The organism is Enterobacter sp. PP-008-ECC_S150 (assembly GCF_045257065.1).
GTDB lineage: Bacteria > Pseudomonadota > Gammaproteobacteria > Enterobacterales > Enterobacteriaceae > Enterobacter > Enterobacter chengduensis.
Genome location: NZ_JBJHHG010000005.1, coordinates 1 through 114,009 on the forward strand (window position 1 = coordinate 1; position 114,009 = coordinate 114,009).

Genomic DNA, 114,009 nt, shown 5'->3' on the forward strand with positions numbered 1-114,009 from the left:
CACGAGTATTGAGCATAGTCGAGATTGGTGCAGATCACTTCTGATATTGAACTGTCAGGAGCTGGCTGCACAACAGCCATTACGCCCAATCAACTGGTGCAGTCGTCTTCTGAAAATGACAGTGTCGGTGTAGTCTTATAAGGAGATTGTTTTGAGACTGGATAATAGAGGTTTAGGACTCGGGACTGAGAGCAAATGTAAGTGGAAATGATAATCGCGAAGCTGGTGATAGGCTCAAATGCTCGTTGCGGTTTGATTGTTGGGGTCGAGCAAATATATAGGGCGTGATTACTCACGCCTTTGTTTACATCTCAGAGCACAGGCTGAGCGTGTAGACAGCAGTCTGTCCATCATTGTTTGTGGGGCGCATAACGAAAATAGGCTCACTCCCATTGTCGATGTATGTGACGGCAATCCCTCCGTCTGGCGTGGCGTACATCTTCGCAATACTTTTCTCACCCAAGAAACCGAGTCGCCAGGTTTTACCACCCATGTTCACCTTCATACTTTTGTCCTGCACATCAAGGCGAGTTTCGACTGAAGATTTTTGGCTACCAGAATCGATCTGCCCTTCCTGGATCGCCTTACAGGTGAATGTGGTTGCACTTGAGGCGAAGGGGAGAACGATCAGTGACGTGAGAATCAATCTTTTCATGGTCTTCCTTTTCTTGTTTGATTTGGTGACAAGGCGCTGTTAGCGCATTACCTTATCTTACCACTTTAATTAATTAAATCGATCTTATAGATCAGTAAAATCGATCGATGTGGGTGATACAATGCTATTGTACAAATACTGAGCACTGTGACATTCGGCGATAACAGTCAACTGGAGTGAGGCTTATGAAGAAATCAATATTGGTGATATCGGGACTACTGATTTCACAGTTGGTGATGGCAGGACAAATCACAATGACAGATCCGCAGCAGGAAAAAACGGAGAATGGTAAGACGCTTTGCACCTATGAGAACAGCCAGTATGTTTTCACCTACGTCACTAAAGGGCAGTGCCCGTATGCAAAGACTTTCAATACCAGTAGTTCAGAGTAAAAGTGGGTATAAAAATCGCTGGTTATTTTAACATCGCAAGAAAGAACGGTTGCTTAGTATTAGCACTTAATGATTCGTCATTGATTTAGCTGTAAGCCGCATAGAATAAGGCTTTGTTGAAAGTTGATGGAAGGATAAAAGTTTCGTAAAGGCGTTAGAAAATGAATAATAAGGGAGGAATTATGATAGGTTACATCTATCAAATGTGGTTGTTTATCGGTTATTTACATCCTGTTAGTCATGAGGAGTTTTCCGGCTTTCTGGAGTGTTGTTTCATGCGGAGCACTGCGACCATGAAAGGTATGCTGCATGAGTAGCATGTAATGCGGAGCATGGAAGATATCGATTACAGGAAAGTAACCTTTGTACCTGATGTTATTACTCAGAAGCTATTTTCCTGTAAAGAAAATCTGCTATGCTCGCAGTACTCACATAACGAACATTAATACCTAAAAAACCATTAACTACTATTTAAATAGTAAATATTGATTATTTCCTGTGTTATGTACTCGTACACCTCGTCCATGAATCCATTGTGCAAGTTACTCTTGTGAAAATGAGTTTATGCACCATTACACACTTTCAGTGTTTCATTGTAAGCCTCCATTTTTACCGAAGATGCAAATAACTCTAAAGTACCTTTAGACTTTTCTGCATCCTCTGTATCAGGTTACTTGTGCAAATGGCGTAGCCATAAGAGCGGCTTACTTGCATATTAAGCCGGAAATTTCATTGTTAATAATATAGATAAGATGGTATCCGAGTCAGTGAAGCTACCGGACATCCATGATGTATGTGGGAGAGCAACGTGACCATACGATCCTTGATAGTATCTTGTTGAAAGTTAATAAATAACTTGACAAAACGTTCGTTTCATGGTAAGGTGGTATTAAGTGAGGGATATCTTCACTTCTCTAACAAATGCCCACTCTAATGACTTTATCTTCATGCCTCCTCCGGGTAAACGGTGTGGGGGTTTTGTCATGTCTGGAATATACACAATACTCATTCCCGATGAGTTGCTAAGCAGGAGGAACATTGCTTTGAAATATTTTAGTAGTGACCAGGTTTTTAATGAACTGGTCAATGGCGAAGTCACTCGTGAAGTGATATATGCATCTATGAACGTAGCCAGAAAACGCAAATACGCGGAACGTGAAAAACTGTTTGCTGATGCACTCGCTCGATTTGATGAATACCGAAAGGAAAAAACAAAATGAATATCCGATTCACTGATGACATCCACAAGGCGCTGATTGAACGTGCCAACCGTGAAGACAAATCAGCCGCCGCGCTGGTGAGTGAGTTAATAACAGCAGTCCTAAACCGAGAGGAACCGAATGACCGAAAAGAAACCAGTAGTAAACTTCGTTAATGCGATTTGCGGCTCAGGAAAGAGCCACCGTTTGAAAGAACACATTTACGACTTCAATCGAGAAGCTGTCCCAGAAAAGTTCTTAATCGTAGTACCAACCCACGCTTTAGCCGAGCAGTTCAAGCAAGAACTAAATCGTTTGAGAATCCCAAATCATCACATTTGCGTTGAAGGTGCGACTCTCAACCTGAAAAGTACTCTGGCGAACAGCTTCCAAACGAATGTGGTGATAACCACCCACGAATGTTTCACCAACTACTGCCACCTCGCTACGTTCAATCCTGAGATGCGCTCTCTACTGGCAGAACACAACGTGATGATTGACGAGATCCCTGATGGTTGGTTTGGGGCTGAAGCGAAGATCCGACATGCGGACAGAACGGCAGAAAACTTCCCATTCCTGGCATGGCTGGAAGAGCGAAACGGGTTGCTCTATTTGCGTGATGAGCACTACGACAAGCTGTACCAGTATTACCATGAGAAGCACGCTAACAGCGACAGCCTGAAGAAAGTGCTTTACGTGGCGCTCGACGGTGGTGGTGTGATGCATACCGAGTGTGATTCTTCATACAGCTTCTTTGCATACACTTATAACCCGATACTGAAGGCCGCAACGTGGGCGAAGAGCTTCACTGTGCTTGGCGCTGGTGTAGATCGCAGTGGGTTTGTATGGATGGCTGAGAACGTTGCTCAAATCGCAGTACAGGAAGCCGGGGAACACCTTCAGCCAGAACCCGAGAGACGCAAGCATAAGAACGTGCCTATCAAGATTGTGGTTGTCCTCTCAGAAGATGTCAAAAGAGCGGGGCAGTCAGAGCTGGCTAATGTTTTTAACAGTCATCTGAAAGAGATAAATCAGATTGTTGGGAAGGATTTTATCTTCGCAACTAACAACGATAAACCCATCTGTGACTTCCAAACTATTGGACTCGCTGAGCTCGGTGATCGCATGGGAGGTGAAGCTGTTTCGATGTCCAGCTACGGAATGAACAGCTACCAGGATGTTCACAGTGCTGTGTTCCTCGGATGTGCAAATCTGGGCGATAAAGATCGTAAGAGATGGGCTGACTATTGCAAACGTATCGGTTGGGATTTTGAAACGGTGATGAAGAAGAAGCGCCAGGCAATGTATCTTGAACGGTGCTACCAGTTTCTTAGCCGAACATCCATTCGCAACACTGATACCGATCACCCTCTCGTCTTTGTCGTTCCCGACATGGCGGCAGCGGAATACCTCAAAACCCATTACTTCCCTGGCTCAACCATCGAATGCCTTGGGATCAAGAAAGCTGGCAAGCAGGAAGAAACACGCTTGAAGGTGCTGGAATACAAGGCGCAAGGGCTAACTCAGAAAAAGGCTGCTGAAGTGATGGCGGTGTCTGTGAGGACAGTCGCAACCTACTGGAACCAGGGCGCTTACGTATGATTATCGCGCTTTACTGGTATCTGCTGTTCCTGTTTATCTGGGATGCAATCCGCACCTTTGAAAAACGTAGAAAAACAGAACGCAAAACTGAATCTCGGGATGTTTGATGTGGTGATTGATACAGCAAAGGGGCTAATGCCCCTTTTCTCGTTTTTTTAGTTTGTAGATTGAGCTAACACCGTTGCTGCACGCTGTTTAGTTTTTTCGCTTGAGCGCGGATTATCGCGTGCCTTAGCTGCAACTGTCTCCATTCTTTTTCGCTGGTATGGCGGAAAGTATCATGTTGTGTAAGCGGTGAAGGTGTAGTTTTGATGAGTTTTAAAGTTTGTCCGGCAGCAGAAGCGAATTTACTGGGCATTTACCATCGCCACATACCTATCTAACTCTTCCATACTTCCAGACGGCATGCTTACCACTGTTTTTTGGCTGCTTTCTATACAGCTGATGATGTCTTCGCGTGGGCCGCTGCGCCAGTCAGTGCTTGCATAAAAAGCATCAAGGACAACAACCATGTTCTCATGGCTATCAAAAGCGCGTATCAAATAGTAGCAATCCGGGTTATGCATGGAGTGTCCGAACGAAATAACCTCGATCCCGTGGCGCTGGTGTAGGGGAATGCTGATTTCCCGCATGATATTGTGAAAAGTGACTCCGGTGCCTTTGCGTAATGTGTATTGCAATATTTCGATGATTCGTTCCATTAATGCGATCCCCAAATGAGCGCCATCCCTTCGCTTTCAGGACGGACGGTTTTAAAACCGAATTTTTCATATAGCTCTGGAACATCTGCGATCAAGGTAATGTATGCTCCAACTGGTGCTTGTTGCCCGAGCCAGGACATTAATGCCTCCATGACTTTCCGGCCCAGCCCTTTACCTTGATGTTCTGGATCGACTGCAACATCTACGATTTCGAAGTTGAGCGCTCCATCTCCGACAATCCGCCCCATGTCGACAATAAGATCAGAATATTCAATATATACGCCATGACAGCTTCTTGGGAGGGCTTGTTTTGCGGCCTCAAGAGGGCGGGGGGTTAAACCGGATATGATGCGCAAGCGGCAAAAGTCCTCTGCGGGTGGCACTGCATCAACCAGAGTGTATCGTGATTCCATATTCAGCCTCAGTGCCATGAATGATCTTTTGTTTAGCATTAACAATCGCATCTATGCAATCTTCACGGTCTATTATAAAGACCGCCTCGTCACTGCCGAAAATATTTGAGGGCTGTGACTGAGTGGGGGGACGGTCATCAACTGGGGGATGACGGTAGATATTACTTTTTTTGCTATATGTTGTATGATGTTTTTTAATGTTGTGTAGATGTTTTGTTTTTTCTTTGACGCCGCTTCGCTTATTACCTACTATTAAAAAGGTTAAGTAGTTCTATCCTTCATTTAAGATGAGGTGTTTTCATGCCTAAACAAAAGGTAGTTCGTGATGCGGGTACTGGTCAGTTTGTAAAGCCGGAAGAGGCTAAGAAACGTCCAGGGACAACTGTTACGGAAACTGTAAAAATCCCCCCTAAAAAAGGGAAAAAGTAAAAACATCTCAAAGCGCTCATTAGTAGCGCTTTTTCTATTTCTGGAGATCTTTTGATGGAAAACCATAACTTTGAAAGGCTAAAAGAACATATTTTGTCGTTATCTGTTTCAAAAAACTTCGAAGTTGCCAAAACAGAGTGGAGTCTACATTCGATAGAAGTTTCTGAAGAAATGGATTTCTGTCCCTGTGGTCAAGATATCAAAGAGCATTGCTATATTGAAAATAAAAAAAATGGCAATACCACGTATGTCGGTAACGTTTGTATAAATAGGTTTTTGAATATTTCAACTGGAACTTTGTTTGAAGGGTTGAAAAGGATTAAGAAAAATATTCATGCCAATCCAAACTTGGCATTGATTGAGTATGCAAATGATAAAGGGTATTTATACGATAAAGAGTATGATTTCCTTGTTGATACGATGAAGAAAAGAAATCTTAGTGAAAAACAAAGGTTGTGGAAAGAGAAAATAAATAATCGTATCCTTAAAGAAGTCGTTGTTAAGAATCGTACAGCAAGATGAGTATTATTTTTTAGTAACTCCGATTTGATAACGCTGAAAACCAACACATTATATACAGAGTTTAAGAAATAAGGGGCTTGCGCCCCCTTTTCTTAGATTAATGTTTTCACATCAAAATCTATGTTTGTATCGGTATCGGCTTCGTAGTTAACCTCTTCAAATCCGAAACCAAACAACTTCAGGAACTCTTCTTTATAAGCAATGTAGTCTGTTAGCTGCTCCAGATTTTCATTGGTGATCGTCGGCCACAGATCTCGACATGCTTGCTGAACGTCTTCCCGAAGTTCCAGATCGTCCATGCGGATTCGCTGCTCGTCATCAAGTTTGGCACTACCCCCATATAGGCTGGTAGTCATCAGACGATTAATTTGCTCGATGCAGCCTTCGTGGATCCCACGATCTTTCATGAGCTTGAACACGATAGAAATATAAAGCGGCATGACTGGAATAGCTGAAGACGCTTGGGTGACAACAGACTTTAACACCGCGACGTTTGCAGCACCGTTGAGAGGAGCCAGCTTGTTGCGTAACGCGTTTGCCGCCCGATCCAGGTCTTCCTTCGCCTTACCGAGCGCACCGTGCCAGTAAATAGGCCAGGTCAAATCCGTGCCGATGTAGGAGTAAGCAACGGTCTTCACACCATCAGCCAGAACGCCAGCGTTATTAAGCGCATCAATCCACAGTTCCCAGTCCTCGCCACCCATCACGGTAACAGTGTTACGCACTTCTTCTTCGGTTGCCGGTTCGATACTGGCAGTAATGATCTGATCTTTGTTGGTATCAATGGCTTTAGAGGTATAAACCTCACCGATTGGCTTCAGCGCAGAGCGAACAATTTCGCCTGTTTTTGGCATCTTTCTTACCGGAGATGCAAGCGAATAAACCACTAAATCAATCTGACCCAGATCTTCTTTGATGAGGCTGATAACTTCGTCGCGGCACTCATCGGAGAACGCGTCGCCGTTGATGCTTTTCGAGTAAAGACCTTCACGTTTCGCTGCTTCATCAAAAGCCGCAGAATTATACCAGCCCGCAGAGCCAGGCTTGGTATCCGTACCCGGTTTTTCAAAGAAGATACCGATAGTGGAAGCACCACCGCCAAATGCTGCAGAAATTCTGGATGCAAGCCCATAACCAGTTGAGGCACCGATCACCAGCACACGTGCAGGACCATCAGTGAGTTTTCCGTTTTTGCGGACGTACTCGATTTGTTTGTTTACGTTGACCTGGCAACCAACCGGATGTGTAGTTGTGCAGATGAAACCACGAATCTTGGGTTTAATTATCATGTTGATTTTAATCCATTTTGCAAAACTTCTTTAACATACAATAATGATAACTTTTTTATGAAAAGTTGTAATGAATAATACACATTCATTAACTAACTCTGGGAAGGATAATGGTCTTGTTGAAACGTTACTATAATTAGATTTCAGGGTAGTCCACCAATTCGACATACCCTGCTAACTCTTCCATGCTCGCCCCCTGTGAATAGGTACGGAATGCTTCGGTTTTCGCTTTCTGTTCAGTGTGTCCGGTGATACTGCCTATTCTTGTTTCCTGCACCCCGGCACGGTCTAAGCATGTGATGAACATCCCGCGCAAGCTGTGGAAGCATTGACGATCTGTAGCGGTAGGCAAAACCTTGTCACGCAACCTGGTGAAGTTTTGAGAGTAGTACGGCCCTTTCTTACCATCCTTCCTGTTAATCTTGTTAGCTTGTGGGAACAGGTATTCGCCGTAACTGTGGTTCAGGTATTCATCGACAATCGCAGATAGCCGGGAATGAATAGGGACGTACCGTACCCCCGCCTTAGTCTTTGATTTCGAAATGTAGAAACAGCGTACACATTCCACCGTTTTGATCTCTGACTTCTTTAGGCTTGCCAGTTCATCAAGGCGGCATCCTGAAAACAGCCCCATGATTATGATGTTCCTGATCTCCGGCTCTGCTGCATCAAGTAACTTTTGCATCTGGTCAGGTTCAAACGGCTGATAACTCTCTATCGTGCGGCGTGCTTCGAGGTTATGACCGTGAAAAGGGTTGCGGTCTGGTATGCCATCGTAGCGGCGCTTTGCAAACTCGTAGAGGCTCCCTAAACACGTTAGCCAGTTTTGACGAGATTGATCGGCGGCTCCTTTCTCCTTTTGTGTATCGAGGAACTCAGTCACCAGGCGGCGGCCTATCCTTTCTAAGGCAATGTCCGGTTGTTTGGCACTTTCAAGGAATAGTTCAACGGCTCGCGCTGATTTGCTTAACGTTGAATAAGAGCGGCGGTTTTTATAGCTTTCGGCGTATTCGTCCCGTAATAGGCACAGAGTGGGAATCGAACAGGATCGCGTTACAGGTTGAGGGCGGCTCTTGTTCTTCTTCTCTTCGGTATGCAAGGCGGCTATTGACTGCTGCAACCACTGATCGGGGTTGCTCGGATTGTACTTCCGCTTAAGCTCTTCCCATTCTAATAAGAGGTAGTTTCTGAACCGTCGAGCCTCATTGAGATCGCGGGTTGAGGTGGTTTTGCGCCACATCCGGCACGGATATAAAAATCTGAGGTACTTCGGGACGAAGATCTGAAACATCCAGATTCCGTCTTTTCGTTTGTATAGGTAAGCCTGGCCCTTGATTGACACGATAATGATCCTCTATTATCACGTAATCAGTTACCTATGCTGATCGCAATATCGTTATCTGTTAGTAGGTTACAGAAGTGGAATGGATTTTTGTTCGATTCCCTTCGCCCGCTCCAGAATTTTCCCTTGTGAAAAAAAGCCGTTAAATCCCTCTCTATCAAAAACTTAAATAGGTGTCTAATTTTGTCGCCTATGGGTTTTCTACCATTCTGATGATCAAACGTATCTAAGTCCGATGTGTGGCTTTGTGGCTTCTTTTGTGAGCCAGCGTGAAAGCTGGCTATATTCTTAGAAAGGTATGGCGGTGAGGTAGACAGGCACTGAGTAGATCGAATCACGCGCTTTGTAGGCCGCCTGGTTGTGAAAGGTGTAGATGGTTCCCTTCACTGACAGATAGATCGCGTCATTCTCGACCTTCATCAATGCGTCCTTGTCCGTAGTGATCATGAAAGGCTCGTCATCGTCCTTCAGACTCTCCATAAATGCTCTATCGTCTTTGTTAGCATCATACATATAGAAACGGTAGGAAAAGCCTGTGGTAGCGCCTGCACTCGCTTCCGTGATGTAAAGATTAGCCAGGTTGTTTACTTTCACCTTCTTGATAATCTGTTGCTCAAGCGGTGAGAAGTGCAGCACCTTGTAGATCCCAAAGGCGATAACAGTCAACAGGATCAGAAGGAGATACTGTTTCTTAAAAACCTGTACGTTTTGCATAGTCGATACCCGCTCTTATCCAATACTGGTCATTAGGATCATCACCGTAAGGCGTTGAGCCATACCAATTACCAAAAGCTGCATCAGTTGTACCTGCACGACTCTGCGCCCATCCTGCGCCCCTAAGTAATACTTCGTCGGGAATCCCCGCAGCGTGACCAACAGCCCCGTAGTGGAAGTTTCCAAAATTCTCGAATTGTCTATCACGCTGTTTGTAATCCCACGGGCCATGCCCTCTAACCTGCTGATAAAACCATGCATAGGTGAGGGCTGACGGGCCACGGTGAAAGCGAGCCATCATCATATTACTGACGATATTCACACCTGGCGGGGCGAAAGAGGACACATCAAACGGCGGGTGAGGTGTTGCCGCTAATGTGGGGTATCTCACGCTTGCGCTCTCTCATTCCATGCATCGGCAAACTGCACGTTGCCATCGCAATATTTCCAGGTGATTTTTTCATAACGAAGTTCTACGCACTCAAGGTGATTATGCTTCTCTTTGGTCGGATCTTTGGTGTCGTGCATCACTGGCGAAACGCTGACAACTTTTACGCCTTCAAGCAGGAAGTTGAAGTATTCCGCTTCCTGTCCAGCGTCGTTGATCTTATACCATTTGAACTCAGCAGATTTTAGCGGCTGACCAGTGGCTACGGCTTTATAGAGGTAGGGGGACGAACTATCAAACTCTTTTTGAATTAGCACAGCTGAATGCTTGCGGGTTCCTGTGATCTTTCCCGTCATTACGTCCGTTGGAATGCTGAGATTATGGGAAAATCCGGTGATCTCAATGCTGCCGTCACGGTCTTGAACGTCTACAGATCCCTTAATATCTGCGCCGCCGTCATAGATAAGCTGGAATAGCCATTTTTCTTTTTCCTCATGCCGTTATAAAAAACCATAAGGAAATTGTACCTATAGGGAAGGTAGTGGTAAATGAATAAGATTATAACAATCAATAAGTTAGATTTTATTGAATTTGAGTTAAGTTAAGCTAAATACATTTCTATTGTAAAAAAGGCCGCATCCCGCAGCCTTTTCCTCTCACATTCACCCTTTCGGGAACACCCAAACATGCTTCTCCGGCAGCGAAAGATGGCAGTGCTGCGGATCCCGAACCTCATGCCCATATGCGCGGATGACAAAATCATCTCCCACCGTGCGGAACAGGTACTCCCAGCGGTCGCCGAGATACATGCTGGTGAGCAGCGGCAGCTCAAGCTGATTTTCACCCGGCCCCTCGACCACCGCCACGCGCTCGACGCGGATCACCGCCGTGGCTTCTTCACCGCTCTTCACCCCTTCACCGGCCTGGCCCCACAGCACCCAGCCTTTGCCCTCGATGCGCGCTTTGCCGTCGCGCACTTCGGTGACCTTGCCGTGCAGGCGGTTGTTGCTGCCCATAAACTCGGCGGTAAAGAGCGTTTTAGGCGAGCCGTACATCTCCTGCGGCGTGCCCTGCTGCTCGATCTTGCCGTTGTTCAGCAGCAGGATGCGGTCGGAAATGGACATCGCTTCGTTCTGGTCGTGCGTCACCATCAGCGCGGATAGCCCAAGCTTGATAATCAGCTCGCGCAGGAACACGCGCGCCTCTTCGCGCAGCTTGGCGTCGAGGTTGGAGAGCGGCTCGTCCAGCAAAATCACCGGCGGGTTGTAAACCAGCGCCCGGCCAATCGCCACGCGCTGCTGCTGCCCACCGGAGAGCTGGTGCGGGTGACGTTTGCCAAGATGGCCCAGGCCAAGCTGGTCCAGCACGTCCTGCACGCGCTGCTGGATCTCTTTCGCCGGCACTTTGCGCAGCTTGAGCGGATAGGCCACGTTCTCAAACACGGTTTTGTGCGGCCACAGGGCATAGGACTGGAACACCAGCCCCAGGTTACGCTCTTCCGCCGGGACCTCGCTGCGCGGCGTGCCGTCGTAAACTTTATTGTTGCCAATGACAATCGACCCCTGCGTCGGTTTTTCCAGACCCGCGACGGCGCGGAGCAGGGTAGTTTTGCCGCTGCCGGAAGGGCCCAGCAGAGAGACCACTTCGCCGCGCTTCAGGTTCATAGAGACACCTTTTAAAACAGGATTGTCGCCGTAGGTTAAGTGCAGATCGTCAACCGCTAATTCAATCATGTATTTTCACTCCGAAACGAAGGGCAATGCCCAGACCTACCACGACCAGCAGGATATTAATGAAAGAGAGCGCCGCCACGATGTCGATGGCACCCGCGGCCCAGAGGGAAACCAGCATCGAGCCGATGGTCTCCGTACCGGGTGAAAGCAGGTACACACCCGTTGAGTATTCGCGTTCAAAGATCAGGAACATCAGCAGCCACGAGCCGATCAGACCGTAGCGGGAGAGCGGTATGGTGACGTGGCGGGTGATCTGCCCGCGCGTCGCCCCGGTGCTGCGCGCCGCCTCTTCAAGCTCCGGCCCCACCTGCAGCAGCGTGGAAGAGATAAGCCGCAGCCCGTAGGCCATCCACACCACGGTATAGGCCAGCCAGACGCTGAAAATGGTGCTGCGCAGCGAGCGTAGCCAGACGATGACGTTTTCGCGCATCCAGTCGGTCCAGGCGAACCCGGAAAGCCAGCCGGATTTCAGCGAGTTATCCAGCCACATCGGCAGGAACAGGAACACCCACAGGAACGCCAGACCCGCCAGCAGGCCCGGCACGGCGCGCGGTACCAGCACGCTGTAGTCGAGGAAACGCGTGGTGTTATCCGGCTTACGGTGCATGGCAATCCCGACAAACAGGTAGCACACCACGGCCAGCGCGCCGCCAATCACGCCAATCGCCATGGAGTTGACGATGGCGCGCAGCAGGTTGGGCTGTGCCCAGATGGTGCGGAAGGTGTTCAGAGAAAGCTCGTCCCACAGCGAAACGCCCACGCCCCAGTTGGAGATAAACGCGCGCAATACCACGCCAAGCAGCGGAACGCCGATGGTGACGGTGAGCCAGAAGGCAATCACCGCGCCAGCCACCCAGCGCCATTTACCCAGCGGTAAGGCGCGGGCCTGTGAGGCCTTGCCCTTCATGGTGACGAAGCGGTTGGCGGTGCGCATCAGGCGACGCTGGAGCATCACCAGCGGGATGGTGATGCAGATCAGCACCACGGCAACCGCCGCCATCAGGTTATAGGATGGGGTACCCATTTTGTTCGTCAGCTTATAAAGATAGGTCGCCAGCACCATGTTGCCTTCCGGGTCGCCGAGGACCAGCATCAGGCCGAACACCTCCAGCCCGAGGAAGAACAGCAGCACGGTCGCGTACAGAATAGAAGGACGCACCATCGGCAGGCTGACGGAGGTCATCACCTGCCAGGGCGACGCGCCCGCGGTGCGCGCGGCTTCCTCCACGTCGGAGCCCACGCTGCGCAGCGCGGAGGAGATATACAGATAGGCGTGCGGGACGTGCGTCAGGCCGGCAATGACCACAATGCTCGACATGTCGTAGATATTCCACGGCACAAAGCCAATCAGCGCCTCCGCCCACTGGGAGAGAAAGCCCACCGGACCGGCGGCCACCACGTAGCCGAAGCCCAGCACCATTGGCGAAACGAAAATCGGGACCAGGATCAGCGGCTCAATCAGCCGACGGCCGGGCAGGTCGGTACGCACCATCAGAAACGCCAGCACGCCGCCCAGCGGGATAGAGATAAAAACCAGCCCAAATGCCAGAATAAAGCCGCTTTTCAGGGCCTTATAAAAATCAGGGTCGGTGAAAATAAAATCAAATGATTCAAAGCTCCACTCTTTTGACGGCGAAAAGAACGGCGCGGACAGGAAGCTCTGTATCACGATAAACGACAGCGGCGTGTAGATAACCAGGGCGGTTATCAGCACGACGATACCTCGCGGCAGGCTTTGCCACTTTCTGCGTAATGTATTCATGGGGTATCCCTGGTATTGCAGCCCAGAAAAACGAACTCAGTCGATAAGGGAGCGCGGCGGCCAGCGCCGCGCTCAGATGCTTATTTACCGGCGGCGGTACGCCACTCTTTGATGTACTCCAGACGTTTTTTCGGCTGCAGGTATTCCAGCAGCGTTTCATCGACCGGGATCGGCTTCAGCGCGTTGCCGAGGATTTTGGTCAGGCCGTCGATATCATTCTTGCCTTCGATATCGTTACGAATGGAGGGGATATCCGCCTGGTTGGCCAGAATGTTTTGCCCTTTTTCCGACAGCACGTAGTCCAGCCACAGCTTCGCGGCGTTGCCGTTTTGCGCCTGCTGGCTGATGAACGACACGCGCGACAGCACCAGGGTGTAATCTTTTGGATAGGAGATGCCGAGCGACGGATCGTTTTTCGCACGCGCTTCCGCATAGGAACCGAGGATATTAAAACCGATCAGGTTTTCACCGGAGGAGACGCGCTCCATCATGGTGCCGGTCGACGACTGCACCGACAGGCCACCTTTGGCGACGTCCGCCAGGGTTTTAAAGTAGTTTGGATCGGCGTTGTGATCCTGCACCGAGAGCATAAAGCCCAGACCCGATTTTTCGATGTCGTAGGTAGTGACTTTGTTTTTGAATTTGTCCGTCTGGCTGGCAATCAGCTTCGCCAGCGCGGCGTGAGAATCCGGCACGTCGCCGGCCGGGATCAGGCGCTTGTTGTAGATGAAGACCACCGGTTCATAGGTGGTGCCGTAGGCCTTATCTTTCCAGACTGCCCATTTCGGCAGCTGGCTTTGCTCCGGAGACTTGTACTCCATCGCGTAGTCGGTGGCGAGCTTCAGCCCGGTGTCCATCGAGGAGCTCCAGACCACGTCGCCGCTCACGCCGCCGGAGGCCTGTTCGCTGATGAAACGGTTGTACAGCTCGGTGCTGTTCATATCGTTGTATTCAACTTTGATGCCCGGGTAGGTTTTTTCGAAGCCCTGAATCAGCGGCCCGGCGGCTTTGATGTCGGTGGTGGAGTAAATAACAACCTTGCCCTCTTTGGTGGCGGCATCAACCACTTTTTGATACTCAGCAGGATAGCCCTGCGGCAGGGCAGACAGTGCAGAAGCAGAGAACAGTACGGTAGCGGTAAGCAGAGAAATTCGGAACGTGTTCGACATTATAGTTAACCTTTTAGTTACATTTGAGGAACTAATTGTCAACATAGCCTATCGGGCTCCTCCCACAATAGGATGAAGCGGGCGATGATTCCGAAGTGTGATTGTCGCCGTCGTTTCAGCAATTAACACCATAAAATCCGCGAACGTTAGCCTGTGAACGGTTTCGGATTACGGTTTATCGGCGGCTTTGCGGTAAAGCCTGCGCGGATGACCAATATTGCCATACAGCATCTCGACGCTGACTAACCCGCTCTCCACGCAGTATTCAAGGTAGCGGCGCCCCGTGGTTTTGCTGATCCCCACGTTTTCCACCACCTCTTCAACCGACATCGCGCTGTCGGGTCGATCGGCGAACAGCCGCTTAATCCGTTCCAGCGTCTGGGGCTCAATGCCCTTCGTGGAGGGCGTAACGGAGGCTTCCGCGGCAGGCAGATTAAACAGGCGATCCAGCGCATGCTGGTCGACCACCTTCACCTGCTGCACGGTGTGGATGAAGCGCATAAACCGCTCCAGCGAGGCGTGCAGGCGCTGGAAAAAGACGGGCTTGATGAGGTAGTCAAACGCCCCGCTGCGCATGGCGTGGCTGCAGGTCTGCATATCGCTGGCGGCGGTGATGAAGATCACCGAGCACTCATAGCTTTTCAGCAGCGGGTTATCGATGAGCTCCACGCCTTTACCGTCCGGGAGATAGTTGTCCAGCAGGATAAGCCGCGGCTGATGCTGACGAATCAGGCTGCATGCCTGCTCAATCGACGCGGCGATGCCCACCACGCGCAAATGAAAATTCTGCTCGATATACTCGCGATGCAGCTCCGCCAGGTGCGGCTCATCCTCAACGATCACAACATCAAGTGCTCGGGTCATGCTTTAGCCCATTCGGAATAAACACAGAAAAAATAGTCCCCTGCGGCGTGTTGTCGGCAATCTCAATGCTGCCGCCAGCCTTGTCGATATATCCTGCCACCAGAAACAGGCCAATACCGTGCTCGGTGCCCACAATGTCATTTTCGCTTTCCGGCTTGCTGCTGAACCCCTGGCGGAAAATGTGCGGCTTCATCGCGTCCTCCACCCCGCAGCCCCGGTCGGCCACCTCGATCAGCAGCTCCTGGTTACGGTCAGAAATGTAGAGCTCTACCGGCGCGTGGACCGCGGCGTTGAGGGTCGCCTCCACGGCGTTATCCAGCAGATTACCGATAATGGACATCAGCTCCGTTTCGCCGAGCGCGGCAGGCATGCGGGTGAGCTGGCAGGCGGGGTCAAACAGCAGCTCAATGCCTTTTTCGCGCGCGCTGACGTATTTTCCTAACAGCAGCCCGCACAGGGCGGGAGATGAAAAACGCGCGGAGACAAAGTCCAGCACCCGCTGCGCGCCTTCGGACTGCACCTGGATGTAACGGATCGCCTCGTCATAGTGTTTCATCTGCAGTAACCCGACCAGCGTGGCGGTCCAGTTCAGCTGCTCGTGGCGCATAATGCGCAGGTTATCCGCATAGCGTTTGATCTGGCTGAGCTGGCTGCTGAGGGTGTTAATGTCATTTTTGTCGCGAAAGCTGTAGACCCATCCGCTTTCAACGCCGGGTTCAACCTCAATCGCCACGCGGTTGACGATCACCTCGCGCTGGTTGAGCACCGCAATCTGGTCGTGGCGGCCCGCGCTCACCGAGGCGGTGCGCTGGGATAAAAAGTCCGGCGACGTCTGAAGGATCTCTTCCAGCGGTTTACCGATAAGGTCTTTCTCACTTTGCCGAATATCCAGCATCTCACGTGCGGCGCGGTTTATTAAAATCAGCTGCTTCTCCTGATTGACGGCAAATACCCCTTCGTACATGGCTTCCAGTAGCGCGCGCTGCTGCAACACCAGCTGAGCGATATCTTTCGGCTCTAGCCGGAACATCTGTTTTTTAAGATTGCGGGTAAACAGCCAGGAGAACATAAACAGCAGCAGCAGAAGGCCCGCGCCGTAAAGCCCGGACTGCCAGAGAATGCGGGCGTTAATGTTGGCAATATACGAGGTCAGATAGCCGACCGACACAATACCAATCACCTGATGCCGGGCGTTGAAGATGGGCGCTTTGCTGCGCAGTGAAACGCCAATGCCGCCCTGGCGTACGGAAATAATGGTTTTGCCCTTTAAGACTTCAGCGTTATCCCCGCCGATCATCGGTAAATTAATGCGCTCCGGGGATTCCGAATGATAAAGGTGCTGCTCCTCGGTATCGCCAATCACAATGTAGCTGGCATCGCTTTCAGCCCGCAGGGGCTGAATTAACCGGGCGATGCCGGGGATATCCCTGGCCGCCACCTTTTCCGCCAGGCCCGGCATCAGCGCGATCTGGCTGGCCTGCACCCGGGCGCGCTGGCCGAGATCGTGATGGAGCTGTCGGTCAATAAAATGAAACAGGATGGTTCCCAGCAGAACTAACAGCAGGCAGGAGAAGCACACCAGCGCTAAAAATAGCTTTACCTGAAAAGAGAGCCTGCGTTTCATTCAACCTGCTGATGTTATGTAAAAGTGACATTCGCCGAGCCTGACATGGGCCAATAGCGGACGCAATCTGGCAAGAAAAGAGTTGTGACCTGGCTTTTCGTTTTCGGCGTTATAGCCTTCATGATCCCGTCAGGCTATGCTTCATTCAGCACGATAATAATTACAGAGGCAATGTCATGGATAAAGAGCTACTGGATGCGGGTTACCGGGCCTATACCGGCGAGAAAATTGACGTTTACTTCAATACCGGGATTTGCAAACACTCAGGTAACTGCGTGCGTGGCAGCGCAAAGCTGTTTAATCTGAAACGTAAACCGTGGATTATTCCTGATGAAGTGGACGTAGAAACGGTTGTACGCGTGATTGATACCTGCCCGAGCGGTGCGCTGAAGTATCGCCAAAAATAAGCGAGGAACCATGGATATTCTGGAAGGCCATAACAAGTTTTACGTGAATGATGCGAACGGCAACCAGGTCGCGGAGATTGTCTTCGTGCCCACCGGCGAGCACCTGAGCATTATCGAGCACACCGATGTGGATGAGAGCCTGAAAGGGCAGGGCGTTGGCAAACAGCTGGTGGCGAAAGTGGTGGAGAAGATGCGTGCTGAGAACCGCAAAATTATCCCGCTGTGCCCGTTCGCGAAGCATGAGTTTGATAAAACGCGGGAGTATGACGATATTCGGGCGTGATTCACTGGAGCAATGTAGGCCGGGTAAGCGCAGCGCCACCCGGCACAATGCCTGGCAGGAACGTTAGCCAACAAACATTACCGACACGCACAGCACGCCGACGATCAGCGTCAGCAGATTGCCAATGGAGCGGTACTGTTTCAGCGAGGGGATCAGGTACGTTGACAGCGTCGGCATGATAAACAGGATCATGGCGATAAGCGGGCCGCTGATGGCGTAAATCATCGAAATGGCGTTCGGATTAATGCAGCAGACCGCAAAGGTGATGAACGACACCCCCATAATGGAAATCGCGCGGTTAAAGGCGCGGCTCTTTTTCACCCCCACCTGATTCAGCGACGACTTCACGATCTCCGTTGCCCCTTCAATCACCCCAAAATAGGTGCCGAGGAACGACTTCGACATCGCAACAATCGCCACGATAATCCCGGAAATGCCCAGCCACGCCGGTGAAGAGGGCATCATCGACAGCGCGGACAGAATCGTCACCCCTTCCTCTTTAGCGGCCACGATATATGACGGCGGAATCGAGAGCAGGCAGCTGAAGACGAAGAACAGCACGCTCAGGCAGATGATCAGGTACGCCACCTTCATGATTTTCTTGCATTTATCCATGGCGCCGTCGGCAAACTTCTCGCGACGGTCAACGGCAAACGTTGAGATAATTGGGGTATGGCTGAAGGCAAAGACCATCACCGGAATCGAAATCCATACCTGATGGAGGGTATGCCGATCGGCGGTCATCTGGCTGGTCAACAGCGCGGGTTGCCAGCTGCCGATCAGATAGAGTGAGACAAACAGAAAATAGGCAATCAGCGGAAACACCAGGAAGCCCATCACTTTTATCGTGATATGGCGTCCCATCAGGAAGATCAGGTTCAGGACCAGCACCACCCCGAGGCTAACCAGCACGCGAACGCCGGTATCCACCGTCAGGTGTTTCGCCAGCTGTTCGGTTAACGAGTTGGTGATCGCCACCGCATAAATCTGCACCACCACGAAGAAGGCGACGAAATAGAGGGTAGTGATCAGATTGCCGATCTTCTTGCCGTAATAGTGCGAGACGGCGCCGGTGATCCCTTCATTGCCTTTTGTTTTTGACGACAGGATAAATTGCGCCAGCGCTCTGTGCGGCCAGTAGGTTAAGGGGTAGGCCACGAGGGCGGTAATAAACAGGACAATCGCGCCTGCGGAGCCCAGCTGAATGGGTAGGAACAGCGTTCCTGCGCCCACGGCTGTGCCATAGAGAGCGAAACTCCAGAGAGTCTCATCTTTTGACCAAATTTTCGACATTAGAGCAACGTATCAACTATCAAACCAACGGAATGGCGTGCAATTTACCATAGATAAGCATGGAGAGCGCAGTTGCTTCGACGGAGTTTGGCCGGAACGGGCGTCCGGCCAGAGGGGTATTAGCCTGCCAGGGCGCGCCGTTGCTGGCGACGCTTAAGAAATTTTTCGCGAAGGCAATCGTACGCCCAGTTATAGAACATGGTGTACGGCAGGAAGAACAGGAAGAAGCCAATTTCCAGCGTGAATGCCTGCAGCAGGGTGACGCCCAGCACGGCGGCGACAATCGACACGCCAATCACAATAAACCCGCATTCGAACCCCAGCGCATGCAGCGCGCGCACTTTTGCCGTACGTTTGACGCGCTGAACGGGCCAGAAACGGTCGAAGCCGAAGTTATAGATAATATTCCACAGCATGGCGGTGGTCGCCAGAATAATGGTTAACCCGCCCATCTCCATCACGGAACGCTGCATAAGCCACGCTGCCGTGGGGGCGAGAATAGCGGTGGCAATACCTTCGAAACAGACGGCGTGAAAGATCCGCTCCGGCAGTTTACGTTGGAGTGCATCCTGGTGTTGCATAGTCATAGACCTCATTAATTCGCCGGTATGGGCGCTGATGCAGCCTATTTTTATCGCTAAAGCTGATATATTAAAGATAGTATCCATCGTAAAAGTAGATAGGTCATGCGCTATTCACCCGAAGCCCTTAACGCGTTTGTCGAGACCGTGGCGGCAGGCTCTTTTTCTGCCGCCGCACGCCGGCTGCGTAAAAGCCAGTCGACGATCAGCACGTCGATTGCCCATCTTGAGGCCGATCTCGGTTTCGAACTGTTTGACCGCTCGGCGCGCCAGCCGGTGTTAACGGCCCAGGGGGAGCAGGTGCTGGGCTACGTGCAGGCCATCCTGGCCGCCAGCACGCGGCTGGATGAACTGGCGGTGTCGCTAACGGCGAAAACGGAGGCGCGTCTGACGTTTGTCCTTTCCGATACCCTCAACCCGGACGTGCTGGAAGAGATGATGAAACAGTTTGACGCCCGTTTTCCCCATACGGAATTCGAATGTCTGATTGGCGAGGAAGAGGACGTGATCGATCTGCTGCAAAAGGAGCGCGCGCAGATTGGACTCACCGAAGCGCGGGACGGGTATCCGACGGATATCGGCGCCACCCGGCTGCCGATGCAGACGCGTATGGCGATCTACGTCGCGACCACCCATCCGCTGGCCGGGCAGCATGACGTCCAGCGTGACGAGCTGCACGGCTGGCGGGAGCTGCGGCTGAGCACCTATCTGGAGCGCGAGGCGGAGATCGCGCGCGGGCCCGTCTAGTCAGCGCCGAATTACCTGTTACTCTTGAGTATGGCGGTGCAGGGATTCGGCTGGTGCGCGTTGCCCTGTGCGCTGGTGGATGAATTTGCCGCCGCGAAATCGCTGGTGCAGCTCAATGTGCCCGGCTGGCCGCGGGCGATCGGCATCGATCTGCTTTGGAATAAACGCACCCCTCCCGGCGTGGCCGGAAGCTGGCTGCGGCAGTATCTGCAGGATGCGCGCTGATCCTTGTGATTAAACTCACTAATTTTAAACAATTAAGATAATTGCCAGTAACAATCCTCTACTATCGTCATGTCATTTAACACAGAGGTCGTGATGAAAGATGTCGTAATAGTGGGTGCGTTGCGTACAGCTATCGGCTGTTTTCAGGGATCGCTTGCGCGTCACTCGGCGGTTGATCTGGGCAGCGTGGTGGTGAAAGCGCTGGTGGAGCGTAGCGGGATCGCACCCCATGAAGTTGATGAGGTGATCCTGGGACAGGTCCTTACGGCCGGTGCCGGGCAAAACCCTGCGCGTCAGGCGGCGCTCAAAGGCGGGCTGCCTAATACCGTCTCCGCCATCACCATTAACGACGTCTGTGGTTCAGGATTAAAAGCGCTGCATCTCGCGACGCAGGCCATTCAGTGTGGTGAAGCGGACGTGATCATTGCGGGCGGGCAGGAGAATATGAGCCGCGCGCCGCACGTGTTGACCGACAGCCGCACCGGCGCGCAGCTGGGCAACAGCCAGCTGCTCGACAGCCTGGTGCATGACGGGCTGTGGGATGCGTTCAATGACTATCATATGGGCGTGACGGCGGAAAACCTGGCGCGCGAGTACGGCATCAGCCGTGAGGTGCAGGATGCCTATGCGCTAAGCTCGCAGCAAAAAGCGCGGGCGGCGATTGATTCCGGCCGTTTTCGTGACGAAATTGTCCCGGTCAGCACGCAGCGTCAGAGCGGCGAGCCTGTCGTTGTGGATACCGATGAACAGCCGCGCACCGACGCCAGTGCTGAAGGCCTGGCGAGGCTTAATCCTGCTTTTGAAATGCAGGGGTCGGTAACGGCGGGAAATGCCTCTTCCATTAACGACGGCGCTGCCGCCGTGATGATGATGAGTGAAAGCAAAGCCCTTGAACTCGATCTCCCCGTGCTGGCCCGCATCAAGGCGTTCGCGAGCGTAGGGGTTGATCCGGCGTTAATGGGGATCGCGCCGGTCTATGCGACTCGCCGCTGTCTGGAACGCGCGGGGTGGCAGCTTTCGGATGTGGATCTGATCGAAGTGAACGAAGCCTATGCCGCGCAGGCGATCTCCGTCGGAAAAATGCTGGAGTGGGATCCGCTGCGGGTCAACGTCAACGGTGGGGCGATCGCGCTGGGGCACCCGATCGGGGCGTCCGGCTGCCGGATCCTGGTTTCGCTGGTCCATGAAATGAAAAAGCGCAATGCCCGCAAAGGGATTGCCACACTCTGTATAGGCGGCGGGCAAGGGGTCGCGCTGGCCATCGAACGGTAATCTCTCCTCTTTGAAAACACCTCCTGCGGGAGGTTTTTTTTATCCTACCTTCATTCCCATGCCTTTTAACCGTGATCCGGGTGTCATTTTCGTTATTAACAAAATAAAAAATGAAACGTTGTTTTGAATTTAATTGAAAAGCCTATTTTATGCCGATAGTATGTGTTCATCATGAAAACGGAACGCTGTTTCGTTAATTTTCTTTTTCGGGCATAACCACATCTGGAGGTTACCGTGGACGTCAGACAAAGCATTCACAGTGCACACGCCAAAACGCTGGATACTCAGGGGCTGCGCAGCGAGTTTTTAGTTGAGCAGGTGTTCGAGGCCGACAAATACACTATGGTCTACAGCCATATCGACCGCATCATTGTGGGCGGGATTATGCCGGTGGCAAAAACCGTCTCCGTGGGCGGAGAAGTGGGTAAACAGCTGGGCGTGAGCTATTTCCTTGAGCGTCGCGAGCTGGGGGTGATTAACATCGGCGGGCCAGGCACCATCACCGTAGACGGACAGTGCTATGAGATTGGCCATCGCGAGGCGCTGTACGTGGGGAAAGGGGCGAAAGACGTAGTCTTTGCCAGCATCGACGCCAGCAAACCCGCGAAGTTTTACTACAACTGCGCGCCGGCTCACGTCACCTATCCAAATAAAAAGGTCACCACGGCAGACGTCGCCCCCGTAACGCTGGGCGATAACCTCACCAGCAACCGCCGCACCATCAATAAATACTTCGTGCCGGACGTGCTGGAAACCTGCCAGCTGAGCATGGGCCTGACCGAGCTGGCGCCGGGCAACCTGTGGAACACCATGCCGTGCCATACCCACGAGCGCCGCATGGAAGTCTACTTCTACTTCAACATGGATGAGGATGCCTGCGTGTTTCACATGATGGGGCAGCCGCAGGAGACGCGCCATATCGTGATGCACAACGAGCAGGCGGTGATTTCGCCGAGCTGGTCTATTCACTCCGGCGTCGGGACAAAAGCCTACACCTTTATCTGGGGTATGGTGGGTGAAAACCAGGTCTTTGATGACATGGACCATGTTGCGGTCAGCGATCTGCGCTAGTCGCGGGCAGTGAAGCATAAACCTGCCTGTGAGTGACAGGCGCTGAAAGAGTAAGGAATAAAAATGATTCTGGATGCATTCTCTCTGCAGGGGAAAGTGGCGGTGGTTTCCGGGTGTGACACCGGGCTGGGTCAGGGGATGGCGCTAGGCCTGGCGGAAGCGGGCTGTGACATCGTCGGGATTAACCTTGTTGAACCCACGGAAACTATTGAGCGCGTGACCGCGCTGGGCCGTCGCTTTCTCAGCCTGAACGCCGATCTGCGTAAAATCGACGCCATTCCGGAACTGCTGGATCGCGCGGTGGCTGAATTTGGTCATATCGATATTCTGGTCAACAACGCCGGGCTGATTCGCCGTGAAGATGCGATCAGCTTCAGCGAGCGCGACTGGGACGACGTGATGGATTTGAACATCAAGAGCGTATTTTTTATGTCCCAGGCGGCGGCGAAGCATTTTATTGCCCAAGGGAAAGGCGGCAAGATCGTGAATATTGCCTCTATGCTCTCGTTCCAGGGCGGCATCCGCGTACCGTCCTACACCGCGTCCAAAAGCGCGGTGATGGGCGTGACCCGCCTGCTGGCAAACGAATGGGCAAAGCATAATATCAATGTGAATGCGATCGCGCCGGGTTACATGGCGACCAACAACACGCAGCAGCTGCGTGCAGACGAGCAGCGTAGCGCGGAAATCCTCGACCGCATTCCGGCGGGGCGCTGGGGCCTGCCGGGCGATCTGATGGGACCGGTGGTCTTTCTGGCCTCGTCGGCATCGGACTATATCAACGGCTATACGATTGCGGTTGATGGCGGCTGGCTGGCGCGATAATTCCTGCTGGTATAAGAACCTCTGCCCACGGGCGGAGGTTTTTTTTTACATAAAAATTGGCTACGTCCATATCGATAAAGATGAAAAATCCATACTGAAAAATCATAAATGACGGCAATCACACTTTAATTGCTTAAATATTAACTGATTAGTAAAAATACGTGATTATTCGCCACGCGTTGAAATTGTAATGTCCATCACAGATCGCCATGCCGCAGCGAAATAATCCATATCTTCACCTTTTCCCGCCTGACACTTTTCCGCGCTTTCTCGTAATTTCAGTTAACGAATTTTGCTGTTGAGGCAGGAAAAATATGACATCTATCAATGACTCTACCCTGATGCCCGCTGCGCTGCGCGATACTCGCCGCATGAACCAGTTTGTCTCTATTGCCGCTGCCGTAGCGGGCCTGTTGTTTGGACTGGATATCGGCGTCATTGCCGGTGCATTACCGTTTATTACCGACCACTTTACCCTCAGCAGCCGCCTGCAGGAGTGGGTGGTGAGCAGCATGATGCTTGGCGCGGCCATCGGCGCGCTGTTCAACGGCTGGCTTTCGTTTCGTCTGGGGCGCAAATACAGCCTGATGGTCGGGGCGATTCTGTTTGTCGCGGGCTCCATTGGCTCGGCGTTTGCCGCTAACGTTGAAGTGCTGCTGCTCTCCCGCGTGCTGCTGGGCGTGGCGGTGGGGATTGCCTCCTACACGGCGCCGCTTTATCTCTCCGAAATGGCAAGCGAGAACGTGCGCGGCAGGATGATCAGCATGTATCAGCTGATGGTCACGCTGGGCATCGTGCTGGCGTTCCTGTCCGACACCTATTTCAGCTACAGCGGCAACTGGCGCGCGATGCTGGGCGTGCTGGCCTTACCGGCGCTGGTGCTGATCGTGCTGGTGATTTTCCTGCCAAACAGCCCGCGCTGGCTGGCGCAAAAAGGGCGCCACGTGGAGGCGGAAGAGGTCCTGCGCATGCTGCGCGATACCTCTGAAAAAGCGCGCGAAGAGCTGAACGAGATCCGCGAAAGCCTGAAGCTGAAGCAGGGCGGCTGGGCGCTGTTTAAGATCAACCGCAACGTGCGTCGCGCGGTCTTCCTCGGCATGCTGCTGCAGGCGATGCAGCAGTTCACCGGCATGAACATCATCATGTATTACGCGCCGCGCATCTTCAAAATGGCCGGGTTCACCACCACCGAACAGCAGATGATCGCCACGCTGCTGGTGGGCCTCACCTTCATGTTTGCCACCTTTATTGCGGTATTCACCGTGGACAAAGCCGGCCGTAAACCGGCGCTGAAAATTGGCTTCAGCGTGATGGCGCTCGGCACGCTGATCCTCGGCTACTGCCTGATGCAGTTTGATAACGGCACGGCCTCCAGCGGCCTTTCCTGGCTTTCCGTCGGGATGACCATGATGTGTATTGCAGGCTATGCGATGAGCGCCGCGCCCGTGGTGTGGATCCTGTGCTCCGAAATCCAGCCGCTCAAATGCCGAGATTTTGGCATCACCTGTTCCACGACCACTAACTGGGTGTCGAACATGATTATCGGCGCGACCTTCCTGACGCTGCTGGACGCGATTGGCGCGGCGGGCACCTTCTGGCTCTACACGGTGCTGAACGTGGCGTTTATTGGCGTAACCTTCTGGCTGATCCCGGAAACCAAGGGCGTGACGCTGGAACACATCGAGCGCAAGCTGATGGCCGGTGAGAAACTGCGGAACATCGGCGAGTAATCTTATTGCCCGTTTAAGCGCTTACAACGTATGCCGAAAGGGCAAAGGTAGCGCTTAGTAGCAATAATCACCCAGTGAAATCGTCTACTAATTTTGGCAGGGGAGGGGGAAATCATGAGATTTGAACTTAGGATAATTCTTAAGGTGCTGTATCATCGGACCACCGCTAACGTTTGAGCAAAGATGCACGGCATCCTAAAAATAATTCCTATGTCTGAGATGGATATCAAAAAAAATACCGATCTTGATTTCCCCCATTACGCCCCTCCGGCTGTACACGCTAAAGAGATAGATCTTTTAGGCCTGGTTGGCGTTCTTTTAGCGGCGAAAAAACGCATCGTCGCCGTTACCCTCGCGTTTGCGCTGGTTGGGCTCGCCATTTCATTTTTACTGCCGCAGAAGTGGACCAGTAAAGCGGTGATCACCACGGCAGAATCGTCCCAGTGGAACCCGCTGCGCCAGATGCTGGTGGCGCTTCAGGTGCTTGACGTAGACGCGCAGATTACCCGCCCGGAAGTCTTTGACCTGTTTATTAAAAAGTTTCAGTCTCAGTCGTTGCTCGAAGAGTACCTGAAATCCTCCCCTTACGTGATGGCGCAACTTAAAGATGCCGAGGTGGATCCGCTTGATCTTCATCGGGCGATAGTCAACATCTCGGACCGAATGAAAGCGGCAAATGACGCTCAGGGAAAAGACGCGGATAAAGCGCCTTACGTTTCCTGGACGTTAAGCTTTACCGCGCCGACGGCAGCCGATGCGCAAGCCGTTCTGGCGGGATACATCGATTTTATCGCGGATATTGTTGAAAAAGAGACGGTGCAGAATATTCGCAACCAGATCGCGCTGAAAACCAACGTCGTTTCCCAGCAGCTGGAGCTGGATCGCGTCCGTCTGACCAATATTCACAACACCAACCTGCAGCGGCTGAATTATTCCCTGGAAGTGGCCAATGCCGCCGGCATCAAGAAGCCGGTCTACAGCAACGGACAGGCGGTAAAAGACGATCCGGACTATTCCGTTTCGCTCGGCGCTGACGGCATCGCGCAAAAGCTGCAGATTGAAAAAAACCTCAAGGACGTGACCGAGCTGAATGCGGATTTCCAGAACCGGGAATACCACCTCGCGCAGCTGAAAAAGCTCTCCTTTGCCGACGTGAAGCTTGAGCCATTCAGGTACCAGCTCTCTCCTTCCATGCCGGTGAAAAAGGATGGCCCGGGCAAGGCTCTGATTGTCGTCCTGGCGGCGCTGCTGGGGGGACTGTTTGCCTGCGCCAGCGTTTTGCTGCGCGAGGCGATGCTCAGCCGTAACCCGCTCCCCGAACCGGTGACGGAATAAACCCCGCAGTTTAAAAAGGCGCTGATTAAAGCGCCTTTTTTTATGTGCATCGATTGTGTTACAAAAAGAGATCGAAGATAAGGAGGGGTGATGAAAACGATCGGCCTGTTAGGGGGAATGAGCTGGGAATCGACAATCCCTTATTACCGCCTGATTAACGAAGGGGTAAAGCACCGTCTGGGCGGTCTGCACTCCGCAAGCCTGCTGCTGCACAGCGTTGATTTCCATGAAATCGAAGCCTGCCAGTCGAGCGGCGAGTGGGATAAAGCCGGGGAGATCCTGGCCCAGGCGGCGCTGGGACTGGAGCGTGCCGGTGCCGAGGGTATCGTGCTTTGTACCAATACCATGCACAAAGTGGCGTTGCATATCGAGGACCGCTGCTCGCTGCCGTTCCTGCATATTGCGGACGCGACCGGGCGTGCAATTGCCGCATCCGGGATGCGCCGCGTAGCGCTGCTGGGCACGCGCTACACCATGGAACAGGATTTTTATCGCGGGCGCCTGCACGGTGAATTTGGGATCGAAAGCCTGATCCCTGATGAAGACGACAGGGCACGCATCAATCAGATTATCTTTGACGAGCTCTGCCTCGGTACCTGCAGCGAATCTTCCCGCGCCTTCTACGTCAGCGTCATCGAGAAACTCGCTCAGCAGGGGGCCGAGGGGGTTATCTTCGGCTGCACCGAGATTGGCCTGCTGGTGCCGGCTGAGCGAAGCCCCATCCCGGTATTTGATACCACCGCCATCCATGCAGAGGATGCCGTGGCGTTCATGTTGTCATAGTGGGTTTTGAAGGTCCGGTAAGCGAAGCGCCACCTGACGTGCGTGCTCAATCATGTGTTCTGTAAAAGCCTCCACCAGCGCGGAAGCCGGACGGTGCAGGGGGCGGATCAGGCTCACGGTAAACGGGACGGACACGCTAAAGCGGCGGATGACGATCCCGCTTCCGGCATAGTCCAGCGCCGTAAGCGGGTTAACCACCGCGACGCCGACGCCCGCCCGCACCATTGCGCAAATCGACGCCGCGCTGTGGGTTTCCACCACCATTCGCCGTTTGACCTGATGCTCGGCAAACAGCGTATCCAGCAGCTGTCGGTAACTGTCGGTCTGCGACAGGCTGATGTAGTTTTCCCCGTGAAAATCCTCCGGCGTGAGCACCGCCTTATCGGCAAGCCGATGCCCGGCGGGCATAACGCACACTTCATCTAATGAGATCAGCTCCGTGCGCGCCGTTCCCGCCGGCGTGGAGAGGGTTTCAGTCAGGCCTAAATCATGGCGCTGGGCCGAAAGCCACTCTTCAAGCAGGGGAGACTCCTGCGGCACGATGGTGAGACTGACCTCCGGGTAGCGGGCCAGAAAAGGTTGCAGCAGCATCGGCAAAAAGGATTGCGAAAAGACGGGCAGGCAGACTATCGACAGCTCGCCCTGGCGAAACTCGCGCAGGCTCTCCGCGGCACTCACGATTCTGTCCAGCCCGTACCAGGAGCGCTGGACCTCCTCGAACAGGCGTAACCCCTGCACCGTCGGGTGAAGCCTGCCCCGGGTGCGTTCGAACAGCTTCAGCCCCAGCACTTTCTCGAAGCGCGCCAGCTCGCGGCTCACCGTCGGCTGCGAGGTATGCAGCATCTGTGCGGCTTCGGTGAGATTGCCGGTGGTCATCACGGCGTGAAAAATCTCGATGTGGCGTAAATTGACGGCGGGCATAGGGCACCTGAAAGCAGATAACTTACCATATCATTTTTGCATAGACTCGCGATAAAACGATATTTTTTATTCTCTTTGCGCTGTGGCGTAATGATAAAAAATGACTTTATCCGGAGAAGACCATGCCACGCCCGCTTAACCAGACTGATACCGATTTGAACGCCGACAACCTGCTGCGCCTGCCCGCCGAGTTCGGCTGTCCGGTATGGGTCTACGACGCGCAGATCGTCCGCGAGAAGATCGCCGCCCTTCATCAGTTTGACGTGGTGCGTTTTGCCCAGAAGGCCTGCTCCAATATCCATATTCTGCGCCTGATGCGTGAGCAGGGCGTGAAGGTCGACTCCGTCTCACTTGGCGAAATCGAGCGTGCGCTGGCGGCAGGATTCGATCCGAAAGCCGACAGCGATGCGATCGTCTTTACCGCCGATGTGATCGACGATGCTACGCTGGCGCGCGTCCACGAACTGCAGATCCCGGTGAATGCCGGTTCTGTGGATATGCTGGAGCAGCTGGGGCAGGTTTCCCCCGGCCACCGCGTCTGGCTGCGCGTAAACCCGGGCTTTGGTCATGGTCACAGCCAAAAAACCAATACCGGCGGCGAAAACAGCAAGCACGGGATCTGGTATGCCGATATGCCTGCCGCGCTGGCGGTACTGCAGCGCTACGGCCTGAAGCTGGTGGGGATCCATATGCACATTGGCTCTGGCGTGGATTACGGCCACCTGGAGCAGGTGTGCGGCGCGATGGTGCGCCAGGTTGTCGACTTCGGACAGGATCTGGAGGCGATCTCTGCCGGCGGCGGCCTCTCCATTCCCTATCGCGAAGGGGAAGAGGCGATCGATACCGATCACTACTACGGTCTGTGGAGCGCCGCGCGCGATCGAATCGCCGCGCATCTGGGCCATGCGGTGAAGCTGGAAATTGAGCCGGGTCGTTTCCTGGTGGCGGAAGCGGGCGTGCTGGTTTCGCAGGTGCGCAGCGTGAAGGAGATGGGCTCTCGCCACTTCGTCCTGATTGACGCAGGCTTTAACGATCTGATGCGTCCGTCCATGTACGGCAGCTATCACCACATTACCGCTCTGGCTGCCGACGGCCGCGACTTAACGCAGGCGCCGCGCCTTGATACGGTAGTTGCCGGGCCGCTGTGCGAATCGGGGGACGTATTCACCCAGCTGGAGGGCGGCAAAGTGGAGACCCGCGCGCTGCCGGCGGTCAAACCGGGTGATTATCTTGTGCTGCATGATACCGGTGCCTACGGGGCGTCGATGTCCTCTAACTACAACAGCCGCCCGCTGCTGCCGGAAGTGCTGTTTGATAACGGTAAGGCACGGCTTATTCGTCGTCGCCAGACCATTCAGGAGCTGCTGGCTTTAGAGCTCATCTGATGAAAGTAAGGCCCCGCTGTGACCGAATCGCGTAAGACCAGCGTGCCGGTAAACGGCGGGATCGCATCGACCGGCTGGTTTTTTGCCAGCCGAATTGCCTGATCGATGGCGGTGACAATCATGCTGTCGATGGGCAGATAAACCGATGAGAGCGCAGGCTCCAGCCATTTCGCGCTTGGGGCATCGTCAAAGCCGAACAGAGAGATATCCTGCGGGATTTTAAGCCCCGCCTGGTGCAGCGCTTTAGACGCACCCAGCGCCATATCGTCGTTACAGGCAAACAGGGCGCTAAACGATACGCCATCGGCAATCAGCTCCTTGCACAGCTCGTATCCCCGCGTCATTCCCGCATCGCCGTACTTTATCCGACGTTCGTCCAGGCGGATGCCGTGCTTTTCCAGCGCCTTGCGATAGCCCATCAGCCTCGCTTTTCCGGTTGGGGTGTGGATCGGAACGGTGATACAGGCGATCTCCCGATGGCCCTGGCCGATCAGGTAATCAACGGCCTTAAACGCGGCATCCTGCTGTTCGAAGAATACGCAGCGATCCGGCGCCTGACTCACTTCACGGTTAATGACCACCAGCGGCGTTTTCACGGTGTTCATCAGTTTGACGATCGTTTTTTCGCTCATGTAGCGGGTATAGAGCACGATGGCATCGCACTGGCGATCGGCCAGCATCTGCACCGCCTGTTCTTCCTGCTCCGGCGCGTCGTGACCGTCGGTGACGATCAGCTGTTTCCCGTGGGTTTCGGTCTGCCGCGACGCCTGCTGGAGAAGGCGGCCAAAATAGAAGCCGTCGAAGGTCGAAACCACCAGACCAATGCTGTTGCTGGTCTGGTTAGCCAGCGAGCGCGCGAGAAAGTTCGGGCGATAGCCCAGCTCTTCCATCGCCGCAAACACCTGCTGGCGCGTACTCTCTTTGACCTGACCCGTGCCGTTCAGCACGCGCGATACCGTGGCCTTCGACACGCCCGCGCGCAGTGAGACATCCAGCATTGTTGCCATTCTACATTCCTGCTTCCACGTAATGGCCTGCAGTTTAACACAGACCTCACGGCGTATAAGCGATGCGGGAAGCGCAAAACTTCTGCCGCGATCACGCTTTTTGGTAACGCTTCGCCTGGCCCGCCTGAAGTAAAACGAAATCGTCTGACTCTGGTAAAATCATCGCCGAATCAGGCTGGAGCGTCAGGCCAGCAAATCCATGAGAAAACGCAGGTGAAACGTGAATAAGACAGTCATCCTCCCGCTATATGAGGCGCCGCACTATGCGGAGCAGGTCACCGACTGGCTCTGCCAGGCTTTTGGCGAAGGGCTGCCCCGGGAATTTTTCCACAGCATTATTGAGCACAGCCAGACGCCGGGAGCATTACCGCTAACCTTTATCGCCGTTGAAAACGAACGGCTTCTTGGTACGGTAGGGCTCTGGCGCTGCGATTTGATCACCCGTCAGGATCTCTTTCCTTGGCTGGCGGCGCTTTACGTTGACGACGCGGCGCGAGGCAAGGGGCTGGCAGGAAAGCTACAGCGCCATGTTATCAGCCAGGCCGCGCGGGCGGGATATGAAGAGCTGCACCTCTGGTCCGCCTGCCGCGACTTTTACGAACGTTACGGCTGGCAGTACGTTGGCGATGCGCTCGAATACCCGAACAAGACGGTACACCTTTACCGCTATTCGCTCTGCGCTTCTGCCGGGGACGCAACGGAGTGACGGCGCACCAGGGTTGGGCTGAAGAGGTGGGTAATATCCGGCGGCTGGCGCTGCTCCGCCAGAGCCAGCGCCAGCTCGGCGGCCTGCGTTGCCATGGTGATGATAGGGTAGCGCACGGTGGTCAGGCGCGGGCGCACGTAGCGGGAGACCAGCACGTCATCAAAGCCAATCAGTGAGATCTCTGCCGGCACCTCGATCCCGTTGTCGTTCAGGACCCCCATCGCGCCTGCGGCCATCGAGTCGTTATAGCTGGCCACCGCCGTGAAGTTTCGTCCGCGGCCCAGCAGCTCGGTCATCGCCTGTTCACCGCCGCTCTCATCCGGTTCGCCGTAGGCCACCAGGCGGTCATTGCACGGCAGCCCGTTTTCGCGCAGGGCATCGTAGTAGCCCTGCAGGCGGTCTTCCGCATCAGAAATCGGATGATTGGAGCAGAGGTAGCCAATTCGGGTGTGGCCCTGTTGAATCAGATGGCGGGTCGCAAGCCAGGCGCCGTAGCGGTCGTCGAGCGCCACGCAGCGTTTTTCAAACCCGGGAATAATGCGGTTGATGATGACCATTCCGGGGATCTGCTTCATCAGATGAATCAGTTCGGCGTCCGGGATCATTTTGGCGTGAACCACCAGCGCCGCGCAGCGGTGGCGGATCAGCTGCTCGATGGCCTGGCGTTCTTTTTGTTCATTATGATAGCCATTGCCGATCAGCAGAAAATTGCCAGTCTGATAAGAAACCTGCTCAACGGCCTTCACCATGGCGCCGAAAAAGGGATCGGAGACATCGCCCACCACCAGACCCACGGTTTCTGTGGACTGCTGGGCAAGCGCGCGGGCGTTGGCATTGGGATGATAATTCAGGGATTCCATGGCGCTCTGTACCGCCTGACGTGATGCGTCACTGGCTTTGGGGGAAGCATTGATCACGCGCGAGACGGTTGCCACCGACACGCCTGCCAGACGGGCCACATCCTTTATTGTCGCCATTCATTACCTTCTTATTGGGGGTAAGCGTTTACACACCGAATAGTGTTGCGGAAAAGCGGCGTGCATTCAAGGGGAGCGGGTTTTCGCTCTCCACAAACGTGACGCAGCCCACCCCTGATGATGTAATCGTTACACGCGCAGTCATGTCTGAATAATGTCAATCTGAACCTTTAGTTACACTTTGCCTCAGGCTGTTGCGATTGTCCGATGGCGAGGATGTTAAAGAGATTGATACAGTCGAGATCCCAGAGGTATTGATTGGTGAGAATTCTTAGTACGGTTTCGTACTCATCTCTTGCACCAACCTGCGCGGATGCGCAGGTTTTTTTTCGCCTCCACTTTTGCTGTCGCTCCTCTATTACTTCTCGTGTAATCTGCCACCATTTACTATCACCCCTCCACGCTGGCTGGCAAAAGGAGTTGAGATGCTATTTGGGTTCTTCCGTACTCTGTTCCGTATTCTTTTTCGCATTCGCATCACTGGCGATGCGCAGGCGCTTCGCGGCGAACGCGTTCTCATCACACCAAACCATGTTTCCTTCATAGACGGCATCCTGCTGGCGCTGTTTTTACCCGTGCGTCCGGTGTTTGCGGTCTATACCTCCATCAGCCAGCAGTGGTACATGCGCTGGCTCACGCCGCTGATTGACTTCGTGCCGCTCGACCCGACGAAGCCGATGATGATTAAGCATCTGGTGCGTCTGGTTGAGCAGGGGCGTCCGGTGGTCATATTCCCGGAAGGGCGTATTTCGGTGACCGGTTCGCTGATGAAAATCTACGACGGCGCAGGATTTGTCGCGGCGAAGTCAAAAGCGACCGTGGTGCCGCTGCGCATTGAAGGCGCAGAGCTAACCCATTTCAGCCGCCTGAAAGGGCTGGTGAAGCAGCGTCTGTTTCCTAAGATAACCCTGCACATCCTGCCGCCAACGTCACTGCCCATGCCGGAAGCCCCGCGCGCCCGAGATCGCCGTAAAATCGCCGGGGAAATGCTGCATCAGATTATGATGGAAGCGCGCATGGCCGTGCGCCCGCGCGAAACGCTGTACGAATCTCTGCTTTCCGCGCAGTACCGCTATGGCGCGAAGAAAAACTGCATCGAAGACATCAACTTTACCCCGGATACCTACCGCAAGCTGCTGACCAAGACCCTGTTTGTGGGCCGTATTCTGGAGAAGTACAGCAAAAAGGGCGAGAAGATTGGCCTGATGCTGCCTAACGCAGGCATCAGCGCGGCGGTGATTTTTGGTGCGGTCTCCCGGGGGCGCATCCCGGCAATGATGAACTATACGGCGGGCGTGAAGGGGCTGACCAGCGCCATCACCGCCGCCCAGATTAATACCGTCTTTACGTCCCGCCAGTTCCTGGACAAGGGCAAGCTCTGGCATCTTCCCGAGCAGCTGACCCAGGTGCGCTGGGTCTTCCTGGAAGATCTGAAAGCGGACGTCACCACGGGCGACAAGCTGTGGATTTTTGCTCACCTGCTGATGCCGCGCCTGGCGCAGGTCAAGCAGCAGCCGGAAGATGACGCGATCGTCCTCTTTACCTCGGGATCGGAGGGCAACCCGAAAGGCGTCGTCCACAGCCACAAGAGCATTCTGGCGAACGTTGAGCAGATCAAGAGCATTGCCGACTTTACCGCAAACGATCGTTTTATGTCGGCGCTGCCGCTGTTCCACTCCTTTGGCCTGACGGTGGGGCTGTTTACGCCGCTGCTGACCGGTGCAGAAGTGTTCCTCTACCCGAGCCCGCTGCATTACCGCATTGTGCCGGAGCTGGTGTATGACCGTAACTGTACCGTTCTGTTCGGGACCTCAACCTTCCTGGGAAACTATGCGCGTTTCGCCAATCCGTATGATTTTTATCGCGTGCGGTATGTGGTGGCCGGTGCGGAAAAACTGCAGGAGAGCACGCGCCAGATCTGGCAGGACAAGTTTGGCCTGCGCATTCTCGAAGGCTATGGCGTTACCGAGTGTGCGCCCGTGGTCTCGATTAACGTGCCGATGGCGGCGAAGCCGGGCACGGTAGGCCGCATTCTGCCGGGAATGGACGCGCGCCTGCTGGCCGTACCGGGCATTGAGGACGGAGGCCGCCTGCAGCTCAAGGGGCCAAACGTGATGAACGGTTACCTGCGCGTGGAAAACCCGGGCGTGCTGGAGGTGCCGACGGCGGAAAACGTCAGCGGCGAGGTGGAAACCGGCTGGTACGACACCGGTGATATTGTCCGTTTTGATGAGCAAGGCTTTGTCCAGATTCAGGGGCGCGCGAAACGCTTCGCTAAAATCGCCGGTGAAATGGTCTCTCTGGAAATGGTTGAACAGCTGGCGACCGCCGTCTCTGCGGATAAGATGCATGCGACGGTAGTGAAGAGCGATGCCAGCAAAGGCGAGGCGCTGGTGCTGTTTACCACCGACGCTGAGCTGAAGCGCGACCGGTTACTGAGCTACGCGCGTGAACACGGTATCCCTGAACTGGCCGTGCCGCGCGATATCCGCTTCCTGAAGCAGCTCCCGGTGCTGGGTAGCGGGAAGCCCGATTTCGTGACCCTGAAAGGCATGGTTGAAGAGGCGGAACAGCAAAATGCGTGAGTCAGTACACACTAACACATCGCTCCGATCGAAAGGCATGATGGCCGTTATCGCCGCGCAGTTTCTCTCTGCGTTCGGCGATAACGCGCTGCTATTTGCCACCCTGGCGCTGCTAAAAGCCGAGTTTTACCCCGACTGGAGCCAGCCGATCCTGCAAATGGTGTTTGTGGGCGCTTACATTATCTTTGCGCCATTCGTCGGTCAGGTGGCGGACAGTTTCCCCAAAGGCCGGGTGATGATGTTTGCCAACGGTCTCAAGCTGCTGGGGGCCGCCAGCATTTGCTTTGGCTTCAACCCGTTTATTGGCTACACGCTGGTGGGCATTGGCGCTGCCGCCTACTCCCCTGCGAAGTATGGCATTCTCGGCGAGCTGACCACGGGCGATAAGCTGGTGAAAGCCAACGGCCTGATGGAGTCGTCCACCATTGCCGCTATCCTGATCGGATCCGTCGCGGGCGGCGTGCTGGCCGACTGGCATGTCCTGGCGGCGCTGGGCGTCTGCGCGGTGGTGTACGGCGGCGCGGTCGTGGCGAACCTGTTTATTCCCAGGCTGCCGGTGGCTCGTCCGGGGCAATCCTGGCGCTTTAAGCCGATGACCGGCAGTTTCTTTACCGCCTGTCGCGTGCTGTGGCGTAACGGGGAAACGCGTTTCTCCCTGATGGGGACCAGCATGTTCTGGGGCGCTGGCGTTACGCTGCGCTTCCTGCTGGTGCTGTGGGTGCCGGTGGCGCTGGGCATTACCGACAATGCGACGCCAACCTATCTTAATGCGATGGTTGCCATCGGCATTGTGGTGGGGGCAGGTGCGGCGGCGAAGCTGGTGACGCTTGAGACGGTGGCGCGCTGCATGCCTGCGGGGATCCTGATTGGCGTCGTGGTGCTTCTTTTCTCGCTGCAGCATGGGTTATTGCCCGCTTACGGTCTGCTGATCCTGATTGGTATTCTGGGCGGGTTCTTCGTGGTACCGCTCAACGCGTTGCTTCAGGAGCGGGGCAAGCAGACGGTTGGCGCGGGGAACGCTATTGCGGTACAAAACCTCGGTGAAAACCTGGCGATGTTGTTAATGCTCGGACTCTACTCGCTGGCGGTGAAAGTGGGCGTGCCGGTGGTGGGGATTGGCGTCGGGTTTGGCGGGCTGTTTGCGATTGCGATTGCGGGCTTGTGGATGTGGCAGCGTCGCCGTTGAGCACTTTGCCCGGTGGCGGCTTCGCCTTACCGGGCCTACAAAATCAGCAAACATCACCCAAACGTAGGCCGGGTCAGGCGAAGCCGCCACCCGGCAAAAACGTCCAGCCTGTAGGCCCGGTAAGCGAAGCGCCACCGGGCAAAAGCATCAGGCTACGGTGCTGGATAAGTGTATACCTGATGCACCGCTTCAATCTCCGCTAACACCTCTTCACTCAGGTTCAGGTGGAAACTCTCAATATTGGTTTTCAACTGGTCCATCGTGGTTGCGCCCAGCAGGGTGCTGGCGACAAACGGCTGACGGCGCACGAAGGCCAGCGCCATCTGCGCGGGGTCAAGGCCATGGCGCTTTGCGATATCCACATAGGCTGCAACGGCTTTCTGCGTCTGCTCGCCGCTGTAGCGGGTAAAGCGGCTAAAGAGGGTGTTACGCGCCCCGGCCGGTTTTGCGCCGTTCAGGTATTTCCCCGTTAGCGTGCCAAAGCCGAGACAGGAGTAGGCGAGCAGTTCCACCTCTTCATACTGGGTGACTTCGGCCAGACCCACCTCATAGCTGCGGTTAAGCAGGCTGTACGGGTTCTGAATAGTCACGATACGCGGCAGATCGTGTTTATCTGCCAGGTGCAGATAGCGCATGACCCCAAACGCCGTTTCGTTAGAGACGCCAATGTAGCGGATTTTTCCCGCACGCTGGCATTCGGTCAGCGCTTCCAGGGTTTCCAGCAGCGTGACGGCGGGGGCGCTCTCATTCCAGCTGTAGCCGAGCTTACCAAAGCAGTTGGTTGGCCGCTGCGGCCAGTGCACCTGATACAGGTCGAGATAGTCGGTTTGCAGGCGCTTCAGGCTGGCGTCCAGCGCGGCGCGGATATTCTTGCGATCGAGGATCTGATTCGGGCGGATCCCGGCATCGCTGTTGCGCGCGGGGCCGCTGACCTTCGAGGCAACAACCAGCTTTTCACGGTTGCCGCGTTTCGCCAGCCAGTTACCGACGTAGGTTTCGGTCAGCCCCTGCGTTTCAGGGCGCGGCGGCACGGGGTACATCTCCGCGACATCAATCAGGTTAATGCCCTGGCTGACGGCGTAATCGAGTTGTGCATGGGCATCGGCTTCGCTGTTTTGTTCACCAAATGTCATCGTGCCCAACCCCAGTTGGCTAACTTCCAGAGCGCTGTGGGGGATACGGTGATAATGCATAGCCGGCTTCCTCAGTAGACTTATAGACCGCGTCAGGGCGTACCCGACAAAGGAATATAAACATGGCAGAGGGGAAGCAAAAGGGGAAGAAAAAAATCAAAAAGGCCAGCAAGCTACTGACCTCTCTCTGTTTATCGCTCGATAATTTGCGACACTTCGTCGCGATTGATCTGCATTTTATTGCCTTGCTGATCGCGGTAGCTGACCAGACCGGTATCATCGTCGACTTCGGGTTTACCGTCGGTCAGGATCATTCGCCCATCTTTTGTCGCCATAACGTAATCGCTGCTACATCCGGATACGGCAAACGCTAAACCGACTGCTGACACTAACACTGCCCATTTTTTCATCGTTATCGTCCTCATCTGGCGCGTATCAAATCATCACCTAGTATTAACCCGATATGGCGACTTGAGGAAGCGGTAAAATCTTAAAAAGCAGTCGATTATGTTTGAGAGCTCGCAAAATAAGTAAAAAACTATGTTTTTAACAGGAAATGACGGGCCAGAAGTGCGCCGGTGAAATTCTTTTTGAGATAAAAACCGCGCGGCAACGTCAGTATGGGCTCACCCCGCGCGCCGATTGCCTCGGTTAGCGCTTTACTGTTGGCCGCTTTTGGTCGCAGCTGTAACACTTCCCCGTGACGGGCGGTGATGCGCTCTACCTGCCCAAGCACAATCATGTCCATCAGCTCCTCCCAGTCCAGGCGCAGCTGATGCTCCTCATCCTCGTTTGGGCTCCAGAGCAGCGGCGCGCCAACGCGACGGTCTGCCAGGGGGATCTGTCGCTCGCCTTCAACCGGCACCCACAGTACGCGCTTGAGCTTATGGCGAACGTGGCTGGTTTCCCACGTCACGCCGGTATTGCCGGTCAATGGCGCGACGCAGACGAAGGTGGTCTCCAGGGGCTTGCCAAGGCTGTCTATGGGAATGGTTTTTAACTCTACGCCCAGTGCGGCAAAATCCTGCTCTGGTTTGCTCCCTGCGCTGGCACCCAGCCACAGCTCCAGCAGCATGCCGATCCAGCCTTTATCCCGTTTCAGATCCTTCGGGATCTGAAGCCCGGCCATTGCCGCCAGCTCGCCAAGCGAAAAGCCTGCCAGACGCTGTGCCTGCTGTAGCAGCTGGCCCTCGCTGGACGGCGGTGAGAGCAAGGGTGTAAGCGGATGCATGAAGGTAACCTTTTGATTAAAAAATAAACGAAGAAATTGTCCCCTGTGGATAGAGTTTAACTATTTCTGTACCAATATTCCATGTCTATGATTTATAGGTTTTTTTATTGGTTTGAAATCGTTTCGCCAGCGTCATAAAACCGGTTGTTCAAATCTGGTCACTGACAATGAACAGGATCTTACACCATGTTATCCACAGAAAAATGGGATAACTGGGCATAACCCTGACTACTGTTTCAATTTACAGCCTTGACGTGCGATGAAAATCGAATTTTCAGACAATTTGTGACTAACTTATTGGCACAATCTGTGGATAAAACCGACGCTGTTCGATCTTTCATCAGTACGACGATCCCTGGCGTGACGATCGTCACGCTATTCTGTTTTATGTTCATTGAAATGCATTTAACTCTATGAAAATAATATAATTATAGAATTAAGGCAGAAGAGGGGCCACGACAGTGTTTGAGGTTGTTCATCGGTAATCAGACACTTCTTCACAACTATATCCACAGAAAAGGTGAATAAAATTCTCCTCAGTGGCGCTCATCTGTTTATAACTCAGCCCATATTTGTGAGTTATTCAAATGTTATTAGGTTGCAGCCCTGTAAGAGAGTGGTTTACCGCCTCCCTGTAGTGTGAAACAATCATTCATATATAAGGTTTAGTTTGGGGTAGTCCGGTGATTGATGACGATGGCTACCGCCCGAACGTAGGAATAGTAATTTGTAATCGTCAGGGCCAGGTAATGTGGGCCCGGCGATATGGTCAGCACTCCTGGCAGTTCCCGCAAGGCGGGATCAATCCGGGAGAGTCCCCAGAACAAGCGATGTACCGGGAGCTTTTTGAAGAGGTCGGTTTAAGCCGAAAAGATGTTCGCATCCTGGCTTCGACCCGCAACTGGTTGCGTTACAAGTTACCGAAACGTTTGGTGCGTTGGGACACAAAGCCGGTTTGTATCGGCCAGAAACAGAAGTGGTTTCTGTTGCAGTTGGTGGGCAACGATTCAGACATCAATATGCAAACCAGCAGTACGCCGGAGTTCGATGGCTGGCGTTGGGTGAGCTATTGGTATCCTGTTCGTCAGGTCGTGTCATTTAAGCGCGATGTTTACCGTAGGGTGATGAAAGAGTTTGCAAGTGTGGTCATGCAGCTTCAGGAGATCCCGCCTAAGCCGCAGAGCGCACCTGCCTGGCGACGTAAAAGAGGTTAAGCTACGCAAATCATGCTCACCCGCTTGCGAGAAATAGTCGAGAAGGTGGCCAGCGCGCCGCGTCTGAACGAGGCGCTGAATATTCTGGTCACTGACATCTGTCTTGCGATGGAGACCGAGGTCTGTTCGGTGTATCTGGCCGACCACGATCGGCGCTGCTATTACCTGATGGCAACCCGTGGTTTGAAAAAACCGCGTGGACGCACCGTAACGCTCGCATTTGATGAAGGTATCGTGGGTCTGGTCGGGCGGCTGGCTGAGCCCATCAACCTGGCAGACGCGCAAAAACACCCCAGCTTCAAATACATCCCTTCCGTAAAAGAAGAGCGCTTCCGCGCATTCCTTGGCGTACCGATTATCCAGCGTCGCCAGCTGCTCGGCGTGCTGGTCGTCCAGCAGCGTGAGCTGCGCCAGTACGATGAAAGCGAAGAGTCATTCCTCGTTACGCTGGCCACGCAGATGGCGGCTATCCTCTCCCAGTCTCAGCTTGCCGCGCTCTTTGGTCAGTATCGCCATACGCGCATCCGTGCCCTTCCGGCCTCGCCAGGCGTGGCGATAGCGGAAGGCTGGATGGACGCCACCCTGCCGTTAATGGAGCAGGTTTACGAAGCCTCTACGCTTGATGAAGCGCTTGAGCGCGAGCGTCTCACCGCCGCGCTGGAAGAGGCGGCAAATGAGTTTCGCCGCTACAGCAAGCGCTTTGCCGCAGGGGCGCAAAAAGAGACGGCGGCCATCTTCGACCTCTATTCGCACCTGCTCTCCGATGCGCGCCTGCGCCGCGAGCTTTTTGCGGAAGTGGATAAAGGCTCGGTCGCGGAGTGGGCGGTTAAGAAGGTTATCGAAAAATTTGCCGATCAATTTGCGGCATTGACCGACGGTTACCTGAAAGAGCGGGCAGGCGATCTCCGCGCCCTGGGACAGCGCCTGCTGTTCCATCTTGATGACACCATCCAGGGGCCGAATGCCTGGCCAAAACGATTTGTTCTGGTCGCGGATGAGCTCTCGGCAACGACGCTGGCTGAACTGCCTCAGGACAGGCTGGCCGGTGTGGTGGTGCGCGATGGTGCCGCCAACTCACACGCGGCCATCATGGTGCGCGCGCTGGGTATTCCAACCGTTATGGGCGCGGACATCCAGCCGTCGGTGCTGCACCGACGCACGCTGGTGGTCGACGGCTATCGCGGTGAGCTGCTGGTCGATCCTGAGCCGGTTCTGCTCCAGGAATACCAGCGCCTCATCAGCGAAGAGAATGAATTAAGCAAGCTGGCGGAAGATGACGTTAACCTGCCCGCACAGCTCAAGAGCGGCGAGCGGATCAAAGTCATGCTCAACGCCGGCTTAAGCCCCGAGCACGAAGAAAAGCTCGGCAGCCGAATCGACGGTATTGGCTTATACCGCACTGAAATCCCGTTCATGCTGCAGAGCGGTTTCCCCTCCGAAGAGGAGCAGGTGGCGCAGTATCAGGGCATGCTGCAGATGTTCAACGACAAGCCTGTGACTCTGCGAACCCTGGACGTCGGGGCGGATAAACAGCTGCCGTATATGCCGATCAGCGAAGAAAACCCGTGCCTGGGCTGGCGCGGGATCCGCATTACGCTCGATCAGCCTGAGATCTTCCTGATCCAGGTGCGCGCCATGCTGCGCGCCAACGCGGCGACGGGCAATCTCAGCATCCTGCTGCCGATGGTCACCAGCATCGATGAGATCGACGAGTCGCGGCGGCTGATCGAACGAGCTGGTCGTGAAGTGGAAGAGATGATCGGCTATGCGATCCCGAAGCCGCGTATCGGGGTGATGCTTGAAGTGCCGTCGATGGTCTTCATGCTGCCGCAGCTGGCGAACCGCGTTGATTTTATTTCTGTCGGCACGAACGACCTGACGCAATATATTCTGGCCGTCGATCGTAACAACACCCGCGTCGCCAGTATCTACGACAGCCTGCATCCGGCGATCATTCGCGCGTTGGCGATGATTGCTCGTGAGGCGGAGCAGTACGGGATTGATTTACGCCTGTGCGGTGAAATGGCCGGGGATTCCATGTGCGTTGCGATCCTGATTGGACTGGGATACCGCCATCTGTCGATGAACGGTCGCGCCGTTGCCCGCGTGAAATACCTGTTGCGGCATATCGACATTGAGGATGCTCGCGAGCTGGCTGAACGCAGCCTTGAGGCGCAGCTGGCCACTGAGGTTCGTCATCAGGTTGCGGCGTTTATGGAACGACGCGGTATGGGCGGTTTGATCCGCGGCGGCCGCTAAAACCTTTCTCCCCTCTCCCTTTGGGGTGAGGAATCCCCACAAATTAATGCGAGCACTGAACAATCCCCTCGCCCATTGGGGAGAGGGTTAGGGTGAGGGGAACATACGGCAGCGGTGGTCATTCCGTTCACTTTATGTTCCTTGCTACTCTGTGATTCCTGTACCGGTGAACGTGCCAGGGTGGCTCAATCGCCACCACCCTGGCGACCCGGGCTCCCGGCGGTAAATCGCCGCTTTGCGGATTGTTCGCCCCATCCCTGTGGCTCACCCCTTTGGGGCCAGCGCAAGCGCTGTCCAAAATTGCTCCCGGCAATTTTGTCCTCAGCTTATTCCTTCAGGCTATCGGGTCGGGCATGAGCCTGCATCCCTGCAGGCCACGCCCTCTCGGCGCATCCCTGCGCCTCGCCCCGGCCTTCCGGAAACGCTTCGGCGATTTACAGCCGGACCAGGGCGTCGCTGTAAGCCATTAATTTTGCATAATAAACGTTCATCGCTTCAGGTAAAAAAATTACTGGGGATTCCTCAGCGCCGAAGGTGTGCAAATACGAGGCGCTATCGTTGGTAATGGCCGTGGAATAGACAAACATCCAAATCACCAGCATTACAAAATAGAGCGCGCCTAATAAAATCCCCCAGTGTTTGCCCAAATAGCCGCTGATTAGGCTCGGGTAGTCTTTGCACTCCGGCGATTCCGCCAGCGTATTAATAAACAGACGCTGGAATAAATACATGGCCGGATAGCCGATTATTGATGAGAGCAAAAATACCCATAGCCCCATTAATCCTACCTGCACGGGGAGAAAAACTATCCCCGCGCCGATAGCCATCCCAATACTCATGATGACCCAGCCCGTGTCGGTGCTGTCGAATTTAATGGCCTCTTGCCACTCGCTTTCACTCATTCCCGCCCGTCCTGCCGCGGGGGAATCATTCACCATCACGCTGCTATTTGTTGCCGTATCCATTGGGCACTCGCTTATTTTGTAGGGTAAACAGTTGTTTTTATAGGGTTCCGATCGCCAGCGATTGCGAATCAGAGAGCAGCAGGTGCTTATTGTTGATGTGTGAAAATCATATCCGGAGCGAGGGAGAAAAAAGTCACAACTTTTATGTGTATTTACTGCGTTGCGAGTAAAATTTTCTATGAAATCCTAAAATGCAGATAAAGATCTCTAAGTGTGATGCAGATTAAAATATCCTATCATCCTTGAAACGAGAATATTTCGGAATTTATAAAAATGAATGTTCTACTCTCAGCCCTTTCTTTTTTATAGGATGACATCTCAACAAACCATCTGATGATTACGGTTATACTATGGACACCGTTGAAGAACTCAGTGGAACATACTTTTATAAGGGAGTGTGTAATATCTCGGCATCTGAGCTATTTTTTTGATATACAGCTACCACACCGACTCCCTACCATTACACTCGCAAGTTTCAAATACAGAAAACCGATGTATACCAAAAATTTAGGTGCGTTCATTGGCCGATGGATACCTGCCCTCGGGATAACCATACTTGCAGCAGATGTTGCAATGATAAGTTACAAAACGCCTTCGAGATATAATACGATTGCTCACCCAAAAGACCGGATTTGGTGAAGATGAACAGTGAAGCTGATGTTTTAAAATTCTTCAGGGACAACTTACCGGAACAAGGAACATTTACAGGCAAGAGAATTCCGCTCGAGATAGATGATGTTTTACAGGATTACACCGATCTGGATGATATCGTATATGCCATTGAGAAATTTGAAAAAGAGTATCTTATCGAAGTTAACACTGAAAATTATTTCCCATGGGCTCAAACCTGGTTTTTCAGGAAATGGTTTACTAAAGAGCCGGTTAAACAAATATCAAAACCATTGACGGTAAGAATGTTTGCCGAAGCGGTCAAAGCAGGTAAATGGATACACGATTAATTTTCAGAAGGAGTTTGTATAATGGCCGTACCTGTTCACATTTGGTTCTATGACGACGGTGGCTCACTCATTAAAGGTTCATGTGATGTTCAGGATCGTGAAGGGAGTGTTGAAATTAGAGGTTTAACCCATAATTTGACTATTCCAACCGATCCACTCTCCGGAAGATTAACCGCAACGAGGAAACATGCCCCTTTCCTGTTCGAGAAGGAAATTGATAGCTCATCTCCCTATCTTTATAAGGCAGTAGCGACAGGACAAAACCTTAAGAAGATTGAGATTAAATATTACCGAATTAATGATGCAGGTTGGGAGGTTGAATATTTTAGAACTGAACTGGAAGGTGTGAAAGTAGTCTCTATTTCCCCTCTTGTTAACGATACTCGTAACTGTCCAGGAACTGGCCACCTTGAGTCTATTCAATTGCGCTATGAAAAAGCGACCTGGACCTATTGCGACGGGAATATTCAATTCTCTGATGCATGGAACGAACGGGCATCGGCATGATGATCAGGCTCATGCCTCACAGAATCTACTTAAAGCGATTCTGTGAGGTCTCATTTCTAATGAATGATTTCAGGATTACTCAGCCAGCGCGTTAGCCATATCCGTTCTAATCTGTTTGCGCTGTTCCGGTGTTAACACCTGGCTGACGTCGAAGTAATATTTCACGCGGTAATAACGGGCCTGCTCCTCAATTTTGCTAAACGCGCTAAGCTGTTTTTTCACCGTACTTTCGTCCCATTTTCCCGCCTGGAACATGTCGATCAGTGCGCCGTCCTTCACGCCCGTCATCGGGATCTTGCTGACATTTTGTTCCAGCTGCTTATGCAGATCGTCAATCTTCTTTACCTGCTCATTGCTGAGCTTCAGGTGCTGAACCAGCGGGTCTTGCGATGGAGACGGAGCAGCCTCAACGTTCGCGGCCTGCGCCGTAAAACTGCACATGGCCAGCGCTGCGGCGGCCAACGCAATACGGGTCATTTTCATCATCTTACTGTCCTTACATGCTGTTATAGGGAAAAGCAGGCGTATTGTTTTTCAAGAGCGGATGAATATGTGTGAGTAATTATATAAACACTTTTGTCTGTTCAGCGGACCAAAAAAAATGCCCCCTGCGCTGAGGGGGCATGAGAACTCACATTTAGATAGATTGGGTAAACGTCCTCGATATCACATCCTGCTGCTGCTCGCGCGTCAGGGCATTAAACCGCACCGCATAGCCCGAAACGCGAATCGTCAGGTTCGGGTAGTTCTCAGGGTGCTCAATGGCATCCAGCAGCATCTCCCGGTTCATGACGTTAACGTTCAGGTGCTGCCCACCCTCAATGGACGCTTCGTGATGGAAGTACCCGTCCAGCAGCCCCACCAGGTTGGTTTTGCGCACCTGCTCGTCCTTGCCCAACGCCTGCGGCACGATAGAGAAGGTGTAGGAGATCCCGTCTTTGGCATAGGTAAACGGCAGCTTGGCAACCGAGGTGAGCGAGGCCACCGCCCCTTTTCTGTCGCGCCCGTGCATCGGGTTCGCGCCCGGGGCAAACGGCGTGCCGCCGCGGCGTCCGTCCGGCGTGTTCCCGGTCTTCTGGCCGTACACCACGTTCGAGGTGATCGTCAGTATCGACTGGGTCGGTACCGCGTTGCGGTAGGTTGGCAGCGCCTGAATTTTCTTCATAAAGCGCTCCACCAGGTCACAGGCGATGCTGTCCACGCGATCGTCGTTGTTGCCGTACTGCGGATAGTCGCCTTCTATCACGAAATCGACCGCCAGACCGGTATGGTCGCGCACCGGCTTCACCGTGGCGTATTTAATGGCCGACAGAGAATCCGCCGCCACCGACAGCCCCGCGATGCCGCAGGCCATGGTGCGATAGACGTCGCGGTCGTGCAGCGCCATCAGCGAGGCCTCGTAGCTGTACTTATCGTGCATGTAGTGAATGAGATTCAGGGCGCTGATGTACTGCACCGCCAGCCAGTCCATAAAGTGATCGAGGCTCGCCATCACGGTGTCGTAATCCAGCACGTCGTCCAGCAGCGGCGCGGTTTTCGGGCCGACCTGAATCTTCAGCTTCTCGTCTACCCCGCCGTTGATCGCGTACAGCAGCGTTTTGGCGAGGTTGGCGCGCGCGCCAAAGAACTGCATCTGCTTGCCGATCACCATCGGGCTGACGCAGCAGGCAATGGCGTAGTCGTCGCTGTTGAAGTCCGCCCGCATCAGGTCGTCGTTCTCATACTGCAGCGAAGAGGTGACGATCGATACCTGCGCGGCGTATTTCTTGAACGCGATCGGCAGCTGTTCAGACCAGAGGATCGTCAGGTTCGGCTCCGGAGCGGGCCCCATGGTGTGCAGGGTGTGCAGATAGCGGAAGCTGTTTTTGGTCACCAGCGTGCGCCCGTCCAGCCCCATGCCGCCGATCACTTCCGTCGCCCAGATCGGATCGCCGGAGAAGAGGGTGTCGAACTCCGGCGTGCGCAGGAAGCGCACCATGCGGATCTTCATGATGAAGTGGTCGATCAGCTCCTGCGCCTGGAGTTCATTCAGGCGTCCAGCCTGCATGTCGCGTTCAATGTAGATATCAAGGAACGAGGCCGTGCGCCCCAGCGACATCGCCCCGCCGTTCTGGGATTTTACCGCCGCCAGGTAGGCAAAGTAGACCCACTGCACCGCTTCCTGCGCGTTCATCGCCGGACGCGAGATATCAAAGCCGTAGCTCGCCGCCATCTGCTGGATCTGCAGCAGCGCGCGCTTGTGCTCCGCCAGCTCTTCACGCAGGCGGATCGTCGCCTCCAGATCTTCACCGCGCTCCAGCCTGCCCTGCAGATCCGCAAACTGCAGCTCACGCTCGCGCACCAGATAGGCGATGCCGTACAGCGCCACGCGGCGATAGTCGCCGATGATGCGCCCGCGTCCGTAGCCGTCCGGCAGACCGGTCAACACGCCGGATTTACGGCAGCGCATCATCTCCGGCGAATAGACGTCAAACACGCCCTGGTTGTGGGTTTTACGCAGGTCGGTAAACAGGTATTCGAACTGAGGATCCATCTCGCGACCGTAGGCTTCGAACGAGCTGCGGATCATGTTGATCCCGCCGTACGGATGGAGCGCGCGCTTGAGCGGCTTATCGGTTTGCAGGCCGACGATCGTCTCCAGATCCTGGTCGATATAGCCCGGCCCGTGAGCCGTGATCGTGGTGGCAATGTTGGTGTCAAAATCCACCGGCGCGTGGGTGGCATTCTCCTGACGAATGCCGACCATTACCTTCTGCCACAGCGCCGTCGTTGCTGGCGTCGCCTGCGCGAGGAAAGCTTCGTCGCCGTCATAAGGGGTGTAGTTATGCTGAATAAAATCGCGCACGTTGACGGCGCTTTTCCATTCTTCACCGCGAAACCCGGCCCATGCGTCGCTGTAGGGCGCGACGCCCGTATCGATTGTTACTTTCATGTGGATTCTCGCTTTATCAGGCGTAAGCCGCAGCCGGTGTCACCTTCCCAAGACGGAGGGCGTCCAGCGCGATCATTTTTTCTTCGTTGGTAGGGACAACCGCGCAGACCACGCGGGACGACTCGGTCGAGATGACGCGCTCGCCCGCGCTGCCCGGGAGGGCATTTTTGGCGTCGTCGAGGCGGATGCCGAACACGTTCAGATGCTCAGCCACCAGCGCGCGGATCAGTTTCGAGTTTTCGCCAATGCCGCCGGTAAAGATCACGCCATCCAGACGGTGCAGCGACGCCGCGTGCCCCGCAATATGCCGCGCAATGCGGTGAACGAAGGTGCGGATCGCAAGCACTGCCCGCTCGTTGCCTTCGTGCCACGCTTTCTCCAGCGCGCGTAAATCGGAGGAGATGCCGGAGATCCCCAACAGCCCGGACTCTTTGTTGACCACGCGCTCCAGATCCTCGAACGACTGGCCGGTCTGCTGCGCAATCCACGCCATCGCGCCAAAATCCACGTCGCCGCAGCGCGTGCCCATCATCAGCCCTTCCAGCGGCGTCATGCCCATGGAGGTATCGACGCTTTCGCCGTTGCGCACCGCACAGATGGACGCCCCGTTGCCGAGATGGGCAATAACCAGCCCGCTGTCGTCGGGGGACAGCCCGAGAAGCGTATGCGCCTGCGCGGCCACGTAGCGGTGAGAGGTGCCGTGGAAGCCGTAGCGACGCACGCCCAGCGCTTCAAAATAGCGGTACGGCAAGCCGTACAGGTAGGCCTGCGGCGGCAGCGTCTGGTGGAAGCTGGTATCAAAGACCGCAACCTGCTGCACGCCCGGGAACAGGCGCTCGGCGGCTTCCACACCGCTTAAGTTGGCGTAGTTATGCAGCGGCGCCAGCGGGGAGACCTGACGGATCTGCGCGATCACCGCTTCCGTAATAAGGGTCGACTCGCTGAAGAGATCGCCGCCGTGCGCAATGCGGTGGCCAATTAAGGCCACGCTGCTCATCAGGTTACGCTTCTCCAGCTCCAGGGCGATGGCAGCCAGCGCCCCTTCGTAGTCGCGGTGAGCCAGTTTGACCGGCTCACCCCCGTTCACGGAGATAAAGGCCTTTTCAGTGTTGATACCGTCCGCAATGCCCGTCATCAGGGCCTCGCAGCTGCTGGCGTCGAGCACCGAAAACTTAACAGAGGACGAACCGCAGTTAATAACCAGTACTACCGGAAACTCAATCATCATGTGACTCCGCTCTTCCTGAGCAATGGGTTAGAACAGTTTGTAAACGATATTCAGAATGGTCAGCAGGCCCACAACCGTGACGAAAATGTTCTCGGGTTTGCCCTTATATTTCGCCATGGCTGGCGCTTTGCGGATGGCGTACATCGGCAGCAGGCACAGCAGAGAGGCGATGATTGGCGCACCCATGGCCTCAATAAGGTCGAGAATGTTCGGGTTGGCGTAGGCCACAATCCAGGTGGAGCCCATGATGAACACCATGCTGATGGTGTTCAGCTTGCCGACAGAGACTTTCTTCTTGTCGCCCTTATAGCCGAACTTGAGGATCAGGCCGTTCAGCCCTTCCAGCGTGCCCAGATAGTGGCCGAAGAAGGATTTGAAGATAGCGACCAGCGCGATGATGGAGGCACCGTATTCGAGCACCGTCGCAAACGTCGATTTGGAGCCGGACATGGAGGCAAAGTGGTTTGCCAGGTAAGAGAGCACCGGAATGTTCTGCGCTTTGGCCTCCGCCATGTTCTGCGGGGAGAGCGTGAACAGGCAGCTAAAGGCGAAGAACATCACCACGGCGACCATCAGCAGGCTGGCGCGGCTGATAATTTTGGAACATTTTTGCTCGGTGAACGCTTTACCGAACTCTGGCTCATACTCTTCGCGCTTCGAGACCACAAACGAGGAGACGATAGGCGAGAAGTTGAAGGAGAAGACCATGATGGAGATCCCCAACCACACCGTGACCAGAATGCCGTCATGGCCGGTGAAGGCGATATCGCTCAGGTTGACCTGGTCAATCACCGCCGAGTTCCAGTAAGGGATCAGCGACAGGGAAATCAGCACCAGGCTGGCGATGAACGGGAACACCAGGAAGCTCATCACCTTCACCATCAGGTCTTTACCGAACCAGATAACAAAGGCCATCAGCAGCAGCAGGAACAGTGCCACCACGCCGCGGTTCAGCGCGGGCAGCTGGAGCTGGTTTTCCCAGAAGGTCATAAAGGTGTTGGTAATGGTAACGCCGTAAATCCACAGCAGCGGACAAATGGCGAAGAAGTAGAGGAACGTGATCACCACCCCGCCGGTTTTACCAAAGTGCTCTTCCACCGTTTCGGTGATGTTGCCGGAGACGTTGCTGCCGGAGAGGCACAGACGCGCCAGCGCGCGGTGGCAGTAAAAGGCGATCGGAAACGCAAGAACCAGCATCAGCAGGATAGGAATCAGCCCGCCAAAGCCTGCGCGAATGGGGAAGAACAGCACGCCTGCGCCAATGGCGGTACCAAACAGGCCAAGCGTCCAGGTGGTATCAGACTTGCGCCAGGAGGACGTTTTTGTCTGGCCAACGATAATGCTTTCTGTGTTGCTCATAGGTCACCTTTATGCGTCAACGAAGCCGGTAATTTGGGAAACACGGGAGAGATCGATATTGCCGCCGGAAATAATGCAGACGGTTTTGCGGCCCTGAATATAGTGATCGAGCTTGCCGCTTAATAACGCGGCACAGGCCAGCGCGCCTGCGCCTTCCGTCACCACTTTATTGCGCTGAATAAGCGCGATCATGCTGTTGCGAATATCGTCTTCGCTGACCAGCACAATGTCATCGACCAGTTCGCGAACGATTTCGAAGGTTAATTTCCCCGGGCGGGAAACATCGCAGCCGTCGGCTAACGTGCCGGTAACGCGATGGTTGGTTATTTCTCCTGCCTGCCAGGAGGCAGCCATTCCGTGCACGTTTTCAGACTGTACGCCGATAATATTGATGGTCGGGTTGATGGATTTAATCGCCGTGGCAATGCCGGCAATTAATCCGCCGCCGCCGATAGGCACAATCACGTTATCCACGTCATACAAATCTTCGAGAATTTCCAGACCGATGGTGCCCTGCCCGGCGATCACTTTGGCGTCGTCGTAAGGCGGAATAAAAATACGCCCTTCCATCTCGACGATTTCGCTGACTTTGGCGATGGTGTCGTTGAAGTTCTCGCCGTGCAGCACCACTTCAGCCGAGTAGTCGCGGGTCGCGGCCACCTTGGATTTTGGCGCGCCCATTGGCATCACCACCTTACCGTCGATGCCGAGCATGGCGCAGGAGAGCGAGACCCCCTGCGCGTGGTTTCCCGCGGAGCAGGCGACCACGCCCTTGCGTTTTTCAGCGTCGGTCAGCGAGCTTAATTTATTAAACGCGCCGCGAATTTTGAACGAACCGGTACGCTGCATGTTCTCAAACTTCAGGAATATTTCGCCCTTACAGCGCTCGCTGAGATAATTCGAACGCGGCATGCCGGTTTTATATATCTTGCCTGCCAGTCGTTTTCTGGCGTCCTGAATATCTTCAATGGTTACCGGGAGATCGTAAGTAATGTGCATAATATCCTCGTTATAATAATTCATTCTTTTCAGGCAAAGTCAGGGTATCAGAGCGTTAGAAAACTAAGCTCCGGGTATTTTTAAAATGCGTTCTATCAATTCATCGTCGTCTTTCGATATTCATCGACGAATATTGTTTTGCCAGCTCAACTAATACTGACGCCGATTTTTTAATTCTGTAATTTTTAGACCACACGGCGGCATAGCGCGCCACGGGTAATTCATCTTCTACGGGTAGCACGATAAACTGGTCAGAACCGAACGGGGCAATCATGTCGCGGGGAATGACCGTAAGATAATCGGCATTCAGCACAAGGTTATAAATGGTGACGACGGAATCGGTCTGGACGATGTTTTCGATGCTGATGTGGTTGTCTTGCAGAGTGGTCAGAAGTTCTTTGTAGTAGCCCATATCGGTTTGCGGCATCACCCACTGCTCGTGCGTGAGCGATGCCAGTGTCGTCGGGCCGGTGCACGTTCGCGTTTTGCTGGCGACCAGCACAAACTCGGACTCAAACAGCGGCTCGACGTGCAGATCCTGCAGCAGCATTTCATCGCTCAGCGTGCCGATGGAGAAATCCAGACGACCGTCACGAATGGCTGGCAGGAAAGAGGAGAGCTGGGCTTCATACATGGATACGCGCGCTTTCGGGAACACTTCCTTGAATTTTTTGATCATTTCGGACAGGAAGGTAAAGCCGATCAGCGACGGGTAGCCAAAGGAGACGTCCATCACGGTGCTGAAACTCAGGCTGTTGATTTCGCTCACCATGTTTTTCATTTCGCGGGTGATTGACTCTGAGTAGGAGAGCAGCACCTGGCCTGCGGCAGTGAGTTTTACGCCGGTGTTTTTCCGCACCATCACTTCCACGCCGAAGTAGGATTCAATATCGCTGATGATTTTGCTCACGGCGGGCTGCGTCAGGCCCAGTTGTCTTGCAGCAGAACCTATGGAGCCACTTTTAATGACTTCCTGAAATACCACGAGGTGCTGTGTTTTCGGTAGAATAATAGTGTTCATAATATTCTGCGCTTATTTCCCTATGACGGAGTGGATTCTACTCAATAATGTTAAGAGGGGTATGTGCTGTTACTCACAATTTGCCTTTCAGCCCTTTTAACCTACACCATCAAAAGCAATAAAAAACACTATAAATCAGGTATATAGGTGCATTCAAATACGCTATAATGCTGATATTGATCAACAAAATCAGCGGTAATAAATTTATTTTATGGCGATAACCCGGATAAATTAAACTGCGCTTTTAAAAATCAATAGAGACGATATTTCAGACAATTAAAGGACAATAAATAACCGTTATTTGGGTGAAACAATCTTTCAATTTATCAATTTTTTACGAGGTGAATTTTCAAACACGCGTAAAAGAGTGGAATATGTCACATATTCACCGGGGGAATGTATTTGATTTCAATATATGCATATCAGACGGGAAAAGTTTTGCGATCATTAGGATAACAACATTAACAAATTATCAATACTAAAAATCATCCGTTTTTTAGCGTGAAATTTTGTGATGGCGATCGTCTACAGATTCAGTAGCGAGGATGAAAGGATAAAAGCAGTGGAATGTGCTTAATGTCGCAAATATGAGAATTGATGTCGCTTGTGTGGTTGCCGGGTGGCGCTGCGCTTACCCGGCCTACAACCACCAGGAAAGCAAAAACCCCGCCAAAGCGGGGTTTTCTAAGAAGTTGAAGCTGACCGATAAGGCGGCTTCGTTCAACCATACGTCAGGCATCTGCGGCGCTGAAGTTGTCTTGTGTCGCAGACTGTATCTCAGTTTGTGTGGCAGATAAAGCAGGTTAAAAACCTCTGATGAGTAAGGAACGAACATTTTCCCATCCATTCAGGTAACCAATTTAGTGTGTCAGAACAGGAAGGGGAAGGACACGATGTTCATGATATAAACAGAATAATCAATTAATATCATCACTATTGTGACAACTTAAATGCTGAGGCAACTTATTCTCATATAACTATATGTAATACATAAAGTTTTCGCATTGCTTTGTTTGCATCAAAGAAGAGTGTATTGTTATTATTATATACGCAGTGTGACGGAATACTAATGACACAGTTAATCTCTACCCTCCTTGAGAAAACGGGCCCCTGTTTGAGCTCGGTCCTCGTAGAAGAGATGGTAAAAAAATCGACGATAAACAGCGTGACTGCACGAAAGCAGGTTTCACGTGCGGTAGCTACTGGTCAGCTACACTGCGTTGACCGCCTCTTTCCAAAGCGCGAACGTTTCATCTATCTTGCTAAACAGTATAGTTCGGGGCGTTACTGGCGAAACCTGACTACTGCACTGCTTGAATCCGGTTCAGCATATGGGCTGGCATTGAGCTGCCTAAGGGCACGTGGGGGGATTCTCAAACTCGAGCATTTTGCAGCAGCTTGTGGCTCGCCGATAGCCATGAAAAAGAGACTTTCGTGGACCACCGTCCTGGAAGGATTAGTCCAGCATAAGATGGTAAGGATAGTGAATCTGGTTTCAGTTGGCGATTGTGTCGCACTGACAGAAAAGAATGACGAAGCATATCATCGTGCTATCCCTTACTTAAAAGCACGTCTGACGACTGAATCTGTTCTGATGAAAGCTGTCGGACAGTGGGTGAAAAACACCGGTATCATCAGCTACGATACTTTGCGGACCCGCGAGACAGATACGTCAGATCAGATGCCATGTGTCTCGAGTTTCTGTTTCGATATCTCAGCCGCCTCGTACCTAAACCCACTCCTCCAGTTTACGAAGACAGGGGAAACCCGCCCGGGATTCTTTGTGTGTGATCTGTTGTTGGGTTTCACTCTGAGTTTGCAGCACGTGCAGCCCTTCCTTACGAAATGCCGTTCAATCAGCAGCCTTAAAAACAGTCCCCGATGTCTTTTTATGTTCATTGCGAATGAATACTCTGCGGAAGCATTCCAGGCACTAAAGCAGGCAGGAATCATCCCGGCCACACCTGAATCACTATTTGGCCAGGATCTTGCTGAGGCGCTTATCCAGCTACAAGCACTGATTAGCCACATGTCACTGAACTTGGGAGAGAATATAACTGCTATCGACGAAATTATGTCTAAGCTCTCGCGAATAGAAGGTGCAACTACACAGTTGCAGGGGGATTTGTTCGAGTACATCGTGGCCGAAGCTGTTCGTATGGACCACCCTATTGTTGATGTTGGGAGATTATGCATATCAGGCGACGGAAAACAGGCTGACTGTGATGTTTTTGCACGGCAAGGAAATGCCCGAGTTACCTTCATCGAATGCAAGGGCTACAAGCCATATTCAACGGTCAGAGATGAGGATGTTAAACACTGGATAGGGCATCAGATTAAGGTATTCAGAATGCATGCACTCCGTGAATATTCAGGGGCTGATATTGCCGTAGAACTATGGACCACCGGAAAGTTCAGTGATGATACCCGCGCAAGGCTGAGCAAGTTTAAGGAACAAAATGCCATTAATCAGCGGTACAGCGTAAATATCCTTGAGCCTCATGATGTACGCAACAGAATCAATGCCACACGCAACGCTTCGCTCATCCGGGTGTTCGAAAAGCATTTCATCGACAATGTATTCAAAGTGAACAGCAGAAATACACGCGAACCGTTCAGGTTTGCGGGGCATGATGTAGCCGATGAATACGACTTTTAATCTGGTATCGGGCTTTGCCATTTATGATTCTTATGACGGAGCTTGGTCCTGCCAATTTCATTGTAAAGGTTACGTGAGTAAACAGCATCTCGCCGTCACGTTCGTTTTTAGGCCTGAATAGGTTCAGGTCATATTTGAACCCATTTTGTATCTGTCGCTCCTTTGTTGTCAGGCGAAGGCTGCCCCCCAGATTTACTCACTATCAGCCGTATCGAAACTTTTGCTGTATGGGCAATGCTTCGACTTGGTGACGTAGGTAAAGGTGTAAATACTGTTGGAATAGACACACAAGGTTTGCCCGTTCGCCATGGTTGACTGCTCCGGGTTGCTCATAGTTATGCGCCCGGCATTGGCACTGAACGCAGTGAAGATAAGCCCCATCAACAACACTTTTCTTACCATCTTAAATCCTCAATTGAAGTTGATTTCTGCCGCCTTCCTGCAAGCGGGGTATGTAAGATGCATCTCAATTATTGATCTATAAAAACGATCGATAATATAATTTCGATCGATAAAATCTATTATTAATTTTAACGGTCAAGTCTGCATACAGGAAGAAGCATGAAAAAAATTACTGCGCTGCCTCTGTTGCTCTGCGCTTTCTCATTCGTAGCTAGTGGAGCGGTCTCGGGCGAAATCCAGCCATATCCTGATTACCTGTCTGCTTATGTCAAAACGCTTGTTTCAGCCAGTTGCGACCAGGTACTTTCAGACGATGGAACGAACTCCATTGATAGAGCCATCAAGTCCATCAGCGCTAGCGCCACCAAAGGAATGACCACCGACACGGAAAGTTACTACGCTGTTTACAATTCAATCGTCTTTGGCGCTGAGATGGGAGATAAGCTGAAAAATGCTAAGAAGAAGAAAATGATTCTGGCAACGAAAGATAAAATTGGAATAGATAGTTGCGGTGCTGTTGGTGCTTATGCATTGATGCAGAAGGATTTTAGAAAGATGGCCCTTACGGGACTAATGCCTTTAGCTCCGCAAGCAAATGTCGCAAAATCAAAGGCGACAACTTCAGACGAAAGCGTGTATCGAACTACGGCGAAAGGTCTGGCTGAACTTTATAAAGCTAACGAGGTTGCCGCTGATGACAAAATTGGTGGTCGTAAGGTGGAAGTAACCGGAAATGTTCAGGACATAACAAAAAATTTCGCGAATGATGTAGTTCTTAAACTTGAAAGCGGTAATCGCTTCATGCCTGTCAGACTGAGTATGTCGGACTCAGAGAAAGCGCAGGCGTCGAAATTGAAAAAGGGCCAAAAGATCACCGTAACTTGCGAAAAGATGCAGTTTTTCATCGGTGCACCGTCTGGCAGTGACTGCACCTTTAACTAATCTGTGATACGGTCTGCCGGGTAAAATTCCCGGCGACTTACCCTCCCCCCCCGCGCGAAGATTTCAGAAGCATCCCCTCCCGAAATGTCACACAGGCGAAAAATATCGGCGGTACGTGGGCCGCACGGCTTAACGGATTTCCTTAACATGCATGATGAATGCTGAATCTTTGCAAAATATCCCATAGATTAGCGAGTGCTCATTTCGGATAAAAATACAATAAAATCAATTCATTATGTTTTTAATGACTTCCAGCATTTATTATCATATTGTGCTGAAATGTGAGCCTTCTCCAATGGAGTTGTAAAAAGTCATGCTATACCATTACCAGAATGAACCCAGCAGCGTTACTACACGGGCCCCTTTAGTATTGTTACATGGTTAAGAAATGAGAGACATTGATGTAAGAAGAGCCGTACACAGCAAGATCCTCAAAGAGCATCATAAGGATCCCAGCACCCTCATTATTGATGAATTTACAATGAACTTGGGGGCAAGTCGTGCCGATATTGCTGTGATCAATGGATTGATGCACGGCTATGAGTTAAAAAGTAAAAGTGACAATTTACTTAGACTCCCTAAGCAAATAGAACATTATTCCTCCATTATGGATAAAGTAACGTTAGTTGTCTCAGAATGTCATGCTGAGTCTGCGCTTGAAATGATACCCAGTTGGTGGGGTGTAAAAGTCGTCACTCAAGGGTTGCGAAACGGCATACATCTGCAAACAGTGCGTTCTGACAAGCGCAATCCCAGCATAGACAAGTTATCTTTATCCATGCTTCTGTGGAAAGATGAGCTTTTGTCCATCCTAAAATCGGTGGGGCAAGAGCGCGGTTTAAAAAGTAAACCGCGTAAATTTTTATGGATGCTTCTAGCGGATACGCTTCAAGCAGATGAGCTAAGATCTATAGTCCGCGAAACCCTCAAAGCCCGTAAAGATTGGCGAGTTGATGTACGACCTTAGTTATATGGTGGTTTTGTCCAATCCTTCGCCATACCTCTGGACTACCAAATTTATGTGAAGGTAACGGATTTAGCCGATATGCAGCATACACCTGAGCATAGTTTTCTATGTCTTGGTCTCCAGCACAGAAGCTAGCCCCTGGGTATTCTGGATGCGCAATAATCGCTTGGCTATGTGCTCCATACTGTTCATAGCCATAGCGGGTTGCAACTCTTCCCCTAAACACCCAAAAATCATTGTCACCAGTGTAGCGAACGCTTGCTGTAGCACTTGGAAAACGAGTAGCTAAGCGGGTGTATTCAGGATGCTGAACGCCATAATCGCTATAAATCATCTGTCTAACTAACTGACCATTTGTATGCAAATCTTGCCAAAGGGTCCATTCCAACCTTTGCTGGGAGTAAATACCAACCGCGATACTACTTAAATCGATCGGGAAAGAACCGGATGCGAGAGCTACTGTTCGGAAAGTAGAAACATGTTGAAGATTGTTTATAAGCCCTAATGCCATGATTCTGATTGTCCCAGCATTAACACTCTCTTCAGTTAACATATCCCTTAAATCTATTACGACATCGATTTGTTCAGGGGGCAAACCAAGATGTTGAATGTATGTAGAAATCATCTGTGGATTCACAAGGTCAACCGTTGTGAGTCTTAAACAAACCTCACCTTGGAGAAGCGTGTCGATAGCGTTGCGATAATTCTGGGTTCTTGTTGGTGATGTAACCGGTATAACGCGTATTCCCGCTGCACGTACCTGATTCACCGCATTAACCATCGGGTATGTGTCATGAGCTGATATAAATTGCTCCTCAATCAGGATCCCATCCAGAAAAACTGATGACATAGCAGAACAGGCTCCAGCAACTTTCTGACCAAACCCATCAAGCATTTCATCATATGATTTATCAGGAATCTCCGTATCTGGATCGATAGGGACTGGCTCGATTTCAAGTAAAGGTGAAATTTTTTCCTTAACATGTGGTGTAAGCTGTGTGAGTGCAGAGAATTCCGCTCTTTTCGTTTTAAGTATTGGTATATATGAAATATTTGCCATGTTTCTCTCCCATTAATATGGCAACAAAGGAAATCCAATATCTCGCCATACGATAGGTAATACTATGAAATTGCTCACACTTCATGAGTCTTATGGGGAGTAGAGATGAATGTTAGTTTTATGAACTCACATATTAAATATGGCAAAAGATTGCTGGCCTTTACGCAAACGGACCTTTGAGACCTAACGTAACAGTTATCTTTCGTAAGGAATACTCCAAGAATGTCTCAGCGTATCTTTTCGGTAGACACAGTTGATACTTACCGCAGATGTTCGAATTTAGTATCTAAATGATGTTGTTTTAACTTATTTGATACTGTATCGTTAATGTCATCAATATGAGACTTTGAGGCAGAGATGAAAACTTTCGGATATGTACGGGTAAGTAGCAAAGATCAGAATGAAGCGCGTCAAGTTGAAGTGCTGGCGACGCAGGCTGACGAGATTTTGATCGATAAAGCCAGCGGTAAGGATGCAGACAGACCAGTCCTAAAAGAGCTAATGAGTAAAGTTCGTCCTGGCGACACGGTTCGAGTTAAAAGCGTTGACCGCTTGGCACGTAATACCCGCGATCTGCTGGAGATTCTGGAGGAACTGACCACAAATGGTGTAAGGGTTGAGTTTATCGATAATCACATGGTGTTTGATGATTCACCCACCAGCAAATTTATGATCACAATGCTCGGAGCCGTCGGTGAATTGGAGCGCTCTTTTATTCGCCAACGCCAGAATGAAGGCATCAAGATCGCGAAGGCGAAAGGTGTATTCAAAGGGCGACAAAAAGATGACGAGATCCGCAGGAAGGTCGCTGAGTATTTGGCTAAGGGGACATACTCCAATGAAGAAATTTACAAGCTGGTGGGGTGTGGGCGGGCTACATTTTTCCGGATCAAAAAAGAACTGAATGAAGCACCGTTGTGATATTTCCTTCGCCGAAGAACCGAACGCAGCATTGCTGCGTCGGTTGTATAATTACCACATGGGGATCAGTTACTGATATCTGTTCCAGTTATCCACGAGCCATTGCCAGACATTCTTATGACTACGCACTTCGCCGGGTAGATGGTTCTTGATCAGCCTTTCTGCTTTGAGTGCTGGCGATTTGGTATCCCAATTACTTGCATGAGCTAAGCGGTTAAGGAACGAAAGAACCTCATATCCTTCATGGCGGTTAAGCAATGTACTATCCGGTTTTCCCGTTATACGCGGGTCATCGGGAGATAATGCTGACCATGCGTATTGAAATTGAAGGTCGCTTCTGTTTAAAAGTGCCATAAAACCTCCTGAGTAAAAACTTCAAGTAGACGATATGTTCTTTTACGGGCTACTTCTTCGGATCGAAGTATACCCACCTACCCGATAGTATCTCCTTGCATCAAGTGAATGAATTGAATAAATCAGGGTTTGTGACGCTTGCGGGAAAAGTTCTCTCAAGATGTTAGAACGTGATCTTCGCGATTTGCGGGGCTTTTTTGTCTCTATTTCAACCATTTGATCCGGGAAAGTGCGAAGCCTGTACCAGAAGCCGGAGATTGAACAGATTGAAAAAATTTTCGCAAAGATGAGAATAATGCGCTATATTTAAAAGTTAACCTGACAATGATAAGGAAAGGCATCGTTAAACGCCACATGCGCCATTGTGAGCGCTTTTTGTGGTGTGGGTAATGCGAAGGTACTGCCCTTGAATTTGAAGCTCGTAGCGGGCTTTCTACAAAGGATTTCGTGATCACAGGTTTTTGTTACGTAATTTTGATGTAGAGTGTACCCGGTCACCTTCCCCGGTCTGGTACTTCCCGCGCGTCTTTGCCAGATACGACAACCAGTATAACGGTCCTTCCAGTGTTTCAGGTTTACCACGCTCGATGACATAACTTTCCGGGAATCGCTTATCCTTGCCGAGAAGTTCCACCAGCGTATCTTTGCCGCCTGTCAGTTTGCACCAAATTTCAGTGATAACTCCAGCAATGCCCGTTGTCGGGGTTCCAAGTCTCCTTACCTGCCGGTGCGGAAGGGCTATCCAGCAATGGTAATGCACCTGTTTTGCCATTTCTTTTTCCCGCACCCAGCCGTAAGCGAAGTTGAGGATCGGATCTGCAACTCCTTCAGGTCTACGAAATTTCGATTTCAGCCGCTCGCGTAGTTTCTTGAATAGCTGGCTTACCCATTCGTTAGCGGTGTCTACGGGTGTACCTGCTGGTAAGCGAAGATCAAAGCGGGTGAGGTAAACACGACTATAAGAACTCAGTATTGCGTCAAGCTCTGCGGCTATCGGGGTAAGGATATCTAACCGAACACCAGATTCGGCTGTAGTGTTGACGGGATAGGGGTAGCCGTTATGGAAAAATTTGTCGCCCGTGATGACCGAATAGCGCCCGTGATCGTGGACAACTGTTCTGTAAGGCGTGGTTTGTAGTTGTGCTAACTGTGTAGGGGGTAATTCTGTTTGTGTCTGTTGTTGCAAAGCTCCTCCTCTGACTGTTTACATGAATGCTCTCTCGTGTGCGTGTATACGTGTACGTGCGTATAAGTTATTACCATCAGACCACCGGAAAAGGGCAGCCACAGCCACGGGCAAAGCCCGCGCCGTTAAAGGCACTACAGGCAATCTAAGTAGTGTGAATTTTTTCGCAAGAAGTTTACATGGTGAAATAACCCATTATCAAACATACTCTCAATTCCGGAAAGGTGCAAAAATTATTTTATTCGGCGGTATTTTTCCGGCTCTGCATCGGCAAGTTCTTTCGCTTTGGCAATGGCGCGTTTCAACGCTTCTTCATCGATAATATGAACGGGGCATTCGCGCGGTGTCTTTGTTGTCATGCTTTAACTCCGTTCAGGAGAGTGCGTAAGCGATTCCGCATTGCGGCCTGCTCTGCCTCTGCTTGTTTCTCGGCTTTCCGCTGCGAGTCCTCGGCGGCTTGTTGCATCAATTCATCGATCTCGCGCTCCATGCCTGAAAAAAGTTCATTGGTATATGAGTCGGAGGCCTTGGATCGCAGTTCTTTGAGTTCTGTTTCGATCAGTGGGGCAGGTTTTTGCAAAGTAACGGAAATCATCGATGGATTGGCAAGCACTGAAGCGGGCCCAGAAAGATGAAACCGCCAGCCGTCAAGGATCAGGGCCTGGAGCCTGTCCACCAGCCGCGCCGGAATGTCTGCAAAGTTCTGGAACTTGTTATAACGGGCTTCGGCGTTTTCAATTCGGCGCTGCAAAACTTCTGGGTTTGGTTGGTATTTTGCTGCGATCTTATCGATAAAAATCTGCAATTCTGGGTCAATCTGGTTAGACAGTTTTATCTTTGTAGCCATGTTGGCACTCCGTATCGGTAATAAATGGGCGTAAGGGTTCGCGAGCGCGGTTGGTATGCGCCAGTCGTTACCGTTTTGCGGCAGTTTTGTTGTAGGTCGTGCTCTGTCAGTAAGCGACGTTGTATGTCTGGTTGCAGGTCGGGCAGAAGTTCGGACTTCCACTGATCACCAAAAACCAACGGCAAACACTTGAGCGATCGACAATGAAATCCACCAGTCCGAAATCGGCAAAAGTGGACAGGTTTCTGTGGGTCGTCGATAGGGGCAAATTAACCTGCTGTGACAGGTCTAAGGCCGTAAGCGGGGTCTGGTTTTGCGTCAGATGGTGAAGAAGGTTGATCCGGGAGGTCGTCAGGGTCAACCTGGACCTCTTGAGGATACTGACCAGCTTTTTACGTTCGCCAGTCGAAGGCGGGTAAAAAGCTGGTGGCGTTAAGGCAAAGCACAAAGTGACCTCTCTATAAGTCATTCATCATAGAGAGTATTTTATCATATATTTATGTGAATAGGAATTATTATCATTTAAGCCAGTCAATACAATCTATGACCGGAAGTAAAGCTGAAACGTTAAACTCATGTATATAAACTTGCGTTTGACCAATACGAGATAGCTCGTGTCCGACCGTCCGTTGTACAAGTTGTAGATTGTTTTTTTTCGCCGCTTCAGTGATGAAAGTATGGCGCAAACTGTGGATGATACGACGACGCTTAAAGTCATCCAGGTAATGAATATCCAGCGTTTCACGTATACCGTGAAAAATGCGTGTCAGCTGTGTTTTATTAGTGACCTGCGGGAAAAGCCTTGCATCTGGATTCTTGTCTTTTAGATAACTTAAGAAGTTCATTTCTACCAAGCGAAGCGAAAGAGGAATCTGTCGTATTCCAGCATCAGTCTTGCTGTCTTGGATCATGATGTAGTGCCTCTGACTATCGTCATCCAGACGGATATCTGAAACCTTTAAAGCGGCGATTTCAGAACGACGAGCACCAGTAAATGCCAGCAACAAAAACACCCATTTTTTCCAGTCTTCAAGCGTTGTAAAATGGGCCACCAGCTTTCGCATCTCAGTAAGGCTATAGTTACCATAGCTGCGGCTTTTCGCCTCAAATTTGACATTATTAGTGGGCGATGATTCAAGAACATCTTCTTCTTTGACCAAATAGGCAAACAATCCCTGACACAGCTTTAAATAGCCGTTAACTGTTCTCGAAGACACTAGATCTCCTTCAGGGATATCATCCGCGTCAAGACACTCCTGAGTCGTCATCCTGTTGTACGGTTTTTTGTTCTGTTGAGGAAGACCCGCAGCCATCTCGAGTAAATTTTTGATATCACGACGGGTAATGGTATTTACGATAGTATCAGCCCCCAGAACAGCCTCTATGACTTCGTAATACTTTTCACTTTCCTGACGGATTTTCGGGGTCCAGTCCGACTTAAATTTTACGAATCCTTTCCATGCCTCAGATAGTGACAAAGCAGGGGTCTGTGGTTCTTCAGGCTTACCAGGTTGACTGGGTACATAATCACTTTCAGGCCGCATAGAGCTAACAATCTGCCGGTAATCAGAATGCCGCTGATCTATAAAGGCTGTGTGTGCATCGCAGTAATGTCTCCAAAGGAGATCATACTCTGAAGCGACATAATCGATCTCATCCTCCATCCCTGTAAGATCAAACTGGCTACTAAGATCCCTAATGACCGAATCTGACGACAACGGGTCAGAGTCCTGTTTGAAGGTAAAATCAAGCAGTTGCCCGAACTCAAACACATTACGTTTTTCATCAGCCAGTGAACCTGACTTTCGCAAGATACTACGCGCTTTTAAGGGGATTTTTTTTGCTGCGGTATAGAAGGCGACCTGAATGCTGAGTAAATAATCGTCAATGTCTTTTTGTTCTAATTTCTTCATTTTCTGCACGATATCCAATAGTAGGGCTGGCTCCATCTTGGACGATTTTACAAGAGAAATGAACATAGAGAGACGGGAAGATATAAACCTTGCTCTGCTGGCTGAATCGCAGCCCAGAGAGGCACGAAAAAGGTCGCCTGACGGGAGTCTGAAATGAAGGCTGTAGCGGTTGCCACGCTTTAGGACATTCGAGATGGAACAGCCGTTGGTGTGTCTCTTTTGTATCACAGTCTGTGTCACAGTTTTGCCTTAGAAAGCCTGAGACACACCAACGTATTGTTTTAGAAGAAGTTGAAGCTGACCGATAAGCCGGGTTCTGTCGTGGACAGTCATTCATCTAGGCCAGCAATCGCTCACTGGCTCAAGCAGCCTACCCGGGTTCAGTACGGGCCGTACCATGTGAACCCCTATTTGGCCTTGCTCCGGGTGGAGTTTACCGTGCCACGGACTGTTACCAGCCGCGCGGTGCGCTCTTACCGCACCCTTTCACCCTTACCTGATCCCGCTTGCGCGGGCCATCGGCGGTTTGCTCTCTGTTGCACTGGTCGTGGGTTTCCCCCCCAGGCGTTACCTGGCACCCTGCCCTATGGAGCCCGGACTTTCCTCCCCTCCGCCCGTCTCCCCCGAAGGGGACGACGACGAAGCGGCGACTGTCTGGTCAGCTTCGGCGCGCAGTATAGAGGGTTTGCGCGCCGCTGTCACCCTCAGGTGTAGGCAAGGCGTGATTAACGCGCCACTTCCACCTTCGCCAGTTTTTCGTAGTAGCAGGCAATTGCGCTGTGATCGGCCGTGCCCAGGCCATCGGCACGCAGCGCCTGCATCATCTCCATGACCGCCGCGGTCAGCGGCAGTTGCGCGCCCACGCCGTGGGAGGTATCCAGCGCGTTCGCCAGATCTTTAATATGCAGGTCGATGCGGAAACCGGGTTTGAAATTACGATCCATCACCATCGGCGCTTTGGCATCGAGCACGGTACTGCCCGCCAGGCCGCCGCGAATGGCCTGATAGACCAGCTCCGGGTTGACGCCCGCTTTGGTTGCCAGGGTCAGCGCTTCGGACATGGCGGCAATGTTCAGCGCCACAATGACCTGGTTCGCCAGCTTGGTCACGTTGCCCGCGCCAATTTCACCCGTGTGCACCACGGAGCCTGCCATCGCTTTCATCAGGTCATAGTATTTATCGAAAATAGCTTTATCACCGCCGACCATCACCGATAGCGTGCCGTCGATCGCTTTCGGCTCGCCGCCGCTGACCGGCGCGTCCAGCATATCGACGCCCTTCGCTTTTAGCGCCTCGCTGATTTCACGGCTTGCGAGCGGGGCAATAGAGCTCATATCAATCAGCACCAGGCCCGGCTTCGCGCCGTCGATAATGCCGTTTTCTCCCAGCGCAACCTCTTTTACCTGCGGTGAGTTTGGCAGCATGGTGATGATGACGTCGCACTGCTCGGCAATGGCTTTCGCGGTGGTGGCAGTTTCAGCGCCCGCGGCCATCACCTCAGCCACGGCATGTGAATTGTGATCGGAGACCACCAGAGAGTAACCCGCTTTGATGAGGTTCTTACTCATTGGTTTACCCATGATCCCCAGGCCAATAAAACCCACTTTCAGCGTCATAACTGTTTCCTCAATGATGGTTATTTTTTAAAAGCGTCCGCTAATTTCTGCGTGGCCGAGCGGAAAACGCCGAGGTCGCTGCCGACGGCAACAAAGGTGGCTCCCCACTCCAGATAGCGACGGGCGTCAGCCTCAACCGGTGCCAGAATGCCGCACGGCTTGCCGTGTGCTTTAGCGCGGGCAAAGATGTGCTGGATGGCGCGCTGCACCTCGGGATGACCAGCATTGCCCAGATGGCCTAACGCCGCGGCCAGGTCGCTCGGGCCGACGAAGATGCCGTCCACGCCGTTTGTGGCGGCAATCGCATCGACGTTATCCACGCCCTGCTGGCTCTCAATCTGCACCAGAATGGTGATGTTGCGGTTGGACTGCGCAAAGTAATCCGGCACGGTGCCAAACATATTGGCGCGATGCGAAACGGAGACGCCGCGGATCCCTTCTGGCGGATAGCGCGTTGACGCCACGGCCAGCGCCGCCTGTTCTTCCGTCTCCACAAACGGAATCAGAAAGTTGTAGAAACCTATGTCCAGCAGGCGCTTAATCATCACCGGCTCGTTAGTCGGCACGCGCACAACCGGGGCGCTGGGGCTGCCCTTTAGCGCCATGAGCTGTGGAATAAAGGTGGTGATATCGTTGGGCGCATGTTCGCCGTCCAGCACCAGCCAGTCGAAACCGGCCAGGCCGAGCACTTCGGTGCTGATAGGGTTTGCCAGCGCGGACCAGCAGCCAATCTGGATCTGGTTTGCCGCCAGGGCAGCCTTAAACCTGTTCGGGAAGATATCGTTATTCATCGCGTTTACCTTTTTAATTCCGCAGCCGTATTCGGTATTTATATTTGCCCGCTTTTTTATTCTCTGACTTAATTTCAGCGTAATAAATTCGTCATTCAGTATAATGCGCACTTCCCGGCGGCACATTGTTTTAATGCTCAAGCATTACGGCGAATTTTTATAAGATTTTGAGCATATGCACGAACCACTGGGCGCTGATGCACAGAATCAGACATCGCGGGTTCGGCAGCGATCGCGATCGCATTTTCTCGTCTATTCTCCTGACATGCTTTATTTCTGAAAGCCGCGTTTTTATTTCTGCCATAAGAAAATTGGCTGCAATGATTATCAGACTCTTTGCTGGAGAATAGTGAGCAATGGCCGACATTAAAATTCGACACTCGCCGTTGACGGCGTTTTATATAAAAGTCCACGACACCGATAACGTGGCGATTATTGTCAACGACAATGGCTTAAAAGCGGGTACCCGCTTTCCGGACGGGCTGGAACTGATCGAGCATATTCCGCAGGGACATAAAGTCGCCCTGGTGGATATCCCTGCTCACGGCGAAATCGTACGTTACGGTGAAGTCATCGGCTATGCCGTTCGCGCTATACCGCAGGGCAGTTGGGTTGAGGAGTCGCTGGTTGCGCTGCCGGAAGCGCCGCCGCTGAACACGCTTCCGCTTGCGACCCGCGTGCCGGAACCGCTTCCTCCGCTGGAAGGCTATACCTTCGAAGGCTACCGCAACGCGGACGGCAGCGTCGGCACCAAAAACCTGCTCGGCATTACCACCAGCGTGCACTGCGTGGCGGGCGTCGTGGATTACGTGGTGAAAATCATCGAGCGCGATCTGCTGCCGAAATACCCAAACGTCGACGGCGTGGTTGGCCTGAACCACCTTTACGGCTGCGGCGTGGCGATTAATGCCCCCGCTGCCGTGGTGCCTATCCGGACCATTCACAATATCGCCCTGAACCCAAACTTTGGCGGCGAGGTGATGGTTATCGGTCTGGGATGTGAAAAACTGCAGCCCGAGCGTCTGCTGCAGGGCACGGAAGATGTCAAAGCCATCCCGGCTGACGAGGCCAGCATCGTGCGCCTGCAGGATGAACGCCACGTGGGCTTCCGCTCAATGGTCGACGACATCCTGCAGGTGGCGGAGCGTCATCTGGACAAGCTTAACCGCCGCCAGCGTGAAGCGTGCCCGGCCTCGGAGCTGGTAGTCGGCACCCAGTGTGGCGGCAGCGATGCGTTCTCCGGCGTGACGGCCAACCCGGCGGTGGGCTATGCGTCCGATCTGCTTGTGCGCTGCGGCGCCACGGTGATGTTCTCCGAGGTAACCGAAGTGCGTGACGCCATCCATCTGCTGACGCCGCGCGCCGTCAATGAAGAGGTCGGCAAACGCCTGCTTGAGGAGATGGCCTGGTACGATAACTATCTCGATATGGGCAAAACCGACCGCAGCGCCAACCCCTCCCCCGGGAACAAAAAAGGCGGACTGGCAAACGTGGTGGAAAAAGCCCTCGGATCGATTGCCAAATCCGGTCAGAGCGCCATTGCCGAAGTGCTCTCTCCGGGCCAGCGCCCGACGAAACGCGGCCTGATCTACGCAGCAACGCCGGCCAGCGATTTTGTATGCGGCACGCAGCAGGTGGCCTCCGGCATTACGGTGCAGGTCTTTACCACCGGACGCGGCACGCCGTACGGCCTGATGGCGGTGCCGGTGATTAAAATGGCGACCCGCACCGAGCTGGCAAACCGCTGGTATGACTTAATGGACATCAACGCGGGCACCATCGCCACCGGGGAAGAGAGCATTGAGGACGTGGGCTGGAAGCTGTTCCACTTCATTCTGGATGTCGCGAGCGGGCGTAAAAAAACGTTTTCCGACCAGTGGGGATTGCATAACCAGCTGGCGGTGTTTAACCCGGCGCCGGTGACGTGATTTCCCCTCATCCTGCCCTCTCCTCATAGGGGAGAGGGTAAAAAAACTTACACCAGCACCACTTCAATTCCGCTCTTGCGCAGCCCTTCCAGGCTTTCAACCGGAATACCTTCATCAACGATAATCATATCAATACGTTGCGTATCAATGATTTTATGCAGGCTTGAGCGGTTAAACTTGCTGGAGTCAGTCACCACGATAATGCGATCCGCCACCTCGCACATCTTGCGGTTCAGACGGGCTTCGTCTTCGTTATGCGTGCTCACGCCGCGGTCGAGATCGATGGCATCGACGCCCAGGAACAGCAGGTCAAAATGGTAATTCTGTAGCGACTGCTCGGCCTGGTCACCGTAAAAAGATTGCGACTGACGGCGTAAATGTCCGCCGGTCATCAGCAACTCCACCCCTTCCGCTTCCAGCAGCGCATTGGCCACGTTCATGCCGTTGGTCATCGCAATGACGTCCGTGTGCTGGCGCAGCATGCGGGCGATTTCAAACGTCGTGGTACCGGAATCCAGAATAATGCGGTGGCCGGGTTTAACCAGGGCGGCAGCGGCCTGCGCGATGCTGCGCTTCACCGCGGTATTCAGCGAGCTTTTGTCTTCCACGGAAGGTTCGACGCCCGACACGTTGCCTTCGCAAATCAGTGCGCCGCCGTAAGCGCGAACGGCAATACCCTGCTTCTCAAGAAAGGCGAGGTCGTTGCGGATCGTCACCGTCGATACGCCGTACAGATGAGACAGATCGTTAACCTGCACGCTTCCCTGCGCCCGCAACCGCTGAATGATCTGCTCTCGCCTTTCACTGGTGCCGGTGATGCGCTTTTCCGCGGATGAATCGGTGCTGCTCATGCGAGTTCCTTAATTAATATTCTTTCGTTTCATTTCGTTTTACCTATTAAGGCCTTTCCTTTATGGGAATGCAAGCCCTGCATAGCGACCCTGCGCATGCCAGCACCGCGCTGAAACCTTTCATTACGTTTCTTTTGTGAAACAGATCGGAAATCCATTATCTTTCGTTTTATTTTTATATCGCCATAATGCAGGATTACATGAAACAAAACGAAAGACAAAAATCATTACCATCCGAAATGGAGAGGAAAGTGAAACATCTGACAGAAATGGTGGAACACCATAAGCGGGGGAATTTAAACGGGATTTACGCCGTCTGCTCCGCGCATCCGCTGGTACTGGAAGCTGCAATTCGTTACGCGCATTCGCATCGGTCCCCGCTGTTGATCGAGGCCACCTCCAACCAGGTGGATCAGTTTGGCGGCTACACCGGCATGACCCCCGCCGATTTTCACGGGTTTGTCTGCCAGCTGGCCGAGTCGCTCGGTTTCCCGACATCCCAGCTGATCCTCGGCGGCGATCATTTAGGCCCTAACCGCTGGCAAAACCTGCCCGCGGAACAGGCCATGGCAAATGCCGAGGATCTGATCAAAAGCTATGTTTCTGCCGGATTCAAAAAGATCCACCTTGACTGCAGCATGTCCTGCGAGGGCGACCCGGTTCCCCTGAACGACGCGATCGTCGCCGCACGCGCCGCACGCCTGGCAAAGATTGCAGAAGCGACCTGCCGCGAGCAGTTTGGTGAATCCGATCTGGTCTACGTTATCGGTACGGAAGTGCCGGTTCCCGGCGGCGCGCACGAGACGCTCACCGAACTTGCCGTCACCACGCCAGATGCGGCCCGCGCCACGCTTGAGGCGCATCGTTACGCCTTCGAAAAGGAAGGGCTAAGCGACATCTGGCCGCGCATTATCGGCCTGGTGGTTCAGCCTGGCGTGGAGTTTGACTACGCGAACGTCTGCGACTATCAGCCGCAGAAAGCCGTCGCGCTTAGCAAGATGGTGGAAGCCTACGACACGCTGGTGTTTGAAGCACACTCCACCGACTACCAGACGCCGCAGGCCCTGCGCCAGCTGGTGAAAGATCACTTCGCGATCCTCAAGGTTGGCCCGGCCCTCACCTTCGCCCTGCGCGAAGCGCTGTTCTCGCTGGCCGCCATCGAAGAGGAGCTGCTGCCCGCCAAAGCCAGCTCCGGCCTGCGTCACGTGCTGGAAAACGTCATGCTCGACCGCCCGGAATACTGGCAAAGCCATTACCACGGTGACGGCAATGCGCGTCGCCTGGCGCGCGGCTACAGCTACTCTGACCGCGTGCGCTACTACTGGCCGGACGGCCAGATTGACGAGGCCTTTGAACGGCTGGTGCGCAACCTGGCAGACGATCCGATCCCGCTGCCGCTGATCAGCCAGTACCTGCCGCTGCAGTACGGCAAAGTTCGCGAGGGCGCTCTCAAGTCCACGCCGCGGGAACTCATCATCGACCACATTCAGGACATACTCCAGCAGTACCACGCCGCCTGCGAAGGCGTAACGACGCAAAACGCATAATAAAAAGAGGAAAGCGCTATGCCAAACATTGTCTTATGCCGCATTGATGAGCGCCTGATCCACGGCCAGGTCGGCGTGCAGTGGGTGGGGTTTGCAGGGGCAAACCTGGTGCTGGTCGCCAATGACGAGGTTGCAGAGGATCCGGTTCAACAGAACCTGATGGAGATGGTGCTCGCGGAAGGGATCGCCGTGCGCTTCTGGCCGCTGCAAAAAACGATCGACAACATTCACCGCGCCGCTGACCGCCAGAAAATCCTGCTGGTCTGCAAATCACCGGCCGATTTTCTGAAGCTGGTTGAGGGCGGCGTGCCCATCACCCGTATCAACGTAGGAAACATGCACTACGCCAGTGGCAAACAACAAATTGCCAAAACGGTCTCTGTCGACGCGGACGATATCGCCGCCTTCAACGGCCTGAAAGCGGCCGGGGTGGAATGCTTCGTTCAGGGCGTGCCAACAGAAACTGCTTTGGATCTCTTTAAACTGCTCTGAGGGATTCACTATGGAAATCAGCCTGTTGCAGGCGCTGGGATTGGGCATACTCGCCTTTATCGCCGGTCTGGATATGTTTAATGGGTTAACGCACATGCACCGCCCGGTGGTGCTCGGGCCGCTGGTCGGCCTGATTCTGGGCGACCTGCACACCGGCATTTTGACCGGCGGTACGCTGGAGCTGGTCTGGATGGGGCTGGCCCCGCTCGCCGGTGCCCAGCCGCCGAACGTGATTATCGGCACCATCGTGGGGACCGCATTTGCCATCAGCACCGGGGTGAAGCCGGACGTTGCCGTTGGCGTCGCCGTGCCGTTTGCGGTCGCGGTACAGATGGGGATCACGTTCCTCTTCTCCGTGATGTCCGGCGTGATGTCGCGCTGCGATCGCATGGCGGCCAATGCCGATACCCGCGGCATTGAACGGGTGAACTATCTGGCGCTGCTGGCGCTCGGCATCTTCTATTTCCTGTGCGCGTTTCTGCCGATCTACTTCGGCGCGGAACATGCGAAAACCGCCATTGATGTTCTGCCGGCACGGTTGATTGACGGTCTCGGCGTCGCGGGCGGCATCATGCCCGCCATCGGCTTCGCCGTGCTGCTGAAGATCATGATGAAAAACGTCTACATCCCTTACTTCATTATCGGTTTTGTCGCCGCCGCCTGGCTCAAGCTTCCGGTGCTGGCGATTGCGGCCGCCGCGCTGGCGATGGCGCTGATCGACCTGATGCGTAAATCACCTGAACCGACGGCTCCCGCGGCCCAGAAAGAGGAATTCGAAGATGGCATCTAACCAAACCACTCTGCCGGGCGTGTCTGAACGCGAAGAGACGCTGCTGACCGGCGTGAATGAAAACGTCTACGAAGACCAGAGCATCGGCGCCGAGCTGACGAAAAAGGATATTAACCGCGTCGCCTGGCGCTCCATGCTGCTGCAGGCCTCGTTTAACTACGAACGTATGCAGGCCTCCGGCTGGCTTTACGGATTGCTGCCCGCGCTGAAAAAGATCCATACCAACAAGCGGGACCTTGCGCGCGCCATGAAAGGACATATGGGCTTCTTCAATACCCATCCGTTCCTGGTGACCTTTGTTATCGGCATCATTCTGGCGATGGAGCGCTCCAAGCAGGATGTAAACAGCATCCAGAGCACCAAAATTGCCGTGGGCGCGCCGCTCGGCGGCATTGGCGATGCCATGTTCTGGCTCACGCTGCTGCCCATCTGCGGCGGTATCGGCGCGAGCCTGGCGCTGCAGGGTTCGATTCTTGGTGCCGTGGTCTTTATCGTGCTGTTTAACGTGGTGCACCTCGGCCTGCGTTTTGGTCTGGCGCACTACGCTTACCGGATGGGCGTGGCGGCCATTCCGCTGATCAAAGCCAACACCAAAAAGGTCGGCCACGCGGCGTCTATCGTCGGAATGACGGTTATCGGCGCGCTGGTGGCCACCTACGTCCGCCTCAATACCACGCTCGAAATTAAGGCGGGCGATGCCGTAGTCAAACTGCAGGCCGACGTGATCGACAAGCTGATGCCCGCGTTCCTGCCGCTGATCTACACCCTGATTATGTTCTGGCTGGTACGCCGCGGCTGGAGCCCGCTGCGCCTGATTGGCATCACCGTGCTGCTGGGCGTTATCGGTAAATTTTGTCACTTCCTGTAAAAGCAAAGAGGTTGCGATGTTAGGCATTATTTTGACGGGTCACGGCGGTTTTGCCAGCGGGCTTGAGCAGGCGATGAAGCAGATCCTGGGCGAACAGCCGCAGTTTATCGCCATCGATTTTCCGGAAACGTCCACCACCGCGCGGCTGACCGCGCAGCTTGAGCAGGCGGTAAACGAACTCGATGCAGAGCACGATATTGTGTTTCTTACCGATCTGCTCGGCGGCACGCCGTTTCGCGTGGCGTCAACGATCGCGATGCAAAAACCGGGGCGCGAAGTCATTACCGGCACCAACCTGCAGCTGCTGCTGGAGATGGTGCTGGAGCGCGACGGGTTAAGCAGCGAGGCGTTTCGCCTGCAGGCGCTGGCGTGCGGCCATCGCGGCCTGACGAGCCTCGTAGACGAGCTGGGGCGCTGTCGCGAGGAAGCACCGGCAGAGGAAGGGATATAACCCCCTGACTTTCGAAATCTGACTTTTTAAGCCCTACCTCTTATGTTCTTTCGGCCTTATCGGGTGACATCGTAAGGCCTTTCTTTTCCTTTCCTTAAATTTCCCCTTCCCTTTCACGATCACACTTTTCGTTTTATTTATTTTCTTTCATTGAAGTTTCGATTTCTTTTCTATAGATTTTATTTCACTGCTTATGTGAACAAGTGAAACGAAACGAAAGATAGCGACACGTTTGCCAGCGTCTGATGTGGAATTCACGCGACTAAGGACTGAGTTATGCCACAAATACCCACCGCCGCCGCAACCGGCACCTGGACCGAGGAAGAGATCCGCCAGCAGCCTGCCAGCTGGATCCGCTCGCTCAACAACATCGATAGCCTGCGCGCGTCGATTGATAGCTTCCTGACGCCGCTGCTGCGCAAGCCGGATCTGCGGATCGTCATGACCGGCGCGGGCACGTCCGCATTTATCGGCGATATCATTGCGCCATGGCTTGCGAGCCACACCGGGAAAAATATCTCCGCCGTACCGACCACTGACCTGGTCACTAACCCGATGGATTACTTCAGCCCTGCACATCCGCTCCTGCTGGTTTCGTTTGCCCGTTCTGGCAACAGTCCGGAAAGCGTCGCGGCCGTTAAGCTGGCCAACCAGTTCGTACCGGAGTGCTACCACCTGTCGATCACCTGCAACGAGGCAGGAAGCCTGTACCAGACCGCCGTCGACAGCGATAACGCTTATGCCCTGCTGATGCCAGCCGAAACGCACGATCGCGGGTTCGCAATGACCAGCAGTATCACCACCATGATGGCGAGCTGTCTGGCCGTATTCGCCCCGGAGACGATCAACAGTCAAACCTTCCGCGACGTGGCCGATCGCTGTCAGGCGATCCTCACCTCGCTCGGCGATTTCAGCCACGGCGTCTTTGGCAGCGAACCGTGGAAGCGGATCGTGTATCTGGGAAGCGGCGGCCTGCAGGGCGCGGCGCGCGAATCGGCGCTGAAGGTGCTGGAGCTGACGGCGGGCAAGCTGGCGGCCTTCTACGATTCCCCCACCGGTTTCCGTCATGGGCCGAAGTCGCTGGTGGATAACGAAACGCTGGTGGTGGTGTTTATCTCCAGCCATCCGTATACGCGCCGGTACGATCTGGATCTGCTGGCCGAACTGCGCCGCGATCGTCAGGCCCTGCGCGTCGTCGCCATCGCCGCTGAAAACGATCCGGCCATTGAAGCGGGTCCGCACATCCTGCTGCCACCTTCCCGCCCGTTTAGCGACATGGAACAGGCGTTCTGCTTCCTGATCTATGCCCAGGTCTTTGCTCTTACCCAGTCGCTCAGCGTAGGCAATACGCCCGATACGCCATCCGCCAGCGGGACGGTCAATCGCGTGGTGCAGGGCGTTGTTATTCATCCGTGGCAGGCTTAGGAGGATCCGATCATGACTATTATTTCGACGAAATATCTTCTGCAGGACGCACAGGCAAAAGGCTACGCCGTTCCGGCGTTTAACATCCACAACGCGGAGACGATCCAGGCGATCCTCGAAGCGTGCAGCGAAATGCGATCGCCGGTGATCCTGGCGGGCACGCCGGGCACCTTTAAGCATATTGCGCTGGAAGAGATCTTCGCTCTGTGCAGCGCGTACTCCCACACTTACGACATGCCGCTAGCGCTGCACCTCGATCACCACGAGTCGCTGGACGATATTCGCCGCAAGGTCAACGCGGGCGTGCGCAGCGCGATGATCGACGGCAGCCACTATCCGTTCGAGCAAAACGTGAAGCTGGTAAAGTCGGTGGTCGATTTCTGCCACCTACACGACTGCAGCGTCGAGGCCGAGCTGGGCCGCCTGGGCGGCGTGGAAGATGACATGAGCGTGGACGCCGAAAGCGCGTTCCTCACCGATCCGCAGGAGGCGAAACGCTTCGTTGAACTGACCGGCGTCGACAGCCTCGCCGTCGCCATCGGCACCGCCCACGGCCTTTATACCAAACGCCCAAAAATCGACTTCCAGCGGCTGGCGGACATCCGCGAAGTGGTCACCGTGCCGCTGGTATTGCACGGCGCAAGCGACGTGCCGGATGAGGATGTGCGCCGCACCATCGAGCTGGGCGTTTGCAAAGTCAACGTGGCAACCGAGCTGAAAATCGCCTTCTCTGACGCGGTGAAAGCCTGGTTTGCCGAAAATCCGCAGGGCAACGATCCGCGCTTCTATATGCGGGTTGGCATGGACGCCATGAAATCGGTGGTCAGAAGCAAAATCGCCGTTTGCGGTTCCGCAAACCGCCTCCTGCTTCCGGCCGAAGCCTGACCCCATCGCGCATTACATCAATACCTAAAAAATAACTATAAGCCTCGCAAATATGAAGGCGCGTTCTGATTCACGACCGCGCCTTCCATTACCATAAAAAATTCCGAGGAGTACCCTACATGACACAGGAAAAGTCATTCAAATCGAAAGCGTGGGAGTTTTTTCAGAGCCTGGGAAAGACCTTTATGTTTCCGGTCTCCCTTCTGGCGTTTATGGGCCTGCTGCTGGGTATCGGCAGCTCGGTGACCAGCCCTTCCACGATTAAAAGTTTTCCTTTTCTCGGCGGCGAACTCACGCAGCTGACCTTTGGCTTTATCGCCATGGTGGGCGGCTTCGCCTTTACCTACCTGCCGCTGATGTTCGCCATGGCGATCCCCATGGGCCTTGCCAAACGCAATAAGGCCGTGGGCGCGTTTGCCGGGTTCGTCGGCTACATGCTGATGAACATGAGCATCAACTACTACCTGACCGCCACCCACCAGCTTGCCGATGCCGCCACCATGAGACAGGTGGGGCAGTCGATCGTGCTGGGGATCCAAACCCTGGAGATGGGCGTGCTGGGCGGCATCGTCGTGGGAGTAATCACTTACTTCCTGCACGAGCGTTTTCAGGACACGGTGCTGCACGACGCCTTCGCCTTCTTTAGCGGCATCCGTTTTGTACCGATTATCACCGCCCTTACCCTTTCACTGGTCGGTCTGTTTATTCCGCTGCTGTGGGAATACGTTGCGATGGGCATTGCCGGTATCGGCCATATCATTCAGAGCACCAGCGTCTTTGGCCCGTTCCTCTACGGCGTGGGCGTGCTGCTGCTTAAACCCTTCGGCCTGCACCACATTCTGCTGGCGATGGTGCGCTTCACCCCGGCGGGCGGCATTGAAATGGTTAACGGACACGAAGTCGCCGGGGCGCTGAATATCTTCTACGCCGAGCTGAAAGCCGGTCTGCCGTTTAGCCCGCACGTTACCGCGTTTCTGTCACAAGGGTTTATGCCGACCTTTATCTTCGGCTTACCTGCCGTAGCGTACGCCATCTACCGCACCGCCCGCCCGGAAAACCGTCCGGTGATTAAGGGCCTGCTGCTCTCGGGCGTGCTGGTGTCCGTCGTCACCGGTATTTCAGAGCCGATTGAGTTCCTGTTCCTGTTTATCGCCCCCGCGCTTTACGCCTTCCATATCGTGATGTCGGGCCTGGCGCTGATGGTGATGGCCCTGCTCGGCGTCACCATCGGCAACACCGACGGCGGGATTTTGGATCTGCTGATCTTCGGCGTGATGCAGGGGATGTCGACCAAATGGTATCTGCTGTTCCCGGTCGGTATTGCCTGGTTTGCTATCTACTTCTTCGTCTTCCGCTGGTACATCCTGAAACACGATATTAAGACGCCGGGACGCGAGGTGGACGCGCAGGGCGCGCAGCAGGCCGTCGAAACCAACACCCGCGCGCGTGGAAAATCGAAATACGATCACGGGCTTATTCTGCAGGCGCTCGGAGGCAAAGAGAACATTGAGTCGCTCGACAACTGCATCACCCGCCTGCGTCTGGTGGTGAAGGTTATGGGGCTTATCGATCAGCAGGCGCTGAAAGCGGCGGGCGCCCTGTCGGTCGTGGTGCTGGATGCCCACAGCGTACAGGTGATCATCGGCCCGCAGGTGCAGAGCGTCAAAACCGGCATTGAAGCCTTAATTTAACAAGGGGGTCGTTGTGTTTGATTTCGATAAAATCATCGAGCGTAAAAGCGACAGGTGCCGTAAATGGGACCATGCGTTTGTCTGCTCGCGCTTTGGTGATGTTCCGGAAGGGTTTATCCCGCTGTGGATCGCAGATATGGATTTCACCTCGCCGCCCGCCGTGATTGAAGGCTTTCGGCGCATCGTGGAGCACGGCACCTTTGGCTATACGTGGTGCTTCGACGAGTTTTACGAGGCGGTGATTCGCTTCCAGCGAACGCGCCACCAGGTCGAGGTGGAGAAATCGTGGATTACCCTCACCTACGGCACCGTGTCCACGCTGCACTACACGGTGCAGGCATTCTGCACGTCTGGCGACTGCGTGATGATGAACACGCCGGTCTACGACCCGTTTGCCATGGCGGCACAGCGTCAGGGCGTGCGGGTCCTTGCTAACCCGCTTCGCGTGGAGGAAAACCGCTATCAGCTGGATTTTAATCTGATTGAAGATCAGCTTAAAACCCACCGTCCAAAACTGTGGTTCTTCTGCTCGCCGCATAACCCCTCGGGCCGAATCTGGCGCGCGGACGAGATACGCCAGGTGTCCGATCTCTGTAAGCGCTACGGCACGATTCTGGTCGTCGATGAGGTTCACGCCGAGCACATTCTGGACGGCACATTCGTCAGCTGTCTGACCCCGAGCTGTGCCGCACTGGACAACCTGATCGTGCTGACGTCGCCCAATAAAGCCTTCAACCTGGGCGGTTTGAAAACCTCATATTCGATGATCCCGGACGATACGCTGCGCCAGCGCTTCCGCCAGCAGCTTGAGAGGAACTCGATTACCTCGCCCAATATGTTCGGCGTATGGGGGATTATCCTCGCCTATCAGCACGGTCTGCCCTGGCTCGACGCGCTTAACGGGTATCTGCAGGGCAATGCCCGCTATCTTGCGGACGCTATTCAGACCCACTTCCCGGCGTGGAAGATGATGAACCCGGAATCGTCATATCTGGCCTGGATAGACGTGAGCGCCGACGAGCGCAGCGCGACGCAGTTAACCCAACATTTCGCCCGTCAGGCTGGTGTGGTGATTGAGGACGGCAGCCACTACGTGCAAAACGGCGAAAGCTACCTGCGAATCAACTTCGGCACGCAGCGCGACTGGCTGGAGCAGTCCATCAACCGCATGCTGAAGCATTACTGATAAGGATCTTAACCCGATGAAGAAAGTGCTCACTCTTTCGCTGCTGGCTCTCGGCGTTTCTCATGGCGCGTCGGCGGCGAACTATACCCTTAATAACGACAATATTGCCCTCTCGTTTGATGACGCAAACGCAACGGTAGTCGTTAAGGACAGCAGGGCTAACCATCCGCTCACGCCGCAGGAGCTGTTCTTTCTGACGCTGCCGGATGAAACAAAAATCCACACCGCTGATTTCACCCTCAAGCACGTCGAAAAGCGGGACAGTGCAATTGTCATCGACTTTACGCGCACGGATTTTAACGTAACGGTGAAGCTGAATCTGGTGAAGGGGAAATACGCCAGCATCGACTACACCGTTGCCGCAGTCGGCCAGCCGCGAGACGTGGCGAAAATCACCTTCTTCCCAACGAAAAAACAGTCTCAGGCACCCTATGTTGACGGGGCAATAAACAGCTCGCCGATAGTGGCTGATTCGTTCTTTATTCTGCCGGACAAGCCCATCGTTAACACTTACGCCTATGAAGCGACGACTAACCTTAACGTCGAGCTGAAAACCCCCATTCAGCCTGCAACGCCAGTCAGCTACACCACGTACTTTGGCACCTTCCCGGAAACCAGTCAGTTACGCCGATGCGTAAATCAGTTCATCAATGCCGTGCGTCCGCGCCCGTATAAACCTTACCTGCACTATAACAGCTGGATGGATATCGGCTTTTTCAATCCGTACACCGAGCAGGACGTGCTGGGGCGGATGGACGAGTGGAATAAGGAATTTATTAGCGGGCGCGGCGTGGCGCTGGATGCGTTCCTGCTGGACGACGGCTGGGACGACCTTACCGGGCGCTGGCTGTTTGGCCCGGCATTCAACAACGGTTTTGGCAAGGTCAAGGAAAAAACCAATAGCCTGCACAGCTCGGTTGGCCTGTGGCTATCACCGTGGGGCGGCTACAACAAGCCGCGTGACGTTCGCGTCTCGCATGCAAAAGAGTACGGTTTTGAAACGGTGGACGGGAAGTTGGCGCTGTCAGGGCCGAACTACTTTAAGAACTTCAATGAGCAGATCGTTAAGCTGATCAAAAACGAACACATTACCTCGTTCAAACTTGATGGGATGGGAAACGCCAATTCGCACATCAAGGGCAGCCCGTTTGCCTCCGATTTTGACGCGTCGATCGCCCTGTTGCACAGCATGCGCAACGCCAACCCAAACCTGTTCATCAACCTGACCACCGGCACCGACGCCAGCCCGTCCTGGCTGTTCTATGCTGATTCCATCTGGCGCCAGGGGGACGACATCAACCTGTACGGCCCAGGCACGCCAGTGCAGCAGTGGATGACCTACCGCGATGCCGAAACGTACCGCTCGATTGTGCGCAAGGGACCGCTGGTCCCGCTGAACTCGTTGATGTACCACGGGATCGTCAGCGCGGAGAATGCCTACTACGGCCTTGAGAAAGTCCAAACGGACAGCGATTTTGCCGACCAGGTCTGGAGCTACTTCGCGACCGGCACCCAGTTGCAGGAGCTCTATATCACCCCGTCAATGCTGAATAAGGCGAAATGGGATACCCTGGCGCAGGCCGCGAAATGGTCCCGGGATAACGCCAGCGTGCTGGTGGATACCCACTGGATTGGCGGCGACCCAACGGCGCTGCAGGTTTACGGCTGGGCATCATGGAGCAAGGACAAAGCAATCCTCGGCTTGCGTAACCCGTCGGATAAGCCGCAAAGCTACTACCTGGATTTGACGCGAGATTTCGAAATCCCGACAGGAGACGCCGCCCAGTTTAGCCTGAAAGCGGTGTACGGCCGTAATTCAACCGTACCGGAGAAGTACAAAAACGCGGTGGTAATTACGCTGCAGCCGCTGGAAACGCTGGTGTTTGAGGCATTGCCATTGAAGTAGATCTGTAGGCCGGGTAAGGCGCAGCCGCCACCCGGCAAAACGGGCAGGGGATGCCTTATTCCCCCTGCTGCTCCAGCGCGTACTTATACAGTGCATTTTTCTTCACGCCGTGGATCTCCGCCGCTAATGCCGCCGCTTTCTTCAGCGGCAATTCGGCCTGCAGCAGCGCCAGGGTACGCAGCGCGTCGGCTGGCAGCGCGTCTTCTTCCGCCTTATGCCCTTCGACGATCAGCACCATCTCACCTTTGCGGCGGTTTTCGTCTTCCTTCACCCACGCCAGCAGCTCGCCCACCGGCGCACCGTGAATCGTTTCCCAGGTTTTGGTCAGCTCGCGCGCCAGCACCACGTAGCGGGCTTCTCCCCAGACGGTCACCATATCTTCCAGGCTCTCCAGCAGGCGGTGAGTGGATTCGTAGAAAATCAGGGTGCGCGGTTCCGCTTCCAGGTCTTTTAAAACGTCACGCCGGCCTTTGGATTTGGCAGGCAGGAAACCTTCATAGCAGAAACGATCGGACGGCAGGCCTGCGGCGCTTAATGCGGCAATCGCGGCGCACGGGCCCGGCAGTGGCACCACGCGAATACCGGCTTCGCGACAGGTACGCACCAGGTGATAGCCAGGATCGTTGATCAGCGGCGTACCGGCGTCGGAAACCAGCGCAATGTTCTGCCCCTCCTTCAGCTTCGCCACCAGCGTTTCGGCTTTTTGTTGCTCATTGTGATCGTGCAGAGCAAACAAACGGGCGTTAATCGCAAAATGTTGCAGCAGTAAGCCGGTGTGGCGGGTATCTTCAGCAGCAATTAAATCAACAGCTTGCAGTACGGTGAGCGCACGTTGGGTAATATCAGACAAATTCCCGATAGGAGTAGGTACAATATAAAGCTGGCCTTGAGAATTATCTGCCGTTTCGTGTTGTTTCATTGTTTCGTCCGTATTGCCGATTTAATATTGAGCATTGCGTAAAAAAATTCACTGGATACAGTATGGTACCGTTAACGTTTCTTCGAAAAAAAGCCACGCGCAGCGTGCCGCTTCTGCTGGCAGCCCTGATCTTTGCAGGCTGTGGCACCCAGGCACCTGACCAGAGCACCGCCCATCTTCAGGGTTCTGCTCAGGCTGATTCAGGCTTTTATCTGCAACAAATGTCGCAGAGTTCAAATGATACCAAGACCAACTGGCAATTACTCGCCATTCGTGCACTGCTGAAAGAGGGTAAAACCCAGCGGGCAGCCGAACTGTTTAACCAGTTGCCGAAAGATCTTAACGACGCCCAGCGCCGTGAGCAGAGCCTGCTCTCCGCTGAGCTGAAGGTCGCGCTGAAAGATTACGCCGCCGCGAAGAAGATCCTTGGGGACATCGACGTGAGCGCGCTGGATAAAAATCAGCAGGCGCGCTTCTGGCAGGCGGGCATTACCGCGGAGCAGGGACGCCCTTCGCTGACGCTGCTCCGCGCGCTCATCGCGCAAGAGCCCCTTCTCGGCGGTGCTGATAAGCAGAAAAATATTGATGCCACCTGGCAGGCGCTTGCCTCTATGACGCAGGAACAGGCCCAGGCGCTGGTCATCAACGCCGATGAAAACGTCCTGCAGGGCTGGCTGGATCTGCAGCAGATGTGGTTTACCAACCGCAGCGATCCAAAGATGCTGAAAGCCGGGATTGCCGACTGGCAGACGCGCTACCCGCAAAACCCGGGTGCTAAGATGCTGCCAACCCAGCTGGTGAACGTGCAGAACTTCAAGCCAGCGTCCACCAGCAAAATCGCCCTGCTTCTGCCGCTCAACGGCCAGGCGGCGGTGTTTGGACGCACCATTCAGCAGGGTTTTGAAGCGGCGAAAAACGGCACGACGCCGGTAACCGGCAGCGCCGTTCCCGCGCAGGCAGCTCAGGCGGCCAACGTGAACGATGTTGTCAGTCCGTCCGCCGCCGAGACCAGCGACCTGACCACGGCGCAAGCGCCAGCGCAGGGCACCATGCAAAACCCGGTGACGGCTCCGACGACGCCTCCAGCGACCCCAGCACCGGCGACTGCCGCCCCTGCGGCTCAGGCTCCGGTCGAGACGCAAGCGACTCCCGCACCTGCCACAACGGCAGAACAGCCTCAACAGCAGTCAGCACAACCTACCGCTCAACCTGCCGCGCAGCCGCAGGCCGTGGCAGCCACCAGCGCCAACCCGGGCGCTGAACTGAAAATCTACGACACCAGTTCGCAGCCGCTGGACCAGGTTCTGGCGCAGGTGCAACAGGACGGGGCGAGCATCGTGGTCGGTCCGCTGCTGAAAAACAACGTGGAAGAGCTGATGAAGAGCAATACCACGCTGAACGTGCTGGCGCTCAACCAGCCTGAGCAGGTTCAGAACCGGGCCAATATTTGCTACTTCGCGCTTTCCCCTGAAGATGAAGCCCGCGATGCGGCGCGTCATATTCACGAGCAGGGCAAGCAGGCTCCGCTGCTGCTCATCCCACGCAGCGCGCTGGGTGACCGTGTGGCCACAGCCTTTGCCGATGAGTGGCAGAAGCTGGGCGGCGGCGTGGTGCTGCAGCAGAAATTCGGTTCCGTTTCTGAACTGCGCGCGGGCGTCAACGGCGGGGCAGGTATCGCGCTCAACGGCAGCCCTGTTACGGCGAGCCTGCCACAGCAGCAGGGCGTGACGATTGGTGGCCTGACGATCCCTGCCCCACCTACCGACGCGCAGATTAGCGGGGGCGGTAAAGTGGATGCGGCCTATATCGTTGCCACGCCGCAGGAGATCGCCTTTATCAAACCGATGATTGCGATGCGTAACGGCAGCCAGAGCGGCGCAACGCTCTACGCCAGCTCGCGCAGCGCGCAGGGCACCGCAGGCCCGGATTTCCGTCTGGAAATGGACGGTCTGCAGTACAGCGAAATCCCGATGCTGGCAGGCAGCAACCCGGCGCTGATGCAGCAGGCGCTGAGTACCGTTCGTAACGATTACTCGCTGGCGCGTCTGTATGCCATGGGTGTTGACGCGTGGGCGCTGGCGAACCACTTTACCCAGATGCGTCAGGTGCCCGGCTTTGAGCTTAACGGCAACACCGGCGATCTGACCGCCACTCAGGATTGTGTGATTAACAGGAAGTTATCATGGCTCAAATACCAGCAGGGGCAGATCGTCCCGGCCAGTTAAGCCGCAAACAGACCGGCGATGCGTGGGAGCTAAGGGCGCGTCGCTGGCTTGAGGGCAAAGGACTGCGCTTTATCGCCGCCAACGTCCGCGGGCGCGGCGGCGAAATCGACCTGATCATGAAAGACGGTCAGGTCATCGTGTTTGTAGAAGTGCGCTTTCGACAGTCCTCCCGTTTTGGCGGTGCTGCCGCCAGCGTGACGCTCGCCAAACAACATAAATTATTACAGACTGCCCACTTGTGGCTTGCCCGCCATAATGGGAGTTTTGATACTGTGGATTGCCGGTTCGATGTGATAGCCTTCACCGGAAATGAGATCGAATGGCTTAAAAACGCTTTTGGCGAAGACGCATAATTAAGATTTAAAAGGGATAACGTGCTCGAAAGAATTAAAGTGTGCTTCACAGAAAGCATCCAGACTCAGATTGCCGCGGCGGAAGCCCTTCCGGATGCTATTTCGCGTGCCGCAATGACGCTGGTGCAATCCCTGCTTAATGGCAACAAAATCCTCTGTTGTGGCAACGGCACGTCGGCCGCCAACGCACAGCATTTTGCTGCCAGCATGATCAACCGTTTTGAAACAGAGCGCCCGAGTTTACCTGCCATTGCACTTAATACCGATAATGTGGTCTTAACGGCGATTGCTAACGATCGTCTGCATGACGAAATTTACGCAAAGCAGGTGCGAGCCCTGGGTCATACCGGAGATGTGTTGCTGGCCATCTCCACGCGCGGCAACAGCCGGGATATTGTCAAAGCCGTTGAAGCCGCCGTCACCCGCGACATGACCATTGTGGCTTTAACCGGCTATGACGGGGGTGAGCTGGCGGGTCTGCTTGGGCCGCAGGATGTGGAAATCCGCATTCCTTCTCACCGGAGCGCACGTATTCAGGAAATGCATATGCTCACGGTGAACTGCTTATGTGACCTGATCGATAACACGCTTTTCCCTCACCAGGATGATTAAGGAGTTCTTATGAAGGCTTTATCGACCCTCGCAGTCCTTATGTCTGCATTACTGCTTCAGGGATGTATCGCTGCGGCCGTTGTGGGTACCGCCGCGGTAGGCACCAAAGCGGCGACCGATCCGCGCACCGTGGGCACACAGGTGGATGACGGTACGCTGGAGCTGCGCGTCAACAGCGCGCTGTCGAAAGACGAACAAATCAAGAAAGAGGCGCGTATTAACGTAACGGCTTATCAGGGCAAAGTGCTGCTGGCAGGCCAGGCGCCGAATATGGAGCTCGCCTCGCGTGCGAAACAGATTGCGATGGGCGTAGAAGGGACCACAGAAGTGTTTAACGAAGTGCGTCAGGGCAAGCCAATTGGCCTGGGTGACGCCTCTTCCGATACCTGGATCACCACCAAAGTGCGCTCCCAGCTGCTGGGCTCGGACCAGGTGAAATCTTCCAACGTGAAAGTGACGACGGAAAACGGCGAAGTGTTCCTGCTCGGTCTGGTGACCGACCGTGAAGGGAAAGCGGCAGCCGATATTGCCAGCCGGGTGAGCGGCGTGAAGCACGTCACCACCGCGTTTACTTACATTAAATAAAAAAAATCCCCTCACTTGAGGGGATTTTTTTGTAGGCCCGGTAAGCGTAGCGCCACCGGGCGTTTTTCACAGAAGCGCAATACTCCCCACCAGCACGCCACTTAACGCCACCAGCCCAGCGGTCAGCCACAGCGCTTTCGCCGGAAATGATTTGCGCAGCATAATAAGCGACGGCAGGCTAATGGCCGGCAATGTAATCAGCAGCGCCAGCGCCGGCGCGGTGCCCATGCCAGCCAGCATCATGGTCTGAACAATCGGGATCTCCGCCGCCGTTGGGATCACAAACAGGCAGCCTGCAACGGCCATCGCAATCACCCACATCAGCGTGTTGTCGATAGCGCCATCCGCATGCGGGAAGAGCCAGACGCGCGCCGCCCCGAGAACCAGCACCGCCAGGATATAGACCGGAATGGTGCTCCAGAAAAGCTGCCATAGCGCCCGACCCCAGCGCGCAAAGAACCCGCCCTGAGGCTCGCTGACGTCCAGCTCAACAGACGCGGGCTCTGGCGCCGAATCCTTAACCAGATGCTGCACCAGCGTCGCCACCACCAGCACGGTCAGCAGCCCGGCCACCAGACGAATAAATGCGAAATGCCAGCCAAGCACAAAGCCCATAAACACCAGCGTTGCAGGGTTGAGCAGCGGGTTGCCCATCCAGAACGCCAGCGCGCCGCCCATCGATACGCGCTGACGACGCATTCCGGCCGCCACGGGCGCGGCACAGCAGGAGCACATCATGCCCGGCAGGGAGAAGATCGTGCCCAGCAGCGTCCCCTGAAAGCGCGGCTGGCCAAGGGTTTTCACCAGCCAGTTGCGCGGGATCAGCACCTGAATCAGCGAGCCCAGGATCACGCCGAGTACGGCGGCCTTCCAGACGGCAAGGAAGTAGACCATGGCGTAATCCCACGCCGCCTGAAGCGGGCTGGCATCAGCCTGCGCGAGAATAGATTTACCGATGCTGTGCGTTTCTGCGGCGGTGAAGGCTTTACCGTAGTACGGCTGCCATTTCACGTACCAGAGGCCAACAATGACCACGAGAAAGAAGAGTGCGGGCTTCCACCATTGAACAGGTGTTGCCGCCTGAGATGAAGACTGACCAGTCATAGCATTCCCCGGAGAGTATTAGGTAATTAGCCGGGGGAGTTTACGCCTCGCCCTGCGCGATTTCACGCAGTTTTGCCGAAGGGATGATGTTTACGCCCGCTTTCGACGGGGCGAGTCCCTCTTTTAACATCGCGCGCGCGACGTCCCGCGCCTCGATGGCCTTCCAGTTGCCGGGAAGGATCCGAAACAGCGGGGCCAGGATCGACTCGTTAAAGCGGCGCTCGTCCCGGTGGCCAATGAGCATCGAAGGGCGCACAATCGTCAGCTGCTCCCATTTCTGCGCGATCAGCGCCGCCTCCATTTTGCCCTTCACCTTGTTGTAGAAGAATGGCGATCCGGCGCTGGCGCCCAGCGCGCTGACCACCAGAAAATGTCTGGCTCCCAGCTTTTTCGCCCTGAGCGCGGAATCCACCACCAGCGTATAGTCGGCGTGGATAAAGGCCTCTTTGCTACCCGCCTCCCGCCGCGTGGTGCCCAGACAGCAAAAGGCGATATCAATCGGGTCCTGCACCTGCGCCAGCGCATCCGTCAGCTGCGGATCGTGCGGATTAAAAACGCCGGAAATGTCCGACAGCGGCCGACGCGTCGGGGCGGCGATGTAGTTCACGCGGCGATCCTGAAGCAGCAGCCGCAGCAAATGATCGCCCACCAGCCCGGTAGCACCGGTAATCAATACCTGACTCATCGTATCCCCTTTACAGAATTGTCCGTTTGCGAACTCAGCATCGTCGACCACACTTAGAAGTCTGTTACAGGTAAGTATTTACCACAAGCGGAGAAAAATCAGTCTGAAGCGAAAACAACGGAGGAAGCATGGGTAAGAAAATCGCAGTCTTGATTACCGACGAGTTTGAAGATTCAGAATTCACCTCTCCTGCAGAGGCGTTCCGCAAGGCGGGACATGAGGTCATCACCATTGAGAAAGAGGCGGGCAAAACGGTCACAGGCCATAAGGGCGAGGCCAGCGTCACCATCGATGAGACCATCGATAACGTTAGCCCCTCCGATTTTGACGCCCTGCTGTTACCCGGCGGCCATTCACCGGACTCCCTGCGCGGCGACGATCGTTTCGTCACCTTCACCCGGGATTTTGTCGCGACCGGCAAACCGGTCTTTGCCATCTGTCACGGCCCGCAGCTGCTCATCAGCGCCGAGGTGGTCCGCGGACGTAAGCTTACGGCGGTGAAGCCGATCGTTATCGATCTGAAAAACGCGGGGGCAGAGTTTTACGATCAGGAGGTGGTTAACGACAAAGACCAGCTGATCACCAGCCGGACTCCGGACGATCTCCCGGCGTTTAACCGCGAAGCGCTACGCCTGCTCGGCGCGTAACCAGTGCAGCTTCTTGCCAAAGCCCAGGGTGTTGTCGGTAAATTTCAGCTCGTCGAGGCGGATTTCCCACACCGGGGCTTTTAGCGCAGCGGCTACCGGAAAGCGGCGCGTGTAGAGCTTACGGCGCGCGTCGCTCTCTTCTCCGTCCAGGCGACGAATTTCCCCTTTGAACTGCACGCCGCGGATCAGCGCGACCGTTTTCGGCTGGCCGTTAACCGTGCCCGCGACCTTCGCCTGCTGGCCGGTCATTTGCGCATGACGCGTTTTGTCTTCGCTCATGACATAAAATGCGACGCGCTCGGGATCGTAGTAGTAAAACGCGTTGGCGCACCACATCTCCCCCTCGTCATAGACGCACCAGGTGACAACATGCTGCTTCGCCAGCCAGCGGTTAATGGCGGCCAGTGTTTCCATTTTCGTTCTCTCTCATGCTATGGTGCGTTCACCTTAACATACTGAATCTGTTTACCGTGTGCTGGTTTCTCTATCTTGTCCGAACCGCTGATAACGCCCTCTACACCGGGATCACCACCGATGTGGCGCGGCGTTTTTTACAACATCAAACGGGGAAAGGGGCAAAAGCGCTGCGGGGGAAAGGGGAACTACAGCTCGCCTTTTCGGCCCCCGTCGGCGACCGCTCGCTGGCGCTCAGGCTGGAATACCGGATTAAACAGCTGACGAAGCGCCAGAAAGAGCGCCTCGTGAACGGAGACGGCTCCTTTGAGGCGCTCCGCGAGAGCCTGATTAAAAGCGATTAAAATGGTCGTGGTACTCGACCAGGCCATGCACGCCGTTGAGCGCGTCGTCCGCCAGGCGATGCACCTGGAAGGCGGATTCCGTACCCGGCCAGCGGCAGCGCAGATCGTAATGCGCGGCCTGCTCAAAGCCTAAACGACCATAGAACGCCGGGTCGCCCAGCGTGACAACGGCGGCGTAACCGAACTCATTGAGCGAATCCAGCCCTTCGTAGACGAGCTGACGCGCCAGCCCCTGCCCGCGATAGCTTTCATCCACCGCCAGCGGCGCCATGCCTACCCACTGGAGATCTTCGCCCTGAACGATGACCGGGCTGAAGGCAACATAGCCTACCACCTGACCTTCGTCGTCGGTGGCAACCAGCCCCAGCGTAATCAGGCCGTCTTCACGAAGATCGTGGACCAGTTGAGCTTCGGCATCGCTCTCAAACGCGCGTCGCAGCAGCGCATCGATCCCCGGCGCATCAAACCCAATTTCGACTCGAATCAGCATGGCTCACCTACTGAAGTGTGTTTAGCGTCCGGCGGGCTTTTCAGCCCGGCCTCAACGAAATCTGCCATTTGCATTAGCATCACGCGCAGCGCTTTTGGCATCTGCTCTAGCTCAATGGCATCCATTAAATTCTTCACGTACAGACCCAGCTCCGTATCGCCTTCAATCACCAGACGGCGCTGGAAGAAAAGCGTATCCGGATCCTGCTTACGCGCGGCGATCATCAGCAGATCGCTGGCGTTGGCGCTAAAGCTCACATCCGGCTCGGCGGATTCGCGGACGATTAGCTGGTCATTCTCAACGGAGGTAAACCAGCGCAGCCCGATGTCGCGCACTTCAATGCTTAACCAGCGGCCTTCCAGGAATTCCAGCTCGCCATCCTGCAGCGCCTGGCGGAACTGCCAGCTCAAAACCTGCTCCAGCACCTGGCGTTTAAGCGCGAACGGCGCCAGCCTGACCGGCACGCTCAGCATTGATGGGCCAAATTGTACGAGACGTGAACGCAGTTTATCCAGCACGAGCTTTACTCCCTGATATCTATAGTCCGGCTATTTTGCCATATCCGACGCGTAACATAGCGGCGTAAATCAACAAACCGTCGTCCGCCGTACCTCATTATTGGTGCCATCAATACGCCATTAGCTGCCTTAAATCAAAAATTGTCGCGTATGGGTTAATTAAAATCCCAGCTCGTTAACAATTTTGCGATCGACTACATCAGGATAAATTATGGAGCTGCTCTGCCCTGCCGGAAACCTTCCGGCGCTTAAGGCGGCCATCGAAAATGGGGCCGATGCGGTCTATATCGGGCTGAAAGATGACACCAACGCCCGCCATTTTGCTGGCCTCAACTTTACGGAGAAAAAGCTTCAGGAAGCCGTTAACTTCGTTCACCAGCATCGCCGCAAACTGCATATCGCCATCAATACCTTTGCGCATCCTGACGGCTACGCGCGCTGGCAGCGTGCGGTGGATATGGCGGCACAGCTCGGGGCCGACGCGCTGATCCTGGCCGACCTCGCCATGCTTGAGTATGCGGCAGAACGCTATCCCCATATTGAGCGCCACGTCTCTGTTCAGGCATCTGCCACCAACGAAGAGGCGGTGCGTTTTTATCATCGACACTTTGACGTTGCCCGCGTGGTGCTGCCGCGCGTGCTCTCTATTCATCAGGTTAAGCAACTCGCGCGCGTCACGCCAGTGCCGCTGGAGGTTTTTGCCTTTGGCAGCCTGTGCATTATGGCCGAAGGGCGTTGCTATCTTTCTTCTTACTTAACCGGTGAATCGCCGAATACCGTCGGGGCCTGCTCCCCTGCCCGCTTTGTCCGCTGGCAGCAAACCCCGCAGGGGCTGGAGTCGCGCCTGAACGAGGTGCTGATCGACCGCTATCAGGACGGCGAAAACGCCGGTTATCCCACCCTGTGTAAAGGGCGCTATCTGGTCGACGGCGAACGCTACCACGCGCTAGAGGAGCCTACCAGCCTCAACACGCTGGAGCTGCTGCCGGAACTGCTGGCGGCCAATATTGCCTCGGTGAAAATCGAAGGTCGTCAGCGCAGCCCGGCCTACGTAAGCCAGGTGGCGAAAGTGTGGCGTCAGGCCATCGACCGCTGCATGGCGGACCCGCAGAACTACGCTCCGCAGCAGGCCTGGATGGAGACGCTGGGCTCCATGTCCGAGGGCACGCAAACCACGCTTGGCGCCTATCACCGTAAATGGCAGTGAGATAACCATGAAATATTCATTAGGACCGGTGCTCTACTACTGGCCAAAAGAGACGCTGGAAGATTTTTACCAACAGGCCGCCACCAGCAGCGCCGATGTGATTTACCTGGGCGAAGCGGTGTGCAGCAAGCGCCGCGCCACCAAGGTGGGCGACTGGCTGGAGATGGCGAAAAGCCTGGCCGGGAGCGGCAAGCAGGTGGTGCTCTCCACGCTCGCGCTGGTGCAGGCCTCGTCCGAGCTGGGCGAACTGAAGCGCTACGTCGAAAACGGCGAGTTCCTGCTGGAAGCAAGCGATCTCGGCGTGGTGAACATGTGCGCTGAACGCAGGCTGCCGTTTGTCGCGGGCCATGCCCTGAACTGCTACAACGCCGTGACCCTGCGCCTGCTGCTCAAACAAGGCATGACGCGCTGGTGCATGCCGGTGGAACTCTCCCGCGACTGGCTGGCAAACCTGCTCACGCAGTGCGAAGAGCTGGGCATTCGCAACAAGTTTGAAGTGGAAGTGCTGAGCTACGGGCATCTGCCGCTGGCCTATTCCGCCCGCTGCTTTACCGCACGCTCGGAAGACCGTCCGAAAGACGAGTGCGAAACCTGCTGCATTAAGTACCCAAACGGGCGCAGCATGCTGTCGCAGGAGAACCAGCAGGTGTTTGTTCTCAACGGTATTCAGACCATGAGCGGCTATGTCTATAACCTCGGCAACGAGCTGGCGTCGATGGACGGGCTGGTAGATATGGTGCGCCTGTCGCCGCTCGATAACGGCGTGTTCGCGATGCTGGACGCCTTCCGCGCTAACGAAAACGGTGCCGCTCCGCTGCCGCTGACGGCGAATAGCGACTGCAACGGTTACTGGAAGCGTCTGGCCGGGCTGGAATTGCAGGCGTAAAAAAGGCTCACTTTGTTAACAACGGTTATCATTTTTTAATGCAGTATTAAAGATTGACCGTCGACAAAGTGAGCTGTTATGACTGACAAAACCCTTCCGTTTTCGGTGCTGGATCTGGCGCCGATCCCACAAGGCTCCTCGGCGAGAGAAGCCTTTTCGCACTCTCTGGATCTGGCTCAGCTGGCCGAAAAGCGTGGCTATCACCGCTACTGGCTGGCCGAACACCACAACATGGTGGGCATTGCCAGCGCCGCCACCTCGGTACTGATTGGTTATCTGGCGGCAAATACCACCACGCTGCACCTGGGCTCCGGCGGCGTGATGCTGCCGAACCACGCCCCGCTGGTGATCGCCGAGCAGTTCGGCACGCTGAATACCCTCTATCCGGGCCGTATCGATTTAGGGCTTGGCCGTGCGCCGGGCAGCGACCAGCCGACCATGCGCGCCCTGCGCCGCCATATGAGCGGCGATATTGATAACTTCCCGCGCGACGTGGCCGAACTGGTGGATTGGTTCGACGCGCGTGACCCGAACCCGCACGTGCGCCCGGTACCGGGCTACGGCGAGAAGATCCCGGTCTGGCTCTTAGGCTCAAGCCTCTACAGCGCGCAGCTCGCCGCGCAGCTGGGTCTGCCGTTTGCGTTTGCCTCGCACTTCGCGCCGGATATGCTGCATCAGGCGCTGCATCTTTACCGCACGAACTTCAAGCCGTCCGAGCGTCTGGAGAAGCCGTACGCGATGGTGTGTATCAACATCATTGCCGCCGACAGCAATCGCGACGCGGAATTCCTGTTTACCTCCATGCAGCAGGCGTTTGTGAAGCTGCGTCGCGGCGAAACGGGCCAGCTTCCGCCGCCGGTGGAGAATATGCATCAGCTGTGGTCAGCGTCAGAGCAGTATGGCGTTCAGCAGGCGCTGAGCATGTCGCTGGTCGGCGATAAGGCGAAAGTGCGCCACGGGCTGGAGGCGGTGCTGCGCGAAACGCAGGCGGATGAGATTATGGTTAACGGCCAGATTTTCGATCACCAGGCGCGTTTGCATTCGTTTGATTTGGCGATGCAGGTGAAAGAGGAGTTGGTGGGGTAGCCTTTTTGCCGGATGGCGGCTTCGCCTTATCCGGCCTACGCGATCCCTGTAGGCCCGGTAAGCGCAGCGCCACCGGGCTTTGTGTTTACTGGTAAACAGGCAACAGGTCAAAACTCGACAGCATGTGCACCAGCGCGTTGCCCACCCCAAACACCAGGATCAGCGCAATCATCGGCTTGCCGCCCCAGACGCGGAATTTCGGGCTGCCGAAGCGTTTACGTGATTTACGCGCCAGCAGCGCCGGCACAATCGCCGCCCAGATGGTTGCCGCCAGTCCGGCATAGCCGATGGCGTACAGGAAACCGTTCGGCCACAGCAGGCCACCCACCACCGGCGGCAGGAAGGTCAGCAGCGCGGTTTTGAAGCGCCCCAGCGCGGAATCATCAAAGCCAAACAGATCCGCCAGATAGTCAAACAGGCCCAGCGTCACGCCGAGGAAAGAGCTCGCCACCGCAAAGTTAGAGAAGATAACCAGCAGCAGATCCAGACTGCGGCTGTTCAGCACGCCGCTCAGCGCCTGCACCAGCACGTCGATGTTGCCGCCCTTCTGGGCAATGCCGATAAATTCCGGACGCGGGATGTTGCCCATCGTCCCCAGCAGCCAAATCACATACAGCCCCAGCGCCAGCAGCGTACCGTAGACCAGACACTTCACGATGGTGCGTGGATCTTTGCCGTAGTACTTCATCAGGCTCGGCACGTTGCCGTGATAGCCGAACGACGCCAGGCAGAACGGCAGCGTCATCAGCAGGTACGGGGTATAGGACGTATTCACTTCCGCGACGTTAAACAGCGTAGCGGGCGTCACGTGCCCCAGCAGGCTGCCGAAGGTCAGGAAGAAGGTGATGACCTTCGCGCCCAGCACAATCGCCGTCATCCGGCTCACCGCTTTGGTACTCATCCAGACGATAAACGCCACGGCCAGCGCAAAGCACAGCCCCGCCAGACGCGCCGGAACGTTCAGCGACATCTCCGAGAAGGTGTGATGCAGAATCGAACCGCTCGCCGAGATATACGCGTAGGTCAGGATATAGAGCACAAACGCGATGGACAGACCGTTCACCAGGTTCCAGCCTTTGCCCAGCAGATCTTTGGTGATGGTGTCGAAGCTGGAGCCGATACGGTAGTTCAGGTTGGCTTCGAGGATCATCAGCCCGGAATGGAGCATACAGAACCAGGTAAAGACCAGCGCGGCCAGCGACCAGAAGAACCACGCACCGGACATGACCACGGGCAGGGAGAACATCCCGGCACCTATAATGGTTCCGCCGATGATCACCACGCCGCCAAGCAGCGAAGGTGACGTTTGGGTGGTGGTTAGTGTCGCCATACAGCCTTTTCTCCAGTCAATTATGCGGGAAGCATGTTAATGTGACGCACTGTACCAGTACAAGAGTACAAAAGGAATAAAAAAAGCCCCGATAGCGCGTATCGGGGCTGTATATTTTACTTTACGTCAGAAGCGTAAGGCTTACGCGTCACCGAAACGACGACGGCTGGTACCTTCTTCACGACGTGGGCCACGGTTTTCGCGACGCTCGCCGGAGAAACGACGACCTTCACCGCCGCGACCTTCGCTGCGACCGCCTTCACGACGCTCGCCACCGAAGCTGCGACCACCGCCACGGCGTTCACCACCGCGGTCAGGACGTGGCTGCGCATCGCCCATCAGCTGCATGTTCATCGGCTTGTTCAGGATGCGGGTACGCGTAAAGTGCTGCAGCACTTCACCCGGCATGCCTTTTGGCAGCTCGATGGTAGAGTGGGATGCGAACAGCTTGATGTTACCGATGTAACGGCTGCTGATGTCGCCTTCGTTAGCGATCGCGCCAACGATGTGACGCACTTCAACGCCATCATCACGACCCACTTCAATGCGGTACAGTTCCATGTCACCCGCGTCACGACGTTCACGACGTGGACGGTCTTCACTACCACGCTCTGGACGGTCACCACGTGGGCCACGGTCGTTACGACGCTCGAAGCGATCGTCACGGTCACGGAATTCACGCTTAGGACGCATCGGCGCATCGGGTGGTACGATCAGGCTACGTTCGCCCTGAGCCATTTTCAGCAGGGCTGCAGCCAGGGTTTCCATGTCCAGCTCTTCGCCTTCAGCAACAGGCTGAATCTGCGACAGCAGCGCACGGTACTGATCCAGATCGCTGCTTTCCAGCTGCTGCTGTACTTTCGCGGCGAATTTCTCCAGACGGCGTTTGCCCAGCAGCTCTGCGTTTGGCAGGTCCGCTTCTGGAATGGTCAGCTTCATGGTGCGTTCGATGTTACGCAGCAGGCGACGCTCGCGGTTCTCAACGAACAGCAGCGCACGGCCAGCACGACCCGCACGACCGGTACGGCCGATACGGTGAACGTAAGACTCGGAATCCATCGGGATGTCGTAGTTAACAACCAGGCTGATACGTTCAACGTCCAGACCACGTGCTGCCACGTCGGTTGCAATCAGGATATCCAGACGACCGTCTTTCAGACGCTCCAGAGTCTGCTCACGCAGGGCCTGGTTCATGTCGCCGTTCAGCGCTGCGCTGTTGTAGCCGCTACGCTCCAGGGCTTCAGCCACTTCCAGGGTCGCGTTTTTGGTACGAACGAAGATAATCGCCGCATCAAAATCTTCCGCTTCCAGGAAACGTACCAGCGCTTCGTTTTTGCGCATGCCGTACACAGACCAGTAGCTCTGGCTGATGTCCGGGCGAGTGGTGACGCTGGACTGAATGCGCACTTCCTGAGGATCGTTCATGAAGCGCTTGGTGATACGACGGATCGCTTCCGGCATGGTGGCAGAGAACAGCGCGGTCTGATGACCGTCCGGGATCTGCGCCATAATGGTTTCAACGTCTTCGATGAAGCCCATACGCAGCATTTCATCTGCTTCATCCAGTACCAGACCGCTCAGTTTAGAGAGATCCAGCGTACCGCGCTTCAGGTGATCCAGCAGACGGCCCGGCGTACCGACAACAATCTGTGGGCCCTGGCGCAGGGCGCGTAACTGCACGTCATAACGCTGGCCGCCGTACAGGGCAACCACGTTTACGCCGCGCATATGTTTAGAGAATTCCGTCATGGCTTCTGCAACCTGAACAGCCAGTTCACGGGTTGGAGCCAGAACGAGGATCTGCGGTGCACGCAGGTCCGGATCAATGTTGTTCAGCAGCGGCAGCGAGAATGCTGCAGTTTTACCGCTACCAGTCTGGGCCATGCCCAGCACGTCACGACCAGAAAGCAGGTGTGGGATACACTCAGCCTGGATCGGAGATGGTTTTTCGTAACCCAGATCGTTAAGGGCTTCAAGGATAGGAGCCTTCAGGCCCAGATCTGCAAAAGTGGTTTCGAATTCAGCCATGTAGTACGAGTGCCTCAATGTCAATGGCGGCCAGTCTACTTAGCTCATCGTGAAAATGATTAGCAATTTTCATTGAAAAGTGTGAACCGGCTCAAAGTAGGTGTATTGACGAACAACAACGCCCTCACCAGTTAAGGTGATGGCAATCAAAAGATTACGGGCTGATGTTTATGTCGTCAGCTATTGCTGGTCCGATTCTGCCAGGTCGTCATGCTCCTGGCCCAAGAGCGATAATTCCAACAATGCATAACGGTGCTCAACGAAGTTATGTACGTTGTTAGCAACCGCTAATTTGAACAGTGCCGTAGCGCTGTCCATATCCCCCAGACTTAGGTAGTACTTACCTAAATAGAAGTTGGTTTCACTGAGATGCTCAGCGAGCGAGGTGTTATCCGTTGCGTCCGCCTTGAGGCGTTCCATCAGCGTTGCTTCGCTAATGTTGCCCAGGTAGAACTCGACAATGTTCCATCCCCACTGTTCCTTGTCCGATTTATCGAAGCGCTGTTTAAGGGCCTCTTTTGCCTGCTTCTCATCGAGCTTCCGCTCAACGATGTAAAGCCACAGGCTACGGAAAGGATCATTAGGATCGTCTTGATAAAACGCCAGCAGATCATCTTGCGCTAACTTATCACGACCGCCGTAATACAATGCGATACCGCGATTCAAGTGCGCGTAGTTGTAAGTTGGATCAAGCTCAAGTACAGAATCAAACGCTTCATAGGCAGCATCAAAATTGCCTGCCTGCGTTAAATAAATGCCTAAGTAATTGAATACTTCCGGCATATCAGGTCGGATAGCCAGCGCTTGTGAAAAATCATTTCGCGCCAATGCCCTCAGACCGAGACTATCATACAACACTCCGCGCTCATATAAAAGCTGTGCGCGTTCGTCATCGGTTAAAGCCCGACTGGCAAGTATTTGTTCCATGCGTGCCAGAATCACTTCCTGCTGCAAAGTCGGTTGCAATGGCACTGCGAGGACTTCGCTCTTACGCCAGGCAGAGTTGCTGCATCCTGCCAGCGTTAAAGCTGTCGCAACGAAACACCAGCGCAAAAAAGGCTTCATTTCCCACTCCCGAAGACAACTATTGGATGAACGTCCTGTCCCCCGGCGGCTTAACAAGGCGTCCTGCCTGATAATAGGCCCTCCGCAACGCGGAGGGCAAATGGCAACTTACTCGCCCTGCTGTTCTGCTGCCTGTGCTTCTGGCGCAGCAGCTGGCTGAGACTGCTCGGTTGCTTCTTTAATGCTCAGACGGATACGGCCCTGGCGATCAACTTCCAGAACTTTCACCGGTACTTCCTGACCCATCTGCAGGTAATCGGTCACTTTCTCAACGCGCTTGTCAGCGATCTGAGAGATGTGAACCAGACCTTCTTTACCGCCACCGATGGCAACGAACGCGCCAAAGTCAACGATACGGGTCACTTTACCCGCGTAGACGCGGCCCACTTCGATCTCTGCAGTGATTTCTTCGATGCGACGGATCGCGAATTTCGCCTTCTCGCCGTCGGTTGCTGCGATCTTCACAGTACCGTCATCTTCGATTTCGATGGTGGTGCCGGTCTCTTCGGTCAGCGCACGGATAACGGAACCGCCCTTACCGATAACATCTTTGATCTTGTCTGGATTGATCTTGATGGTGTGGATACGCGGTGCGAACTGGGAAATGTCGCCACGTGGCGCGTTAATCGCCTGTTCCATCACGCCCAGGATGTGCAGACGCGCACCTTTAGCCTGGTTCAGCGCAACCTGCATGATCTCTTTGGTGATACCTTCAATTTTGATATCCATCTGCAGCGCAGAGATACCGTCGCGGGAACCCGCCACTTTGAAGTCCATATCGCCCAGGTGGTCTTCGTCGCCCAGAATGTCGGACAGAACAACGAAGTTGTCGCCTTCTTTCACCAGGCCCATTGCGATACCCGCAACGGCGGCTTTGATTGGCACGCCTGCATCCATCAGCGCCAGAGAGGCACCGCACACGGAAGCCATAGAAGAAGAACCGTTGGATTCGGTGATTTCAGACACCACGCGTACGGTGTACGGGAATTTGTCTGCTTCTGGCATCACTGCCAGCACGCCGCGCTTCGCCAGACGACCGTGACCAATTTCACGACGCTTCGGCGAGCCAACCATACCGGTTTCGCCTACGGAGTACGGAGGGAAGTTGTAGTGGAACAGGAAGCTGTCGGTGCGCTCGCCCATCAGTTCGTCGATGATCTGTGCGTCACGAGCGGTACCCAGGGTTGCGGTAACCAGCGCCTGCGTTTCGCCACGGGTGAACAGCGCGGAACCGTGAGTACGTGGCAGCACGCCAGTACGCACATCCAGACCACGGATCATGTCTTTTTCGCGGCCATCGATACGCGGCTCGCCTGCCAGCACGCGGCTACGAACAACGTTTTTCTCGATAGCGTGCAGGATTTCGCCAATTTCGTTAGCGTCCAGCGTTTCGTCTTCAGCAACCAGGGTCGCGGTCACGTCAGATTTGATTGCATCAACCTGAGCGTAACGCTCCTGCTTGTCAGTGATACGGTATGCATCGCTCAGACGAGATTCTGCCAGCGCCGCAACGCGTGCATTCAGCGCGTCGTTTGCCGCTTCTGGCTGCCAGTCCCAACGTGGTTTACCGGCTTCTTTCACCAGGTCGTTGATGTTCTGGATAACGATCTGCTGCTGGTCGTGGCCAAATACCACAGCGCCCAGCATCTGGTCTTCGCTCAGCAGTTCAGCTTCGGATTCAACCATCAGCACAGCGGCTTCAGTACCCGCAACCACCAGGTCCAGCTTACTTTCTTTCAGCTCTTCCTGGGTCGGGTTCAGCACGTACTGGTCGTTGATGTAGCCAACGCGCGCGGCACCGATTGGGCCATTGAATGGAATACCAGACAGTGACAGGGCAGCAGATGCGCCAATCATCGCAACGATGTCCGGGTTAACCTGTGGGTTAACGGAAACAACGGTCGCGATAACCTGTACTTCGTTAACGAAGCCTTCCGGGAACAGCGGACGAACCGGGCGGTCAATCAGACGCGCGATCAGGGTTTCGCCTTCGCTTGGACGGCCTTCACGACGGAAGAAACCACCCGGGATTTTACCGGCAGCGTAGGTACGCTCCTGGTAGTTAACGGTCAGCGGGAAAAAGTCCTGACCTGGTTTAGCTTTTTTCTGGCCAACAACGGTAACGAATACCGCGGTGTCATCCATGCTTACCATAACGGCAGCAGTAGCCTGACGTGCCATCATGCCGGTTTCCAGCGTCACGGTATGTTGACCATACTGGAATTTACGAACGATCGGATTCAGCAAAGTTCTGTCCTTTCTTAAATGTTTGACAGCACACCACCGGCGTGCTGTCGATTTAACCCGACCTTCTTCGCATCCTCGCGACTAATGACAACCAACACCCCCATGGGTGAAGCCTCTCATTAGCCGCGCGAACCTCTGCAATGAAGATCATTTATAGCAACAATACAATAGTTTCCAGTGAATTGCTGCCGTCTGGTTGAAAAAAGGGGCCATCAGGCCCCCTTTTCTGAAACTCGCAAGACTTAGCGACGCAGACCCAGACGCTCGATCAGCGCGGTGTAGCGCGCAACATCTTTACGTTTCAGGTAGTCGAGCAGTTTACGACGCTGAGAAACCATGCGCAGCAGACCACGACGGCTGTGGTGATCTTTTTTGTGCTCTGCAAAGTGACCCTGCAGGTGGTTAATCTGTGCAGTCAGCAGTGCAACCTGAACTTCGGTAGAACCGCTGTCGTTAGTACCACGACCAAACTCAGAAACGATTTTAGCTTTAGCTTCAACGCTTAGAGACATTTTCAAACTCCAAAGTATAAAGAATGTAAGGGTGCCGATCTCTAATTCAGCGACCCCATGTACGCCCCGCAGATTGTTAAACAATTTACCAGGCGTTAAGCGGCAATATTCTACTCGTCTCCCCTGCTTATCGCAAGGTGAGCCGTTATCACCGTCACGCGTCGACCGGATATTCGACGACCAGACGACGTGGCGCAACGCGCCCTTCGCCATCCATTTCGCCCATACCGATGAATTTCCCTTCGTCACCTTCGGTCACGCGCACCAGCCCTTTCTGCGGCGCCTGTGCCGTGCGAACCGGGTTGCCGTTCTTAAAGTAAACGGACGATGTTAAAGGAAGATTAACAACCGGGAAGTCCGCTGCCGGACTGTCCATCGGCATCAGCAATGGATCCAGCAAATCTGCCGGCGCGATCCCTTGCGCTTCCGCCTGTTCAACCAGCGCGTGCAGATGTTCCAGGGTCACCATTCGCTCCACCGGGTATTTGCTCACCGCCAGACGGCGCAGGTAGATCACATGCGCGCCGCAGCCCAGCTTTTCACCGAGGTCGTCAATGATGGTGCGAATATAGGTCCCTTTCGAACAGTGTACTTCCAGCTCCAGCTCATCACCTTCGTGGCGAATAAAGAGCAGCTCATACACGGTAATCGGACGGGCTTCACGCGGAACGTCAATGCCCTGACGTGCATATTCGTAGAGCTTCTTGCCCTGATATTTCAGCGCCGAATACATCGACGGCACCTGCATGGTGTCACCACGGAAGCTCTCCAGCGCAGCATCAAGCTGTTCCGCGCTAAAGGTCACCGGGCGCTCTTCCACCACCTGGCCATCCGCGTCGGAGGTATCCGTGCGCTGGCCCAGCTTAGCGATAACGCGGTAACGCTTATCGGAGTCGAGCAGGTACTGAGAAAACTTTGTCGCCTCTCCCAGACAAACCGGCAGCATGCCGGTTGCCAGCGGATCCAGCGCGCCGGTATGGCCCGCCCGGTTGGCGTTATAAATACGCTTCACTTTTTGCAGCACGTCGTTGCTGGATGCGCCCTGGGGTTTATCCAGCAGCAGCACGCCATGCACGTCGCGACCACGACGACGAGGACGACTCATTAGTCCTCCTTGCTGTCGTCCGCCGGGTTAACACGACGCTCGTCGTCATGTTTCACCACGCTGGTCACCAGGTTGGACATACGCATACCTTCAACCAGCGAGTTGTCGTAGAAGAAGGTCAGTTCAGGCACGATACGTAGGCGCATCGCTTTGCCGAGCAGAGAGCGGATGAAACCAGAGGCTTCCTGCAGCGCTTTAATGCCGTTTTTCACGGCCGCTTCGTCCTGATCGTTCAGGAAGGTGACGAACACTTTTGCATAGGCCAAATCGCGGGACATTTCGACACCGGACACGGTGGTCATCATGCCGACGCGGGGGTCTTTAATTTCACGTTGCAGAATGAGTGCGATCTCTTTCTGCATTTCCTGCGCTACGCGCTGAGGGCGACCAAATTCTTTCGCCATAATAAATTCTCCAGACAAAAAAGGGGCTAAAAGCCCCTTTTTGAAATTATTGCCGGGTGGCGCTTCGCTTACCCGGCCTACGCTAAACAATCTTCTGTCGACGAAGATTACGCGATGGTACGCTGAATTTCGATGATCTCGAACACTTCGATCATATCGCCAACGCGAACGTCGTTGTAGTTCTTCACGCCGATACCACATTCCATGCCGTTACGGACTTCGTTAACGTCATCTTTGAAGCGGCGCAGGGATTCCAGCTCGCCTTCATAGATAACCACGTTGTCACGCAGAACGCGGATTGGGTTGTGACGCTTGATGTTACCTTCGGTAACCATACAGCCCGCGATCGCACCGAATTTCGGTGATTTGAACACGTCACGTACTTCAGCCAGACCGATGATCTGCTGTTTCAGCTCAGGAGACAGCATGCCGCTCATCGCTGCTTTCACTTCGTCGATCAGGTTATAGATGACGGAGTAGTAACGCAGATCCAGGCTTTCAGCTTCAATCACTTTACGTGCAGACGCATCCGCACGTACGTTGAAGCCAACCAGGATAGCGTTGGACGCAGCGGCCAGAGTCGCGTCGGTTTCGGTGATACCACCTACGCCAGAACCGATGATCTTCACTTTCACTTCGTCGGTAGACAGTTTCAGCAAGGAGTCGGAGATCGCTTCCACAGAGCCCTGAACGTCAGCTTTCAGAACGATGTTCACTTCGTGAACTTCGCCCTCGGTCATGTTGGCAAACATGTTCTCGAGTTTAGATTTCTGCTGACGAGCCAGTTTAACTTCACGGAATTTGCCCTGACGGTACAGCGCAACTTCACGCGCTTTCTTCTCGTCACGCACTACGGTCACTTCGTCACCGGCAGCCGGAACACCGGACAGACCCAGGATTTCCACTGGAATGGACGGACCTGCTTCCAGTACTTCCTGACCCAGTTCGTTACGCATCGCACGAACGCGACCGTATTCGAAACCGCACAGAACGATGTCGCCTTTATGCAGCGTACCTTCACGAACCAGAACGGTAGCAACCGGGCCACGTCCTTTATCCAGGAAGGATTCGATCACCGCACCGCTCGCCATACCGTTACGGATGGCTTTCAGCTCCAGAACTTCGGCCTGCAGCAGGATCGCGTCCAGCAGTTCGTCGATACCGGTACCCGCCTTCGCAGACACGTGTACGAACTGGCTTTCGCCGCCCCACTCTTCCGGCAGAATACCGTACTGGGAAAGTTCGTTTTTAACGCGATCGGGATCCGCTTCTGGCTTATCGATCTTGTTCACTGCAACCACAACCGGCACACCGGCCGCTTTCGCGTGCTGGATAGCTTCGATGGTCTGCGGCATAACGCCGTCGTCTGCAGCAACAACCAGTACAACGATATCCGTCGCCTGAGCACCACGAGCACGCATAGAGGTAAACGCGGCGTGGCCTGGGGTATCCAGGAAGGTGATCATACCGTTGTCAGTTTCTACGTGGTATGCACCGATGTGCTGGGTAATACCACCCGCTTCGCCAGAGGCAACCTTGGTAGAACGAATGTAGTCAAGCAGAGAGGTTTTACCGTGGTCAACGTGACCCATGATGGTCACCACCGGTGCACGCGGTTCAGCCGCAGCGCCAGTATCACGGTCGCTCATTACCGCTTCTTCCAGCTCGTTTTCACGACGCAGGATAACCTTGTGGCCCATCTCTTCGGCGACCAGCTGTGCAGTTTCCTGATCGATCACCTGGTTGATGGTTGCCATTGCGCCCAGCTTCATCATCGCTTTGATGACCTGAGAGCCTTTAACCGCCATCTTGTTCGCCAGTTCGCCAACGGTAATGGTTTCGCCGATCACAACGTCACGGTTAACGGCCTGAGCTGGCTTCTGGAAGCCCTGCTGCAGAGCGGAACCTTTACGCTTGCCGCCTTTACCACCGCGAACAGCCGCGCGTGCTTCTTCACGGTCAGCTTTAGATTCAGCGTGCTTGTTGCCTTTTTTCGCCGGACGGGCAGCTTTTGCATTACGGCCACGGCCGCGACCGCCTTCTACTTCACGGTCGTTATCATCTTCAGCCTGACGTGCGTGCTGAGAAGTGGTCACGTGATAGTCGCTGGTGTCTTCAGTCGGCTCAACGGTATTCACACCATTCTTCTCGTTTTCTTCTGCCATACGGCGCGCTTCTTCGGCGACGCGGCGAGCTTCTTCTTCCAGCTTACGGCGGGCTTCTTCTTCCGCTTTACGCTTCAGCTCGGCAGCTTCATTTTCACGGCGGGCTTTTTCAGCCTGGGCGGTTTTGGTCATTTCGTCTGTCTGTTGATTGCTCACTTTGTCTTTTTCCGCAGCGTCACGCTTCACTTTATCACTTGCGTCGCGTTTCGCTTTTTCTGCGGCCTCACGTTCAGCTTTTAATTCTGCTTCACGTTTGGCGGCTGCTTCCGCCTCACGCTGAGCTTGTTCTTCCGCTTCACGCTGTGCCTGCTCTTCCGCGGCAAGGCGTTCTGCCTCTTGCGGATCACGTTTTACAAAGGTGCGCGTCTTGCGGACTTCAATTTGTACCGATTTGCTTTTGCCACCGGTACCAGGGATATTTAACGTGCTACGCGTTTTGCGCTGCAGCGTTAACTTGTCTGGCGTAGAGCCGTGTTCACGGTTCAGGTGCGTTAACAAGGTTTGTTTTTCTTGCGCGGTCACCGAGTCATCAGCGGACTTCGGGATCCCTGCATCAGCAAATTGCTGTACCAGGCGGTCCACGGAGGTCTGAATCTCGGCAGCCAGCGATTTTACAGTTACATCAGTCATGCTGTTCCTTCCTGCTACAGTTTATTACGCTTCGTCGCCGAACCAGCAAATATTACGTGCGGCCATGATGAGCTCGCCGGCTTTCTCGTCGGTTAAACCTTCGATATCAGCCAGGTCATCAACGCCTTGCTCAGCGAGATCTTCCAGCGTACAAACACCACGGGCAGCCAGCTTGAACGCAATCGCACGATCAAGACCTTCCAGATTCAGCAGGTCATCAGCCGGCTTCTTATCGCCAAGGCTTTCTTCCTGAGCCAGCGCCAGGGTGGTCAGTGCGTTTTTAGCGCGTTCACGCAGGGCTTCAACGGTTGGTTCATCCAGACCGTCAATTTCCAGCAGCTCTTTCATTGGCACATAGGCCAGTTCTTCCAGCGTAGAGAAACCTTCCTCAACCAGAACAGTGGCGAAGTCTTCGTCAATGTCGAGGTATTTAGTGAAGGTATCGATCGCCGCATGGGCTTCAGCCTGATGCTTAGCCTGCAGGTCATCAACGGTCATCACGTTGAGTTCCCAGCCGCTCAGCTGTGACGCCAGGCGTACGTTCTGACCGTTACGGCCGATCGCCTGCGCCAGGTTGCCCGCTTCAACAGCGATATCCATGGTGTGTTTGTCTTCGTCAACAACGATAGACGCCACATCAGCCGGAGCCATTGCGTTGATCACGAACTGCGCCGGGTTGTCATCCCACAGAACGATATCAATACGTTCGCCGCCCAGCTCAGTAGACACTGCCTGGACACGCGCACCGCGCATACCGACGCAAGCACCGACCGGGTCAATACGCTTGTCGTTGGTTTTCACCGCAATTTTCGCACGGGAGCCCGGATCGCGAGCCGCCGCTTTAATTTCGATAACTTCTTCGCCGATTTCCGGTACTTCGATACGGAACAGTTCTACCAGCATTTCTGGTTTAGAACGGGTCACGAACAGCTGTGCACCACGCGCTTCAGGGCGAACGGCGTACAGAACACCGCGAATACGGTCGCCTGGACGGAAGTTTTCACGCGGCAGCATATCTTCACGCAGGATCACGGCTTCAGCGTTACCCGGCAGCCCTTCGGATTTGATCTCCAGGGAGATATTGTCGCGGTTCACTTTCTTCACCACGCCGGTGATGATCTCGCCTTCCTGATCGCGGAACTGATCGACAACCAGCGCGCGCTCGGCTTCGCGCACTTTCTGCACAATAACCTGCTTAGCGGTCTGGGTGGTGATACGGTCGAAGGTCACAGATTCAATCTGATCTTCAACGTAGTCACCCACGTTCAGACTTTCGTCTTCAAAACGGGCAGCTTCCAGCGTGATCTCTTTCGTCGGCTGGGTCACTTCTTCAACGATTACCCAACGACGGAAGGTATCGAAGTCACCGCTTTTACGATCGATTTCTACGCGAACATCGATCTCTTGTTCGTATTTTTTCTTGGTTGCTGTAGCCAGTGCACTTTCCAGCGCTTCGAAAATCTTCTCACGCGGCAGTGATTTCTCGTTGGAGACGGCTTCAACAACAGCCAAAATTTCTTTGTTCATCGCGGGCTTTTCACCTCAATCCAGACTGTTAAAAGTGGGGAACCAGGTTCGCCTTCTGGATATTACTCAGCGCGAACACTTCATCTTTGCCTTCGACTGTTACCGTGATCATTTCACCATCAACGGCTTTGATAATTCCCTGCCATTTACGGCGGTTCTGTACGGCCATACGCAGAACGAGAGCCACTTCTTCACCGGTAAAGCGCACGTAGTGCTCGGCCGTGAACATCGGGCGATCGAGGCCAGGTGAGGAAACTTCCAGGTTGTACGCAACGGTAATCGGGTCTTCAACATCAAGAACCGCACTCACCTGGTGGCTGACATCAGCACAATCATCAACATTGATGCCATCTTCACTATCAATATAGATGCGCAGCGTCGATGTACGGCCGCGAACGAATTCGATGCCGACCAGTTCGTAGCCCAGTGCTTCGACCGGTGCAGTAATCATCTCTGTTAATTTTTGCTCTAATGTGGACAAGCCCACCCCCAAGACATAAAAAAAGGGCGTAAAGCCCAGTTATTCTGTAGTCAGATAACAAAAAACCCCGATAAATCGGGGCTTTAGATAACTGAACCCTATAGCCACAACTGTGGCCTGGAGCACTCTCCGAAAGAATTTTTTCAAATCCAGCTACGAAGGCTCTAAGTCTTCACAGTATATTTGAAAAAGAACTTTATGGGAAAGTGGTTGCGGGGGCCGGATTTGAACCGACGACCTTCGGGTTATGAGCCCGACGAGCTACCAGGCTGCTCCACCCCGCGCCTGAAACGTGGCAAATTCTACGCGTTTTGGACAGAATTTGCAAATAATGCTGGGATTTGGTACCGAAGACGGGACGTAAAATCGGCATTTAGTATATTGATAGTTGACCCCACCTGTCAAGGCGACTTCCGCCAGATCGATCAGACCAAAATTTTTACAAAAAACGCACGACTCTCTTCCTGTCTTCGCCAAAAGATGATTAAATGAATACTCACTTATTTTGCATAAAAATGCACAAGAGAGCGAAAGCGGTCTCTAATCAGTCAATCAAGCAGGGTTTTATTCTATGACGACGATTCTCAAGCATCTTCCGGTAGGACAACGTATTGGCATCGCTTTCTCAGGCGGCCTGGATACCAGCGCTGCACTGCTGTGGATGCGCCAAAAGGGAGCGGTTCCGTACGCCTATACTGCGAACCTGGGTCAGCCGGATGAGGACGACTATGATGCCATTCCTCGTCGCGCTAAAGAGTATGGTGCAGAAAACGCGCGCCTGATTGACTGCCGTAAACAGCTGGTTGCGGAAGGTATCGCGGCTATTCAGTGTGGTGCGTTCCATAACACCACCGGCGGCCTGACCTATTTCAACACCACCCCGCTGGGCCGTGCGGTCACCGGCACCATGCTGGTTGCCGCCATGAAAGAAGATGGCGTCAACATCTGGGGTGACGGCAGCACCTATAAAGGCAACGATATCGAACGTTTCTACCGTTATGGCCTGCTGACCAACGCCGAACTGCAGATCTACAAGCCGTGGCTGGATACCGACTTCATTGACGAGCTGGGCGGTCGTCATGAGATGTCCGAATTTATGATCGCCTGCGGTTTCGACTATAAGATGTCAGTTGAGAAAGCCTACTCCACCGACTCCAACATGCTGGGTGCGACCCACGAAGCAAAAGACCTGGAGTTCCTGAACTCCAGCGTGAAGATCGTTAACCCGATCATGGGCGTGGAGTTCTGGGACGAGAACGTGAAGATCCCGGCAGAAGAGGTAACCGTGCGTTTCGAACGCGGCCATCCGGTTGCGCTGAACGGCAAAACCTTCTCTGACGACGTCGAGCTGATGCTGGAAGCTAACCGCATCGGCGGTCGTCACGGTCTGGGCATGAGCGATCAGATTGAAAACCGTATCATTGAGGCAAAAAGCCGCGGTATCTATGAAGCACCGGGGATGGCGCTGCTGCACATCGCTTACGAGCGTCTGCTGACCGGGATTCACAATGAAGACACCATCGAGCAGTATCACTCGCATGGCCGCCAGCTGGGCAAACTGCTGTATCAGGGCCGCTGGTTCGATCCGCAGGCGCTGATGCTGCGTGATGCGCTGCAGCGTTGGGTGGCGAGCGCGATCACCGGCGAAGTAACGCTGGAGCTGCGTCGCGGTAACGACTACTCCATCCTGAACACCGTGTCTGACAACCTGACCTATAAGGCAGAGCGTCTGACCATGGAGAAAGGTGAATCGGTCTTCTCTCCTGACGATCGTATTGGTCAGCTGACCATGCGTAATCTGGACATCACCGATACCCGTGAGAAGCTGTTCAACTATGTTGAGAACGGTTTGCTGTCAGCCAGTTCAGGTAACGGCCTGCCGCAGGTTGAGAATCTGGAGCACAGCGATAAGAAGTAATCGCTGAAGTAGCATGCAAAAGGCGTCCTGGGACGCCTTTTTTATTTGGATTTCGTAGGCCCGGTAAGCGCAGCGCCACCGGGCAAAACGGCGGGTGGCGCTGCGCTTACCCGCCCTACAAATGATCGGTAACACATAATCTACAGGCGAAAAAAAAGACGTCTTTCGACGTCTTTCTTCTGGAATATTGGTACCGAGGATGGGACTCGAACCCACAAGCCCGTTAGGGCACTACCACCTCAAGGTAGCGTGTCTACCAATTCCACCACCTCGGTACGGAATACTTACTGCGGGATATCGCTGGTTGGCTTAGCCGGTGCAGCTGGCTGAGTCTGCTCAGTTTTAGCTGGCGCGCTCAGGTTTTCCCACTCGCTTCCTTTGCTGGTCTTGTTGCTATTGATATTGCCAAGCACCAGGCTGATGATGAAGAACAGCGTAGCCAGAATCGCCGTAGTGCGGGTCATGAAGTTCGCAGAACCACTTGAACCAAACAGCGTACCGGAAGCGCCTGCTCCGAAGGAGGCTCCCATATCAGCGCCTTTACCTTGCTGCAGCATAATCAGCGCTACGAGAGCGATGGCTACAATAAGGAAAACAACTAAAAGAGCTTCGTACATAATCAACCTGTTCCTTGCGGATTTGCCGCATACCAATGCTTCGACCAATTAGCAGGATTTCTGTTTCCCACTGAAGCGGGTGTGAATACTAACCAAAGCGAATCACCTTCGCAAGGGCATTTTCGACGCATTGTATCAACTGCGGAAAAAAACAGCAAAAAGCCATTAATTGCTTAAAACAAAGGCGGCAAACGCCGCCTTTTTATACATTTAGCGTGCACGATTATGCAGCTTTCACGGCATCCGCAATACGGTGAGCAAACTCGGTTACCTGCGCTTCGTCTTCGCCTTCTACCATCACGCGAATCAAAGGTTCAGTTCCGGACTTACGCAACAGCACGCGTCCACGGCTGCCCAGGGCCGCTTCAACGTCAGCCATCACCGCTTTCACGTTCTCATTTTCCAGCGGGTCGCCTTTGCCGGCAGTGAAACGGACGTTGACCAGGATCTGAGGGAACATTTTCATGCCGCTGCAGAGGTCGTGCAGGCTCATATGGTTGCGCGCCATCGCGGCAACCACCTGCAGCGCGGCCACAATACCGTCACCGGTGGTCGTTTTGTCGAGCAGGATCACGTGACCCGAGTTTTCTGCACCGATGCGCCAGCCCTTCTCCTGCAGTTTTTCCAACACATAGCGGTCACCCACTTTCGCGCGGACAAACGGGATACCGAGCTGTTTCAGCGCCAGTTCCAGGCCCATGTTGCTCATCAGCGTCCCCACCGCACCGCCGCGCAGCTGGCCCTGACGCAGGCCTTCGCGTGCAATGATGTAGAGGATCTGATCGCCGTCGACCTTGTTACCGTCGTGGTCAACCATGATCACGCGGTCACCGTCGCCGTCCAGGGCAATACCCAGATCGGCTTTTTCCGCCAGAACGCGCGCCTGCAGGGCACGAACGTCCGTCGCACCAACCTGCTCGTTGATGTTCAGACCATCCGGCTCGCAGCCGATGGCGATCACTTTCGCACCCAGCTCGCGGAAGACGTTTGGCGCAATGTGGTAGGTCGCACCGTTGGCACAGTCCACCACAATTTTAAGGTGGGCCAGGCTCAGCTCATTCGGGAAGGTTCCTTTACAGAATTCGATATAACGACCCGCCGCATCAACGATACGGTTCGCTTTACCCAGCTCTGCGGAATCCACACAGGTGATCTCTTTTTCCATCTCGGCTTCAATGGCTTCTTCCACGTCATCCGGCAGCTTGGTGCCATCAATGGAGAAGAATTTAATGCCGTTGTCATAGAACGGGTTGTGAGAAGCCGAGATGACAATTCCCGCTTCCGCACGGAAGGTACGCGTCAGATACGCAACGGCCGGCGTTGGCATTGGGCCCGTAAAGGAGGCGGACAGCCCAGCCGCCGCGAGGCCTGCTTCGAGCGCGGACTCCAGCATATACCCCGAAATACGGGTGTCTTTACCGATAATGATCTTACGTGAGCCATGACGCGCCAGCACTTTACCAGCAGCCCAGCCGAGCTTCAGGACAAAATCAGGGGTGATGGGCGCATCACCTACGCGCCCACGGATACCATCGGTACCAAAATATTTACGATTACTCATAGCGTTTGTTTTCCTTCGCTGCCAGTGTGGCTTCCACCACACGCATGGCTTCTACTGTTTCTTTGACATCATGGACACGGATAATGTGCGCACCCTGCATCGCTGCAATCACCGCACAGGCAAGGCTGCCGCTCAGGCGTTCGCTCGGTCCCACGTTCAGCAACTGCCCAATCATCGACTTTCTCGACATCCCCACCAGCAGCGGCAGACCAAAGTGATGGAATTCCGATAAGCGCGCAAGCAACGCATAATTGTGTGAGAGATTTTTACCGAAACCGAACCCCGGGTCGAGCAGCAATTTCTCTTTTGGGATACCTGCACGCTCACAGCGTGCGATATGCTCAATAAAGAAGCGATTTACGTCGGCAAAGACATCATCATACTTCGGTGCTTCCTGCATGGTTTTCGGCTGCCCCTGCATGTGCATCAGGCAAACCGGCAGCCCGGTTTCTGCAGCCGCCTCAATCGCTCCCGGCTCTGTGAGCGAACGAATATCATTAATAATGTGAGCGCCCACTCTCGCTACTTCACGAATCACTTCCGGTTTTGAGGTATCAACGGAAATCCAGACTTCAAACCGCTGTGCAATCGCTTCAACTACCGGCACCACGCGCGCCAGCTCTTCTTCCACAGAGACGTCTGCCGCACCAGGACGCGTCGATTCGCCGCCAACGTCAATGATGGTGGCACCCGCATTAATCATTAAATTTGCGTGCTTAACCGCCTCGATAAGCGTGTTATGCGTGCCGCCGTCAGAGAAGGAGTCAGGGGTAACATTCAGGATCCCCATCACATGGGGATGGGAAAGATCTAGATGCGAGTCCTGAGCGAATAATTTCATGGAGAAATCCCTGATATCTATATGGTTAAACAGAAATGAAAAACCCCGGAGCAAGCTCCAGGGTTTGAGGTACGTACAAATGCTTCAACAGCAGTGACTTACTTATCGCCCAACTGTTCTGACATGGTGTTGCCCGGGTTTGGCGTACGCGGTTCATCAACCGGACGCGGCGCACGCGGGGTGCCATTGTTGTCAGAATTATTGGAAGCGCCTGGGTCTTCCCAGCCCGCTGGCGGACGCACTTCGCGGCGCGCCATCAGGTCGTCAATCTGCGGTGCATCGATGGTCTCATATTTCATGAGCGCATCTTTCATCGAGTGCAGGATGTCCATATTGTCGTTCAGGATCTGGCGAGCACGTGCATAGTTACGCTCAATCAGAGATTTAACTTCCTGGTCGATGATACGTGCCGTCTCATCGGACATATGTTTCGCTTTCGCCACGGAGCGGCCCAGGAAGACTTCACCCTCTTCCTCTGCATACAGCAGCGGACCGAGTTTGTCGGAGAAGCCCCACTGCGTCACCATGTTACGCGCCAGGTTTGTCGCGACCTTAATGTCGTTAGACGCACCGGTTGAAACATGTTCCGCACCGTAGATAATCTCTTCGGCCAGACGACCGCCGTAGAGGGTAGAGATCTGACTTTCCAGCTTCTGACGGCTGGCGCTAATCGCGTCGCCTTCAGGCAGGAAGAAGGTCACACCCAGCGCGCGACCGCGCGGAATAATCGTCACTTTATGCACCGGATCGTGCTCCGGCACCAGTCGACCAATAATCGCGTGACCGGCTTCGTGGTACGCCGTGGACTCTTTCTGCGCTTCCGTCATCACCATGGAGCGGCGTTCCGCACCCATCATGATCTTGTCTTTCGCCTTCTCGAACTCCACCATTGATACGACGCGCTTGTTACCGCGAGCGGCAAACAGTGCAGCTTCGTTGACCAGGTTAGCCAGATCGGCACCGGAGAAGCCCGGAGTACCGCGCGCAATGATTGCCGCGTCAATATCTGGTGCCAGCGGCACGCGACGCATGTGAACTTTCAGAATCTGTTCACGACCACGAACATCCGGCAGACCGACAACAACCTGACGGTCAAAGCGGCCTGGACGCAGCAGCGCGGGGTCAAGTACGTCCGGACGGTTAGTCGCCGCGATAACGATGATACCCTCGTTACCTTCGAAGCCGTCCATCTCAACCAGCATCTGGTTAAGGGTCTGTTCACGTTCATCGTGACCACCGCCCAGACCTGCGCCACGCTGGCGGCCTACGGCGTCGATTTCATCGATGAAGATAATGCACGGTGCTGCCTTCTTGGCCTGCTCGAACATGTCACGCACACGAGATGCACCGACACCCACGAACATTTCAACGAAGTCAGAACCTGAAATAGTAAAGAACGGCACCTTCGCTTCACCCGCGATGGCTTTCGCCAGCAGGGTTTTACCGGTACCCGGAGGGCCAACCATCAGCACGCCTTTCGGGATCTTACCGCCCAGCTTCTGGAAACGGCTCGGCTCGCGCAGGTATTCAACCAGTTCACCCACCTCTTCTTTCGCTTCGTCACAACCGGCGACGTCCGCGAACGTGGTCTTGATCTGGTCTTCCGTCAGCATACGCGCCTTGCTCTTACCGAACGACATGGCACCTTTGCCACCGCCGCCCTGCATCTGACGCATAAAGAAGATCCAGACGCCGATAAGAAGCAGCATCGGGAACCAGGAAATGAAGATAGAAGCCAGCAGGCTTGGTTCTTCTGGCGGCTCACCAACCACCTTGACGTTTTTGGTCAGAAGGTTATCAAGCAGCTTAGGATCGTTCACCGGGATGTAAGTCGTGTAACGGTTACTATCTTTCTTGGTAACGTTGATCTCACGTCCGTTGATACGCGCTTCGCGAACCTGGTCCTGATTGACCTCCTGCAGGAAGGTAGAATAATCCACCTTGCGGCCATTCGACTCGCTGGGCCCAAAGCTCTGGAATACTGACATCAGCACAACGGCAATGACCAGCCAGAGTATTAGGTTTTTCGCCATGTCACTCAAGGGATTAACCTCATATTACAACTGTGTTAAAAACAGCGTCAGGATACTCTATATCCAGTTTCATTCAAACTTTCGTCTGAAATCTCCCGGTTATCATTTTCGCCCGGTCGCTACAATATACACTTCACGGGAACGGGCCCGGGAAGAGTCCGGCTTACGAACTTTGACCTTCGCAAACAGGGAGCGAATTTCCTTAAGATACTCCTCGAAACCTTCGCCCTGAAACACCTTCACAACAAAACTACCACCAGGCGCTAGTACATCACGACACATTTCTAACGCTAGCTCCACCAGATACATGGCGCGGGGAATATCCACCGCCGGTGTTCCGCACATATTTGGTGCCATATCTGACATGACAACCTGGACCTTACTGTCACCTACACGATCAAGTAACGCTTTCAGCACTAATTCATCACGAAAGTCGCCCTGAAGGAAGTCGACACCGACGATGGGATCCATTGGTAAAAGATCGCACGCGATGATTCGGCCCGTTCCGCCGATCTGCGTTACCGCATACTGGGACCATCCGCCAGGTGCCGCACCGAGGTCAACAACCGTCATCCCCGGCTTAAAAAGTTTGTCACTTTGCTGTATTTCATCAAGTTTAAACCAGGCACGGGAACGTAACCCCTTTTTCTGTGCCTGTTGAACATATTTATCGCTAAAGTGTTCCTGAAGCCAGCGGCTGGAGCTGGCAGAACGCTTTTTACCTGTCATTTAACATTTCCGTCCTGGTTCATCGTTACTTGCCTGTGACGTAAATTTCTACGCAGCTATTTGGCGATATAAGGGAGATGGCGGTAGAATGAACCGTTTTCAATCCCAAAGTAAGCAAAAATATACGATGAATCTGAGTACTAAACAAAAACAGCACCTTAAGGGTCTGGCACATCCGCTCAAGCCTGTAGTGATGCTTGGCAACAATGGTTTGACCGAAGGGGTGCTTGCCGAGATTGAACAAGCGCTGGAACACCACGAGCTGATCAAGGTGAAAATCGCCTCTGAAGACAGAGACACTAAAAACCTGATCGTGGAAGCCATCGTGCGCGAAACCGGCGCCTGTAATGTACAGGTCATCGGTAAAACGCTGGTGCTCTACCGCCCATCTAAAGAGCGTAAAATCTCGCTGCCACGCTAAGGATATCCTGAATCAAACACATTTTCTGTGTGAAACGAGGGATTTCTGTCAGCAGGCGAGCAAAATGCCATGCTCCTTGAGTTGATAAAAGGCCGCTATGCGGCCTTTTTCTTTTCTTTACAATGTATCAACATCTTAGTAGAGAAGCGAATTACAGGTATTCAACCTTAATAATTTCGTATTCCACTTCACCGCCAGGGGTGCGGATGGTGACCACATCGTCCTGCTCTTTGCCAATCAGGCCGCGAGCAATCGGCGAGTTCACTGAAATCAGGTTCTGTTTGAAGTCTGCTTCATCATCGCCCACGATGCGATAGGTCTGCTCTTCGTCGTTGTCCAGGTTGAGCACGGTAACGGTAGAGCCAAAGATCACACGCCCATTGTTCGGCATTTTGGTGATATCGATAACCTGTGCGTTAGACAGTTTGGCTTCGATATCTTTAATGCGCCCTTCACAGAAACCCTGCTGTTCACGCGCGGCGTGGTATTCAGCGTTCTCTTTCAGGTCGCCATGCTCGCGCGCATCCGCGATAGCGGCGATGATTTCAGGGCGACGCACGGATTTCAGGAAATCCAGCTCTTCGCGCAGTTTTTCGGCACCACGTAAGGTCATCGGAATAGCTTGCATTTGTTATACCTCTTAAACATTCCTGTTGGGAGCAGTGTTCCCTGCTCCTGCCCCCCGAAGCGGGCAAGAAGCAAAAAGAAAACCGACCCG

The 114,009-nt window shown here is 54.1% G+C and carries 108 protein-coding genes, 2 tRNA genes, 1 other RNA gene and 4 pseudogenes; 50 read left to right on the top strand and 65 right to left on the bottom strand.

Annotated features, from left to right (window positions below; all coding sequences use genetic code 11):
* Positions 1-304: 304 nt before the first annotated feature.
* Positions 305-655, bottom strand: coding sequence for a hypothetical protein (locus ACJBF3_RS07415; RefSeq protein WP_023294877.1), 351 nt, complete (start codon positions 653-655; stop codon positions 305-307).
* 185 nt (positions 656-840) lie between these two features.
* Here ACJBF3_RS07415 and ACJBF3_RS07420 point away from each other — a divergent pair, with 185 nt between their 5' ends.
* From ACJBF3_RS07420 to ACJBF3_RS07435, 4 genes are all read left to right on the top strand, one after another.
* Positions 841-1,047, top strand: coding sequence for a hypothetical protein (locus ACJBF3_RS07420; RefSeq protein ID WP_023294878.1), 207 nt, complete (start codon positions 841-843; stop codon positions 1,045-1,047).
* Positions 1,048-2,030: 983 nt separating this feature from the next.
* Entirely contained in the window at positions 2,031-2,267 is a 237-nt protein-coding gene (locus ACJBF3_RS07425; RefSeq protein ID WP_084832169.1) for a hypothetical protein, read from the top strand.
* Entirely contained in the window at positions 2,264-2,422 is a 159-nt protein-coding gene (locus ACJBF3_RS07430; protein ID WP_023294880.1) for a hypothetical protein, read from the top strand. The genes ACJBF3_RS07425 and ACJBF3_RS07430 overlap by 4 nt, the downstream gene beginning before the upstream one ends.
* A complete protein-coding gene (locus ACJBF3_RS07435) occupies positions 2,388-3,848 on the top strand; it encodes a DEAD/DEAH box helicase family protein (protein WP_023294881.1) in 1,461 nt (486 codons plus the stop codon). Before ACJBF3_RS07430 ends, ACJBF3_RS07435 begins: the two co-directional genes overlap by 35 nt.
* 347 nt (positions 3,849-4,195) lie before the next feature.
* Here ACJBF3_RS07435 and ACJBF3_RS07440 read toward each other — a convergent pair whose 3' ends face one another.
* Both ACJBF3_RS07440 and ACJBF3_RS07445 read right to left on the bottom strand, forming a co-directional pair.
* Positions 4,196-4,549, bottom strand: a complete 354-nt coding sequence (locus tag ACJBF3_RS07440) for an NIPSNAP family protein (RefSeq protein ID WP_023294883.1) — start codon at positions 4,547-4,549, stop codon at positions 4,196-4,198.
* The gene (locus ACJBF3_RS07445; protein WP_023294884.1) at positions 4,549-4,962 is read right to left on the bottom strand and encodes a GNAT family N-acetyltransferase; all 414 of its coding nucleotides are present in this window, start codon (positions 4,960-4,962) and stop codon (positions 4,549-4,551) included. The genes ACJBF3_RS07440 and ACJBF3_RS07445 overlap by 1 nt, the downstream gene beginning before the upstream one ends.
* 300 nt (positions 4,963-5,262) lie before the next feature.
* Here ACJBF3_RS07445 and ACJBF3_RS07450 point away from each other — a divergent pair, with 300 nt between their 5' ends.
* Together ACJBF3_RS07450 and ACJBF3_RS07455 are read left to right on the top strand one after the other, a co-directional pair.
* Positions 5,263-5,391, top strand: a complete 129-nt coding sequence (locus ACJBF3_RS07450; RefSeq protein WP_023294885.1) for a hypothetical protein — start codon at positions 5,263-5,265, stop codon at positions 5,389-5,391.
* Positions 5,392-5,445: 54 nt separating this feature from the next.
* On the top strand, positions 5,446-5,913 hold the full coding sequence (locus tag ACJBF3_RS07455) for a hypothetical protein (RefSeq protein ID WP_023294886.1): 468 nt from the start codon (positions 5,446-5,448) through the stop codon (positions 5,911-5,913).
* Positions 5,914-6,005: 92 nt separating this feature from the next.
* On the opposite strand, the gene fabV is transcribed toward ACJBF3_RS07455, so the two are convergent.
* From fabV to ACJBF3_RS07505, 10 genes and pseudogenes are all read right to left on the bottom strand, one after another.
* Positions 6,006-7,202, bottom strand: a complete 1,197-nt coding sequence (fabV, locus tag ACJBF3_RS07460) for an enoyl-ACP reductase FabV (protein ID WP_023294887.1) — start codon at positions 7,200-7,202, stop codon at positions 6,006-6,008.
* Positions 7,203-7,338: 136 nt separating this feature from the next.
* A complete protein-coding gene (locus tag ACJBF3_RS07465; protein ID WP_023294888.1) occupies positions 7,339-8,544 on the bottom strand; it encodes a tyrosine-type recombinase/integrase in 1,206 nt (401 codons plus the stop codon).
* 288 nt (positions 8,545-8,832) lie between these two features.
* The gene (locus tag ACJBF3_RS07470; protein ID WP_045329189.1) at positions 8,833-9,258 is read right to left on the bottom strand and encodes a hypothetical protein; all 426 of its coding nucleotides are present in this window, start codon (positions 9,256-9,258) and stop codon (positions 8,833-8,835) included.
* Complete coding sequence (locus ACJBF3_RS07475; protein WP_223239912.1) at positions 9,236-9,649, bottom strand: polymorphic toxin type 44 domain-containing protein; 414 nt, start codon at positions 9,647-9,649, stop codon at positions 9,236-9,238. The genes ACJBF3_RS07470 and ACJBF3_RS07475 overlap by 23 nt, the downstream gene beginning before the upstream one ends.
* Positions 9,646-10,126, bottom strand: a pseudogene (locus ACJBF3_RS07480) (Hcp family type VI secretion system effector). Before ACJBF3_RS07480 ends, ACJBF3_RS07475 begins: the two are co-directional and overlap by 4 nt.
* Before the next feature lie 182 nt (positions 10,127-10,308).
* Positions 10,309-11,379, bottom strand: coding sequence for an ABC transporter ATP-binding protein (locus ACJBF3_RS07485; protein WP_032660170.1), 1,071 nt, complete (start codon positions 11,377-11,379; stop codon positions 10,309-10,311).
* A complete protein-coding gene (locus tag ACJBF3_RS07490) occupies positions 11,372-13,141 on the bottom strand; it encodes an iron ABC transporter permease (protein ID WP_023294491.1) in 1,770 nt (589 codons plus the stop codon). The genes ACJBF3_RS07485 and ACJBF3_RS07490 overlap by 8 nt, the downstream gene beginning before the upstream one ends.
* A gap of 80 nt (positions 13,142-13,221) precedes the next feature.
* Positions 13,222-14,310 (bottom strand): ABC transporter substrate-binding protein, encoded by a 1,089-nt coding sequence (locus tag ACJBF3_RS07495; RefSeq protein WP_045329187.1) that lies wholly within the window; start codon positions 14,308-14,310, stop codon positions 13,222-13,224.
* 168 nt (positions 14,311-14,478) lie between these two features.
* Entirely contained in the window at positions 14,479-15,174 is a 696-nt protein-coding gene (locus ACJBF3_RS07500; RefSeq protein ID WP_045329186.1) for a response regulator, read from the bottom strand.
* Positions 15,158-16,798, bottom strand: a complete 1,641-nt coding sequence (locus ACJBF3_RS07505; protein ID WP_045329185.1) for a sensor histidine kinase — start codon at positions 16,796-16,798, stop codon at positions 15,158-15,160. Before ACJBF3_RS07505 ends, ACJBF3_RS07500 begins: the two co-directional genes overlap by 17 nt.
* Before the next feature lie 176 nt (positions 16,799-16,974).
* Between ACJBF3_RS07505 and yjdI the strand changes: the two genes are divergently transcribed.
* Both yjdI and ACJBF3_RS07515 read left to right on the top strand, forming a co-directional pair.
* A complete protein-coding gene (gene yjdI / locus ACJBF3_RS07510) occupies positions 16,975-17,205 on the top strand; it encodes a 4Fe-4S mono-cluster protein YjdI (RefSeq protein ID WP_008499689.1) in 231 nt (76 codons plus the stop codon).
* Positions 17,206-17,215: 10 nt separating this feature from the next.
* Complete coding sequence (locus tag ACJBF3_RS07515) at positions 17,216-17,488, top strand: GNAT family N-acetyltransferase (protein ID WP_045329184.1); 273 nt, start codon at positions 17,216-17,218, stop codon at positions 17,486-17,488.
* 63 nt (positions 17,489-17,551) lie between these two features.
* Here ACJBF3_RS07515 and ACJBF3_RS07520 read toward each other — a convergent pair whose 3' ends face one another.
* On the bottom strand, positions 17,552-18,781 hold the full coding sequence (locus ACJBF3_RS07520; RefSeq protein WP_045329183.1) for an amino acid permease: 1,230 nt from the start codon (positions 18,779-18,781) through the stop codon (positions 17,552-17,554).
* A gap of 119 nt (positions 18,782-18,900) precedes the next feature.
* Positions 18,901-19,362: a multidrug/biocide efflux PACE transporter gene (locus ACJBF3_RS07525; RefSeq protein ID WP_045329182.1), complete on the bottom strand. Its 462-nt coding sequence runs from the start codon at positions 19,360-19,362 to the stop codon at positions 18,901-18,903.
* A gap of 105 nt (positions 19,363-19,467) precedes the next feature.
* Between ACJBF3_RS07525 and ACJBF3_RS07530 the strand changes: the two are divergent.
* From ACJBF3_RS07530 to ACJBF3_RS07560, 7 genes and pseudogenes are all read left to right on the top strand, one after another.
* Positions 19,468-20,334, top strand: a pseudogene (locus tag ACJBF3_RS07530) (LysR family transcriptional regulator).
* A 93-nt stretch (positions 20,335-20,427) separates the two neighbouring features.
* The gene (locus tag ACJBF3_RS07535; RefSeq protein WP_045329181.1) at positions 20,428-21,606 is read left to right on the top strand and encodes an acetyl-CoA C-acetyltransferase; all 1,179 of its coding nucleotides are present in this window, start codon (positions 20,428-20,430) and stop codon (positions 21,604-21,606) included.
* A 234-nt stretch (positions 21,607-21,840) separates the two neighbouring features.
* Positions 21,841-22,677 carry a 5-dehydro-4-deoxy-D-glucuronate isomerase gene (gene kduI, locus ACJBF3_RS07540; protein WP_045329180.1) on the top strand — a complete coding sequence of 279 codons (837 nt, stop codon included), beginning with the start codon at positions 21,841-21,843 and terminating at the stop codon, positions 22,675-22,677.
* A 63-nt stretch (positions 22,678-22,740) separates the two neighbouring features.
* The gene (kduD, locus tag ACJBF3_RS07545) at positions 22,741-23,502 is read left to right on the top strand and encodes a 2-dehydro-3-deoxy-D-gluconate 5-dehydrogenase KduD (RefSeq protein ID WP_032643219.1); all 762 of its coding nucleotides are present in this window, start codon (positions 22,741-22,743) and stop codon (positions 23,500-23,502) included.
* Positions 23,503-23,816: 314 nt separating this feature from the next.
* Entirely contained in the window at positions 23,817-25,232 is a 1,416-nt protein-coding gene (locus ACJBF3_RS07550; protein WP_045329178.1) for a sugar porter family MFS transporter, read from the top strand.
* Positions 25,233-25,442: 210 nt separating this feature from the next.
* Positions 25,443-26,567, top strand: coding sequence for an LPS O-antigen length regulator Wzz(fepE) (gene wzz(fepE) / locus ACJBF3_RS07555; RefSeq protein WP_045329175.1), 1,125 nt, complete (start codon positions 25,443-25,445; stop codon positions 26,565-26,567).
* A 90-nt stretch (positions 26,568-26,657) separates the two neighbouring features.
* Positions 26,658-27,350, top strand: coding sequence for an aspartate/glutamate racemase (locus ACJBF3_RS07560; RefSeq protein WP_045329173.1), 693 nt, complete (start codon positions 26,658-26,660; stop codon positions 27,348-27,350).
* On the opposite strand, the gene ACJBF3_RS07565 is transcribed toward ACJBF3_RS07560, so the two are convergent.
* On the bottom strand, positions 27,345-28,271 hold the full coding sequence (locus tag ACJBF3_RS07565) for a LysR family transcriptional regulator (RefSeq protein WP_045329171.1): 927 nt from the start codon (positions 28,269-28,271) through the stop codon (positions 27,345-27,347). The genes ACJBF3_RS07560 and ACJBF3_RS07565 overlap by 6 nt on opposite strands.
* A gap of 122 nt (positions 28,272-28,393) precedes the next feature.
* Between ACJBF3_RS07565 and lysA the strand changes: the two genes are divergently transcribed.
* A complete protein-coding gene (gene lysA, locus ACJBF3_RS07570; RefSeq protein ID WP_045329169.1) occupies positions 28,394-29,656 on the top strand; it encodes a diaminopimelate decarboxylase in 1,263 nt (420 codons plus the stop codon).
* Here lysA and ACJBF3_RS07575 read toward each other — a convergent pair.
* Complete coding sequence (locus tag ACJBF3_RS07575; protein WP_045329168.1) at positions 29,626-30,663, bottom strand: LacI family DNA-binding transcriptional regulator; 1,038 nt, start codon at positions 30,661-30,663, stop codon at positions 29,626-29,628. The genes lysA and ACJBF3_RS07575 overlap by 31 nt on opposite strands.
* Before the next feature lie 220 nt (positions 30,664-30,883).
* On the opposite strand from ACJBF3_RS07575, the gene ACJBF3_RS07580 reads away from it, so the two are divergent.
* On the top strand, positions 30,884-31,369 hold the full coding sequence (locus tag ACJBF3_RS07580; protein ID WP_045329166.1) for a GNAT family N-acetyltransferase: 486 nt from the start codon (positions 30,884-30,886) through the stop codon (positions 31,367-31,369).
* Here ACJBF3_RS07580 and galR read toward each other — a convergent pair.
* Positions 31,330-32,346 (bottom strand): HTH-type transcriptional regulator GalR, encoded by a 1,017-nt coding sequence (galR, locus tag ACJBF3_RS07585; RefSeq protein ID WP_045329165.1) that lies wholly within the window; start codon positions 32,344-32,346, stop codon positions 31,330-31,332. The two genes, ACJBF3_RS07580 and galR, sit on opposite strands and share 40 nt — an antisense overlap.
* Before the next feature lie 425 nt (positions 32,347-32,771).
* Between galR and aas the strand changes: the two genes are divergently transcribed.
* Positions 32,772-34,931 (top strand): bifunctional acyl-ACP--phospholipid O-acyltransferase/long-chain-fatty-acid--ACP ligase, encoded by a 2,160-nt coding sequence (gene aas / locus ACJBF3_RS07590; RefSeq protein ID WP_045329164.1) that lies wholly within the window; start codon positions 32,772-32,774, stop codon positions 34,929-34,931.
* A complete protein-coding gene (gene lplT, locus ACJBF3_RS07595; RefSeq protein ID WP_047717611.1) occupies positions 34,924-36,117 on the top strand; it encodes a lysophospholipid transporter LplT in 1,194 nt (397 codons plus the stop codon). The genes aas and lplT overlap by 8 nt, the downstream gene beginning before the upstream one ends.
* A gap of 152 nt (positions 36,118-36,269) precedes the next feature.
* On the opposite strand, the gene ACJBF3_RS07600 is transcribed toward lplT, so the two are convergent.
* The 3 genes from ACJBF3_RS07600 to mutH all read right to left on the bottom strand — a co-directional run bounded on the left by ACJBF3_RS07600 (position 36,270) and on the right by mutH (position 38,481).
* Positions 36,270-37,310 (bottom strand): NADP(H)-dependent aldo-keto reductase, encoded by a 1,041-nt coding sequence (locus tag ACJBF3_RS07600; protein WP_045329162.1) that lies wholly within the window; start codon positions 37,308-37,310, stop codon positions 36,270-36,272.
* A 131-nt stretch (positions 37,311-37,441) separates the two neighbouring features.
* Positions 37,442-37,660: a YgdI/YgdR family lipoprotein gene (locus tag ACJBF3_RS07605; protein WP_032643191.1), complete on the bottom strand. Its 219-nt coding sequence runs from the start codon at positions 37,658-37,660 to the stop codon at positions 37,442-37,444.
* Positions 37,661-37,788: 128 nt separating this feature from the next.
* Entirely contained in the window at positions 37,789-38,481 is a 693-nt protein-coding gene (gene mutH / locus ACJBF3_RS07610) for a DNA mismatch repair endonuclease MutH (RefSeq protein WP_045329158.1), read from the bottom strand.
* Between the two features lie 683 nt (positions 38,482-39,164).
* Here mutH and rppH point away from each other — a divergent pair.
* On the top strand, positions 39,165-39,695 hold the full coding sequence (gene rppH / locus ACJBF3_RS07615; protein ID WP_013098553.1) for an RNA pyrophosphohydrolase: 531 nt from the start codon (positions 39,165-39,167) through the stop codon (positions 39,693-39,695).
* Between the two features lie 12 nt (positions 39,696-39,707).
* Positions 39,708-41,954, top strand: coding sequence for a phosphoenolpyruvate--protein phosphotransferase (gene ptsP, locus ACJBF3_RS07620; RefSeq protein ID WP_045329156.1), 2,247 nt, complete (start codon positions 39,708-39,710; stop codon positions 41,952-41,954).
* A 518-nt stretch (positions 41,955-42,472) separates the two neighbouring features.
* Here ptsP and ACJBF3_RS07625 read toward each other — a convergent pair.
* Positions 42,473-42,919: pseudogene (locus ACJBF3_RS07625) on the bottom strand (hypothetical protein); the annotation flags it as partial.
* 350 nt (positions 42,920-43,269) lie between these two features.
* Between ACJBF3_RS07625 and ACJBF3_RS07630 the strand changes: the two are divergent.
* The 3 genes and pseudogenes from ACJBF3_RS07630 to ACJBF3_RS07640 all read left to right on the top strand — a co-directional run bounded on the left by ACJBF3_RS07630 (position 43,270) and on the right by ACJBF3_RS07640 (position 44,385).
* Positions 43,270-43,558: pseudogene (locus ACJBF3_RS07630) on the top strand (hypothetical protein).
* 2 nt (positions 43,559-43,560) lie between these two features.
* On the top strand, positions 43,561-43,878 hold the full coding sequence (locus ACJBF3_RS07635; protein ID WP_045330825.1) for a DUF1493 family protein: 318 nt from the start codon (positions 43,561-43,563) through the stop codon (positions 43,876-43,878).
* A gap of 21 nt (positions 43,879-43,899) precedes the next feature.
* Positions 43,900-44,385, top strand: coding sequence for a type VI secretion system tube protein TssD (locus tag ACJBF3_RS07640; RefSeq protein ID WP_045330823.1), 486 nt, complete (start codon positions 43,900-43,902; stop codon positions 44,383-44,385).
* Positions 44,386-44,460: 75 nt separating this feature from the next.
* On the opposite strand, the gene ACJBF3_RS07645 is transcribed toward ACJBF3_RS07640, so the two are convergent.
* From ACJBF3_RS07645 to tdcA, 6 genes are all read right to left on the bottom strand, one after another.
* Entirely contained in the window at positions 44,461-44,871 is a 411-nt protein-coding gene (locus tag ACJBF3_RS07645; protein ID WP_045330820.1) for a Spy/CpxP family protein refolding chaperone, read from the bottom strand.
* Between the two features lie 151 nt (positions 44,872-45,022).
* Positions 45,023-47,317 carry a formate C-acetyltransferase gene (gene pflB, locus ACJBF3_RS07650; protein WP_045330818.1) on the bottom strand — a complete coding sequence of 765 codons (2,295 nt, stop codon included), beginning with the start codon at positions 47,315-47,317 and terminating at the stop codon, positions 45,023-45,025.
* A gap of 16 nt (positions 47,318-47,333) precedes the next feature.
* Positions 47,334-48,542 carry a propionate kinase gene (gene tdcD, locus ACJBF3_RS07655; RefSeq protein ID WP_045330898.1) on the bottom strand — a complete coding sequence of 403 codons (1,209 nt, stop codon included), beginning with the start codon at positions 48,540-48,542 and terminating at the stop codon, positions 47,334-47,336.
* A gap of 30 nt (positions 48,543-48,572) precedes the next feature.
* Positions 48,573-49,904 carry a threonine/serine transporter TdcC gene (tdcC, locus tag ACJBF3_RS07660; protein ID WP_045330817.1) on the bottom strand — a complete coding sequence of 444 codons (1,332 nt, stop codon included), beginning with the start codon at positions 49,902-49,904 and terminating at the stop codon, positions 48,573-48,575.
* A gap of 9 nt (positions 49,905-49,913) precedes the next feature.
* The gene (gene tdcB, locus ACJBF3_RS07665) at positions 49,914-50,903 is read right to left on the bottom strand and encodes a bifunctional threonine ammonia-lyase/L-serine ammonia-lyase TdcB (RefSeq protein WP_023326154.1); all 990 of its coding nucleotides are present in this window, start codon (positions 50,901-50,903) and stop codon (positions 49,914-49,916) included.
* 100 nt (positions 50,904-51,003) lie between these two features.
* The gene (gene tdcA / locus ACJBF3_RS07670) at positions 51,004-51,924 is read right to left on the bottom strand and encodes a transcriptional regulator TdcA (protein ID WP_045330815.1); all 921 of its coding nucleotides are present in this window, start codon (positions 51,922-51,924) and stop codon (positions 51,004-51,006) included.
* A gap of 1,069 nt (positions 51,925-52,993) precedes the next feature.
* On the opposite strand from tdcA, the gene ACJBF3_RS07675 reads away from it, so the two are divergent.
* On the top strand, positions 52,994-54,583 hold the full coding sequence (locus ACJBF3_RS07675; RefSeq protein WP_016245118.1) for a hypothetical protein: 1,590 nt from the start codon (positions 52,994-52,996) through the stop codon (positions 54,581-54,583).
* Between the two features lie 192 nt (positions 54,584-54,775).
* Here the strand turns inward: ACJBF3_RS07675 and ACJBF3_RS07680 are convergent, their stop codons facing one another.
* Positions 54,776-54,985: a hypothetical protein gene (locus ACJBF3_RS07680; protein ID WP_105611534.1), complete on the bottom strand. Its 210-nt coding sequence runs from the start codon at positions 54,983-54,985 to the stop codon at positions 54,776-54,778.
* A gap of 159 nt (positions 54,986-55,144) precedes the next feature.
* Here ACJBF3_RS07680 and ACJBF3_RS07685 point away from each other — a divergent pair, with 159 nt between their 5' ends.
* Together ACJBF3_RS07685 and ACJBF3_RS07690 are read left to right on the top strand one after the other, a co-directional pair.
* Complete coding sequence (locus ACJBF3_RS07685) at positions 55,145-55,927, top strand: OB-fold protein (RefSeq protein ID WP_406544898.1); 783 nt, start codon at positions 55,145-55,147, stop codon at positions 55,925-55,927.
* A 388-nt stretch (positions 55,928-56,315) separates the two neighbouring features.
* Positions 56,316-56,894 carry a sce7726 family protein gene (locus ACJBF3_RS07690; RefSeq protein ID WP_016245121.1) on the top strand — a complete coding sequence of 193 codons (579 nt, stop codon included), beginning with the start codon at positions 56,316-56,318 and terminating at the stop codon, positions 56,892-56,894.
* Here the strand turns inward: ACJBF3_RS07690 and ACJBF3_RS07695 are convergent.
* Entirely contained in the window at positions 56,854-57,954 is a 1,101-nt protein-coding gene (locus tag ACJBF3_RS07695; protein ID WP_406544900.1) for a beta family protein, read from the bottom strand. The two genes, ACJBF3_RS07690 and ACJBF3_RS07695, sit on opposite strands and share 41 nt — an antisense overlap.
* A gap of 357 nt (positions 57,955-58,311) precedes the next feature.
* Between ACJBF3_RS07695 and ACJBF3_RS07700 the strand changes: the two genes are divergently transcribed.
* Positions 58,312-58,875, top strand: coding sequence for a recombinase family protein (locus ACJBF3_RS07700; protein ID WP_290095312.1), 564 nt, complete (start codon positions 58,312-58,314; stop codon positions 58,873-58,875).
* Between the two features lie 69 nt (positions 58,876-58,944).
* Here ACJBF3_RS07700 and ACJBF3_RS07705 read toward each other — a convergent pair whose 3' ends face one another.
* The 9 genes from ACJBF3_RS07705 to garL form a co-directional block, all read right to left on the bottom strand.
* Positions 58,945-59,229, bottom strand: coding sequence for a hypothetical protein (locus ACJBF3_RS07705; protein ID WP_016245124.1), 285 nt, complete (start codon positions 59,227-59,229; stop codon positions 58,945-58,947).
* A 451-nt stretch (positions 59,230-59,680) separates the two neighbouring features.
* Positions 59,681-60,415: an inovirus-type Gp2 protein gene (locus ACJBF3_RS07710; protein WP_318591471.1), complete on the bottom strand. Its 735-nt coding sequence runs from the start codon at positions 60,413-60,415 to the stop codon at positions 59,681-59,683.
* Between the two features lie 233 nt (positions 60,416-60,648).
* Entirely contained in the window at positions 60,649-60,774 is a 126-nt protein-coding gene (locus ACJBF3_RS07715) for a hypothetical protein (protein WP_265094026.1), read from the bottom strand.
* On the bottom strand, positions 60,771-61,262 hold the full coding sequence (locus ACJBF3_RS07720) for a hypothetical protein (RefSeq protein WP_318591472.1): 492 nt from the start codon (positions 61,260-61,262) through the stop codon (positions 60,771-60,773). The genes ACJBF3_RS07715 and ACJBF3_RS07720 overlap by 4 nt, the downstream gene beginning before the upstream one ends.
* Before the next feature lie 106 nt (positions 61,263-61,368).
* A complete protein-coding gene (locus tag ACJBF3_RS07725) occupies positions 61,369-61,731 on the bottom strand; it encodes a helix-turn-helix domain-containing protein (RefSeq protein WP_105611537.1) in 363 nt (120 codons plus the stop codon).
* 49 nt (positions 61,732-61,780) lie between these two features.
* Complete coding sequence (locus tag ACJBF3_RS07730; RefSeq protein WP_318591473.1) at positions 61,781-63,175, bottom strand: tyrosine-type recombinase/integrase; 1,395 nt, start codon at positions 63,173-63,175, stop codon at positions 61,781-61,783.
* 289 nt (positions 63,176-63,464) lie between these two features.
* Positions 63,465-63,841: RNase P RNA component class A (gene rnpB / locus ACJBF3_RS07735), an RNA gene on the bottom strand.
* A gap of 59 nt (positions 63,842-63,900) precedes the next feature.
* On the bottom strand, positions 63,901-64,791 hold the full coding sequence (gene garR / locus ACJBF3_RS07740) for a 2-hydroxy-3-oxopropionate reductase (RefSeq protein WP_045330811.1): 891 nt from the start codon (positions 64,789-64,791) through the stop codon (positions 63,901-63,903).
* A gap of 20 nt (positions 64,792-64,811) precedes the next feature.
* Complete coding sequence (garL, locus tag ACJBF3_RS07745; protein WP_045330897.1) at positions 64,812-65,582, bottom strand: 2-dehydro-3-deoxyglucarate aldolase; 771 nt, start codon at positions 65,580-65,582, stop codon at positions 64,812-64,814.
* Between the two features lie 356 nt (positions 65,583-65,938).
* Here garL and garD point away from each other — a divergent pair, with 356 nt between their 5' ends.
* A complete protein-coding gene (gene garD / locus ACJBF3_RS07750; protein WP_047716096.1) occupies positions 65,939-67,510 on the top strand; it encodes a galactarate dehydratase in 1,572 nt (523 codons plus the stop codon).
* Positions 67,511-67,557: 47 nt separating this feature from the next.
* Here the strand turns inward: garD and ACJBF3_RS07755 are convergent, their stop codons facing one another.
* Positions 67,558-68,361 carry a DeoR family transcriptional regulator gene (locus tag ACJBF3_RS07755; protein WP_045331046.1) on the bottom strand — a complete coding sequence of 268 codons (804 nt, stop codon included), beginning with the start codon at positions 68,359-68,361 and terminating at the stop codon, positions 67,558-67,560.
* Positions 68,362-68,600: 239 nt separating this feature from the next.
* On the opposite strand from ACJBF3_RS07755, the gene kbaZ reads away from it, so the two are divergent.
* The 10 genes from kbaZ (at position 68,601) to ACJBF3_RS07805 (ending at position 79,602) form a co-directional block, all read left to right on the top strand.
* The gene (gene kbaZ, locus ACJBF3_RS07760; protein ID WP_045331053.1) at positions 68,601-69,908 is read left to right on the top strand and encodes a tagatose-bisphosphate aldolase subunit KbaZ; all 1,308 of its coding nucleotides are present in this window, start codon (positions 68,601-68,603) and stop codon (positions 69,906-69,908) included.
* A gap of 18 nt (positions 69,909-69,926) precedes the next feature.
* Positions 69,927-70,400, top strand: coding sequence for a PTS N-acetylgalactosamine transporter subunit IIB (agaV, locus tag ACJBF3_RS07765; RefSeq protein WP_045331043.1), 474 nt, complete (start codon positions 69,927-69,929; stop codon positions 70,398-70,400).
* Between the two features lie 10 nt (positions 70,401-70,410).
* Positions 70,411-71,190 carry a PTS N-acetylgalactosamine transporter subunit IIC gene (gene agaW / locus ACJBF3_RS07770; RefSeq protein ID WP_045331040.1) on the top strand — a complete coding sequence of 260 codons (780 nt, stop codon included), beginning with the start codon at positions 70,411-70,413 and terminating at the stop codon, positions 71,188-71,190.
* A complete protein-coding gene (gene agaE / locus ACJBF3_RS07775; protein ID WP_045331038.1) occupies positions 71,180-72,058 on the top strand; it encodes a PTS N-acetylgalactosamine transporter subunit IID in 879 nt (292 codons plus the stop codon). The genes agaW and agaE overlap by 11 nt, the downstream gene beginning before the upstream one ends.
* 16 nt (positions 72,059-72,074) lie before the next feature.
* Positions 72,075-72,509, top strand: coding sequence for a PTS galactosamine/N-acetylgalactosamine transporter subunit IIA (gene agaF / locus ACJBF3_RS07780; RefSeq protein ID WP_045331036.1), 435 nt, complete (start codon positions 72,075-72,077; stop codon positions 72,507-72,509).
* Between the two features lie 276 nt (positions 72,510-72,785).
* Positions 72,786-73,934, top strand: a complete 1,149-nt coding sequence (locus tag ACJBF3_RS07785) for an AgaS family sugar isomerase (RefSeq protein WP_045331035.1) — start codon at positions 72,786-72,788, stop codon at positions 73,932-73,934.
* 12 nt (positions 73,935-73,946) lie between these two features.
* Positions 73,947-74,819 (top strand): tagatose-bisphosphate aldolase subunit KbaY, encoded by an 873-nt coding sequence (kbaY, locus tag ACJBF3_RS07790; RefSeq protein ID WP_045331033.1) that lies wholly within the window; start codon positions 73,947-73,949, stop codon positions 74,817-74,819.
* Between the two features lie 119 nt (positions 74,820-74,938).
* Complete coding sequence (malX, locus tag ACJBF3_RS07795) at positions 74,939-76,510, top strand: maltose/glucose-specific PTS transporter subunit IIBC (protein WP_045331031.1); 1,572 nt, start codon at positions 74,939-74,941, stop codon at positions 76,508-76,510.
* Between the two features lie 13 nt (positions 76,511-76,523).
* The gene (locus ACJBF3_RS07800; RefSeq protein WP_045331029.1) at positions 76,524-77,696 is read left to right on the top strand and encodes a MalY/PatB family protein; all 1,173 of its coding nucleotides are present in this window, start codon (positions 76,524-76,526) and stop codon (positions 77,694-77,696) included.
* Between the two features lie 16 nt (positions 77,697-77,712).
* On the top strand, positions 77,713-79,602 hold the full coding sequence (locus ACJBF3_RS07805; protein WP_045331028.1) for an enterotoxin: 1,890 nt from the start codon (positions 77,713-77,715) through the stop codon (positions 79,600-79,602).
* 55 nt (positions 79,603-79,657) lie between these two features.
* Here ACJBF3_RS07805 and rsmI read toward each other — a convergent pair whose 3' ends face one another.
* On the bottom strand, positions 79,658-80,521 hold the full coding sequence (gene rsmI / locus ACJBF3_RS07810) for a 16S rRNA (cytidine(1402)-2'-O)-methyltransferase (RefSeq protein ID WP_045331026.1): 864 nt from the start codon (positions 80,519-80,521) through the stop codon (positions 79,658-79,660).
* A gap of 62 nt (positions 80,522-80,583) precedes the next feature.
* Here rsmI and ACJBF3_RS07815 point away from each other — a divergent pair, with 62 nt between their 5' ends.
* Genes ACJBF3_RS07815 through dolP form a run of 4 tightly spaced genes read left to right on the top strand, consistent with a single transcriptional unit; the run spans position 80,584 to position 84,296 of the window.
* Positions 80,584-82,746, top strand: a complete 2,163-nt coding sequence (locus tag ACJBF3_RS07815; protein WP_045331024.1) for a penicillin-binding protein activator — start codon at positions 80,584-80,586, stop codon at positions 82,744-82,746.
* The gene (locus ACJBF3_RS07820) at positions 82,704-83,099 is read left to right on the top strand and encodes a YraN family protein (RefSeq protein WP_045331022.1); all 396 of its coding nucleotides are present in this window, start codon (positions 82,704-82,706) and stop codon (positions 83,097-83,099) included. The genes ACJBF3_RS07815 and ACJBF3_RS07820 overlap by 43 nt, the downstream gene beginning before the upstream one ends.
* 21 nt (positions 83,100-83,120) lie before the next feature.
* A complete protein-coding gene (gene diaA / locus ACJBF3_RS07825; protein WP_045331019.1) occupies positions 83,121-83,711 on the top strand; it encodes a DnaA initiator-associating protein DiaA in 591 nt (196 codons plus the stop codon).
* Between the two features lie 9 nt (positions 83,712-83,720).
* On the top strand, positions 83,721-84,296 hold the full coding sequence (gene dolP / locus ACJBF3_RS07830) for a division/outer membrane stress-associated lipid-binding lipoprotein (RefSeq protein WP_023333574.1): 576 nt from the start codon (positions 83,721-83,723) through the stop codon (positions 84,294-84,296).
* Positions 84,297-84,362: 66 nt separating this feature from the next.
* Here dolP and ACJBF3_RS07835 read toward each other — a convergent pair whose 3' ends face one another.
* Both ACJBF3_RS07835 and ACJBF3_RS07840 read right to left on the bottom strand, forming a co-directional pair.
* Positions 84,363-85,400: a permease gene (locus ACJBF3_RS07835; RefSeq protein ID WP_045331017.1), complete on the bottom strand. Its 1,038-nt coding sequence runs from the start codon at positions 85,398-85,400 to the stop codon at positions 84,363-84,365.
* A gap of 40 nt (positions 85,401-85,440) precedes the next feature.
* Entirely contained in the window at positions 85,441-86,085 is a 645-nt protein-coding gene (locus ACJBF3_RS07840; protein WP_045331016.1) for an NAD(P)H-binding protein, read from the bottom strand.
* Positions 86,086-86,213: 128 nt separating this feature from the next.
* Between ACJBF3_RS07840 and ACJBF3_RS07845 the strand changes: the two genes are divergently transcribed.
* The gene (locus ACJBF3_RS07845; RefSeq protein WP_045331014.1) at positions 86,214-86,732 is read left to right on the top strand and encodes a type 1 glutamine amidotransferase domain-containing protein; all 519 of its coding nucleotides are present in this window, start codon (positions 86,214-86,216) and stop codon (positions 86,730-86,732) included.
* On the opposite strand, the gene ACJBF3_RS07850 is transcribed toward ACJBF3_RS07845, so the two are convergent.
* Positions 86,712-87,146: a YhbP family protein gene (locus ACJBF3_RS07850; protein ID WP_023309322.1), complete on the bottom strand. Its 435-nt coding sequence runs from the start codon at positions 87,144-87,146 to the stop codon at positions 86,712-86,714. The two genes, ACJBF3_RS07845 and ACJBF3_RS07850, sit on opposite strands and share 21 nt — an antisense overlap.
* 14 nt (positions 87,147-87,160) lie before the next feature.
* Between ACJBF3_RS07850 and ACJBF3_RS07855 the strand changes: the two genes are divergently transcribed.
* Complete coding sequence (locus ACJBF3_RS07855) at positions 87,161-87,490, top strand: GIY-YIG nuclease family protein (RefSeq protein WP_072265622.1); 330 nt, start codon at positions 87,161-87,163, stop codon at positions 87,488-87,490.
* Here ACJBF3_RS07855 and ACJBF3_RS07860 read toward each other — a convergent pair.
* Both ACJBF3_RS07860 and ACJBF3_RS07865 read right to left on the bottom strand, forming a co-directional pair.
* Positions 87,477-87,980 carry a GNAT family N-acetyltransferase gene (locus ACJBF3_RS07860; RefSeq protein WP_406544909.1) on the bottom strand — a complete coding sequence of 168 codons (504 nt, stop codon included), beginning with the start codon at positions 87,978-87,980 and terminating at the stop codon, positions 87,477-87,479. The two genes, ACJBF3_RS07855 and ACJBF3_RS07860, sit on opposite strands and share 14 nt — an antisense overlap.
* The gene (locus ACJBF3_RS07865) at positions 87,974-88,498 is read right to left on the bottom strand and encodes an SCP2 domain-containing protein (protein ID WP_045331010.1); all 525 of its coding nucleotides are present in this window, start codon (positions 88,496-88,498) and stop codon (positions 87,974-87,976) included. The genes ACJBF3_RS07860 and ACJBF3_RS07865 overlap by 7 nt, the downstream gene beginning before the upstream one ends.
* Positions 88,499-88,709: 211 nt before the next feature.
* On the opposite strand from ACJBF3_RS07865, the gene ACJBF3_RS07870 reads away from it, so the two are divergent.
* The 3 genes from ACJBF3_RS07870 (at position 88,710) to ACJBF3_RS07880 (ending at position 91,677) form a co-directional block, all read left to right on the top strand.
* Positions 88,710-89,705 carry a peptidase U32 family protein gene (locus tag ACJBF3_RS07870; RefSeq protein WP_045331008.1) on the top strand — a complete coding sequence of 332 codons (996 nt, stop codon included), beginning with the start codon at positions 88,710-88,712 and terminating at the stop codon, positions 89,703-89,705.
* Positions 89,706-89,712: 7 nt separating this feature from the next.
* Positions 89,713-90,591, top strand: coding sequence for a U32 family peptidase (locus tag ACJBF3_RS07875; RefSeq protein ID WP_045331007.1), 879 nt, complete (start codon positions 89,713-89,715; stop codon positions 90,589-90,591).
* Positions 90,592-90,669: 78 nt separating this feature from the next.
* A complete protein-coding gene (locus ACJBF3_RS07880) occupies positions 90,670-91,677 on the top strand; it encodes an LLM class flavin-dependent oxidoreductase (RefSeq protein ID WP_014833426.1) in 1,008 nt (335 codons plus the stop codon).
* Between the two features lie 85 nt (positions 91,678-91,762).
* Here the strand turns inward: ACJBF3_RS07880 and mtr are convergent, their stop codons facing one another.
* The 12 genes from mtr to ACJBF3_RS07940 all read right to left on the bottom strand — a co-directional run bounded on the left by mtr (position 91,763) and on the right by ACJBF3_RS07940 (position 105,455).
* Positions 91,763-93,007: a tryptophan permease gene (mtr, locus tag ACJBF3_RS07885; RefSeq protein WP_045331005.1), complete on the bottom strand. Its 1,245-nt coding sequence runs from the start codon at positions 93,005-93,007 to the stop codon at positions 91,763-91,765.
* Between the two features lie 141 nt (positions 93,008-93,148).
* Entirely contained in the window at positions 93,149-95,035 is a 1,887-nt protein-coding gene (locus tag ACJBF3_RS07890; RefSeq protein ID WP_045331004.1) for a DEAD/DEAH family ATP-dependent RNA helicase, read from the bottom strand.
* Positions 95,028-95,108, bottom strand: a complete 81-nt coding sequence (gene yrbN / locus ACJBF3_RS07895; RefSeq protein WP_100122156.1) for a protein YrbN — start codon at positions 95,106-95,108, stop codon at positions 95,028-95,030. The genes ACJBF3_RS07890 and yrbN overlap by 8 nt, the downstream gene beginning before the upstream one ends.
* 107 nt (positions 95,109-95,215) lie before the next feature.
* Positions 95,216-96,100, bottom strand: a complete 885-nt coding sequence (nlpI, locus tag ACJBF3_RS07900) for a lipoprotein NlpI (RefSeq protein WP_032642338.1) — start codon at positions 96,098-96,100, stop codon at positions 95,216-95,218.
* A 108-nt stretch (positions 96,101-96,208) separates the two neighbouring features.
* On the bottom strand, positions 96,209-98,347 hold the full coding sequence (pnp, locus tag ACJBF3_RS07905) for a polyribonucleotide nucleotidyltransferase (RefSeq protein WP_045331003.1): 2,139 nt from the start codon (positions 98,345-98,347) through the stop codon (positions 96,209-96,211).
* 242 nt (positions 98,348-98,589) lie between these two features.
* Entirely contained in the window at positions 98,590-98,859 is a 270-nt protein-coding gene (rpsO, locus tag ACJBF3_RS07910) for a 30S ribosomal protein S15 (protein ID WP_003861789.1), read from the bottom strand.
* 154 nt (positions 98,860-99,013) lie between these two features.
* Complete coding sequence (gene truB, locus ACJBF3_RS07915; protein ID WP_045331002.1) at positions 99,014-99,964, bottom strand: tRNA pseudouridine(55) synthase TruB; 951 nt, start codon at positions 99,962-99,964, stop codon at positions 99,014-99,016.
* On the bottom strand, positions 99,964-100,368 hold the full coding sequence (gene rbfA, locus ACJBF3_RS07920; RefSeq protein ID WP_003024988.1) for a 30S ribosome-binding factor RbfA: 405 nt from the start codon (positions 100,366-100,368) through the stop codon (positions 99,964-99,966). Before rbfA ends, truB begins: the two co-directional genes overlap by 1 nt.
* Before the next feature lie 107 nt (positions 100,369-100,475).
* Positions 100,476-103,163, bottom strand: a complete 2,688-nt coding sequence (infB, locus tag ACJBF3_RS07925) for a translation initiation factor IF-2 (RefSeq protein ID WP_045331000.1) — start codon at positions 103,161-103,163, stop codon at positions 100,476-100,478.
* Positions 103,164-103,187: 24 nt separating this feature from the next.
* Positions 103,188-104,690, bottom strand: coding sequence for a transcription termination factor NusA (nusA, locus tag ACJBF3_RS07930; protein WP_003861798.1), 1,503 nt, complete (start codon positions 104,688-104,690; stop codon positions 103,188-103,190).
* Between the two features lie 28 nt (positions 104,691-104,718).
* The gene (gene rimP / locus ACJBF3_RS07935; protein ID WP_014833432.1) at positions 104,719-105,171 is read right to left on the bottom strand and encodes a ribosome maturation factor RimP; all 453 of its coding nucleotides are present in this window, start codon (positions 105,169-105,171) and stop codon (positions 104,719-104,721) included.
* Positions 105,172-105,378: 207 nt separating this feature from the next.
* A tRNA-Met gene (locus tag ACJBF3_RS07940) sits at positions 105,379-105,455 on the bottom strand.
* Positions 105,456-105,742: 287 nt separating this feature from the next.
* Between ACJBF3_RS07940 and argG the strand changes: the two genes are divergently transcribed.
* Positions 105,743-107,089 (top strand): argininosuccinate synthase, encoded by a 1,347-nt coding sequence (argG, locus tag ACJBF3_RS07945; RefSeq protein ID WP_045330998.1) that lies wholly within the window; start codon positions 105,743-105,745, stop codon positions 107,087-107,089.
* Between the two features lie 188 nt (positions 107,090-107,277).
* Here argG and ACJBF3_RS07950 read toward each other — a convergent pair.
* The 6 genes from ACJBF3_RS07950 to rlmE all read right to left on the bottom strand — a co-directional run bounded on the left by ACJBF3_RS07950 (position 107,278) and on the right by rlmE (position 112,870).
* Positions 107,278-107,364 (bottom strand) — tRNA-Leu (locus tag ACJBF3_RS07950).
* 9 nt (positions 107,365-107,373) lie between these two features.
* Positions 107,374-107,706, bottom strand: a complete 333-nt coding sequence (gene secG / locus ACJBF3_RS07955; RefSeq protein WP_021242256.1) for a preprotein translocase subunit SecG — start codon at positions 107,704-107,706, stop codon at positions 107,374-107,376.
* 223 nt (positions 107,707-107,929) lie between these two features.
* Positions 107,930-109,267 (bottom strand): phosphoglucosamine mutase, encoded by a 1,338-nt coding sequence (glmM, locus tag ACJBF3_RS07960; RefSeq protein WP_045329746.1) that lies wholly within the window; start codon positions 109,265-109,267, stop codon positions 107,930-107,932.
* Positions 109,260-110,108, bottom strand: coding sequence for a dihydropteroate synthase (gene folP, locus ACJBF3_RS07965; protein ID WP_045329744.1), 849 nt, complete (start codon positions 110,106-110,108; stop codon positions 109,260-109,262). The genes glmM and folP overlap by 8 nt, the downstream gene beginning before the upstream one ends.
* Before the next feature lie 98 nt (positions 110,109-110,206).
* Positions 110,207-112,141: an ATP-dependent zinc metalloprotease FtsH gene (gene ftsH, locus ACJBF3_RS07970; RefSeq protein ID WP_045329743.1), complete on the bottom strand. Its 1,935-nt coding sequence runs from the start codon at positions 112,139-112,141 to the stop codon at positions 110,207-110,209.
* A 102-nt stretch (positions 112,142-112,243) separates the two neighbouring features.
* The gene (gene rlmE, locus ACJBF3_RS07975) at positions 112,244-112,870 is read right to left on the bottom strand and encodes a 23S rRNA (uridine(2552)-2'-O)-methyltransferase RlmE (RefSeq protein WP_003861812.1); all 627 of its coding nucleotides are present in this window, start codon (positions 112,868-112,870) and stop codon (positions 112,244-112,246) included.
* Between the two features lie 127 nt (positions 112,871-112,997).
* Here rlmE and yhbY point away from each other — a divergent pair, with 127 nt between their 5' ends.
* On the top strand, positions 112,998-113,291 hold the full coding sequence (yhbY, locus tag ACJBF3_RS07980) for a ribosome assembly RNA-binding protein YhbY (protein WP_003861814.1): 294 nt from the start codon (positions 112,998-113,000) through the stop codon (positions 113,289-113,291).
* Between the two features lie 151 nt (positions 113,292-113,442).
* Here the strand turns inward: yhbY and greA are convergent, their stop codons facing one another.
* Positions 113,443-113,919, bottom strand: coding sequence for a transcription elongation factor GreA (gene greA, locus ACJBF3_RS07985; RefSeq protein WP_014171793.1), 477 nt, complete (start codon positions 113,917-113,919; stop codon positions 113,443-113,445).
* Positions 113,920-114,009: the final 90 nt, after the last annotated feature.

Bases quoted from the DNA above. Each gene is read 5' to 3' on its own strand.
- nlpI (WP_032642338.1), bottom strand. From the start codon at position 96,100: ATGAAGCCTTTTTTGCGCTGGTGTTTCGTTGCGACAGCTTTAACGCTG.
- ACJBF3_RS07850 (WP_023309322.1), bottom strand. From the start codon at position 87,146: ATGGAAACACTGGCCGCCATTAACCGCTGGCTGGCGAAGCAGCATGTT.
- ACJBF3_RS07535 (WP_045329181.1), top strand. From the start codon at position 20,428: ATGAAAGATGTCGTAATAGTGGGTGCGTTGCGTACAGCTATCGGCTGT.
- ACJBF3_RS07785 (WP_045331035.1), top strand. From the start codon at position 72,786: ATGCCACAAATACCCACCGCCGCCGCAACCGGCACCTGGACCGAGGAA.
- ACJBF3_RS07445 (WP_023294884.1), bottom strand. From the start codon at position 4,962: ATGGAATCACGATACACTCTGGTTGATGCAGTGCCACCCGCAGAGGAC.
- mutH (WP_045329158.1), bottom strand. From the start codon at position 38,481: ATGCATCCGCTTACACCCTTGCTCTCACCGCCGTCCAGCGAGGGCCAG.
- galR (WP_045329165.1), bottom strand. From the start codon at position 32,346: ATGGCGACAATAAAGGATGTGGCCCGTCTGGCAGGCGTGTCGGTGGCA.
- ACJBF3_RS07720 (WP_318591472.1), bottom strand. From the start codon at position 61,262: ATGGCTACAAAGATAAAACTGTCTAACCAGATTGACCCAGAATTGCAG.
- agaE (WP_045331038.1), top strand. From the start codon at position 71,180: ATGGCATCTAACCAAACCACTCTGCCGGGCGTGTCTGAACGCGAAGAG.
- ACJBF3_RS07820 (WP_045331022.1), top strand. From the start codon at position 82,704: ATGGCTCAAATACCAGCAGGGGCAGATCGTCCCGGCCAGTTAAGCCGC.
- tdcB (WP_023326154.1), bottom strand. From the start codon at position 50,903: ATGCACATTACTTACGATCTCCCGGTAACCATTGAAGATATTCAGGAC.
- rpsO (WP_003861789.1), bottom strand. From the start codon at position 98,859: ATGTCTCTAAGCGTTGAAGCTAAAGCTAAAATCGTTTCTGAGTTTGGT.
- ACJBF3_RS07835 (WP_045331017.1), bottom strand. From the start codon at position 85,400: ATGACTGGTCAGTCTTCATCTCAGGCGGCAACACCTGTTCAATGGTGG.
- tdcA (WP_045330815.1), bottom strand. From the start codon at position 51,924: ATGAACACTATTATTCTACCGAAAACACAGCACCTCGTGGTATTTCAG.
- ACJBF3_RS07435 (WP_023294881.1), top strand. From the start codon at position 2,388: ATGACCGAAAAGAAACCAGTAGTAAACTTCGTTAATGCGATTTGCGGC.
- ACJBF3_RS07815 (WP_045331024.1), top strand. From the start codon at position 80,584: ATGGTACCGTTAACGTTTCTTCGAAAAAAAGCCACGCGCAGCGTGCCG.
- ACJBF3_RS07860 (WP_406544909.1), bottom strand. From the start codon at position 87,980: ATGCTGATTCGAGTCGAAATTGGGTTTGATGCGCCGGGGATCGATGCG.
- ACJBF3_RS07725 (WP_105611537.1), bottom strand. From the start codon at position 61,731: ATGACTTATAGAGAGGTCACTTTGTGCTTTGCCTTAACGCCACCAGCT.
- folP (WP_045329744.1), bottom strand. From the start codon at position 110,108: ATGAAATTATTCGCTCAGGACTCGCATCTAGATCTTTCCCATCCCCAT.
- ACJBF3_RS07550 (WP_045329178.1), top strand. From the start codon at position 23,817: ATGACATCTATCAATGACTCTACCCTGATGCCCGCTGCGCTGCGCGAT.
- ACJBF3_RS07490 (WP_023294491.1), bottom strand. From the start codon at position 13,141: ATGAATACATTACGCAGAAAGTGGCAAAGCCTGCCGCGAGGTATCGTC.
- ACJBF3_RS07635 (WP_045330825.1), top strand. From the start codon at position 43,561: ATGAACAGTGAAGCTGATGTTTTAAAATTCTTCAGGGACAACTTACCG.
- kbaY (WP_045331033.1), top strand. From the start codon at position 73,947: ATGACTATTATTTCGACGAAATATCTTCTGCAGGACGCACAGGCAAAA.
- malX (WP_045331031.1), top strand. From the start codon at position 74,939: ATGACACAGGAAAAGTCATTCAAATCGAAAGCGTGGGAGTTTTTTCAG.
- kduD (WP_032643219.1), top strand. From the start codon at position 22,741: ATGATTCTGGATGCATTCTCTCTGCAGGGGAAAGTGGCGGTGGTTTCC.
- ACJBF3_RS07470 (WP_045329189.1), bottom strand. From the start codon at position 9,258: ATGCAAAACGTACAGGTTTTTAAGAAACAGTATCTCCTTCTGATCCTG.
- ACJBF3_RS07880 (WP_014833426.1), top strand. From the start codon at position 90,670: ATGACTGACAAAACCCTTCCGTTTTCGGTGCTGGATCTGGCGCCGATC.
- infB (WP_045331000.1), bottom strand. From the start codon at position 103,163: ATGACTGATGTAACTGTAAAATCGCTGGCTGCCGAGATTCAGACCTCC.
- ACJBF3_RS07855 (WP_072265622.1), top strand. From the start codon at position 87,161: ATGCTATGGTGCGTTCACCTTAACATACTGAATCTGTTTACCGTGTGC.
- kbaZ (WP_045331053.1), top strand. From the start codon at position 68,601: ATGGAGAGGAAAGTGAAACATCTGACAGAAATGGTGGAACACCATAAG.
- ACJBF3_RS07640 (WP_045330823.1), top strand. From the start codon at position 43,900: ATGGCCGTACCTGTTCACATTTGGTTCTATGACGACGGTGGCTCACTC.
- ACJBF3_RS07455 (WP_023294886.1), top strand. From the start codon at position 5,446: ATGGAAAACCATAACTTTGAAAGGCTAAAAGAACATATTTTGTCGTTA.
- ACJBF3_RS07805 (WP_045331028.1), top strand. From the start codon at position 77,713: ATGAAGAAAGTGCTCACTCTTTCGCTGCTGGCTCTCGGCGTTTCTCAT.
- ACJBF3_RS07680 (WP_105611534.1), bottom strand. From the start codon at position 54,985: ATGGTAAGAAAAGTGTTGTTGATGGGGCTTATCTTCACTGCGTTCAGT.
- rsmI (WP_045331026.1), bottom strand. From the start codon at position 80,521: ATGAAACAACACGAAACGGCAGATAATTCTCAAGGCCAGCTTTATATT.
- ptsP (WP_045329156.1), top strand. From the start codon at position 39,708: ATGCTCACCCGCTTGCGAGAAATAGTCGAGAAGGTGGCCAGCGCGCCG.
- rlmE (WP_003861812.1), bottom strand. From the start codon at position 112,870: ATGACAGGTAAAAAGCGTTCTGCCAGCTCCAGCCGCTGGCTTCAGGAA.
- ACJBF3_RS07690 (WP_016245121.1), top strand. From the start codon at position 56,316: ATGAGAGACATTGATGTAAGAAGAGCCGTACACAGCAAGATCCTCAAA.
- yhbY (WP_003861814.1), top strand. From the start codon at position 112,998: ATGAATCTGAGTACTAAACAAAAACAGCACCTTAAGGGTCTGGCACAT.
- ACJBF3_RS07600 (WP_045329162.1), bottom strand. From the start codon at position 37,310: ATGCATTATCACCGTATCCCCCACAGCGCTCTGGAAGTTAGCCAACTG.
- ACJBF3_RS07845 (WP_045331014.1), top strand. From the start codon at position 86,214: ATGGGTAAGAAAATCGCAGTCTTGATTACCGACGAGTTTGAAGATTCA.
- ACJBF3_RS07605 (WP_032643191.1), bottom strand. From the start codon at position 37,660: ATGAAAAAATGGGCAGTGTTAGTGTCAGCAGTCGGTTTAGCGTTTGCC.
- ACJBF3_RS07870 (WP_045331008.1), top strand. From the start codon at position 88,710: ATGGAGCTGCTCTGCCCTGCCGGAAACCTTCCGGCGCTTAAGGCGGCC.
- ACJBF3_RS07875 (WP_045331007.1), top strand. From the start codon at position 89,713: ATGAAATATTCATTAGGACCGGTGCTCTACTACTGGCCAAAAGAGACG.
- ACJBF3_RS07755 (WP_045331046.1), bottom strand. From the start codon at position 68,361: ATGAGCAGCACCGATTCATCCGCGGAAAAGCGCATCACCGGCACCAGT.
- ACJBF3_RS07430 (WP_023294880.1), top strand. From the start codon at position 2,264: ATGAATATCCGATTCACTGATGACATCCACAAGGCGCTGATTGAACGT.
- ACJBF3_RS07520 (WP_045329183.1), bottom strand. From the start codon at position 18,781: ATGTCGAAAATTTGGTCAAAAGATGAGACTCTCTGGAGTTTCGCTCTC.
- agaF (WP_045331036.1), top strand. From the start codon at position 72,075: ATGTTAGGCATTATTTTGACGGGTCACGGCGGTTTTGCCAGCGGGCTT.
- ACJBF3_RS07500 (WP_045329186.1), bottom strand. From the start codon at position 15,174: ATGACCCGAGCACTTGATGTTGTGATCGTTGAGGATGAGCCGCACCTG.
- ACJBF3_RS07575 (WP_045329168.1), bottom strand. From the start codon at position 30,663: ATGGCAACAATGCTGGATGTCTCACTGCGCGCGGGCGTGTCGAAGGCC.
- tdcD (WP_045330898.1), bottom strand. From the start codon at position 48,542: ATGATTGAGTTTCCGGTAGTACTGGTTATTAACTGCGGTTCGTCCTCT.
- truB (WP_045331002.1), bottom strand. From the start codon at position 99,964: ATGAGTCGTCCTCGTCGTCGTGGTCGCGACGTGCATGGCGTGCTGCTG.
- ACJBF3_RS07705 (WP_016245124.1), bottom strand. From the start codon at position 59,229: ATGGCACTTTTAAACAGAAGCGACCTTCAATTTCAATACGCATGGTCA.
- ACJBF3_RS07505 (WP_045329185.1), bottom strand. From the start codon at position 16,798: ATGAAACGCAGGCTCTCTTTTCAGGTAAAGCTATTTTTAGCGCTGGTG.
- ACJBF3_RS07440 (WP_023294883.1), bottom strand. From the start codon at position 4,549: ATGGAACGAATCATCGAAATATTGCAATACACATTACGCAAAGGCACC.
- tdcC (WP_045330817.1), bottom strand. From the start codon at position 49,904: ATGAGCAACACAGAAAGCATTATCGTTGGCCAGACAAAAACGTCCTCC.
- ACJBF3_RS07495 (WP_045329187.1), bottom strand. From the start codon at position 14,310: ATGTCGAACACGTTCCGAATTTCTCTGCTTACCGCTACCGTACTGTTC.
- agaV (WP_045331043.1), top strand. From the start codon at position 69,927: ATGCCAAACATTGTCTTATGCCGCATTGATGAGCGCCTGATCCACGGC.
- ACJBF3_RS07715 (WP_265094026.1), bottom strand. From the start codon at position 60,774: ATGACAACAAAGACACCGCGCGAATGCCCCGTTCATATTATCGATGAA.
- ACJBF3_RS07565 (WP_045329171.1), bottom strand. From the start codon at position 28,271: ATGCCCGCCGTCAATTTACGCCACATCGAGATTTTTCACGCCGTGATG.
- ACJBF3_RS07515 (WP_045329184.1), top strand. From the start codon at position 17,216: ATGGATATTCTGGAAGGCCATAACAAGTTTTACGTGAATGATGCGAAC.
- lplT (WP_047717611.1), top strand. From the start codon at position 34,924: ATGCGTGAGTCAGTACACACTAACACATCGCTCCGATCGAAAGGCATG.
- garL (WP_045330897.1), bottom strand. From the start codon at position 65,582: ATGAATAACGATATCTTCCCGAACAGGTTTAAGGCTGCCCTGGCGGCA.
- ACJBF3_RS07685 (WP_406544898.1), top strand. From the start codon at position 55,145: ATGAAAAAAATTACTGCGCTGCCTCTGTTGCTCTGCGCTTTCTCATTC.
- ACJBF3_RS07730 (WP_318591473.1), bottom strand. From the start codon at position 63,175: ATGAAGAAATTAGAACAAAAAGACATTGACGATTATTTACTCAGCATT.
- ftsH (WP_045329743.1), bottom strand. From the start codon at position 112,141: ATGGCGAAAAACCTAATACTCTGGCTGGTCATTGCCGTTGTGCTGATG.
- fabV (WP_023294887.1), bottom strand. From the start codon at position 7,202: ATGATAATTAAACCCAAGATTCGTGGTTTCATCTGCACAACTACACAT.
- rbfA (WP_003024988.1), bottom strand. From the start codon at position 100,368: ATGGCGAAAGAATTTGGTCGCCCTCAGCGCGTAGCGCAGGAAATGCAG.
- ACJBF3_RS07450 (WP_023294885.1), top strand. From the start codon at position 5,263: ATGCCTAAACAAAAGGTAGTTCGTGATGCGGGTACTGGTCAGTTTGTA.
- ACJBF3_RS07890 (WP_045331004.1), bottom strand. From the start codon at position 95,035: ATGGCTGAATTCGAAACCACTTTTGCAGATCTGGGCCTGAAGGCTCCT.
- aas (WP_045329164.1), top strand. From the start codon at position 32,772: ATGCTATTTGGGTTCTTCCGTACTCTGTTCCGTATTCTTTTTCGCATT.
- ACJBF3_RS07645 (WP_045330820.1), bottom strand. From the start codon at position 44,871: ATGATGAAAATGACCCGTATTGCGTTGGCCGCCGCAGCGCTGGCCATG.
- dolP (WP_023333574.1), top strand. From the start codon at position 83,721: ATGAAGGCTTTATCGACCCTCGCAGTCCTTATGTCTGCATTACTGCTT.
- ACJBF3_RS07525 (WP_045329182.1), bottom strand. From the start codon at position 19,362: ATGCAACACCAGGATGCACTCCAACGTAAACTGCCGGAGCGGATCTTT.
- ACJBF3_RS07420 (WP_023294878.1), top strand. From the start codon at position 841: ATGAAGAAATCAATATTGGTGATATCGGGACTACTGATTTCACAGTTG.
- garR (WP_045330811.1), bottom strand. From the start codon at position 64,791: ATGACGCTGAAAGTGGGTTTTATTGGCCTGGGGATCATGGGTAAACCA.
- ACJBF3_RS07425 (WP_084832169.1), top strand. From the start codon at position 2,031: ATGTCTGGAATATACACAATACTCATTCCCGATGAGTTGCTAAGCAGG.
- pflB (WP_045330818.1), bottom strand. From the start codon at position 47,317: ATGAAAGTAACAATCGATACGGGCGTCGCGCCCTACAGCGACGCATGG.
- lysA (WP_045329169.1), top strand. From the start codon at position 28,394: ATGCCACGCCCGCTTAACCAGACTGATACCGATTTGAACGCCGACAAC.
- argG (WP_045330998.1), top strand. From the start codon at position 105,743: ATGACGACGATTCTCAAGCATCTTCCGGTAGGACAACGTATTGGCATC.
- yjdI (WP_008499689.1), top strand. From the start codon at position 16,975: ATGGATAAAGAGCTACTGGATGCGGGTTACCGGGCCTATACCGGCGAG.
- ACJBF3_RS07560 (WP_045329173.1), top strand. From the start codon at position 26,658: ATGAAAACGATCGGCCTGTTAGGGGGAATGAGCTGGGAATCGACAATC.
- ACJBF3_RS07695 (WP_406544900.1), bottom strand. From the start codon at position 57,954: ATGGCAAATATTTCATATATACCAATACTTAAAACGAAAAGAGCGGAA.
- ACJBF3_RS07675 (WP_016245118.1), top strand. From the start codon at position 52,994: ATGACACAGTTAATCTCTACCCTCCTTGAGAAAACGGGCCCCTGTTTG.
- ACJBF3_RS07700 (WP_290095312.1), top strand. From the start codon at position 58,312: ATGAAAACTTTCGGATATGTACGGGTAAGTAGCAAAGATCAGAATGAA.
- garD (WP_047716096.1), top strand. From the start codon at position 65,939: ATGGCCGACATTAAAATTCGACACTCGCCGTTGACGGCGTTTTATATA.
- greA (WP_014171793.1), bottom strand. From the start codon at position 113,919: ATGCAAGCTATTCCGATGACCTTACGTGGTGCCGAAAAACTGCGCGAA.
- yrbN (WP_100122156.1), bottom strand. From the start codon at position 95,108: ATGAAAATTGCTAATCATTTTCACGATGAGCTAAGTAGACTGGCCGCC.
- ACJBF3_RS07485 (WP_032660170.1), bottom strand. From the start codon at position 11,379: ATGATTGAATTAGCGGTTGACGATCTGCACTTAACCTACGGCGACAAT.
- nusA (WP_003861798.1), bottom strand. From the start codon at position 104,690: ATGAACAAAGAAATTTTGGCTGTTGTTGAAGCCGTCTCCAACGAGAAA.
- glmM (WP_045329746.1), bottom strand. From the start codon at position 109,267: ATGAGTAATCGTAAATATTTTGGTACCGATGGTATCCGTGGGCGCGTA.
- mtr (WP_045331005.1), bottom strand. From the start codon at position 93,007: ATGGCGACACTAACCACCACCCAAACGTCACCTTCGCTGCTTGGCGGC.
- secG (WP_021242256.1), bottom strand. From the start codon at position 107,706: ATGTACGAAGCTCTTTTAGTTGTTTTCCTTATTGTAGCCATCGCTCTC.
- ACJBF3_RS07840 (WP_045331016.1), bottom strand. From the start codon at position 86,085: ATGAGTCAGGTATTGATTACCGGTGCTACCGGGCTGGTGGGCGATCAT.
- ACJBF3_RS07415 (WP_023294877.1), bottom strand. From the start codon at position 655: ATGAAAAGATTGATTCTCACGTCACTGATCGTTCTCCCCTTCGCCTCA.
- agaW (WP_045331040.1), top strand. From the start codon at position 70,411: ATGGAAATCAGCCTGTTGCAGGCGCTGGGATTGGGCATACTCGCCTTT.